The organism is Campylobacter sp. CFSAN093260, from assembly GCF_012890095.1.
Classification (GTDB): domain Bacteria; phylum Campylobacterota; class Campylobacteria; order Campylobacterales; family Campylobacteraceae; genus Campylobacter_D; species Campylobacter_D jejuni.
Window position 1 is genome coordinate 344672 of sequence record NZ_CP040618.1, and the last position, 115343, is coordinate 460014.

The window sequence follows — 115343 nt, forward strand, 5'->3', positions numbered from 1 at the left end:
TAAACAAGAGTTAAAAAATGCTTTTGAACAAGCTAAAAAAGAACTTGATAGTCGTTATGACTTAAAAGGAATTAAGTGTGAGATTGATTTAAGCGAAAAAGAGAGTATTTTTAAACTCAGTTCTTCTAGTGAAGGAAAGCTTGATGTTTTAAAAGATATAGTGATTTCTAAACTTATCAAAAGAGGAATTAATCCTAATGCTATTAAAGAGCTTTCTCGTGAAAGTGGAGCAATGTTTCGTTTAAATTTGAAAGCAAACGATGCTATTGATAGTGAAAATGCCAAAAAAATCAATAAAGCTATCAAAGATAGCAAACTTAAAGTTAATTCTTCGATTCGTGGTGAAGAAATTCGTGTTGTAGCAAAACAAATTGATGATTTACAAGCTGTGATGAAGCTTGTAAAAGAGCTTGATTTAGAGTTAAATATCAGTTTTAAAAATCTTAAATAAGGTCAAATTTGAAGCATTGTTTAGCCCTGTGTTTTATTTTTTTTCTTTGTGCTTGTAGTGTGAAAAATCAAAATTTTTCGAGTCAAAGCTTGATGGTTTTGATTGCTTCTCCTATGATAAAAATCAATGACGCAGCTTTTTTAAAAAAAGAAAATAATGCTTTAAATTTAGAAGTTTATAAACTAGGGCAAGCTTTTTTTGAACTCAAAATCAAAGATAAAATTTGTATCAATGCAGTGTGTTATGATAAAAAAGTGTTTAATCAAAAATTTTTTAAAAATGTATATTATGATGATATTTTAAGTGATATTTTAAAGGCAAATGCTTTATGGCAGGGTAAAAATTTAGAAAAAACTGATTGTGGTTTTGAACAAAATTTAAAAGCAAAAAATTATGAAATTTTTTATCAAGTTTGTGATAATAAAGTAAGTTTTTTTGATAAAATTTCACATACTAAAATTATCTTAACGCATATTCAAAATTGAAGGATAGAGTTTGAAATTTTTTTTACTGGTATTTTGCTTTGTAAATCTAGCTTTAGCGCAAGTTTATAAAGGTGAATTGTATTTTTATCATTTGCAGGATAAAGAAATTTTTGCCATAGTTTATGATAATGCGCCTATGACTCCACTTTTTGACAGGGATAAAAATCAAACAAGTTCTAGTTTTTTAATTATTGATGATATAAATGGAAATTTAGAGATTCCGCTCGTTAAGACAAATGATTTTTGGCAGGATGAGCGTAAAAAATATAAAATCAATTCTTCTAAAATGCTTACATATGATAATAAAAATTTTCAAGGAGAAAATTTAGGAACAACTACTTTAGAACTTGTCGAAACGCAAGATGGCATTCGTATAAAGCGTAGTCTTGATTTTATAGGTTTTAATGATGATTTTAAAGAATTTCATCCTGTTCATAAGAGTGTATTTAGTTTTGAACAAATTCGCCAAAAGCCTATTTTTTTACAAGATGGAAAAATTAGTTTTGAAGAATGGTATTATTTTTATGAAGATGGTATGAGCCGTGCTATTTTAGAGTTAAATAATTTTGTTTATGATATTAATGCTCACGCATTTGTAAAACTAAATGATTTGTATAATACTGAAAATCAAAAATTTCAAAATCTTTTACATGAGAAGCTTAAAAATACATGTGATGAGTGTTTTGAAGATCTGCAAAATTTACAATTTAATAATAATTTTTTGCTTAATAATGGAAAACTAAAAATTTGTTATCTACCTTTTGAAGGTCATTTTTTAGATGAAAATATTTGCGTAGAATTTAACGAAGATGAGCTTAAGGAATTTAAAAAATAATGGAAAAATTAAAAAATTTTTTAAGTTTGAAAAATATAGAAGATACTCAAATTTATAAAGAGCTTAAGTGTGCTAAAAATGAGGCTTTGATTCTTAGAGAACTTTGTAGAAATTATGTCGTTTCTATTTCTTCTATCAATGCCTTTACTTTATTATCGACAATTTTTGGAAATGATAAGTATCTTTATCTTGATGCTTTGGAGGATTTAAAAAAACTTATCGAAAGAGGTTTTGTAAATCAAAATTCGAGTTTTTTTAAAAGTTTAGAAAATAATAAAACTCAAACATTAACTCTTGCCTTATTGCAAAGTGAGCTTAGTCTAAGTGAATATTTTTTAGAATTTTTAGAAGCAAAACCTCGTTTAAATTTTGAGAAACAAGAGGCTTATGCAGATTATTTAGAATATTTAAAAGATGAATTTGCGCGTATTCAATTATACGAAAGATTAAGTTTTATACAAAAAAGTGCTTATAATAGTGAAATAAAAAATCAAATTAAACTTTATGAAAAACATATCAAAGAAAGACTAAAAAAAAGTAAATTTTATAATGTATTGGCTGATATTTTTAAAGAATACAATCTTGAACATAAAGAACAAATTATTTTTCTAGCACTTTTAAAAGAAGAATACGCCTTAAGTAATGAAAGTTCGATTTCTAGAGAAATGAATTCTTTACTTTCTTTAATCAGTGAAAATGATTTAGAAAGGCATAAAAATAAAAAACTATTACAAGAAAATGCTCCTCTTTTAAACTTAATCGAGTATGATGAATATTTAAATGCTTTTGGAGATATTTCTAAAAGTTTTTTTATTATCGATGAAATTTTACAAAGAATTATAAATTTTGAACCAAAACAAAGTAAAAAAATCAAAATTGAAAGTGTTTTAAAAGATCAAGATATTTTCGAGCTTATAGAACCAAGCACTGACATCAATGATATTATTATGCCTGAAAATACAAAAGAGCTTTTAGAAAATATTTTAAAACAACAAGATAAAAAAGTCCTAGAAAGACTTCATTCTTGGGGTATAAAGAGTAATAAAAATATAGAAGCTAAAATTATTTTTTATGGTCCTGCTGGTACTGGAAAAACTATGTCAGCTTTAGCTATGGCTAAATCAATGAAAAAATCTGTCCTTAGTTTTGACTGTTCTAAAATTTTGAGCAAATGGGTTGGAGAGAGTGAGCAAAATGTAAGAAAAATTTTTGATACTTATAAAAATATCGTGCAAACTTGTAAACAAAGTCCTATTTTACTTCTCAATGAAGCTGATCAGTTTTTAAGTACGCGTGTAGATGGAAGTAGTGGTAGCGATAAAATGCATAATCAAATGCAAAATATATTCTTAGAGCAAATTGAGCGTTTTAGTGGTGTGATTATCGCTACGACAAATTTTTTAGAAAGCTTAGATAGTGCATTTTCAAGAAGATTTGATTATAAGATAGAATTTAAAAAACCTGATTTTAAAGATAGGCTTAAAATTTGGGAAAAATTTCTACCTAAAAAAGCATTATTTGAAAAAGATTTTGATATAAATATTTTATCAAATTATGAATTAAGTGGAGCACAAATTTTAATGGTGGTGAAGAATACAGCTTTGAAAGTAGCTGTATCAAAAGATGGGGTTTTTAAAATGCAAGATTTTATAGAAAGCATACAAAAAGAATTAAATTCAAGTTTTGATAAAAGTAAGATTGTTGGATTTTAACTTTTTTAATGTTTTTGTATAGCGAACTATAAAATAAAACAAAGCTATAATTAAAGCACTCCATTCCCAAAACATAGGAATTTTTGGGGTTAAAAAATAATGATAACTTGCCAAAACTAAGCATAAATATCCTAGTTTTCTGATTTTACTAAGTTTTTTAAAGATTTTAAAAGAACTTAAAAGCATTAAAAATATGATTAAAAATGCGATAAATCCACTTGCTTCTAATAAACGATGTGAAATATCATCGAAAAGCCTTAAAATTTGAGCATTTCTATCAAAAATAAAATAATTTAAAAAGTGCAAAATCGCCCAAAAAGCTGCAAAAATACCTAAAATTTTAGGATAATTTTTTGTTTTTTTAAATTTAAGTAAAGAAAATAAAAGACTTAAATTTAAAAAGATTAAAGCAAATATTCCAGTGTAAATATAGGCTTCTTTTACAAAATCAAAGGCTTTTATGATATGATAAAAGCCATAGATTAAACTTATGATAAAGCTAAAATAAGCAAGAAATTTAAAGTATTTTGTCTGCATTAAAAATTCACTTTCAAGTCCATGTTTTTATATAAACTTGCCACTTCTTTTTCATATCCATTAAACATTAAAGTAGGTTTGGTAAAGAAGTCTCCTAAAGCCCTCTCGTTAGCTTGAGACCATCTAGGATGAGAAACATTAGGATTGACATTAGCATAAAAACCATATTCACTTGGAGCGTAACTTTCCCAAGTGGATTTAGGCTGTTCTTTGGTAAATTCTATTTTAACTATGGATTTAATACTTTTAAAGCCATATTTCCAAGGAACAACAAGGCGTATTGGAGCGCCATTTTGAGGCTTTAAGGCTTTTTTATACATTCCTACTGCAAGCAAGGTAAGAGGATGCATAGCTTCATCCATGCGAAGTCCTTCTACATAAGGATAGTCTATAGTTGGAAATAAAGCGTCTTGATCGGGAAATTGGCTCTTATCTAAAAGAGTGGTAAATTTAACAAATTTTGCCTCGCTTGTAGGTTTTGCCATTTCAATCAAACGACGCAATTCAAAGCCTACCCAAGGTACCACCATAGACCAAGTTTCAACACAGCGAAAACGATAAATTCTTTCTTCTAGTGGAAATTTTAAAATATCTTCCATGCTTAAAGTTAAAGGTTTTTCTATTTCTCCACTGATATCGATTTTCCAATTTTGAGTATTGAAATTTTGTGCCAATGATACAGCCTTTCTTTTATCTGTTGAAAATTCATAAAAATTGACATAATTTGTAGCCAGTTCTTCATCGCTGATTTCAAGTTTGTTTGGATTAGTATCGCTTGTGAAATTTAAAGCAGATAGTTTAGAAGCAAGCACGCTTGAACTTATTAAAGCACCCGCTCCAAGTTTTAAAAAATTTCTCCTTTGTTTATAAAGTTTTTCAGGTGTTATAAGCATAATTTTTCCTTATTAAAAATTTTTATTATTAAACTATAACAATGTTAATACAGGATTAATTTTGTGTGATTTTTTCAAGTTCTATATTGTAGAATATTTCTTCGCAAAATTCTTTATAGTGATTAAGTAGTTTAATTTTTGAAGTTTCTTGCATTAGAATTTTAAATTCTAATTTTTTTAATTTTCTAAGTTCATCCTTGAGCTCTTTATCTTTTGAAAACAATAAAAAATATTCTTTAAAGATGAGCTCATAAATTTCAAAAGTTCCATCGACAAGATAATTAATCGCTTTATCAAGATGCCGATTAGAGTCTTTAAAATTTAAAGGATTTAAAACCATGAAACAAAGATGAATCATGGCGAAGTGAAAATATTTAAGATGTTTTTCAGGTAAGGTGAACAAATCGCTTTTTTGAAAATTTTGAAGATTGTTAAAGTCAGAATTCAAGAAATGATAGCCAAAACAGTCATTGATATTTGAAATCAAATTTTTAATTTTTTGTTCTCCATCAAGTTTTTTTCTAAAGGCTACAAAATAAGCGAGAGCCTTGTAAAATATTTGAAAAAATTTAATATGTTTATTTTCTCTTAGACAAATAAGACTTAAATCTTTTGGAGAAGTGGAGTGCTCTTGCATATAATTATAAACTTTCAGGGAAATTTTATTTCTTACCTCAAGCAAGTAGCTCAAGTCTTTTTGTTTTAAAATTTGATAATAAAAAAATATAAAATCTTTAATTAAACCTTTATGATCTTTTTCAAATAATGAAATTTGAAAATCCACGCTAAGAAACTGATTGTAAAGATTAAAGTAATCGCATTCTAATTGTTGATAATTCAATATTTTATCCCACACTTAGCATAAAATTCTTTTAAAGCATGTTCTTTATCAGGCTGAGTTTTAATCCATTCTTCAAAGTGATTACACATATCCCATTCTTTTTGCTGAATTACTTCATAATTTTGCTCTATATCGTTTTCGCTTATATTTTTTCTGTGTATTTTGTTTAAAATTTTTTCACATACAGCCCTAGGATTTTCATTTTTATATATAGGCCTTCCCACAACGATATAATCACTCAAATTTTCTCTAGCCATTGCAAGATTAGCAACACGTTTTTGATCATCACTTGTTTCTCCAAAAGGACGAATTCCAGGAGTAAGGGTTAAGAAATTTGAACTTGTGTGCTCTTTAATTTTTTTGCTTTCAAAAACAGAGCATACCATACCATCAAGTCCATTTTCATAGGATATTTTTGAAAAATTAATTACAGCTTCTTCAATTTTTTGTCTATAAATACTAAAGAAATTTTCTTCATCAAAACTCGTAAGAGCAGAAACTGCTAAAACTAAAGGTCTTTTTGAAAATTTGCTAAGCCGTGTCATAACTTCTTGTATGGCTATTTTTCCAGCACTTGCGTGGATATTGATCATATCAACACCAAGTTTTGATACTTCTTCGCAAGCATCTGCCATAGTGTTGGGAATATCATGAATTTTAAGATCAAGAAATATTTTAAAATCATCAACTTTTTTAAGTTCTTCTATGAATTTAAAACCATCTCTTAAATATGCTCTTAAACCTACTTTTAACCATATGTCTAAATTTTTTAATTCTTTGGCAAGTTGTAAGCATTCTTCTTTTGTAGAAAGATCAAGTGCGACACAAAGCTTCATTTTTTAGCCTTTATTAAGGCATCTAAAACTCCATTTATAAATTTTGGAGAATTGTCATTAGCAAGTTCTTTAGCAAGTTCTATAGCCTCATTGATGACAATGGCGCTAGGAGTATCGGTAAAAAGTAACTCATAAGCTCCAAGTCTTAGTATAGCTCTTTCTACATGTCCTAAAGCTGTAATTTGATTATCATTTAGAAATGAATTTAAGGTTTCATCAATATTGTTTAAATTATCTAAAATTCCATTATATAAATTTAAAGTAAAATTTTTTTGTTCATTGCGTATTTTTTTTTCATCTAAAATTTCATCTACAAAAACGTTGTTTTGAGAATTTAACTCAAAAGCATAAAGCAAGGAGATGACGCTTTGGCGAACTTGATGACGCGTTGCCATTAAAGCTCCTTGCTTAAATTTAACATCTCGATTACAGTTGTCATAGCTTCAAAGCCTTTATTGCCTGCTTTGCTTCCAGCTCTTTCTATGGCTTGTTCTATTGTATCTGTAGTTAAAACACCAAAGCTTACAGGGATATTATGATTTAAACTCACATTGGCTATGCCTTTGGTGGTTTCTGCTGAAACATAGTCAAAATGCGGAGTTGAGCCACGAATTACTGCACCTACGCAACAAATTGCATCAAATTTTTTGCTTTCTATAGCTTTTTTTAACGCATACGGAAGTTCAAAAGCACCAGGAACAAGTATAAGGCTTAGATTTTCCTCTTTGCCTCCGTGTCTTAAAAAAGCATCTTTTGCTCCTTCTACAAGGCGATCTGTGATGATATGATTAAATCTTGCATTAATGATAGCAATTTTTGTATTTGAGTCTAAATTTAATTTTCCTTCAATAATATTCATTTGTTTTCCTTTATGATATTTTGTATTTCTAGTAATGTATTAACGCAATTTTTAAGGCGTGTAAGATTAAGCATATTGGGTCCATCGCATAAAGCCTCGCAAGGATTAATATGTGTTTCAAAGAAAAAGCCATCTATGCCTACGGCTGCTGCCGCTCTTGCTAAAGGTTCTACAAATTCGCTTTTCCCTCCGCTACTTCCACCTGCAGCCCCTGGCATTTGTACGCTATGGGTAGCATCAAAAATAACTGGAGCAAATTCACGCATGATAACTAAAGAACGCATATCTACTACTAAATTTCCGTAGCCAAAGCTAGCTCCTCTTTCAGCTACAAAAACACCATTTTTTTGAGCAGCTTCATAGCCTTCATCTTCTATACCACGGGTTTGTAGAACTTTTTTAACGCTGTATTTGATATCGCTTGGGTTTAAAAATTGTCCTTTTTTGATATTAACTTTTGCCTTAGTTTTTGCTGCAGCTACAAGTAAATCGGTTTGACGACATAAAAAAGCAGGAATTTGCAAGACATCAGCTACTTCACTTACAGGGTTTGCTTGATTGCTTTCGTGTATATCGGTTAAGATTTTCATACCAAATTCATCTTTTACGCTTTGTAAAATTTTTAATCCTTCTTCAAGACCAGGACCTCGAAAAGAATTAATACTTGTGCGATTGGCCTTATCAAAACTTGATTTGAAATAAAATTCTATATTTGGATTTTCATTAAAATTTTTTAACTGTTCAGCAACTTTAAAAATCAAATCTTTGCTTTCTATCACGCAAGGACCAGCAATGAGTATCATTTTTTTCATTTTTTTCCTTTGTTCTTAACTAAAATTAATCCACCAAAAATAATGCCTATTATACCTAAAAAAACCATAGTACTTGGTAAATTATCTCCCAAAATTATCCCAACTATCATACTAAATACTACATCAAGATAACTAACTCCGGCAACCACTCCTGCTTGTTTAGCGATACCATAAGCTTTAGTGACATGAATTTGATAAATGGTGCCTAAAGTTCCCATAATGGCAATGATAAGCCAAGCTGCAAGACTTGGCATCACAAAAGGCGCTAGAATGAAATCTAAATGTAAAGAATCAAGATGCTGTGGTTCAAAAAATTCAGCACTGATCATAGAAATTAAAGGCATTAAGGTTCCTAAAAGGATAAAAGAAAAGGCAATTTGTTCTGTAGTGTAAGATTTTCTAAGTTCTCTTACACTTGTAAGAGCTAAAGCGGCTAAAAATCCACTCGTGATACCTATAACTGAATTTTTTAAATCAAAGCCTGAATGATTTAAATTATGAGCCCAAGGCTGAGCGATTAAAAGTACTCCACCAAATGCTATTAAAATTCCTATCCAGCCTTTGATACCAATATTTTCTTTAAAAACAACAAAAGCTATTAAAGTAATAAAAATAGGAGCAGTTTTTTGAAAAGCAAAAGCTCCACCTAGTGTAATATTTGAAACATTATAGAAAAACATATATAGTGAAAGCGTGCCTACTACTCCACGAAATACCAAGAGCCAAAAATGTCCCCCTTCTTTATGCGCCTTAGATCGTTTTAAAAGATAGACTATGAAAAAAATTCCTATGATATTTCTAAAAAACATAATTTCTATAGAACTCATTTCCTTGCTAAGAATTTTTGCACAAGCTCCCATAAGTGCAAAATCCAAACATGCTAAAATCATGAAATAAATTCCTAAATTATGCTTGATTACTTTTAGCATTTTTTTCCTTGACTAAAATCTGGGTTAATTCTAGTCTTTTTTTGCTTAATATTAAGCCAAATTTTATATAATTTTAAAAATATAATTTTCTAGGAAAAAAATGCAAAGCATTATACTTATAGGTAAGCCAAATGTGGGAAAATCAAGCCTTTTTAATAGAATGGCAAGACAAAGAATAGCTATTACAAGTGATATTTCAGGCACAACTAGAGATACAAATAAAACGCAAATTCATATTCATTCAAAAAAAGCCATGCTTATTGATAGTGGGGGGCTTGATGAAAGTGATGAACTTTTTAAAAATGTGAAAAAAAACACTTTAAAAGTAGCTAAAGAAAGCGATATCATACTTTATCTAGTTGATGGGAAATTAGCGCCTGATGATGAGGATAGACAGTTTTTTTATTCTTTAAAAAAACTTGGAAAACCTATAGCCTTAGTGATTAATAAAGTAGATAATAAAAAAGATGAAGAAAGGGCTTGGGAGTTTGCAAATTTTGGCGTAAAGGAAATCTTTAATCTTTCAGTAACCCATAATGTAGGCTTAGATGAACTTTATGAATGGCTTGAAAAATTTTTACATGAAGAGTTTTTAATCCCCGATGAAGAAGAAAATTTAGAAGATTTTTTAGAGTATTATGAAGAAGGAAAAGAATTTCAATTTAAAGAAGTCGATCAAAATCATATCAGAGTGGGTATTGTAGGGCGTGTAAATGTTGGAAAATCAAGTCTTTTAAATGCTTTGGTTAAACAAGAACGCAGTGTTGTAAGTTCTATTGCAGGAACTACTATAGATCCTGTTAATGAAAGTGTAGTTCATAAAGATAAAGTGATAGAATTTGTTGATACTGCAGGTATTAGAAAAAGGGGTAAAATTCAAGGACTCGAACGCTTTGCTCTAAATCGCACGGAAAAAATTTTATCTCATTCTCAAATAGCACTTTTGGTTTTAGATGCGCATGAGGGCTTTAACGAGCTTGATGAACGCATTGCTGGGCTTGTGGCTAAGCATTATTTGGGTGTGATTATTGTTTTAAATAAATGGGATAAAAGTGAGATGGATTTTGATAAGACTGTAAAAGAATTGCGTCTTGATCGTTTTAAATTTCTAGCTTACGCACCCGTGATTAGCGTATCAGCTTTAAGTGGAAAAAGGGTGCATGTTTTACTCGATAAAATTTTGCAAATTTTTGAAAATTTCACTCAAAAAATCCAAACTTCTAAGCTTAATACCTTGATAGAAAATGCCACAAGAGCACATCCTTTGCCGCATGATTATGGGAAATTGGTTAAAATTTATTATGCAGTACAATATGACTTAGCACCGCCAAAAATTGCACTTATTATGAATCGTCCTAAGGCCTTGCATTTTAGCTATAAGCGTTATTTACAAAATCAAATCAGAAAAGAATTTAATTTTGAAGGTGTGCCTTTAGTGATTGCTTCGCGTAAAAAGGGCGGTAAAGAAAATAATGAAAGCTAAAAATATCGTTTTTATAGGATTTATGGGTTCTGGAAAAAGCACTTTAGCAAGAGCTTTAGCTAAGGATTTAGATCTTGTTTTTTTAGATAGTGATTTTTTAATAGAACAAAAATTTAATCAAAAAGTCAGTGAAATTTTTGAACAAAAAGGGGAAAATTTTTTTAGAGAACAAGAGCAAAAAATGGCTGATTTTTTTAGTTCTTGTGAGAAAACTTGTATTGCTACAGGTGGGGGTTTTGTTAATGTTTCAAATTTAGAAAAAGCAGGTTTTTGTATTTATTTAAAAGTAGATTTTGAATATTTAAAAAAGCGTTTAGACAAAGATGAAATTTCTAAAAGACCTTTATTTTATGATGAAATTAAAGCAAAAAAATTATATAATGAGCGTTTAAGCAAGTATGAACAAAAGGCAAATTTTATTTTAAATATAGAAAATAAAAATATAGATGAGCTTTTAAGCGAGATTAAAAAGGTGATAAAATGAGAGTATTAACAGGCCTTCAGCCAAGTGGCGATTTGCATATAGGTAATTATTTTGGTGCGATTAAGCAAATGGTAGATGCACAAGAAAAAAGCCAAATGTTTATGTTTATTGCTAATTATCATGCCATGACTTCTTCTCAAGATGGAGAAAAACTTAAACAAAATTCCTTAAAAGCTGCTGCAGCTTTTTTAAGCCTTGGTATAGATCCTCAAAAAAGCGTTTTTTGGTTGCAAAGTGATGTTAAGGAAGTTATGGAGCTTTATTGGATTTTATCGCAATTTACTCCTATGGGTTTATTAGAGCGTGCACATAGTTACAAGGATAAAGTTGCTAAGGGACTTAGTGCTTCACATGGGCTTTTTTCTTATCCTGTTTTAATGGCGGCAGATATTTTACTTTTTGATACACGAATTGTCCCTGTAGGAAAAGATCAAATCCAGCATGTTGAAATCGCACGCGATATTGCTTTAAAAGTTAATAATGAATGGGGTGAAATTTTTACCCTTCCAGAAGCGAGAGTTAATGAAGAAGTAGCTGTGGTTGTGGGTACTGATGGAGCAAAAATGAGTAAATCTTATCAAAATACTATAGATATTTTTAGCAGTGAAAAAACCTTAAAAAAACAAATTTCTTCCATAGTTACAGATAGTACCGCTTTAGAAGATCCAAAAGATCATGAAAACTGCAATATTTTTAAAATCGCAAAGCTTTTTTTAGATGAATCAGGGCAAAAAGAATTACAAATACGCTATGAAAAAGGTGGTGAGGGTTATGGACATTTTAAAATATATTTAAACGAGCTTGTAAATGCTTATTTTAAAGAAGCAAGAGAAAAATATAATGAGCTTTTAGAAAAGCCTTCGCATTTGAAAGAAATTTTGGATTTTGGTGCGACAAAAGCAAGAAAAATCGCCCAAGAAAAAATGCAAAAAATTTATGAAAAAATCGGACTTTAAGGAGTAGAAAATGCTAGATTTAAAAAATTTGCAAAATAATTTTGATGAAGTGGCTAAAAAGTTAAAAAATAAAAAAGTTGATAAAAATATCTTAAAAAAACTTGCTGAACTTTTTGCAAGTTTAAAAAAAGAAAAAATAGCCTTGGAAGAATTTCAAGCTTTTCAAAATAAATTCAGTAAAGAGCTTGCTACAGCCGAAGATAAAGAAAGTTTAAAAGCAAAATTAAGCGAAAATAAAAGCAAAATTAATGAGCAAAGCGCTAAAGTAAATGCTTTAGAAAATGAGCTTGAGGAAATCGCTCATGCCATCCCAAATATCCCTGATGAATGTGTGCCTGTGGGTGAAGATGAAAATGAAAATGTGGAGCTTAAAAAAGTTTTAAATCCACCTAGCTTTGATTTTACTCCAAAAGAACATTTTGAATTAGGCGAGAGTTTAAATTGGCTTGATTTTATGCGTGGGGTAAAAATTTCACAAAGTCGTTTTTGTGTGCTTAAAAATGAAGGAGCTTTATTAAGCCGTGCTTTGGTAAATTATATGATAGATTTTAATAGAAGTCGTGGATTTGAATTTGTTAATGTACCTTTTTTGGTAAATGGTGCTACTATGTTTGGGACGGGTCAGTTGCCAAAATTTAAAGAAGATATGTATAAGGTAGATGATGAGGATTTGTATTTGATCTCAACTTCTGAAATTCCAGTAACCAATCTTTACAGCGGAGAAATTTTAGCGAGTGAAACTTTACCTATAAAAATGACTTGTTATAGCGCTTGTTTTAGAAAAGAAGCAGGCAGTGCAGGGCGTGATACAAGGGGTATTATAAGACAACACCAGTTTGAAAAAGTAGAGCTTGTAAGTATCACTAAACCTGAGCAAAGTGATAGTGTGTTTAATGAAATGCTTGAGTGTGCAAGTGATTTGCTGAGTTCTTTAGGTTTAGCGCATAGACATTTGATGCTTTGCACTGGAGATTTGGGTTTTAGTGCAGCAAAAACTGTAGATCTTGAAGTGTGGCTTCCAGGACAAAATAAATATCGTGAGATCAGCTCGGTTTCAAATTGTCGTGATTTTCAAGCAAGACGCGCTAAAATTCGCTATAAAAACGAACAAGGAAAAAATGAACTCGTCCACACTCTTAATGGCTCATCTTTGGCAGTAGGAAGAACCTTGGTAGCGATTATGGAAAATTATCAAGATAAAGAAGGAAAAATTCATATTCCTGATGTTTTGAAAAAATATTTTTAAAGAGTATAGATGGCTGAACAAGAAGATATAATACTAGAAAAACCCGAAGATGGCTTAAATCAACCAAGACTTGATGAGAGTTTAGAGGGATTTAAGGGGCAAGAGGGGCAAGCTCCAGAAGATGAAGAATTTGCATCATTGCCAGAAGAATTACCTCAAGAAAATAGTGATAGTGGTTTTAAATTTACAAGAGAAAGTGCGCCTGAAGATGTATCAACTTTTGAAGAAGTTGAAAGTCAAGAGCCTACGCCTTGGTATAAAGATCGTAAGTTTATGTCTCTTGTGGGTTTATCTTTGGGGATTATTTGCATTTTAGTTTTTACACTTTTTTATTTAACTTTTAGTGAAGGAAAAATTAAACCAGATATTATAGCTTCTAAGCCTTTAGAACAACCTGTTGTTATGCCTGATGAATCATATAAATACAATGATATGCAAAGAATTGATGGTATGATCCAAAAAGCAAATGCTTTATATTTAAAGGGTGAGGTTGAACAGGCTTTAAAAGTTTATGAGCAAGTTGCCGTATATAACGAATCTTTATCTAATTATAATTTAGGCGTTTCTCAAATGAATGAGAATAAATTCCAAGAAGCTTTTGAAAGCTTCAAGAAAGCTATAGCCAATGGAGAAAATCAAAGTGTAGCTGCTATCAATGCTGCTGTTTGTGCTTTAAAGCTTAATGATAAGGAAAAATTTAGATATTATATTGATTTAGCTCAAGTGTATCTTCCAAAAGAAGGAAAATCAAAATTATATGATTATTATTTAAGCTTGATTAATTATTACAAAGGATATTACCCTGAGGCCTTACAAATGTTGCAAAGAACAGATGTGGAGCCGTATTCTGATGTTGCAAAGTATTTGTCTGCTAAAATTTATGCAAAAATGGACTTTGATTCCAAGGCTATACAGCAATTAAATTCTCAAGGCAATTTTGAATCCAGTTTATCTTTAGGTCTTTTATACGCTAGAATAGGAGAATATGCTAAAGCTAAAGTCGCTTTAAGCACAGCGATGAAAATTGAAAGAGATTTTAATCAGAGTTTAGCGGCTTTAACATTGGTTGATATTAAAACAGGAAATTATCAAGATATGTTAGCGCGCTTGCAAAATTCTTATGATAACGATAAAGATAGATATAAGATTTTAGATACTTATAAAATTCAAGTTCGTTTAAATAAGGATCTTTTTAATATAGCAGTTGCTCAAAATTCTTTTTCAAAAGATTTGTTAAAAAAACAAAAAGATCAATTCGATTTGCTTTTTTATTTTGCACCTTATCAAGTGTTTGATAGTAAGCAGGCTGCTTTATATATTAAAAAAGCTAATGTTACAGATTTCGTAGATGATAGTACTGATGCGGGAATTTATCTTAATATAAGCAAAGCTCTTTCATCTACCAATGTAAAAATTGCCAATATTATTAACTATGCATTAAATCAGAAGTTACGCCTTGCTAACCAAGAATTTCAAAAACTTATCAAGGATTATCCAGAACATAGTATTTTACATTATAATTTGGCTTTAACTTATGCCCAAATGCAAAATTATGAACTTGCTTATAAGCATTTTTCAAGTTCATATCATCTTAATCCTAAAAATTACTTAGCAGGTGCTTTTGCTATGTTTTGTGCAAAATTAATTGATATTGATACAACTAAACTTTACAATGAAATTCTTGATAATATAGCTGCTGATTCTAATTTTAAAGCTAATATGCAAAAAAGTATGTTATTTTTAGTTAATAATAATTATATTTCTATGCTTCCTTATTTAGATGAAATAAAAAAAGATACGCCTTTGAGTTTGATTTTTGAAGCTATTATTGCTAAAAATAATAACCTTAATAATCAAGTAGATGTGAAAATTGCTAAATTGCGTTCAGAGTTGCCTGAAGATATTTTGGCAAATATTTTGTATTTTAATTCTTTAAATTCAAATTTAAATATTAAAGAATATGCTCAAAATGCTCAAATTCATTTTAAAAATTTAAAACTTGATTATCGTAGTGTTTTTGGTGGGCCAAATATAGCTAGGGAATTTTATGTTAATTTAATGCATATTGCAGGGCTTTTAAATTTAGAAAGACAGAAATTTAAAGAGTTGATTAATGTTTCAGGAGCAAAAGATGAGGGTATTTTACAAACTTTAGCTTATTTGGATATTTTTGCACAGCAATACGAGGAGGCTTATGCGCTTTATAATTCTTTGATTGATGATTATGGAGCTAAAGATACTAAAACTTTATTTTTAGCAGCCGTAGCAGCCGTAGGTGCAAATAATCCAAATTCAGCTATAGCGCTTTTGCAGCTTTCTAAACTTACAGATAAAAATAACAAAGAGAGTAAAGCAGCTCTTGGTATGTTGTATCAAGAAGTAAAGAACTATGAAGCTGCGATATCTCAGTATAAAACTTTACCTAATAATTTTAAGAGTGAATTTTTTACTTTTGATATTAATAACAACTAAAAATGCTTAGAAATTTCTAAGCATTTTTAGTTAAGCTTGAAGATCTAGAGTTTTTCCGCCTAGTTCATCGATGCGATCGCTAACTTTTTTAAGTGCCGCATCTATTGTATCTTGACTGATTTGAGGAAGTTCTCCACCCCACATTTTTTCTGCTTGCTCAAATCCTTTTTTCATACCTTCAAGACCTTTTTTTAATTTTTCAACATCATCGCCACCGCCTTTAATAACAAAATCCGCGATGCGATTGGCTGTATTTTCCACTCCAAAAAAACCATCTTCACTTACAAGTTGTTGAAGTTCATCTGTATTCATATCAAGTGGATTTTTGCCACTGTAGCCTAAGGATGCAAAATCAATATTTGTAAGTATAGATTTCGCAGTATCTAAATTGGCACCATTTAAAAGACTATCTAGTCCAGTTTGGGCATTGCTCGAACCTATTACAGCATTCATTGTTTGCTGTTGAAACTGAACTAGGTAAATTTGTGCAATGCCTTTTCCACCAAGTGCATTTAATTTTTCAAGGGTATTTTTATCTACATCCTTGCTAGAATTAGCACTTTGAACATTTTTGTCTTTTGTGTTTTCCTTAGCATCATCTGCCTTCTTATTGCTAACTTGTGTTTGTGCCATGCTAGCGATATTTGAAAAAGTATTCACTTGCATATTTGCTCCTTTGTGTGAGGCTTTAATTTATATCGACTTTTGACTTAAAAAATTTATAAGGACATTAAATTCCTTATTTTCAAAGGAATTTAATGTTTTATTGTAGATAATAAGTAATTTGCTCTTTATTGAGAATGCGGATAAGATTGCTAGTGCCTTCTACCCCTGTTGGAAAGCCTGCAGTTAGAAGATAGCATTTATCTTCATCCATAAAACCTTTTTCAACACTTGATCTTACAGAGTCTTTTAATAATTCTGTAAGTTCATTACTTTTGTTAACTAAAATCGCAGGATTAACTCCCCAAACTATGCTTAAAGAGTTTAAGGTTTTTTCAGAATGTCCTACTGCTATGATTTCTATATTTGGACGATATCTCGCAATCTTAATAGCAGATTTTCCGCTACTTGTTAAAGAAAAAATAGCATCAGCGTTAAGATCTGTTGCAAGATGAGCTGAAGAACGCATGATTTTATCTGTATTGTCTAAATCATTAAAATCATTAAATTTGTTATATGGATAGCGTTTTTCTGTTTCTATTATAGTTTGACACATTATATCAACAGCGTTTGCAGGATCTGTACCAACGGCACTTTCTTCACTTAGCATTACTGCATCTGTTCCATCTAGAACAGCATTTGCAACATCTGAAATTTCAGCTCTTGTGGCGGTTTTGCTTTTGGCTAATGAAAAAAGCATTTGAGTCGCAGTAATAACAGGCTTAGAGGCATTGTTTGCTTTTTGTATAATTTCTTTTTGGATATTAGGAACTTTATAATAAGGTACCTCAATACCTAAGTCTCCTCTTGCAACCATTATACCATCGCTAGATTTAATAATCTCATCAATATTTTCTACTGCATCAAATTTTTCAATTTTTGCAAAAATAGATATTTTTGCGTTATTTTGTGCTAAAATTTCACGAACTTCATCAATATCGTGCGCATTTTGTACGAAAGATATTGCTAAAAAATCTACTTCATTTTTTATACCCCAAAGTAAATCATTTTTATCTTTTTGTGTAATAACATCAATATTGATTTTAGTATTCGGAAAATTAATACCTTTATTTGAGTTTAAAAAACCATCATTTTCTATAATGGTTTCAATTTTTTGATCATCTATGTTTTCTACTTTAGCACGAATTGATCCATCATATAGATAAATATATTCATCAATTTTTAACATATCTAAAATAGATTTTTGATTAATACTGATTTTATAATGATTTTGAGTAATCTTCTCCCCTAAAATTGTTTCACGATAAAAATCAAGTCTATCACCCTTTTTTAATTCAAATGGTTCTTTAAGTTCACCTGTACGAATTTTAGGACCACTAATGTCTTGTAAAATTCCAATACGAGTATGCAATTCTTTAGCTACTCTTCTTATGGTATCTAAGTTTTTTTTATGATACTCATGTGTTCCATGAGAAAAGTTTAAACGGAAAACATTTACACCATTGATAATCATTTGGCGTAGAATTTCTTCCTTTTCACTTGCTGGACCTACTGTGGCTACAATTTTTGTTTTTTTAAGCATGGTAAACTCCTTTTGAAATTATTGTAGCTAAAAATAGAAACAAAATGATTACAATAATTCTGAAGAAAATTTATCTTCGTTAAATTCCATTCCTAGGTAATTACATATAAGCTTTGCATCTCTTTCAGCATTTCCTAAACAACTTGTTGCCCCAGGACTTGGAGTCATATTGAAAATAATACCAGGGGTTTCTGTGATGCTTGCTTCACCTAGCATTAATTCTCCTTTAGTTTTATCAATAACTTGTGGTCTTACGCCTCCAAAACCTTTCGCATAATAAATATCGCTTGCTTTAAGACTTGGGACTATTTTTTTGGCATCTTTAACAAATAAGCTTTTATCAATAAAAGGTAGTTCAAAAAGATAATTATAAAAGATGTAATTTCTAATTGTTGCATCTTTAAACATATTAAAAGTTACTTTTAAAACAGTTTTATCAAGTTTTAGTGCTTCAAAAAATTCTGGAACTGATTTTAGACCATGATAACGTTCTAGTTTTGGAATAACAAGTGCAGTAGGTCCAAAGCGAGTGTTCATATCAGCAAGCAAATCAGGATCTCCATGAAGGGCTGCAAATGGAAGTTTAGGATTTTGCACCATATAAACTTTGCCATTTAAAAGTTTTTGTTTGGTTAAATAAAAACTTCCTGCAACAGGCCAACAAGACTTATCCATACCTAAGTTCATTTTATGTGCTAAATATAAAGAGTGCGCCCCAGCATTGACAACTACGCTTTTGGCATGGTATTCTTGATGATTTGAGGTTTTTAATATAAAAATATCATCTTTTTTTTCTATGTGAATAATTTCTTGATTAAAGGCAACGAAAGTATTTTTATTTTGTTTTTGCGCTTGTTCTATTAGATTTATACCCATTTTCCCAAAATCTACAGTTGTAAAAACCTCGCCACTTTCAACACCCATGGCGCAGATATTTTCAGGTCTATCTTGATTGCAATCTTCTCCTAAAACAACTTTGGGTTCAATTTGTTTGATTTTTGTTTTATTGAAAAATTTTATATAAGGATAAAGTTCTTTAAATTCTTCATAGCGTTTTTTCATATAATCACATTCTATATCTCCAACAGCTAGAGCCATTTTTTGATGAGAAAACATGAAATTATTTTGCGCATTTTGCATGAGTCCATATTTAACTATCATATCAGCTGTTCTTTTTACTTTTCGCGCTTTTTCTAAAGTATAATTGGTTTCAATATCTCCACAATGAATGGTTTGAGAATTACTCGTTCCCTTAGAATTTAATGTTGCAGCTGTATTATATTTTTCTATCAAAGCAATATTTTTAATATTTGTATATCTTGCAAGCTCGTAAAATAATGCTGCTCCTGAAATTCCAGCTCCGATGACAAGCACATCAAATTCTTGTTGGCTCATTGTTTTTCCTTTTTTTTATTTTAATAAACTTTTTTCTAAATAGAAGTTTAATTGAATTTGTTTTACAAAAAGTTAAATTTCATTAAGGTTTGATATCAATGAGAATTTTTGTAACATTTTTAATAAAGTAAATTGGGATTTTCTTTTATAATCTTTTTCATTCCTCGAAAGATTAAAAGTTTATCATAAATTGCGTGATCGAAATAATTTGCTAAAAATTGCCCATCTCCACCAGTGAAATAAAGCTTTTTATTTTGAGCGGCATCTTTTATCAGTAGGTAAATTCCTTTAAAAACACCATAACTTAAAGCATCCATGGTTTTTTGCGGGAATGCATCAAGACTAACTTGAGTATTAAATTCACTTTTTAATCGCGGTGAAATATGGCTATAAATTTTTTTATAATTTGCAATACCTGGCAAGATAAAACCACCAAGATGTATAGAATTAGAAATAATATCAATTGTAATAGCACTACCTGCATCTACAACAACCCCATCTTCAATAGTATAACAAGCTGCTATGCGATCGATTCCTAATCCTTGATAAATTGTATCAAATAAAAAATAAGGTTCAAGATTGATAAAATTTTTTTGATTTTTTAAATGTTCTTTGAGATGTTCATTGACATTGATATAAAAAATTTTTTGTTCATTTTTAAATTCTAAAAACTGATCTATACTAAGAGTAAAATATTTGTTATCATCTAGGAAATTAGCATTTGAATTCCCAATATCACAGAGCAACATAGATATTAAATCCTTTCATTTCTAGATGATTTTTTGCTTTAGAGCAAAGAGAAGCCATGCTAAAAAAATATTTGTTATTTATGTTAATTTGCTGTGCTAGATTTTCTAAAAATAAGGCATCTTTCATTAAAAATTTTGTTTTTCCTGTATACATAAAAAGAATGTTATTTTGATCTTTAGCACAAATATAACTTTTTTTTCTAGTCAACATACTTAAGTCATAGGGCTTTAAATTTAATTTTAAAGACTTTATTGTTTGTTCTAAAATTTTTATCATAACAAATCTAAAATTTTATCTCCGTAGTAAAATTTACCATTCCCCATGAAAGAAATTTTATCAATAGCTTCTGAAAGTTTAAATATTTGTGCATTATCTAAATTTAGATTCATTTTGATAAGATAGCCTGTTTTTTCAAAAATATATAAATAATTATTGTATATATTGCTTTTTACAAAAATAGCAAATTCAAATTTTTTTTCTGCAATTTTTCTTAAGTTATAATCAGTTTTAATAATAGTGCCATCTTTTTCTAGTATAAAAATACCATCATCACTAAGTGCAACATCTTTTATGTCAGCGTCAAGATAAAGAGTTCTAGCAGGGCTTACAACAATGATTTTTTTAGCTGTTGCTGCTATAAGTTTATCTCCGATTACACTTAGATGGATTACATTGTTGAAAAAATTTTCTGCTGAAATAACCACATCTTTAATGACTTGAAGATTGTTTCTTGAAAGAATTAAAATTTTGCCATCTAGCGTTGGATATACGATGATATTGTCTAAAAATATAGGATTAGCGGTACGACTGTCTTGAGCTGGAGCTGAGGTTAGGGTTTGACTAAATTTAATACCCAAAGAACGATTTGCAAGAACTATAGTATTGTTTGCAAGTACAAGGGCTAAATCATCTCCATTAGAAGCTACTCCTACAACACTAGCGTCAAATTGAAAATTATAAATTTCATTATAAGAATTGTCAAAAATTTTTAAATTTCCATTATTATCTGCAGTAAAATATTCCCCATCTTGATAAGCTAGAAGCATATAATTTTTAGGAAGTTTAAACTTGTCTATGGAGATATTATTTTTTAAGATAGCTGTATTATTGCTAAGTTTTGCAGAAACTAGATTCCAATCAACGATTTTACTTTTTAAATTGCTATTATGACTTAAATCTCCATCGGTTTGTTTTGGTTCAAAATATTGTCTTTTGGTGCCACAAGCACATAGAAATATTAAACAAAATAGTGTTAAAAATATTTTTTTCATTGTGTAATGCCTTGATAATGTTTGAGGTTTTTAGCTATTTGATTTAAACTTGAATTTTCTTTTATCTGAGAAAGTAAAACATTAGCTTCTTCGATTTTATTTTGCTCTAAAAGTTTGTAAGCTTCTAATAATTTATCATAATTTTTTAAAAATATTGATTTATCTCCTAAAGATAATGCAATAATATTTTTAAGTAAAGTGTTTGTTTGAGCATTATTATAAATTTGTTTTAGTTCATTTTGAAAGGCTGTATTATTAAGATCATTAATATTTTCTTTTAGTAAAAAGATAGTGTAAAGATTAGTATTTTTATTTTTAAGTTGTTCTAAAAGATTTTTATTGCTAGGATCTTGTATTAGATTGGCATAAATTTCATTTGCTTCTTTTGTTTTATAATCGTTTATTTTTGAGATTATAAAATTTCCAGCAAACCAAGCAACTAAAATTATCACAACAGCAGATATATAAAATTTATACTTGCGTATAAATCTCTCTCCTTTGATAAAATTTTCTATAAATTGTTCTTCTGTGTTAAGTTCATTTTTAACAGCTTTTAAATTATCTTTTAGTCCCAAAATTTATCCTTGAAAAAATATTTTTATTTTTGTATAGAAAAATTATGATATTGTATCATATAAATTGCAAAATATCCTAAACAATTTAAAGCTTTTTATGATATAATTTTCAAAATTTTAACTTTTTTATTAAGGTTTAAGAAATGCAAATAGATGAGAAATTATTAAGCAAGCTTGAAAAATTAAGTGCTTTACAAATAACAAAAAACAGAAATGAAACCATTGCACAGTTAAGTGAAATTGTGAATTTTGTTGAAAAATTAAACGAACTTGATTTAGATTCCCAAGAGATTACTGTGAGTACTATAAAAGGTGGAGCTCCTTTGAGGATTGATGAGATAAGAAATAGCAATGTTATTGATGAGGTTTTAGATTGTGCTCCAAAAAAACAAGAACATTTTTTTGTTGTTCCTAAAATCATAGAATGATTAACTTAGCATTTAGTGCTTATTTGTAGAATAAATTTAAAACAAAAAAATCAGAGAGTGATTGAAATGAATTTTTATTGGTTTGATGCTTTTATTTTAGGATTTACCTTGCTTTTAGGGCTTAAGGGTATTATCAATGGTTTGATAAAAGAAATTTTTGGACTTTTGGGTATTATTGGTGGTGTTTTTATTGCTTCAAAATATGCAACTCAAGCAGCTGAATTTATACAAAGTACTTTTTATAAGATAGAAAATCAAAGCTTAGCTGGATTTGCTGGATTTTTAGCCATATTAATTATTTTTTGGATAGTTTGTTTATTGGTGGGTAATTTTCTTTCTAGGTTGATTAAATTAAGTGGCCTAGGTTTTTTAGATCGTATTGGTGGCTTTATATTTGGTGGAGCAAAAATCTTTTTAATTTTTGCAATTTTAGTTTTTTGTGTGGCAAGAATTGATTTTTTAAATGATAAATTAGATAATTTTGCTAAAAATAGCTATACTTTAAATTTACTTAAAGAAACGGGATCTTTTATTATGAATCAACCTTTAACAGAAAATAGTCTAGATCATGCTAGTGAAAAGTTGCAAGATATTGTAAGTGATTTAAACAATACTCAAAAAGGGGAGTGATATGCTGATAGAAAATGTGGAATATGATGTTTTACTTGAGAGATTTAAAAAAATATTAAGACAAGGCGGACTTAAATATACCAAGCAAAGAGAAGTACTTTTAAAAACTCTTTATCACAGTGATACTCATTACACACCCGAAAGTTTATATATGGAAATCAAACAAGCTGAACCTGATTTAAATGTAGGAATTGCAACTGTTTATCGTACTTTAAATTTACTTGAAGAAGCAGAAATGGTAACTTCCATTTCTTTTGGTTCAGCAGGTAAAAAATATGAGCTTGCTAATAAACCTCACCATGATCATATGATATGTAAAAATTGCGGAAAAATTATAGAGTTTGAAAATCCTATTATAGAAAGACAGCAAGCCTTGATTGCAAAAGAACATGGTTTTAAACTTACAGGGCATTTGATGCAGCTTTATGGTGTTTGTGGTGATTGTAATAATCAAAAAGCAAAGGTAAAAATATAAATGTTTGATAATATTTTAGAGCAGCAAAGAATAGAAAAAGCTAAAGAGTTAAAAAAATTAGGGATTAATCCTTATCCTCATTTTTTAGAAAAGGAAATGTCTTTAAAGACTTTTAAGGATAAATTTTCTTATATTTTAGAGCAAGTTGAAAAAAGAGATGAAAGTGTCAATGCTGTTGTTGCAGGACGTTTGAAACTTTTGCGTATAGCTGGGAAATCAATTTTTGCAAACATTGAAGATGAGGATACAAATTTACAAATTTATTTTAGTAAAGATAGCGTAGGCGAAGAGCTTTATACGATTTTAAAAAAGAATTTAGAGGTGGGTGATATTGTTTTGGTTAAAGGTTTTCCTTTTGTAACTAAAACAGGTGAATTTAGTTTGCATGCAAGCGAAGTAAAACTCGCTACAAAAGCTATTGTTCCTTTACCTGAAAAATATCATGGATTAACAGATATTGAGCAAAGATATCGTAAACGTTATGTTGATATGATAATGAATGTCGAAGTTAGAAAAGATTTTTTAGTGCGTTCTAAAGTGGTGAGTTTAATCCGTCATTTTTTTGAAAATAAAGGCTTTTTAGAAGTAGAAACTCCTATGATGCATCCGATTGCAGGTGGAGCAAACGCTAAGCCTTTTGTAACTTTTCATAATTCTTTAGGCGTAGAAAGATTTTTAAGAATTGCTCCAGAACTTTATCTTAAAAGACTTATAGTAGGTGGTTTTGAGGCGGTTTTTGAAATCAATCGTTGTTTTAGAAACGAAGGTATGGATTTAACTCATAATCCCGAATTTACAACTATAGAATTTTATTGGGCCTATCATAATTATAAAGATTTAATGGATTTAACCGAAGAACTTTTTGCTTTACTTTTGGATAAACTTAATTTAGGAAAAACAATAGAATTTGATGGAAAAATGATAAATTTTTCTAAACCTTTTGAAAGAATAACCTATAAAGACGCACTTTGTAAGTATGGTGGTTTAGATAGGGATTTAATCGAAGATAAGGAAAAAATTCTTACTAAATTAAAAGCAGATGGTTTTGAAGCGAATGAAAAGCTTGAACTTGGACATTTGCAAGCTGAACTTTTTGACAATTATGTGGAAGAAAAATTGATCAATCCTACTTTTGTGATTGATTTTCCTATTTCCATAAGTCCTTTATCAAGACGTAGCGATGAGGATTCTCAGATTGCTGAGAGATTTGAGTTGTTTATTTGCGGAAGAGAATTGGCAAATGGTTTTAATGAGCTTAATGATCCTCTTGATCAATATGAGAGATTTTTAAAACAAATTGAAGCTAAAAATGCAGGCGATGAAGAGGCTTGTGAAATGGATGAAGATTTTGTAAATGCTTTGGGTTATGGAATGCCTCCAACGGCAGGGCAGGGCATAGGTATAGATAGACTTGTTATGCTTTTGACAAATAAAAAATCCATTCGTGATGTGATATTGTTTCCTGCAATGCGTCCATTAAAATCAGAACTAAAGGAGAAAGAATGAGTTTAGAAATGTTTGATAAAGAAATTTTTGATTTAACAAACAAAGAGTTAGAGCGTCAATGTGAAGGTCTTGAAATGATAGCGAGTGAAAATTTCACTTTACCTGAAGTAATGGAAGTTATGGGAAGTATCTTGACAAACAAATACGCAGAAGGTTATCCGGGTAAAAGATATTATGGTGGTTGTGAATTTGTTGATGAGATTGAAACTCTAGCCATTCAAAGATGTAAAAAACTTTTTAATTGTAAATTTGCTAATGTTCAGCCTAATTCAGGTTCTCAAGCTAATCAAGGTGTTTATGCGGCTTTGATTAATCCAGGTGATAAAATTTTAGGAATGGATTTAAGTCATGGTGGACATTTAACTCATGGTGCAAAAGTAAGTTCTTCGGGCAAAATGTATGAAAGCTGTTTTTACGGCGTAGAACTTGATGGAAGAATTGATTATGAAAAAGTAAGAGAAATTGCTAAAAAAGAAAAACCAAAACTTATAGTTTGTGGAGCTAGTGCTTATGCAAGAGTGATTGATTTTGCTAAATTTAGAGAAATTGCTGATGAAATAGGTGCCTATCTTTTTGCTGATATAGCACATATTGCAGGTCTTGTTGTGGCAGGTGAGCATCCAAGTCCTTTTCCATACGCTCATGTAGTAAGCTCAACTACACATAAAACTTTGCGTGGCCCAAGAGGTGGTATTATTATGACAAATGATGAAGAGCTTGCTAAAAAAATTAATTCTGCCATTTTTCCAGGTATTCAAGGTGGTCCTTTGATGCATGTAATTGCTGCAAAAGCAGTAGGATTTAAATTTAATCTTAGCGATGAGTGGAAAGTTTATGCAAAACAAGTAAGAACTAATGCTCAAGTTTTAGCTAATGTTTTAATGGATAGAAAATTTAAACTTGTTAGCGATGGAACGGATAATCACCTTGTTTTAATGAGTTTTTTAGATCGTGAATTTAGTGGAAAAGATGCAGATTTAGCTCTTGGAAATGCAGGTATTACTGCAAATAAAAATACCGTTCCAGGAGAGATTAGAAGTCCTTTTATCACAAGTGGATTAAGACTTGGAACTCCAGCCCTTACTGCCAGAGGTTTTAAAGAAAAAGAAATGGAAATTGTGTCAAATTATATTGCAGATATTTTAGATGATATTAATAATGAAAAATTACAAGAGAATATTAAACAAGAATTAAAAAAACTTGCAAGTAATTTTATTATTTATGAAAGGGCTATGTTTTGATTTCACCAATGGATATGTCGCTAATTAAAATAATTGGCGATCATTATTATATAAGACGCGATAAAATTGTAAATAAAATTACACATAGAGGTCGCTTATTTTTTGATAAATTTGAAAGAGTTGATGCTCCTTTAAATTTAAATGTCATGAGAGAACACGCTGCTAAAAAAATTGTTGTCGCTCATGATTTAATAACAAAAGATAATAAAGTAGAAAATATTGTCTTTGATTATAATGGTTTTAATGCTGAAAGATTTTATCACCGTGCACAACTTATTTTAAGAGAAGAAGGTTTTATAAATTTCACAGCCTATAAGACTAAAACTCCAGGACATTTACATCTTTATATTCACAAAGGACACACGGCGTTAAACGAAGGTTATTCTTTAGCGTCTAAACTTTCAATGATGTTTGCAAGTAAAATGCCAGTAGAATGGAAGGTGTTTCCTAGCATGGATGTACCTAGGGAATTTAATATTTTAATATTGCCTTATGAGGTTTATCAAAAAGAACGAGGAAGTTCTTGGTCTAAGCATATGTAAGAAAGGACAAATTATGGAAAATCAAAAAAATGAATTTGATGATATTATTTTAGAAAAAAGTAATAAAAGTGAAAAAGTAAAAAAAATTCTTTTACGAGTTATTGCTTTAGTTATTTTGTTTTTAGCTATCATGATAGTTATGAAGCTTATTAATGGTAGTGGTGATGAAAATACGCAAAATCAAAGTGTATTGCCAAGTGAACCTATAGCAACTCAAGACAATAACAATGATACTTCTTTTGAAAGTATGCCAATTACAGATAATACTTCAGCAGAAGATCAATTTGAGGCATTAAGAAAACAATTTCAAGATGAACAAAATACAACTCAAAATACAACAACCTCTAGTTTAAATAACAATGATAGCACAAATTTTGCTATGCCTGATCAAGAAGTTCCAGCAGAACCAACAGCAACTACTTCAGAAAATACCACTCCACAAGCAAGTGCTCCTAAACAAGAAGTAAAACAAACTGCAAAACCTAAAGAAGAAGCAAAAAAACAAATAGCTGTAAAAAAAGAAAAAGAAAGTGCAAAACAAACCCCTAAAAAAGAACAAAATGCAAATGATTTATTTAAAAATGTTGATGCTAAACCTGTACATCCAAGTGGTTTAGCATCGGGTATTTATGTGCAAATTTTCTCAGTAAGTAATTTGGATCAAAAATCAAAAGAACTTGCTTCTGTAAAGCAAAAAGGTTATGATTATAAACTTTATAAAACTACAGTTGGAGGTAAAGAAATTACCAAGGTTTTAATAGGACCATTTGAAAAGGCAGATATTGCAGCAGAACTTGCTAAAATCCGTAAGGATATTGCAAAAGATGCTTTTTCTTTTACTTTAAAATGAAATTTTTAGCAGTTATAGGCGATCCTATTTCTCACTCTAAATCGCCTAGAATGCATAATAATGCTATTAAAGCCTTAGGGCTTGATAGCATTTATACACGCTATCATTTAAGAAATGCTAACTGTTTAAGAGAAGATTTTTTTAAATTAGGACTTAGTGGAGCTAATATTACTTTGCCTTTTAAGGAAAAAGCTTTAGATATTGCTGATGTGAAGGATGATTTTGCTAGAAATATTGGCTCTGCAAATACTTTATGCTTAAAAGAAGATAAAATTTACGCTTATAATACTGATGCTTTAGGTTTTTTAGAAGCTATTAAGGATTTTGATAATATAAAAAAAGCTTTGATTTTGGGTGCTGGAGGTACAGCTTTGGCGCTTGCTTATGCATTAAAACAAAAAGGCGTAGAAGTGTATATAGCTAATCGTAGTAAAGAAAGATTTAAAGATTTTTTAGCTTATCCAACTTATCTTTATAAAAACTTGCAAGATTTTGACTTTGATTTGGTTATAAATTCAACTTCTGCTGGATTAAAAGATGAAAATTTACCTTGTGATAGAGAGCTTTTAGATAGAATTTTACCTAAAGCTAAATTTGCTTTTGAGGTAATTTATGGCAGAGAAACACCTTTTTATAGATTGTGTAAAGAGTATCATTTAAAAATTAAAGATGGACTTGATATGCTTTTATGGCAAGGAGTTTTTGCTTTTGAACTTTTTTTTGAAATACAAGATAAAAGAGAGATGATAAAAAATGCAATGCAACAGGCATTGATTTTAAAGTAGAATGATAGTTATTTTTCTTGTATAAGAAAATCTTATTTTTTGTGTGAGAAAGTTTAATTTTCCCACAAGTTTTATCATTCAAATATTTCTACCCCATCTTGATTTTTACTTTGATTATTTTGATTTGTTGAAGATGGATTTGTAGGAATATTTTGTGTAGGCGTGTTTTCAATTGTATTATTTTGATTAGAATTTGTTTGAGGCAAGCTTTCTTCAAAGGTAGCATCGCCATCAAAACTATTAAAACCACTGTTTGTATTAGGTATAGTTTTGCCTATGTCTGTTGCTTTTGGTAGATTGTTATAAAGTGTATTTAATGTATTTTTATAAAAAGCTAAAAAACTTTTATCAATTTCAAAAGCAGGTTGCTCTAAACCTTTATTGAGTTGAGTTGGTACGGTAGAGATAGTAGTTTTAAACATATTAACTCCATCATCATTTTTAATAGGATAGTTAAGCGCAACTAAAGAATCTAGTTTAGTGCTACTTGAAAGATTGGTTGAATTTTGTGGATTGTGTGCATCTATAAAATCTATTTTACCTTTAAAATTTATACCTAAATTGGATTTTACATAATCTCCACTCATAAAATTGCTTGTTTTTTGTGCATTTTTTTCTTCCGTATAAATACTGATTGAACTTTTAAGAGTGTAGTCTGGATTAGTAGTAACTATTTTATAGCCTTTTAGTTGAGCGATGGTTTTGATCTGCTCTTCTAAATTTTGTTTTAAAAGATCAATTTCTTTTTCTATGCGAATTTTAAGCACTGAATTTTCAAAATAATCAGAATAATTGTTATTTTGTTCTATATTAATAGGCTCAAGAGCAATGCTTACTCCAGAATCAATAGGTTCAACCTTTGTTGGAACTTGGGGTTTAAAATTTGGCATAGAAACATTGACAAAATTACTGCTTGTACCCCCACAAGCTGCTAAAATTAACATACTACTAGCAAGTAAAATATATTTTTTCATTTTTTACCTTTATTTAATGTGTTTGTGTTAATTATAGCAAGTTAAAGTTTTTTTGTTATATTTTTATAAAAAAAATTAGGAAAGATATATGGAATTTTGGCAGCATATTTATTCAAATTTTAATGTTATAGCTTTTAGCATCTTTGGTTTAAAGGTGCATTGGTATGGCATTATGTATGTTATAGCTTTGCTTTTGGCTTTGCTTTTGGCTAAATTTTTTGTAAGAAAATTTCAACTAGACATTAATGAAAAACATTTGGATAGTTATTTTATATGGGTTGAAATAGGGGTTATTTTAGGTGCAAGGCTTGGATATATTTTGATTTATGATGCAAATATTATGTATTATATTACTCATCCTTGGCAAATTTTTAATCCTTATATTAATGGTGAATTTGTAGGTATTCGAGGTATGAGTTATCATGGAGCAATTATAGGATTTTTGATAGCTACTTTATTGTTTTGTAAAAAATATAAAACAAATCCTTGGATTTTTCTTGATTTGGTTGCTTTAAGTGTTCCATTGGCTTATGTTTTTGGTCGTATAGGAAATTTTTTAAATCAAGAGCTTTTTGGTCGCATTACAAATGTGCCTTGGGGAATTTATGTTGATGGAGTATTGCGCCATCCATCGCAACTTTATGAAGCATTTTTAGAAGGTATTGTTGTTTTTATTATAGTTTATTTAGCAAGATTTAAGCAAAGTTTTCAAGGGGAATTGATTCTTGTGTATGCTGGTGCTTATTCATTGGCAAGATTTATATGTGAATTTTATCGCGAGCCTGATTTTGGTATAGGTTTTGTTTTATGGGGTATGAGTATGGGGCAAATTTTAAGTTTTATAATGTTTATAACAGCTTTGTTAGTTTATATTTGTATAAAGTTTAAAAAAGTAAATATTTAATCTATCTTAAAGACTTTTGTAATATAATGAAATGGATTTTTTTAATTTCTTTTTACAAAGGAGTAAAGATGCGTGAGCTTATCGAAGGTTATTTGGGTAAGAGCATTGAGGGCAAAAAAAGTAAAATGCCTGCGAAATTAGACTTTATCCAAAGCGCCTCAGGGCTTTTTTTAGGTCTTTTTATGTGGGTGCATATGCTTTTTGTTTCTACAATTTTAGTCAGTGAGGATTTTTTTAATTCTGTGGTACATTTTTTAGAATTAAAATTTGTTTACGATAATCCTGTTATGAGTTATCTTACTTCATTTTTAGCCGCCTGTGTTTTAGTGGTTTTTTTCGTTCATGCTTTACTTGCAATGAGAAAATTTCCTATTAATTACCGTCAGTATCAAATACTAAGAACACACAGTAAAAAAATGAATCACAGCGATACTTCGTTATGGTGGGTTCAAGCTTTTACAGGTTTTATTATGTTTTTCTTAGGTTCTGCTCATCTTATTTTTATTGTAACCAATGCAGATAAAATCAGCGGCGATATGTCAGGAGATAGGGTTGTAAGTCATTTTATGTGGCTTTTTTATGCTGTTCTTTTAGTCTGTGTTGAACTTCATGGAAGTATAGGGCTTTATAGACTTTGTGTTAAATGGGGTTGGTTTGAAGGAAAAAATGTAAAAGAAAGTCGCAAAAAGCTTAAAACTGCTAAATGGATAATCAGTATTTTCTTCCTAGTTTTAGGTGTGTTAAGTCTTGCAGCATTTATAAAAATAGGTTATGAAAACTACCAAAATCAAACCCAAACTACTGCGATGATAAAAAACTACAATGGAGCAAATTATGAATATACAATATAGTGATGCTTTAGTAATAGGCGGAGGATTAGCAGGTCTTAGAGCGGCTATTGAAGTAGTAAAGAGTGGCCAAAGTGTAACACTTTTAAGTATTTGTCCAGTGAAGCGTTCTCACTCTGCAGCGGTGCAAGGAGGTATGCAGGCAAGTTTAGCAAATGGGGCAAAAGGTGAGGGTGATAATGAAGATCTTCACTTCGCAGATACAGTAAAAGGGAGTGATTGGGGCTGTGATCAAGAAGTAGCAAGAATGTTTGCTCAAACTGCACCAAAAGCAGTGCGTGAACTCGCGGCTTGGGGTGTGCCTTGGACTAGAGTTACTAAAGGTCCAAGAACTGTTGTAATCAATGCGCAAAAAACTGTGATTGAAGAAAAAGAAGAAGCGCATGGACTTATTAATGCTAGAGATTTTGGCGGAACTAAAAAATGGAGAACTTGCTATATCGCAGATGCAACAGGGCATTGTATGCTTTATGGTGTAGCAAATGAAGCTATTAAACATCAAGTAAAAATTATTGATAGAATGGAAGCGGTAAGAATTATCCATGATGGTAAAAAATGCTTAGGTGTGATCGCTAGAGATTTAACCAATGGACAACTCATTGCTTATATTGCAAGAGGAACTATGATAGCAACAGGGGGCTATGGTAGAATTTATAAACAAACTACAAATGCGGTAATTTGCGAAGGAACAGGTGCGGCTATCGCTCTTGAAACGGGACTTTGTAGACTTTCTAATATGGAAGCAGTGCAATTTCACCCAACTCCTATTGTGCCAAGCGGTATTTTGCTTACTGAGGGTTGTCGTGGCGATGGCGGAATTTTACGTGACGTGGATGGATATCGTTTTATGCCTGATTATGAGCCAGAGAAAAAAGAACTTGCAAGCCGTGATGTGGTAAGTCGTAGAATGATGGAGCATATTCGTAAAGGTAAAGGTGTAAAAAGTCCTTATGGAGATCATTTATGGCTTGATATTTCTATACTAGGTCGTGCGCATGTGGAAAAAAATCTTCGCGATGTGCAAGATATTTGTAAAACTTTTAATGGTATTGATCCAGCAGATGAAGGTCCAAAAGGTTGGGCTCCAGTTCTTCCAATGCAGCATTATTCTATGGGTGGAATTAGAACTAAACCAACGGGTGAAAGTCAATGGTTAAACGGACTTTTTGCTTGTGGAGAAGCAGCTTGCTGGGATATGCACGGATTTAATCGTTTAGGTGGAAATTCATGTGCTGAAACCGTTGTAGCAGGTATGATAGTGGGAGATTATTTTGCAGATTATTGTAAAAATAATGGTGAAGTAATTGACACAAATGTAGTAAAAGACTTCTTAACTAAAGAGTATCAATATTTAAAATCTTTAGTAGATAAAGAGGGTAAACATAATGTTTTTGAAATCAAAAATAGAATGAAAGAAATCATGTGGGATAAGGTAGCCATCTTTAGAACAGGTGAAGGTTTGAAAGAAGCAGTAGATGAACTTGAAAAACTTTATAAAGATTCTCAAGATGTTAAAGTACATTGTAAAGAACTTGATTGTGCAAATCCAGAGCTTGAAGAAGCGTATAGAGTACCAAGAATGTTAAAAATAGCACTTTGTGTAGCTTATGGAGCGCTTTTAAGAACAGAAAGTCGTGGGGCGCATTATAGGGAAGATTATCCAAAAAGAGATGATTTAAATTGGATGAAAAGAACCAATACTTTTTGGGTAGAAGGCGAAACCTTACCACGCATAGAATACGAAGAGCTTGATATTATGAAAATGGAAATTCCACCAGCATTCCGTGGATACGGAGCCAAAGGAAATATTATAGAAAATCCTTTAAGTGAAAAACGCCAAGCTGAAGTGGATGCAATACGTGAAAAAATGGAAGCTGAAGGCAAAGGTCGTTATGAAATTCAAAACGCTTTAATGCCTTATGAATTACAAGCTAAATATAAAGCACCAAACCAAAGAATAGGAGTTGATTATGAGTAGAAAATTGACAATAAAGGCATTTAAATATAATCCTTTAAGCAAAATTTCTAAACCACATTTTGTGACTTACGAGCTTGAAGAAACTCCTTTTATGACGGTTTTTGTATGTTTGACTTTGATTCGTGAAAAAATGGATGCGGATCTGAGTTTTGACTTTGTTTGTCGTGCAGGGATTTGTGGATCTTGTGCGATGATGATTAATGGAGTGCCAAAACTTGCTTGTAAAACTTTGACTAAAGATTATCCTGATGGAGTGATAGAGCTTATGCCTATGCCTGCATTTAGACATATTAAAGATTTAAGCGTGAATACAGGAGAGTGGTTTGAAGACATGTGTAAACGCGTTGAAAGCTGGGTGCATAACGAAAAAGAAACTGATATTTCTAAACTTGAAGAACGTATTGAGCCGGAGGTTGCGGATGAAACTTTTGAACTTGATCGTTGTATAGAGTGTGGAATTTGTGTAGCTTCTTGTGCAACTAAACTTATGCGTCCAAATTTCATAGCTGCTACAGGACTTTTAAGAACAGCTAGATATTTACAAGATCCGCATGACCATAGAAGTGTGGAAGATTTTTATGAATTAGTGGGCGATGATGATGGTGTTTTTGGTTGTATGTCATTGCTTGCTTGCGAAGATAATTGTCCTAAAGAATTACCTTTACAAAGTAAAATCGCTTACATGAGAAGACAACTTGTCGCTCAAAGAAATAAATAAATCTTTCCCCTTTTTAAGGGGAAGATTATGAAAGAATTATTCCAAAAAATTTGGCAAAATGAACTTCAATTTTTAAATTTTGATGCTAAATTTCAAGATAAAAACAAACTTAATACGGCCGAGTGCGCGATTATTTTAAGTGTCAATAAAGACAATTATGAAAGATATTTTCTCTTAAAAGAATTTCAAGAGCTTTGCAAAAAAATTGATTTAAGAGTGGATATTTTTAGTATACAAAATGCTCAAATTTGTATTTTAAATTTTTTTAAATCAGGTTTTATTTCAAAGCAAGATTTGCTTAAGGCTCTAAAAATTTTAGAAAAAATTTCAAAAAATACCGAAATGCTTGATTTTATTTCACAAGAAAAAGTTCAAAGTATAGATCAAAAAGCTTTATTTCAAAATGATTTTAAAGAATTAAACACCATTAATTTAGAGCTTCAAAAGCTAAGTTTTGATGAAAATTTAAAATCAAGACTTCAAAAAACTTTGGAAAAATTTCAAAATTTAGAGTTTAATATAGCCATCACTGGCGTGATGAATGCAGGAAAATCAAGCCTTTTAAATGCTCTTTTAAAAGAAGATTTTTTAGGCGTTTCAAACATACCTGAAACAGCTAATTTAACAGTATTAAGTTATGGTAAGAGCGAAGAAGCAAAGATATATTTTTGGGATAAGAAAGAATGGCAAAATATACTTGAAAGTTCGCACTTTAATGCAGATTTAAAAGAATTTATTGATAAGCTGGATAAGAGTGTAAATATAGAGGATTTTATCAAGGATAAACCTTTAATACAAAATATCGCACTTTGTGAACTTAAAAATTTCAGTTCAGCTAAAAATAAAATTTCAGCTTTAATTAAAAAAATAGAAATTAAAAGTCATTTAGAATTTTTAAAAAATAATATTTCCATAGTTGATACTCCAGGACTTGATGATGTTGTAGTTCAAAGAGAAATTGTTACAAATGAGTATCTTAGAGAAAGTGATTTTTTAATTCATTTAATGAATGCTTCTCAAAGCTTGACTCAAAAAGATGCAGACTTTTTGGTGCATTGTCTTTTAAATTCAAGGCTGAGTAAGTTTTTAATTGTTTTAACTAAAGCGGATTTGTTAAGCAAAAAGGATTTAGAAGAAGTCATTGTTTATACCAAAGAAAGCTTAAAATCAAGACTTGTGGATTTAGATGAAAATTTGGTGGAAAAGATTGATTTTTTATGTGTGAGTGCTAAAATGGCAAGTGATTTTTATAAGGGTTTAGCACCTAAGGAAAGTTTGCAAAAAAGTGGTATGCAAGAATTTGAAAACTATCTTTTTAACGAGCTTTATGCGGGAGAAAAAAGCAAGATTGCCTTAAGAGCTTACAAAAAAGAATTACAGTTGGAACTTAAAAATATTCTAAGCAAATATGAAATGCAAAATCGTCTTATTAAGGAGAATAAACAAGGTGTAAGTGAAGAAAATCAAAAGCTTTTACTTGAACTTCAAAAGCAAAATATCTTATTAAAAGAAGCACAAGATGAAATTTCAAATTCCATTGTAAAACTTAAAAATATAGATAATGGTATAGATAATCTTGTTTTACTTTTGGCTAAAAAATTAAAAGAACGCTTGATAGATGAGTTTAAATATTTAAAAAATAATGCACAAAAGCTTAATCTTTCTCGTATTTTAAATATAGTTGATATTACTACAAAAGATGGGATTAATGATATTTTAAGAGAAATTAAAATTGAAAATATTAAAAAAATCGAGGAGCTTAAAACAAATTTGTCTTTAAAATATGATTTTTTAAAAGATGATTTTGATAATGGTTTTGAAGGTTTTAAAGATGGAATTTCAAAAAATATAGATAGTATTTTTCAAAGTGAAAAATTTGCACTTTTAAGATTGAAAATTGAAAAATTAAGCAATTTAAAATCAGATTTATATGAGCTTGAAACGAATTTAGATATGGTTATTTTTGATACTTTTAAAGAATTTAAAATGAGCGAAATTTTAAATTCTTTAAATATCAATGGAGCATTTTTTGAGTTTTTAAATGATAAATTAAAACATTATGAAAAAAATCAAAAATCAAAATTAGAAAGTCTTGAAAAAGTTTTACAGAGTCTGAAAAATCAAGATATTAATATTTTAAATTCTTTTGAAGAAAATTTAGAAAAAATTGAAAAATTAAAACAACTTGAAATGGGGCTTTTAAATGCAGATTAATCTTTTAAATGATTTTATAAAAGCCTATGAAAATACTTATAGTGTGAGTTTTGATGATAGTTTTAAAGGGCGTATTCAAGAGCTTTGCAAGGAACTTAATGAGCCTTTTATGCACGCAAGTTATGCTTTAGAAAATGAATTAAAAGAGCTTGTGTTTTCTTTGGATAAGAATGTTAATATCGCTATTATAGGGCAGTTTTCAAGTGGTAAATCAAGTTTGCTAAATTTGATCTTAGGGCGTGATTGTTTGCCTACGGGTGTTGTTCCTGTTACTTTTAAACCTACTTTTTTACGCTATGCAAAAGAATATTTTTTAAGAGTAGAATTTGAAGATAGAAGTGATATTATCACAAATATAGAAAAATTAGCCTTTTATACGGATCAAAGAAATGAAGTAAAACAAGCAAAAAGTTTGCATATTTTTGCACCTATTCCTTTACTTGAAAAAATTACTCTTGTAGATACTCCGGGTTTAAATGCAAATGAAAATGATACTTTAACAACTCTTGATGAGCTTAGAAATATTCATGGAGCGATTTGGTTAAGTTTGATTGATAATGCAGGCAAAAAAAGTGAAGAAGATGCCATAAAAGCAAATTTAGAACTTTTAGGAGAAAATAGCATTTGTGTATTAAATCAAAAAGATAAATTAAACACAGAAGAGCTAGATAATGTTTTAAATTATGCAAAAAGTGTATTTTTAAAATATTTTGATGAGCTTATTGCCATTTCTTGCAAAGAAGCTAAAGATGAGCAAAGCTATGAAAAATCTAATTTTCAATCTTTGCTTGATTTTTTAACTCAGCTAGATACAACAGCTTTAAAAGAAAAATTTGTTAAAAGAAAAATTTTAAATTTATGCGAAATTTTAGAAGATGAAAATCAACTTTTTGTAGGTATTTTTGATCGTTTATTAAATCAATTTCAAAGTTATGAAAAGCATTTACTTTTAGCGTATGAATTTTTTTTAAAAGAGATTGAAATTTTAAATCATCAGATTTTAGAACAGCTTAAAAGCATTAGCGAAAGAATTTCTAGTGAAATTTTTGCAAGTGTTAAGGAAAAAGATGCTTATTTTTACAAAGAAAGCAAAGGATTTTTAAAGAAAGATTTATACACAAGATATGATTATAAAGCACCTTATATTTCAATTGACGATGCTTTTTTGGCGATGTTTTACAATAGTGATGTAATGAGTAAAGAGTTTAAAAAAATCAAAAATGAACTTTATAAATCTTTTGAAGAAATCAAGATGAAATTAAAAGACTTTATAAACATACTCGAGAGAGAAATTTTACTTTTTAAAGCAGAATTTTCAAACATACAAAAAGATCATATTTTCCAAAGTGATAAAAATTTTAGCGAATTAAGAGTTTTTTGCAATGCAAGTGATGAGTACTTTTTGAAAGATTTTAAAGAGCTTTTATTTAAAAGTATTTTAGAACTTGATTTATTTTTTGAAAAATTAAATCTTAAGGCTTTTACAAATTATGAAAATGCTACAAAACTAAGCCTTGCATTTTTTAGTCGTAAAATCAATGAAAGCCGTGTTCTTTATGAGCTTGATAGTTCTGAATTTGTACTTTTTTATCCTAAAAAAAGCGAAATTTATGAAAGAGTTTTAAATGAATTAAATGTTTATGAGTTTGAAGCTTTGCTTATTAATAAGCCTATTTTGACAAAAATTGCAAAAAATTTTTTAGAACAAAGTCAAATTTTAATCCAAGAAAAAAGTAAATTTTTAGATCTTAAAAAAGCAGAACTTCGAAAAAGAAGAGTACAGATTTTAAATGTTAGAGAAAGTATAAAGGAAGATTAATGAGAATATTTTTAGCTTTATTTTTATTTTTTAATTCATTACTTGCATTAAGTGAGCTAGAAGAGGGTTTAAAACTTTATGAAGCAAATAAATTTGATAAAGCTTATGAAATTTTTAAAAGCCTTTGTGAAAAAGATATTTCTAAAGCTTGTTTTTCTTTAGCTTTTATGTACGAAAGTGCTAAGGGTATGAGTAAGGATTTAAATCAAGCTTATAAATTTTATGATAAAGCTTGTAAATTGGGTTTAGCAAGTGCGTGTTCTAATATGGCTTTGCTTTTGCAAAATCAAGGTTATAAAAATGAAGCTCTTTTGGCTTTTAATAAAGCTTGTACTTTAGGAGAATCGTTAAGTTGTAATAATATAGCTTTATTTTATGAAAAAGAAAAAGATGGACAAATGGCCTCAAGTTTTTATAAAAGATCTTGTGATTTAAAAAATGCAAGAGCTTGTTATCAATTAGGGTCTTTATATGATAAAGGAGAGCTTGTTAAAGCAAGTGTAAAATCTGCCCTTGCTTTTTATTCTAAATCTTGCACTTTAGGTTTTAGTGAGTCTTGTTATTTGTTAGGACGCTATAATCAACTAGAAAAACAAGATTTAACAAAGGCAAAAAGATATTTTGGTATGGCTTGTGATCAAAAACATCAAGAAGCTTGTGCAGCTTATAAAGAACTTAATTCTAAAGATATAGAGCTTTATTAAAAGTTCTATTTTCATTACTTTCAAAGATATTCTTAAATAAAATTAAGAATAACACAAAATTTATCGCTTTTTAAAGTTAAATTTATATTAATAGGGCTAATATAGTCTTGTTTAAATTATTATCAAGGAGAAGTAATGCAAGACAATATTATTGATCGCAGAAGCTTTTTTAAACTAGGGCTTTTAGGTGGTTCTGTAGTAGCAGCTAGTACTATAGGTGGCGGTGCTGTTTTAAAGGCAGCAGAACTTACGCATTCGCATCAAGCTTCACAAGGAAAATCAAATAAAGTTAGAGGTAGAATGTTTTTTCAAACTCAAACTGAATTTGATACCTTAAGTGCAGCCTGTGAAAGAATTTATCCTAAAGATGAGCAAGGAGAAGGAGCTATAGGTTTAGGCGTACCTTATTTTATCGATAATCAGCTAGCTAGTGCTTATGGTTATAATGATAGAGAATATATGCAAGGACCTTTCATTGAGGGTAAAGCTGAACAAGGCTATCAAACTCCTATGCAACGCAAAGATATTTTTTTAGAAGGTGTGCATGCTCTTGAAGAAAATGCTCAAAAGCGTTATAAAAAATCTTTTTCTCTGCTTAAAGGTGGAGATCAGGATAAAATTCTAAGCGATTTTGAAAAAGGAAAAATTCAAACTACGGGTTTTAAATCTTCTTATTTTTTCACTCTTTTAAGAGATATGACAGTAGCTGGAGTTTTAGCTGATCCAATTTATGGCGGAAATGATAATAAAAATGGTTGGAGAATGATGCAATATCCAGGCGCACAAATGAGCTATGTGGATAAAATTGCAAGTGATGAATTTTTTAACATTGAACCTATGAGTTTAGCAGATATGGAGAGTTAAAATGGCTGAAGTATTAAAAAAAGTAGATGTGGTAACAGTTGGGGCAGGATGGACTGGAGGTATAGTGGCTGCAGAGCTTACTAAAGCAGGTTTGAATGTACTTAGTTTAGAACGCGGACATATGCAAAGTACTGAAAATTTTAATTTTATCCATGATGAGTGGAGATACGGGATTAATTATGGTTTGATGCAAGATTGCTCGAAAGACACTGTGACTTTTCGCCATGATCCTAGTGGTTTAGCCTTGCCTTATCGTAAAATGGGTTCGTTTTTATTGGGTAATAATGTTGGTGGTGCAGGGGTGCATTGGAATGGTTGGACTTTTAGGTTTATGCCTTATGATTTTGAAATTCAAACCCTAAGCAAACAAAGATATGGTAATAAATTAGGTAATGATTATACCTTGCAAGATTGGGGTGTGACTTATAAGGATATGGAGCCTTATTATGATAGATTTGAAAAAACCTGTGGGGTATCAGGTGAGCCAAATCCTTTAGCGGAAAAAATGGGAGCTTTTAGATCCAGTCCTTATCCACAAGAACCTCTTGAAAATACTAAAATGCTTAAACGATTTGAAAGTGCAGCAAAAAGTTCAAATTTACACACTTATCGTTTGCCAGCTTCAAATTCTAAAGGTGGCTATACAAACCCTGATGGTCAAGATTTAGCTCCTTGTCAATACTGTGCGTATTGTGAGCGTTTTGGTTGTGAGTATGGCGCAAAAGCAAGTCCTTTAAACACAGTAATTCCAAAGGCTATGAGCACAGGTAAATACACTATACGCACTTATAGCAATGTAACGCAAATTCTTAAAAAAGACGGAAAAGTAACGGGGGTAAAATTTGTCGATACTAGAACGATGAAAGAGTATATTCAACCTGCTGATATAGTTGTGCTTACAAGTTATATGTTTAACAATGCTAAGCTTTTAATGGTAAGCAACATAGGTGAGCAATACGATCCAAAAACAGGTAAAGGAACTTTAGGTAGAAATTATTGTTATCAAATGAACATGGGTACAACAGCTTTCTTTGATGAGCAATTTAACACCTTCATGGGTTCAGGTGCTTTAGGAACTACGAGTGATGATTTTAACGGAGATAATTTTGATCATTCTAAGGAAAAATTCCTTCATGGAGCTATGATTTATAGCGTTCAGCTTGGAACTCGCCCTATACAATCAGCCCCACTTCCAACAGGAGCTCCAACTTGGGGTGCTGAATTTAAAAAAGCATTAAACTATAATTTCACAAGAGCCATTACCGTAGCAGGACAAGGTGCTTCTTTGCCTCATAAGAATAATTATTTAAGTCTTGATCCAACTTATAAAGATGCTTTTGGTATGCCACTTTTACGCTTAACTTATAATTTCACCGATCAAGATAGAGCTTTGCATAAATTTATTACAGATAAAACAGCTGAGGTAGCAAAAAGAATGCAAGGAGTAAAATCAATCAAAAAAGGTGCTTATCTTAAGGATTATAGCGTTGTGCCTTATCAATCTACTCATAACACAGGTGGAACAACAATGGGTGCAGATAGAGAAACTAGTGTGGTTAATACTTATTTACAACACTGGGATGCGGATAATCTTTTTGTTGTAGGAGCAGGAAATTTCCAACACAATAGTGGATATAATCCAACTGATACTGTGGGAGCTTTGGCTTATCGCTGTGCTGAAGGTATTTTAAAATATCATAAAAGTGGAAAAAGCTTAGCTTGATAATAACTTGAGAGTTTTTGAAAACTCTCAAGATTATAAATTTTTAATTTTCTTCCGATATAGTATAATATCAAGGAAGGCAAAAATGATTAATGGTATAAATTCTTATTCGAGCTACAATTATACAAAAAGGCAAATGGAGTCTGCTCTTGGTGGTTGGAATCCAAGATTATTTTAATAAAATATCATAAAAAAAGGGTTTTCTATGGTAAATTTTAATTCTCACTATCCTAATATCAATTATCCAAATAATGCTTTAAGCATTAAAAAAGATGAAAATAATGAATATACTTATACTAAAAAAGATGAGCCAAAAAGTGAAGAAGATGCTTATTGGGAAGATTTTGTGCAAAAATATTTTGGAGAAATGCTTAGTGAAGAATATGCGAACAAATACGGCTATAATGGAGACCCAGATGTTAAAGAAGTTGAAAATTCCTTGCTTGAGCAAATGCGAAAAGATAAATTAACTGAAGAGGAATGGGAAATTCTTAACGGAGCGTATGACATTGATAATATTGAATTTATTCCAAGAGATAAGATTGCCAGAATACGCGAAGCCAATCTTCTAAAAACTCTTACAAGTGCGAGTGAATTCGCAAGAATATGGGTTGCTGAAAAAGATGAAAGAAAAAAACGATTTATTGACGCACTTGATGTTAAACCACTTACTCAAGAAGAGATAGATAGGTTTTTAAATAAACAACAAAGCTCAAATTCTACCCAAGAAAGCAATGAAAGTGGTCAAAACCCAGATGAAAAACCCTTCAAAGCCATTCAAGGCGAAAGCAAAAACAAAGAAACTTATAAAGATGACAATGCTAAAAACGAGCTTTTAAAAAAATTATTAGAAAATAAATTTGGTAAAAGTGAAGAATTAGAACTTCTTTTTGGTATGAAATTTAGTGATGATAGTGCAGGAGAATTTAATAAATTTCTTTCTCAAAACACTTCGGCAAAAATTATAGATATAAAAGCTTGAAAATGCAAAAATTTAAATTATAAAAAAGAAAAAATGTTAAATATTTTAACATACAAATTCAAGTCATCGTTTTCATAAGGAAATTTTTTATTTAAATTAAGAATTTTAAGATGCGATGCTGAATTTAATGTCGTTATTTTGTGAGTTTTGTTGATAAGTTCTAGCGACAAAATTTTTAAAGTCTTTATCAAAATTTGAATTTTTATCGTTGTTTTTTGAATTTTTATCTGTTTTTTCTAGGCTATTTTCTGAATTTTTGTCATCTTTTTCTTTATTTTCTTCTTCTTTTTCTTCGGCTTTAAGCTTCATTGCTTCAGCTCTTGCTTCAAATTCCATTTTTGTAGCATTTGCTGCAACTTTATAATCTTGCGGGCTAGGATCAGCAGGAGCCATAGCTGCTGCTGCAATTTGTCTTGCATTGGCTATAGTTTCTTCTGGTGTGTTTCCTTTTTGCATGCTGATAGGAACTTCACCCGCTGTAGCATACATTTGATTATCAGGGCCTCTTGTATAAGTAAAACTTGCAGCACCTGCTAAGCCGCCGCCCGCTGCTTGATGCGCAGCTTCATGAGCCTTTACATTTCTATCGATACTTTGGAGTTCGCGAACTTGAGCTACTTCTTTTTGGCTTAGCTCTACGCCATTAACCATTTGGGTTTGTTCGCCATTTTTTTCTTTATCATCTTTATTTTCACTAAGATTTTTTTCATCTTTTTGAGTGGAATCAGATTGATTTGTTTTATCAAAAGAAGGTTTGCTAGAGTAGTAATCATAAGAGTTATAACTTGAACTAATTTGCATTTATCCTCCTTTTTGTTTTTTAAATTTTTAGGAATTTTAACGCATTTTGACTTAAAAATTTGATAAATTTTGTAAAATAATCATAAATACAATTTCAAAGGAATGTAATGATTTATGAAAATGATTTGATTTATATAGAGAAAGAGGAGGCTCAAGTGCCTTGGCTTAAAATTTTTACTAAAGAAATTTATAAAGAATTTAGCGATTGTCCTTTAGAGTTGCAAAAGGAACTTTTTGAAAAAATTTTACTTTGTGAAAAGGCTATGATAGAATTTTACAAACCTGAAAAAATCAATATCGCCTCTTTTGCAAATTATGTGCCAAGGGTGCATTTTCATGTTATGGCAAGATTTAAAGAAGATGCGTTTTTTCCAGAGTGTATGTGGGGAAAACAGCAAAGAGAAACAATAAAGCTTGATTTGCCTAAATTTGAAGAATTTGTAAAATTTTTAAATAGTAAAATTTTTTGATTTTTATTAATGATTTGTTATGTTTTATCTAATAAAATTTTTATATTGAAAATTACTATAAAAAAGGAAAAAAATGAAAAAAGTTTTATTGAGTTCATTGGTTGCGGTGTCTTTGTTAAGCACAGGTTTGTTTGCTAAAGAATATACTTTAGATAAAGCACATACAGATGTAGGTTTTAAAATCAAACATTTACAAATTAGCAATGTAAAAGGAAATTTCAAAGATTATTCTGCGGTGATTGATTTTGATCCTGCGAGTGCTGAATTTAAAAAGCTTGATGTAACTATAAAAATCGCATCTGTAAATACAGAAAATCAAACAAGAGATAATCACTTACAACAAGATGATTTTTTCAAAGCAAAAAAATATCCTGATATGACTTTTACAATGAAAAAATATGAAAAAATCGATAATGAAAAAGGCAAAATGACAGGAACTTTAACTATAGCTGGAGTTTCTAAAGATATCGTTTTAGATGCTGAAATCGGCGGTGTAGCTAAAGGCAAAGATGGAAAAGAAAAAATAGGATTTTCTTTAAATGGAAAAATCAAACGCTCTGATTTTAAATTTGCAACAAGTACTTCAACTATTACTTTAAGTGATGATATTAATTTAAATATCGAAGTTGAAGCGAACGAAAAATAATTTTTTAGTCTAAGAGTCTTGCTCTTAGACTTTGTAAATTTTTATCCAAATTTTCTTCACTTTCTTGCCAAATCAATTTAAAATCCGGTTTAAAATTTTCATTTTCTAAATTAAATTCCGTGTTTTTCAAGGTGGATTCTAAAAAAGCAAGATGATTTAAAGCTTGATTTTTATCATTAAAAATTAAAATAAAATCATTTTCTACGATAAAAATTTTTGCTCTAAAGCGTTTTAAAATTTTTGCAATTTGTTTTAAAATGAGTTTGGTATAGCTTTCTTTGGTATCTTTTAGTTCATTAAAATGAAGCAAGGCAATGATATAGTTGTTTTTTCCTTTTGTAAAGCGTGTAAGGCTTTTTTCATTGGGTAGCTTTGTTAAGGTGTCAAAAAAAGCTAACCTATAAGCGTGATTTAAAAGATAAAAACAAAAAACCAAACTTGCAAATTCAAAATATCTTATTCCTGCTCCTTCTTGGAATAAAAATTGAAAATACGCAGTAAAAAATGCGATAAGAAGATAATATTCTTTAGTTTTAAAGGTTTTGATAAAAATGAGTATTAAGCCGACTAAAAAAAATAAAAATCCTAATTCACTCACAGGTTTAAAAAAATCTAATGCAATAAAATGAAATTCTAAACCAGCACTATTAAAAGTAGTATTTCTAGGTAAAATGATACTTAAAATGCCTATAAAAATAAGAGTTATAATTGAAGCGATATTTTTTTTATTTAAAATTAAAACATGATGTTTTCCAACGCAAAATAGAGTAAAAATCATAGGTAAAAATAAAGCTACAAATAAATTAGCTTGAAAAAAACTTGTATAAAAATAAGGCAACTTAGCTCCTAGTAATACTAAAGTCAAAAAGAAAATTCTTGAATTTTTAAAGTAAAAGGATAATACAAGTGCTGAAATTTCAAAAATAAAACTCAATGATATTAAAAAATCTAATAAAAACATTTCAAATCCTTGATTTTAATAAAAGTGATAATTGTATAGAAAAAAGCTTAAAAGTGGATTTTATTTAAATTTAGCAATCTCATCTTGTATAGTTTGTTCTATATGAAGCAATTCTTCATGAGTTTTTTTGCTATTTTCTAAAAGTTCATCAAATTTAAAGCCAAGCATAACAATACGATATAAATTGGGTTTATATTTTCTCCAATTATATAAAGTGCTAACATCAATGTCTAGTTCATATGCCATATCACGCTTGCTCTTTTTTGTCATTTTTTACCTTAAAAATTTAGCCTTTAAAAAATTTTACATTAAAATTTCTTTATTAAAAACACTTGAAATATTCAATCTTTTATATAAAATATATTTAATATTCCAATATTAATTAAGTTACAGTATGGAATAATAGTTTTTATAAAATTTTTATTTAAGGAGAATTATATGGAAGGTGCAAGTGGCGGGTCTATTTTTGTAACAATATTATTGTTTGTATTATACATGTTGCCCGCTATTATTGGTTTGAGCAGAAAGCATTCTAATTGACTGATAATTTCTTTGCTAAATTTGTTTTTTGGTTGGACTATTATTGTTTGGCTTGTTTGTTTAATATGGTCTTTTACGGGAAGTTTTAAGCAAACTATTATTATTAAAGAAAAAAATGAGAAATAGGAGAAAAAATGACAAAATTTTTAAGCATTTGTAGTTTAATTGCGATGTTGTTAAGTGGTTGTGGAAGTGATTTTCCTGGACAACCTAGCGATGTGGCTAGAGTTCAGCAAAACAAATATCCAAATGGAAATTTAAAAGAAGAAATTCCCTATAATAAAGATTCAAGAATACATGGGTTAAAAAGAGCTTTTTATGACAATGGTCAGCTAAGAGCTGAAGAAAATTATAAAAATGGAAAAAAAGATGGAATTAGCAGGGAATATTCTAGAAATGGGCAATTACTTGAGGAGGTGCATTTTAAAGATAATCGCGGATATGGTGATTTTGTAAGCTATTATGAGAATGGAAATATGAGAGCAAAGGGAAAACTACTTGGCTATAATGAAGATGGTATGCCAGAATTTGAAGGTAATTACAAGGAATATTATGAAAATGGAACTTTAATGTGTGATTATAATTTTGATAATAAAGGTAAATTTGATGGAGTACAAAAGCGTTATGATGAAAATGGCGCCTTAGAAGACGAAGAAAATTATAAAAATGGACTTAAAAATGGAGTCTTTAGAGAATATAAAAAAGGGGAGATTGTAAGAGAAGAAGAATATAAAAATGGTATTTTAGTAGCAAAACCTAAAAATTAGAGGAGTTTAGATATGTTTAAAAAAGTAATTTTATTTTTCTTAATGGGGTTTGCCTTGCTTCAGGCCAACTCATTAGACAAATGTGATAATACGGCAGTTGTTTCAAATCTTAAAGAAAAAATTCCTAGTGAAATTTTTAAAAATCTTTATGAATTATCCGGACTTAAAGCCCAAGGGATTGATTATGAAGATTATGCAAAAGGCCTCAAAGAAATGGCCAAGCATGATGGAATAGTAAATTACACTGATATGATCGAAATTAATTCCATTTCAAATTTTGATCTTAATTTTGATTCTTGTATGGCTACGATTAATGCTGCATTAAAAGGGGAACAGAGAAAAGGTCTTTGGAGTGTTGTTTATAAGGTTTCTAACATAAATCAAGTGAAAATTACAGATATAACTTATATCAATGGAGATTTCCAATAATATTTTTATTAAAGTAAGTCAATAGAATTAATTTCATGACTACTAATATTTTATACTCAATTAATTTCAAGTCTTTTTTTGATACAATTTCTTAAAAATTTTTATAAGTAAAAAATTTAAGGAAAATTATGGTTGAAGTAAAAAATCTTACCATGCGTTTTGCAAATCAGCTTTTATTTGAAAATGTTAATTTAAAGCTTATTCGAGGACAAAGATACGGACTTATTGGTGCTAATGGTGCGGGAAAATCGACTTTTTTGAAAATTCTTTCAGGAGAAATTGAGTCAAGTAGTGGTGAAATAGTATTTGATGAAGGTTTAAAAATTGCAGTTTTAGGACAAGATCAATTTGCTTTTGAAAACTACACCATCAGAGATGCGGTGATGTGTGCAAATAAGCGTTTGTATGAGGCTTTAAAAGAAAAAGAAAAGCTTTATATGAGCGAGGAATTTACAGATGAGATCAATGAGCGTTTAGGTGAGCTTGAGATAATAACGGCTGAAGAAGATCCAAATTATGATTGTGAAACGCGTTGTGAAAAAATTTTAAGTTCTTTAAAGATTAAAGATTTTGATGCTTTAATGAGCACCTTACAAAGTGCGGATAAATTTAAAGTCTTACTAGCTCAAGTTTTGTTTTTGGGTGCGGATGTGCTTTTTTTAGATGAGCCTACAAATAACCTTGATTTAGAGGCGATTTCTTGGCTTGAAAATGAACTTTTAAGACATGAAGGAACTTTGGTTGTCATCTCTCACGATAGGCATTTTTTAAATAAAATTTGTACAAGAATTTTGGATGTGGATTTTAAACAAATTCGTGATTTTGCGGGAAATTACGATGATTGGTATATGGCTTCAACGCTTTTGGCAAAACAAGCTGAGCTTAAACGCGATAAAACCTTGAAAGAAAGAGAAGAATTAGAAAATTTCATTCACCGTTTTAGTGCGAATGCTTCTAAGGCAAAACAAGCTACAAGCCGCGCTAAGGCACTTGAAAAACTAGAGCTTGAAGAGATTAAAATTTCAAGCCGTAGAGATCCTAGTATAGTGTTTAGAATCAATCGTGAAATAGGTAATGAAGTTTTAGAATTTAAAGGTATAGGCAAGGCTTATGATAAACAATTGTTTTCAAATTTGGAGCTAAAAATAGAAAAAAATGATAAAATCGCTTTGATTGGGGCAAATGGTGTGGGCAAAAGTACTTTGGCAAAAATCATTGCTCATGCTATAAGTCCAGATAGTGGATCTATACACCTTGGGGCAACTATAGAGCTTAGATATTTTCCTCAAGATACAAGTAATTTAATTTGTGAAAATTTGAAACTTTACGAATGGCTTATGAGTGAAAAATTTAAAGATCTAGATGAAATCCGCAAGTGTTTAGGTAGAATGCTTTTTAGTGGCAGCGATCAAGAAAAAATGGCAGCAAGTTTAAGTGGGGGTGAAAAACATCGTTTAATGCTTTCTCGTTTAATGCTAGAGCGTCCGAATTTCTTGCTTTTAGACGAACCTGATAACCATTTAGATCTTGAAAGTATTATTGCATTGGGTGAAGCTTTGTATAATTTCAAAGGTGTAGTGCTTTGTATCAGCCACGACAGGGAGTTAGTTTCTGCTTTTGCTAATAGAATTTGGCATTTAGAAAATGGTAAGCTTACAGATTTTCGTGGAACTTATCAAGAATTTTTAGGAGAAAATGATGGCTAAATTTAGAATTCAATACAGCGCAGGTTTTGGGCACTATACGCAAAATCACAAGGGTTTTGGGCCTACGATTTATATAGAAGAAGTCGTAGAGTTTGATAATGGCAAGGATTATTTTGATTATATAGATTTTTATAAAACTTATTCAAAGAGCGATGATACTTATTTTCATATCAGTTTTTTAGAAGATAGACCTCTAAGCGATAAAGAAATCACGATTCGCAATGAATACCGCAAAATGCGTGATGAAAACTGTAAAAAAGCCAAGGAAGAATTTATAGCCAATAATGAGCTTGATGTGGAGCATTTGCCTACTCATCATGATTGAAAAACATTAATTTTTACATAAAAAAAGGAATACTTTTTGCTTGTATAGTTTTTGCATATTTTGAAAGGAGAAAACTATGCAGGTAAATTATAGAACGATCAGCTCGTATGAATACGATGCTATTAGTGGTCAGTATAAACAGGTGGATAAACAGGTTGAAGATTATTCTTCATCTGGAAATTCTGATTTTATGGATATATTAAATAAGGCGGATGAGAAGTCAAGCGGAGATGCTTTAAATTCTAGCAATAGTTTTCAAAGCAATGCGCAAAACTCAAATTCAAATTTAAGTAATTATGCTCAAATGTCAAATGTTTACGCTTATCGTTTTAGACAAAATGAAGGCGAGTTGTCTATGAGAGCTCAAAGTGCTAGCGTTCACAATGATCTTGCGCAACAAGGTGCAAATGAACAAAGTAAGAATAATACTTTGTTAAATGATTTATTGAACGCAATTTAATCAAAAGCTCCATTTTGGAGCTTTTGTATTTACTTGCAAGAATTTATAATTTCTCTATTTCAAAAGGTGCAAAATTTTTACAAAAAATTTCAAATTCTTGCTCCTCTTTTTCATTTAATTTGATATGTAATATAGCTTTGCAATCCTTAAAATCTTTTGTGAAATTAAAAGAATAAGTTTTTAAAAAATGTTCAAAACGATTTAAATTTTTTAAATCAATAACAATGGTCATATTTTTTTTCAATTCAAATGAAAGTAAAGAAGAATTATTGATCACGGCATTTGCCGCATCACTATAGGCTCTTACAAGTCCCCCTGTACCAAGTTTTATACCGCCAAAATATCTTACAGTGATTAAAGCCGCATTGATAAGATCATAGCCCCTTAGAACATTTAAAGTTGGCATTCCAGAAGTTCCTTTAGGCTCTCCATCATCACTTTTATCTTCTGCAATTTGATTAAAATCATTTAAAACACGATAAGCATAGACAAAATGAACGGCTTTTGGATGTTCTTTTTTTAGTGTTTCTATTAAAAATTTAAAATCTTTAAAAGGGCAAAGAAAAGATAAGAAAGTAGATTTTTTAATATCGATTTGTGTTTGAAAAATTTGATCAATAGTTTGCATTTTTGCCTTCTTTTATTTAAAATTATACTTATAAAAACTAAAATCAATTTGATGTTAATTTTTAAGATATTTGATATTTGTATGATTTGCATTGATATTTTAAGTTTAATTTTGTAAAATTTTCATTATGGAAAAAATCAAAAATTATAAACTTATCATCATTTTACTTAGTCTTGATTTGTTGGCTTTGCTTTATGGAATTTCAACACTGAGTATTAGTGCTGATGAAGCTGATATTTATTTTGGTGAGCAGGGTAAATCGCTTATTTTTTCCTATAGTTTGCTTTATTATATATCTCATTTTGGAACTTTTATTTTTGGGCAAAATGATTTTGGTTTAAGGCTTCCTTTTTTATTTTTTCATTTTTTAAGTTGTTTGCTTTTGTATTTGCTAGCTTTAAAATATACTAAAACTAAAATTGATGCTTTTTTTGCTTTATTGTTATTTGTTTTATTGCCGGGTACTGTTGCAAGTGCTTTACTGGTTAATGCCGCATCTTTGGTGATTTTTTTAACCCTTGCTATATTATGTGCTTACGAATATGAAAAAAAATGGCTTTTTTATATATTATTGATTATAGTATTATTTGTTGATAAATCTTTTAATATTTTATTTTTAACTTTTTTCTTTTTTGGGATTTATAAAAGAAATGCTATTTTATTTACCTTATCTCTTGTTTTGTTTGGAGCGAGTATCAGTTTTTATGGTTTTGATACAGGTGGTCGCCCAAGAGGTTATTTTTTAGATACTTTAGGAATTTTTGCTGCATGTTTTTCTCCTTTGGTTTTTGTGTATTTTTTTTATACTATTTATCGTTTGACTTTTCAGAAATATAAAAATTTATTATGGTTTTTAATGAGCGTAACATTTGTGTTTTGTTTGTTGCTTTCTTTAAGACAAAAACTTTTTTTAGATGATTTTTTGCCTTTTTGTGTTATTTGCACTCCTTTGCTTATAAAAACTTTAATGCAAAGTTATAGGGTGAGATTACCAGTTTTTCGATTAAGGTATAAAATCTTTATAGAATGTTCTATAATTTTTTTGATATTTTGTTACTTTTTAATCGTCGCTAATCAATTATTGTATTATTTTATAAACAATCCAAATCGTCATTTTGCCAATAATTATCATTTTGCTAAAGAATTGGCGCTAGAATTAAAAAAACAAGATGTTTTAGAGCTTGCAACAGCCCCAAGTTTGCAAAAAAGATTGCGATTTTATGGAATAAAAAATAGCAATAAGTTTTATTTAAAAGCTTTAAAACAAGCTGATAAGTATGATATGGATAAAAAAATTGTTAAAGTAAAACTTGGAAAATATGAAAAAGTATATCAGATTTTAAACTATGATTAAAGCTTTCAGTTTGTTAGAATTTGTGTTTATAATTCTTATTTTAGGTATAGTTTTTAATTTAGGTAGTCTTTACTTAAAAAAAGACAATTTACTAGAAGGCGCAATACAAATTCTTAATGATATCCAATACACCCAAAGTTTAGCCATGATGCAAGAAGGTATAAGAGTTGATGAGTTGGCTATCGCAAAAAGAGAGTGGTTTAAAAGTAGGTGGCAGATTTATTTTATAAAATCAGCTGCCACAGGTTATGATCAAACATATACTATTTTCTTGGATAAAAATGGCGATGGAAATGCTAATTTAGGTAAAACTGAAATCAATATAGATAGAGAAATTGCTGTTGATGTAATCAATCATAACAAATTAATGAATTCAGGTCAAAGTGGAGTTATTAGTAAAGATGATGAAAAAACTACACAAAGATTTAATCTTACAAAAAGATTCGGAATAGAAAAGGTTGAATTCAAAGGATCTTGTTCAGGATTTACTAGATTAGTATTTGATGAAATGGGCAGAGTGTATTCTCCGTTAAAAAATGCCAATTATGCCTATGAAAAAACTTTAGCAAAGAATAATTCAGATTGCATTATACGTTTGTTATCAAAAAAGCATGCTCTTTGTATCGTTATAGATACGCTTAGCGGTTATGCTTATATTCCAGATTTTAAAACACTTAAAAGTCAATTTGTTAATATAAAAAATAAAAATTACGAGTGCTCTAAAATATAGCCCCCATTATACTTATATAAATACTTACACAAATATTTATACTATTTAATCCTTTGTTTAATCCCCTTTTAAGTTTAATTGGTTATACTTTCATTTCCTTTTTTTGAAAAAAGGACTTAAAATCTTTTAAATTATAAAGTTTCACTAGCTTAGTAGATTTTATAAATTAACTCTTTTGGTTTTTATCTTATAAACTAAAAGCTTTTTTATAAATCTTGTTTTTTAATTTAAAAACTTTTCTTTTAAAAATGATTTTTTGTTTTGTTCTTTTAACTTAGTATTGTTATTCAAATCTTATTAGTCAATCTTTGAAATCTAAATAAGTGATCGATTGAGCCAGAAAGATTTAGGCATAAGTAATTATGTAAAATCTATTCAATCTAATAATTAAAAAGATTAAAAGTTTTTCTTTTAATCTTTCATAACTTTTTCTTTGAAGAAAAAGATTAAACTATCTATAATTTTTATGGAGAGTTTGATCCTGGCTCAGAGTGAACGCTGGCGGCGTGCCTAATACATGCAAGTCGAACGATGAAGCTTCTAGCTTGCTAGAAGTGGATTAGTGGCGCACGGGTGAGTAAGGTATAGTTAATCTGCCCTACACAAGAGGACAACAGTTGGAAACGACTGCTAATACTCTATACTCCTGCTTAACACAAGTTGAGCAGGGAAAGTTTTTCGGTGTAGGATGAGACTATATAGTATCAGCTAGTTGGTAAGGTAATGGCTTACCAAGGCTATGACGCTTAACTGGTCTGAGAGGATGATCAGTCACACTGGAACTGAGACACGGTCCAGACTCCTACGGGAGGCAGCAGTAGGGAATATTGCGCAATGGGGGAAACCCTGACGCAGCAACGCCGCGTGGAGGATGACACTTTTCGGAGCGTAAACTCCTTTTCTTAGGGAAGAATTCTGACGGTACCTAAGGAATAAGCACCGGCTAACTCCGTGCCAGCAGCCGCGGTAATACGGAGGGTGCAAGCGTTACTCGGAATCACTGGGCGTAAAGGGCGCGTAGGCGGATTATCAAGTCTCTTGTGAAATCTAATGGCTTAACCATTAAACTGCTTGGGAAACTGATAGTCTAGAGTGAGGGAGAGGCAGATGGAATTGGTGGTGTAGGGGTAAAATCCGTAGATATCACCAAGAATACCCATTGCGAAGGCGATCTGCTGGAACTCAACTGACGCTAAGGCGCGAAAGCGTGGGGAGCAAACAGGATTAGATACCCTGGTAGTCCACGCCCTAAACGATGTACACTAGTTGTTGGGGTGCTAGTCATCTCAGTAATGCAGCTAACGCATTAAGTGTACCGCCTGGGGAGTACGGTCGCAAGATTAAAACTCAAAGGAATAGACGGGGACCCGCACAAGCGGTGGAGCATGTGGTTTAATTCGAAGATACGCGAAGAACCTTACCTGGGCTTGATATCCTAAGAACCTTATAGAGATATGAGGGTGCTAGCTTGCTAGAACTTAGAGACAGGTGCTGCACGGCTGTCGTCAGCTCGTGTCGTGAGATGTTGGGTTAAGTCCCGCAACGAGCGCAACCCACGTATTTAGTTGCTAACGGTTCGGCCGAGCACTCTAAATAGACTGCCTTCGTAAGGAGGAGGAAGGTGTGGACGACGTCAAGTCATCATGGCCCTTATGCCCAGGGCGACACACGTGCTACAATGGCATATACAATGAGACGCAATACCGCGAGGTGGAGCAAATCTATAAAATATGTCCCAGTTCGGATTGTTCTCTGCAACTCGAGAGCATGAAGCCGGAATCGCTAGTAATCGTAGATCAGCCATGCTACGGTGAATACGTTCCCGGGTCTTGTACTCACCGCCCGTCACACCATGGGAGTTGATTTCACTCGAAGCCGGAATACTAAACTAGTTACCGTCCACAGTGGAATCAGCGACTGGGGTGAAGTCGTAACAAGGTAACCGTAGGAGAACCTGCGGTTGGATCACCTCCTTTCTAGAGTACAAAGTAATAAGTCTCACAACTATTACTTCAATATATAAACTCAATTGATTCTTGTTTAGATTTCAAAGATTGATGATAAAGCTAATTGTTTATGGGGAATTAGCTCAGCTGGGAGAGCGCCTGCTTTGCACGCAGGAGGTCAGCGGTTCGATCCCGCTATTCTCCACCATTTATTAAGGGCCTATAGCTCAGCTGGTTAGAGTGCACCCCTGATAAGGGTGAGGTCACAAGTTCAAGTCTTGTTAGGCCCACCATAAAAAAGATTTGAATAAAGAAGCTTTAAAATCTAAAGCAAGTATATAAAATAGATTAAATATAAAATATAAACTCTATACTTAGATTTATTTTTTATCTTTAACTATAAAAGAATATACTTTAATAGATATAAGTAGCATATACATTATGCATTTATATTTATAATGAATTATGTTAATATATATACTTCCTTTAGGTTTTAAACCTAAATGTTCTTTTTAATTATCATTGTTAAGAGTCACAAGCAAGTTTTAATAAAAACAATTTTACAGGACTTGTTAAAGGATAAAACCTATTTATCTTTTCTTTAGTTTAACTTAACTTTTAGCTGTCTTTATTTCTATAAATAAAGAGAATATTAGATTTAAGGATTATAAATTAAAGACAAGTTTCAAACTCACAGCTTAGTTGAGACTAAATCATTTAGTTTTATATTAAGTGTTTGAATGCTTTCCGTCTTAAGATAAAGAAGTCTTATCATAAAAACTTTAACAAGGAAGTGATGCGTTTTAGAATCAATAATAAAAGGTAAAAAAGGTAAGCTACTAAGAGCGAATGGTGGATGCCTTGACTGGTAAAGGCGATGAAGGACGTACTAGACTGCGATAAGCTACGGGGAGCTGTCAAGAAGCTTTGATCCGTAGATTTCCGAATGGGTCAACCCAATGTATAGAGATATACATTACCTATATAGGAGCGAACGAGGGGAATTGAAACATCTTAGTACCCTCAGGAAAAGAAATCAATAGAGATTGCGTCAGTAGCGGCGAGCGAAAGCGCAAGAGGGCAAACCCAGTGCTTGCACTGGGGGTTGTAGGACTGCAATGTGCAAGAGGTAAGTTTAGCAGAACATTCTGGAAAGTATAACCATAGAGGGTGATAGTCCCGTATGCGAAAAACAAACCTTAGCTAGCAGTATCCTGAGTAGGGCGGGACACGAGGAATCCTGTCTGAATCCGGGTCGACCACGATCCAACCCTAAATACTAATACCAGATCGATAGTGCACAAGTACCGTGAGGGAAAGGTGAAAAGAACTGAGGTGATCAGAGTGAAATAGAACCTGAAACCATTTGCTTACAATCATTCAGAGCCCTATGTAGCAATACAGGGTGATGGACTGCCTTTTGCATAATGAGCCTGCGAGTTGTGGTGTCTGGCAAGGTTAAGCAAACGCGAAGCCGTAGCGAAAGCGAGTCTGAATAGGGCGCTTAGTCAGATGCTGCAGACCCGAAACGAAGTGATCTATCCATGAGCAAGTTGAAGCTAGTGTAAGAACTAGTGGAGGACTGAACCCATAGGCGTTGAAAAGCCCCGGGATGACTTGTGGATAGGGGTGAAAGGCCAATCAAACTTCGTGATAGCTGGTTCTCTCCGAAATATATTTAGGTATAGCGTTGTGTCGTAATATAAGGGGGTAGAGCACTGAATGGGCTAGGGCATACACCAATGTACCAAACCCTATCAAACTCCGAATACCTTATATGTAATCACAGCAGTCAGGCGGCGAGTGATAAAATCCGTCGTCAAGAGGGAAACAACCCAGACTACCAGCTAAGGTCCCTAAATCTTACTTAAGTGGAAAACGATGTGAAGTTACTTAAACAACCAGGAGGTTGGCTTAGAAGCAGCCATCCTTTAAAGAAAGCGTAATAGCTCACTGGTCTAGTGATTTTGCGCGGAAAATATAACGGGGCTAAAGTAAGTACCGAAGCTGTAGACTTAGTTTACTAAGTGGTAGGAGAGCGTTCTATTTGCGTCGAAGGTATACCGGTAAGGAGTGCTGGAGCGAATAGAAGTGAGCATGCAGGCATGAGTAGCGATAATTAATGTGAGAATCATTAACGCCGTAAACCCAAGGTTTCCTACGCGATGCTCGTCATCGTAGGGTTAGTCGGGTCCTAAGTCGAGTCCGAAAGGGGTAGACGATGGCAAATTGGTTAATATTCCAATACCAACATTAGTGTGCGATGGAAGGACGCTTAGGGCTAAGGGGGCTAGCGGATGGAAGTGCTAGTCTAAGGTCGTAGGAGGTTGTACAGGCAAATCCGTATAACAATACTCCGAGAACTGAAAGGCTTTTTGAAGTCTTCGGATGGATAGAAGAACCCCTGATGCCGTCGAGCCAAGAAAAGTTTCTAAGTTTAGCTAATGTTGCCCGTACCGTAAACCGACACAGGTGGGTGGGATGAGTATTCTAAGGCGCGTGGAAGAACTCTCTTTAAGGAACTCTGCAAAATAGCACCGTATCTTCGGTATAAGGTGTGGTTAGCTTTGTATTAGGATTTACTCCGAAAGCAAGGAAACTTACAACAAAGAGTCCCTCCCGACTGTTTACCAAAAACACAGCACTCTGCTAACTCGTAAGAGGATGTATAGGGTGTGACGCCTGCCCGGTGCTCGAAGGTTAATTGATGGGGTTAGCATTAGCGAAGCTCTTGATCGAAGCCCGAGTAAACGGCGGCCGTAACTATAACGGTCCTAAGGTAGCGAAATTCCTTGTCGGTTAAATACCGACCTGCATGAATGGCGTAACGAGATGGGAGCTGTCTCAAAGAGGGATCCAGTGAAATTGTAGTGGAGGTGAAAATTCCTCCTACCCGCGGCAAGACGGAAAGACCCCGTGGACCTTTACTACAGCTTGACACTGCTACTTGGATAAGAATGTGCAGGATAGGTGGGAGGCTTTGAGTATATGACGCCAGTTGTATATGAGCCATTGTTGAGATACCACTCTTTCTTATTTGGGTAGCTAACCAGCTTGAGTTATCCTCAAGTGGGACAATGTCTGGTGGGTAGTTTGACTGGGGCGGTCGCCTCCCAAATAATAACGGAGGCTTACAAAGGTTGGCTCAGAACGGTTGGAAATCGTTCGTAGAGTATAAAGGTATAAGCCAGCTTAACTGCAAGACATACAAGTCAAGCAGAGACGAAAGTCGGTCTTAGTGATCCGGTGGTTCTGTGTGGAAGGGCCATCGCTCAAAGGATAAAAGGTACCCCGGGGATAACAGGCTGATCTCCCCCAAGAGCTCACATCGACGGGGAGGTTTGGCACCTCGATGTCGGCTCATCGCATCCTGGGGCTGGAGCAGGTCCCAAGGGTATGGCTGTTCGCCATTTAAAGCGGTACGCGAGCTGGGTTCAGAACGTCGTGAGACAGTTCGGTCCCTATCTGCCGTGGGCGTAAGAAGATTGAAGAGATTTGACCCTAGTACGAGAGGACCGGGTTGAACAAACCACTGGTGTAGCTGTTGTTCTGCCAAGAGCATCGCAGCGTAGCTAAGTTTGGAAAGGATAAACGCTGAAAGCATCTAAGCGTGAAGCCAACTCTAAGATGAATCTTCTCTAAGCTCTCTAGAAGACTACTAGTTTGATAGGCTGGGTGTGTAATGGATGAAAGTCCTTTAGCTGACCAGTACTAATAGAGCGTTTGGCTTATCTTTAATAAAGCATCACTTCCTTGTTAAGGTTTTTAAGAAGACTTTGAATATAGATAATATTTAGAGTTTAATAGAAATCTTTCAAGTAGAGTTTGTATTAGAACTTGCTCTTAACATTGTTTTTTAAGTATTCTATATAAAAACTTATCAAAGATAAAAGATAAGAAAAGAAGAAAGAGAATAAAGAAAAAAGTAAAGAAATAAAAGATTAAGCTTTATTTTTTAAATTCAATCTTTCAAAGAATATTTAAATAACAATGTCCGTGATTATACAGATGTGGAAACGCCTTGCTCCATCCCGAACCAAGAAGCTAAGCACATCGTGGGTGATGATACTACGCCTTACTGGCAGGGGGAAAGTAGCTCATTGCGGACTTGTTAAATGTCTTCATTACTTACTTTATATATAAATCCTATGTTTATTTTTATTGTTGTTTTAGATGATACTTAGAATCGTGTTTAAAAAAGAGTTTGCTGCTGGTTAGGGTTTTTAGAGAGAATAGGGTGTTTTTAGGGGTTTGAAAATACTAGAAGGATAAAATTTAAAATTTTCTATGAAAAGTAAAATAAATTAAATTTTATTCACACATTCTTTAAAGACTTTTCCACGCTCTGCGTAAGAGTTGAACTGATCTAAACTTGCACAAGCGGGACTTAAAAGAGCTACTTCATTGACTCTTAAGTGATTTGAAATTTCATTTACAGCTTTAGATAAAACTTCACATTTATAGGCTTTCAAATTCGCTTTTTTTGCATAATCAAGCATTTTTTCGGTACTAATACCTATAGCATAGAGTTCTATATCAAATCCTTTCATAAAATCAAATAAATTGCTAAGATCTACACCCTTATCATCTCCCCCTATGATAAGATGGATTTTTTTATCTTTATAGCGACTAAGCGCAGCCATTACTGCACTTTCATTTGTGGCTTTAGTGTCATTTACCCAAAGCCTATTTTGACTGTCTTTAATCTCTTCGAGTTTATTTTTTTCCATTACAAAGCTATTTAAAGGCTCATAGCTTAAAGTATCAAGTAGAATTTTTTCTATAGCTAAAGCCATGATAGCATCGAGTAAAAAAGGACTTTTAAAGGAAATTTTTTCCGTATCAATGCCAAATTTAACAGCTAGATCTTTTTCATCTTCATAGCTTATTTTATGAGCTTTTGTTGGAGTATTTGCATAAATTTTAGGCAGTATTGTTACATCACATTCATTCATTCTTTTTAAAACGCTTAGCTTATCTTGAACATAATTATCAAAACTTCCATGCCAAGAAAGATGATCAGGACTTATAGGTAAAAGTGCATAAATTTCAGGTTTAGCTTTATGAGTGTAGTGTAGGGTAAAAGATGAAGTTTCAAGTATCCAAAGTTTTGCATAAGGATTAAGCTCTGCTAAAGGAGTTCCAACATTTCCACCCATAACAGCACCAATGTGTGATAATAAATGTGTAGCCATTTGTGTGGTGGTGGTTTTGCCATTGGTTCCGCTTATCCAAACGGATTTTGGCATGATATCATAAAAAAAGTCATATTCGCTTTGTAAATTTTTTGCTTTTTGAATGAGTTTGTGCTTTGGTGGAAAACCTGGACTAGGAATTTCAATATCGCTTAAATTATCATCAAAATCATTAGGATTTAAAAGTAAATTTCCTAGTGTATCTTTTTTTGTTTCTGTAAAATGATCATCATAGATATCAAAAGACCCAAATTGATCTACCAAATTTTCAGCAATAGCGCGTGTGGTTTTTCCGTATCCAAAAAGTGAAATTTTCATTATCTTAGCTTTATTGATGCAAGTGCAAGTAAATTTGAAAGTAAGGCTATCATCCAAAAACGCACTATAATTTTATTTTCTACCCAGCCAACTTTTTCAAAATGATGATGAATAGGTGCCATTTTAAATACTCTTTTATTAAAAATTTTAAAACTTCCAACTTGTAAAATTACAGAAACAGTTTCAAGAACAAAAACAAAACCTATCAGTAAAAGTAAAATTTCATTTTTGCTAATGATAGCTAAAAATCCTATGAATCCACCTAAAGCTAAACTCCCGCTATCCCCCATAAAAACCTGCGCAGGATAACAGTTGTACCATAAAAATCCCATTAAAGCACCGATTAATGCAGCACAAATAATCACTACTTCACCAAGTCCTTGAATTTTTGGCAAAAGTAAATATTCACTATAATTTAAATTTCCGCTCAAATATAAGAATATCCCTAAAGTAGATAAAGAAAAAATACTTGGAACTGTAGCTAAGCCATCAAGTCCATCGGTTAAATTTACAGCATTAGAGCTAGAAATTAAAACCAAAATCCAAAAAGCAATGGCAAAAATTTCCATATCAAAAAGAGGGTGTTTGTAAAAAGGTATAAAAAGTTCCGTGCTAAGCTCTGAACTAAAATATAAAGGTAAGATGCAAATAAGTCCAGCGATGATTTGTGCTAAAAGCTTCATTCTTGGACTAAGTCCTGAATGATTATCTTTTTTTAGAACTTTGCCTAAATCATCTATGAGACCTATCAAACAAAAAAGTATCAAACAAAGTAAAGCACTTATAGCAAAAATATTATCAAATTTGATACAAAATAAACTTGCAATTACTGCAGAACTAATGAAAATAAGCCCACCCATGGTTGGAGTATGGCATTTGGTTTTATGAGTTTCTGGGGCGTATTCGTAAATAGGTTGACTAGCATTTTTAGCTTTTGCCCAAGTAATAAATTTAGGCATTAAAAATAAAGACAAACATAAAGCGATAAAAAATGCAAATCCTGCACGCACACTAATATAAGTAAAAAAAGCATAATGACTTAAATCTGAAAGATAATACAAAACCTAGCCTTCTTTTTGGTTTTTAAAAGTTTAATTTTAGTAAAATCTAACCAAAAAAATTCTTATAAAAGAGAGAAAAATGAAGCAAAAATGCGTTTTAATTATTACAGATGGAATAGGGTATAATAAGAATAGTAAGTTTAATGCTTTTGAAGCAGCTAAAAAACCAAGTTATGAAAAGCTTTTTAAGGAAGTCCCAAATTCTTTACTAAAAACGAGTGGTTTAGCTGTAGGTTTGCCAGAAGGGCAGATGGGAAATAGTGAAGTAGGGCATATGTGTATAGGAAGTGGGCGTATTATTTATCAAAATTTAGTGCGTATTAATAAAGCCATTGAAAACAAAGAACTTGAAAAAAATGAGAATTTACAAAAACTTTTAGCAAAATGTAAAAGAGTGCATATTATAGGGCTTTATAGTGATGGCGGGGTGCATTCTATGGATACGCATTTTAAAGCCATGCTTGAAATTTGTGCGAAAAATGGCAATGAAGTTTTTGCTCACGCAATCACTGATGGGCGTGATGTAAGTCCAAAAAGTGGCTTAAATTTCATAAAAGATTTAAAAGAATTTTGTGAAAACTTAGGCGTGCATTTTGCTACGCTTTGCGGGCGTTTTTATGCTATGGATAGAGATAAGCGTTGGGATAGGGTAAAAGAGTATTATGAGTGCTTGTTAGGTAAGGCTTATAAAGTGCCAAATTTATTAGAATACCTACAAAAATCTTACGATGAAAATATTACTGATGAGTTTATCAAAGCAGCTCAAAATGAGAATTACAAGGGCATGAGAGAAGAAGATGGCATTATCTTTATCAATTTTAGAAATGATAGAATGAAACAACTTGTTGAAGTGTTAAATTCTAAGGATTTTAAAGAGTTTGAACGCGAAAAAATCTTTGAAAATTTACTTACTATGAGTGTTTATGATGATAAATTTAAACTCCCTGTGCTTTTTGAAAAAGAAAAAATTGAAAATACTTTAGCGCAAGTGATTTCTAAAGCAGGGCTTAGTCAGCTTCATACCGCAGAAACCGAAAAATACGCCCATGTAACTTTCTTTTTTAATGGCGGAAAAGAAGAGCTTTTAGAAAATGAAACAAGGGTTTTAATCCCAAGCCCCAAGGTAAAAACTTATGATGAAAAACCCCAAATGAGTGCTTTTGAAGTGTGTGATGCAGTGAAAAAAGGCATAGAAAAGGGTGAGGATTTTATAGTGGTAAATTTTGCAAATGGAGATATGGTTGGACATACAGGTGATTTTAATGCTGCTATAAAGGCTGTCGAAGCGGTGGATACTTGTTTGGGCGAGATTATAGAATGTGCAAAAAAGCATGATTATGCTTTTATCATTACAAGTGATCATGGAAATTGCGAGGCTATGCAAGATGAAAAAGGAAATTTGCTTACCAATCACACCACTTTTGATGTTTTTGTTTTTGTGCAAGCAAAGGGAGTTTCAAAGATTAAAGATAATATGGGGCTTAGCAATATCGCTGCAAGCGTGCTTAAAATTTTAGACTTAGAAATTCCAAAAGAAATGAATGAGGCTTTATTTTAGTTTGTTTGCCTTTTTTATAAGAAATTTGTTAAGATTGCAATTTTTAAAATTAAACTTATTAAGGATAGATAATGAAATTTAGTGGAAAAAATGTTTTAATTACTGGAGCAAGTAAGGGAATAGGTGCTTCTATCGCAAAAACTTTGGCGGGTTTTGGACTTAAAGTTTGGATCAATTATCGTTCAAAACCTGAACTTGCAGATGCTTTAAAAGATGAAATTATTGCAAGTGGTGGCGTTGCTGCTGTGATTAAATTTGATGCAAGCAAAGAAGATGAGTTTGAAAACGGTGTAAAAACTATAGTTGAGAGTGATGGAGAATTAAGTTATCTTGTAAATAATGCAGGCGTTACAAATGATAAACTTGCTTTAAGAATGAAATTAGAGGACTTTAGTAGCGTTGTAGATACAAATTTAAGCTCAGCTTTTTTAGGTTGTAGAGAAGCTTTAAAAACCATGAGTAAAAAACGTTTTGGTGCTGTTGTAAATATCGCTTCTATTGTCGGAGAAATGGGCAATGCTGGACAAGTAAATTATTCTGCTAGTAAAGGTGGAATGATAGCTATGACTAAATCTTTTGCTAAAGAAGGAGCAAGTAGAAATTTACGCTTTAACTGTGTGACTCCAGGTTTCATAAAAAGCGATATGACTGAAGTTTTAAGTGATGAAATCAAACAAACCTATCAAGACAATATCCCTTTAAAACGCTTTGCAGAACCTGAAGAAGTGGCTAATTGTGTAGCGTTTTTACTTAGTGATTATGCCTCTTATGTGACAGGCGATGTGCTTAAGATCAATGGTGGTTTATATATGTAAGGAAAAATGATGGATTTAAAAGAAATAGCACAATTTTTAGATGATAATGCACCGGCATTTTTAGCCACTTTAGGAACTTGTGGAAATCCTAGAGTGCGTCCTATACAAAGTCCATTGCTTATGGGAGATAAAATTTATTTTTGCACAGCAAACACAAAGGGACTTTTTAAACATATAAAAAATTATAATGGTATTGAATTTTGTTCTTGTGCAAAAGATGGGACTTTTTTAAGACTTAGAGCTAATGCGGTTTTTGAACCAAATTTAGAAGTTAAAAAAATGATGTTTAAAAAATATCCTTATCTTGTAAATCTTTATGAAACTCCACAAAATCCGAAATTTGAAGTTTTTTATCTTGATCATCTAAGCGCTAGAATGCAATTTATGAATGGAGAATTTAAGCTTTTTAAGGCTTAATGATTTGATAATTTTATTAACTATATATTAATTAAGATAAATATTATCTTAATTAATATTAACTTTTTGTTATTTTTTTAAGGTATAATCATTCCGTTTAATTTACGAGGAATAGATTATGATATATTGCAAAAATTTTTTAATATTTATTTTATTATATTCATTTATCTTCTTTGATTACTTATCTTATGCTTTTTTATATTTACTAAATTATAAATTTGTTTTTAATCCATTTTATATTGAAAGGAGAGTTTGTTTTTGGATTTTTGGCATGCGGTTATGTAAGATTGACTTACATTAAAAATTATTATTAATTTTTTTAAATAAGGAGAATGATATGGGTGAATTTTCTAGAAGAGATTTTATAAAAACAGCCTGTATTAGTGTAGGAGCTTTAGCTGCAAGTTCAAGTGGAGTTTATGCTTTAGATGATTCATCTAAGATGGATAAAGATACAAATTTACCTTCTTGCGATGTTTTGGTAATTGGATCAGGTGGAGCAGGTTCGCGTGCTGCAGCCGCAGTGAGAAAAGAAAATCCAAAATTAAGCGTTGTAGTAGCTACAAAGATGATGCCATCGCGTAACGCAACTTGTATGGCAGAGGGTGGAATTAATGGAGTTACTGATTTTTCTAATGGAGATTCCTATAAATTACATGCTTATGATACTATTAAAGGCGGAGCTTATTTGGTAGATCAAGACGCGGCTTTAAAATTTTGCGAATTAGCTGGAAAGGCTATTTTTAATATGGATTTTATAGGAACCTTGTTTTCAAGAAATGAGCAAGGTGGAGTAGCTCAGCGTTTAATGGGAGGAGCTTCTAAGAAACGCTGTAACTATTCTGCAGATAAAACAGGTCATATTTTAATGCATTCTTGTTTAGATGATGCTATTAGTAGTGGTGTGAAATTTTTAATGGATCATGAACTTTTGGATATAGGTGTTGTGGATGGAAAATGCGAGGGTGTCGTTTTAAGAGATATACAAAGCGGTGGAATTTATCCTGTGTTATGCAAAGCTTTGGTGATTGCTACAGGGGGATACACAAGGATATTTTATAATAGAACTTCAACTCCTTTTATTGCCACAGGAGATGGTGTGGCAGCTGCTCTTAGAGCAGGACTTGGTTTTGAAGATCCTGAGATGATACAATTTCACCCAACAGGAGTTGCAAATGGTGGAACTCTTATTACAGAAGCGGCGCGCGGTGAAGGGGGATATCTTTTAAATAATCGTGGTGAGCGTTTTATGAAAAATTACCATGAAAAAATGGAGCTTGCACCGCGAGATGTGGTTGCGCGTGCTATAGAAACAGAAATTCGTGAAGGTAGAGGTTATGGCGAGGGACTTGGAGCTTATGTTTTGTGCGATGTACGCCACTTAGGAAAAGAAAAAATTTTAAAAGATTTACCAAAAATTCGTCACACTGCAATGCTTTTTGAAAATATTGATTTAGTAGATACTCCTGTACCTATCCGTCCAACGGCGCATTATTCTATGGGTGGAATTGAAGTGGCTAAATTTGAAGATATGAGTACTAAAATTGCTGGAATTTATGTAGGTGGAGAAGCTTCTTGCATTTCTATACATGGAGCTAATAGACTAGGGGGAAATTCTTTAGCCGATGCAGTTGTAACAGGGCATTTAGCAGGCATTGGTGCGACAAATTATGCTAAAGATGTAAGTTTTGGAAAAGGGGCAAAAACTCATGAACTTGCTCAAAAATGGCAGGTTAGATTTAAAGAAATTACAAATAATGGCGGAAATGGTCAAGAAATGTATGAATTGCGAGAAGAGCTAGGAAGTCAAAATTGGGATAATATGGGGATTTTTAGAACTCAAGAAAAACTCGATCTTCTAGCAAAAAAATTAGAAGATATACAAGCGAGATATGAAAAAATTCGTATTCCAAATCCTAATGAAGTGATGAATACTGCTTTTACAGATTATGTAGAGCTTGGTAATTTGATTTTACTTTCTCGCTGTGCTTGTTTAGCAGCTAGAAATAGACTTGAAAGCCGTGGGGCTCATACTAGAGAAGATTATCCAAAGCGAGATGATAAAAATTTCTTAAAACATAGCATTGTAAATTTAGAAAATGATGAATTAAAACTTAGTTATAAAGATGTCGTGGTAACTGAGTTTTCACTTGATGGAAGGAGAGTACAATGAAAATTATCATAGATCGTTTTAATGGCAAGGAAAAATATGAACAAAGTTATGATATTGATGATAAGGATATACAAGGAAAAACTTTGCTCTCTCTTTTGCTTTTTATCAAAAAAACAAAAGATATTACTTTAAATTTTACCGCCTCTTGTCAATCTGCAATTTGTGGGGCTTGTGCAGTTCGTGTGAATGGGCATTCTTATCTTGCTTGTGATACTAAAATGCAAGATTTGTTAAAAGAATATGATAATCCTTCAAGTATACGTATTTCTCCGCTTGGAAATTTTAGAGTAATTTCTGATTTAATTGTGGATTGGGAACCTTCTATAGAAAATTTAAGAAAAATTCGTCCTGCCATGGTGGCAAAAAATGAATTTTCAGCGGAAAAGGGCTGTAAACAAAGTCAAGAAGAATTTGATCGTATTAGCAAGCAATGGGATTGTATTTTATGTGGTAGCTGTGCTTCAGAGTGTAATAAATTAGAAGCAGATAGTAGCGATTATATGCAACCTTTTGTTTTTACTCATGCTTGGCGTGCAGCGGCGGACTCTCGAGGTAAGGATCCTATGTTGCATGTAAAACCCAGCGTAATGAATGGACTTTGGCTTTGTGTTCATTGTCAAGAGTGCGCTGATCGTTGTCCAAAGGGTATAAGTTCAGTAAGTGATATAGCAAATTTAAGAGTGATGGCGATTAAAAAAGGTTTAAATGAAGGCTTAGGGCCTGATCATGCTGAAGCTTTTTATAAAGATTTAGTTGAAGGTTCAGGACGCTTGAATGAAATTTATCTTGCTTTGCGTTCTGAGGGTGTTATAGGTTCTATGGGTAAAACAGATATAGCTTTTAAACTTATGCGTGCAGGAAAAATGAATCCTATGCATGTTTTTGGCGAGGGTGAAATAGAAGGGCATAAAGATTTGGTTAAAATGATAAAGGCGGCACAAGAAGCTGCTGTTAAGGAGTAAAATATGCAAAAAGAATACGCTTTTTTTCCAGGTTGTGTTTTATCTCAAGCTGCAAAAGAATCTAAAATTTCACTTGAAGCTATTGCACCTATTTTGGGTTGGAAGTTGAATGAAATTAAGGGGTGGAGTTGTTGTGGGGCTTCTCAAGCGCAGTGTGTTGATCCTATTGCGACTTTGGTAGCTAATGCAAGAAATATTGCTTTAGCAGAAGAGATGAAAATGCCAATGCTTACAACTTGTAGTACTTGTATGCTAACTTTAGCTAAAGCAAAAAATACTCTTGATAAGGGTGCAAAAGAACGCATCAATACTTTTTTAGTAAAAGGTGGAATGAAATATCAAGGTTCAACGCCTATTACAAGTCTTTTGTGGGAGCTTTATGAGGATTTGGATAATTTAAAAAGCAAGGTGAAAAAGCCGCTTTCAAATTTAAAAGTAGCTTTATTTTATGGTTGCCATAGTTTAAGACCTGAAGATACTTTCGGTAAAAAAGAAAGTTCAACCAATCCAAAAAGTTTTGAAAGTGTAGTAGAAGTTTTAGGGGCTAAAATAGTTCCTTTTGAAAAACGCCTTGATTGTTGTGGTTTTCATGCTTCTTATCCTGCAGAAAAATCTGTGAAAAAAATGTCTAGTCAAATTGTCAATAATGCAAGTGAAAATCAAGCTGATTGTGTTGTAACACCTTGTCCACTTTGTCAAATGCAGCTTGATATCTATCAAGAAAGATTTCAAGATTATACTAATTCTAAAGCAAGATTGCCTATTATTCATTTATCACAATTAGTAGGACTTGCATTAGGACTTTCTAAAGAAACGGTTGGTTTAGATTATAATATTATTGATGCAAGTAAAATTGCATAAAAACATGGGCAAAAAGCCCATGTTTAAAGATTTAATTCCATTCTTAAAGAATGCTCCCAAAAAGCCACTTCCAAGCGTGTTACAGTATGAAAAATTTCGCTGAGTTTTTGGAATTTTTGTGCACTAACACTTGAAGTATAAGAATTAACAAAATCTTCAAATTCTTTAGCTTCATTTTGAAAATTTTCACTTCCATAGGTCAAAATCCATTCCTTGTAAGGATGATCTTTTAAATTTTCATTTTTTAAACGATTTATAATTTCAGCACCTATTTTTGCATAGCCTATAGCGCAAGCACTAAGAGCAACTAACATATCTAAAAAATCTCCATTTTCACCTACGCTTAACATATAACGCGAATAGGCTATATTGACTAAACTTTCATCTTTTATATCGAGTTCATCTGCATTAATGCCAAGAGATAAAATTGCACGATGAAGTTCCATTTCTCCTTCAACTATATAATTTTGAAATTTCATAGCAAAACGAAGTTCTTTTGCGGTATTTGAGTTGAGTGCTAATCTTGCATAACATTTTGCGTAATTAAGCAAATAAATATAATCTTGCTTGAGATAAAAAAGAAAATTTTCTTGCTTTAGGCTTTTATCTTCCAATTTTTTAACAAAATCATGATGTAGATAAGCATTCCAAATTTTTTGATTTTCTTTGATTAAATTAGAGAAAAGCATCATTTTTCCTTTATGTTTTAATATTTTATTTTCAAGTATAATGAAAAACTATAAATATTTTAAGCTTTTTATAGTAAAATACGCTTTATTTTAATTTTTTGAAGGAGAACAAATGGCAACATTTGATGATGTAAAAGCAGTAGTAGTAGAGCAATTAAGTATTGATGCAGATGCAGTTAAAATGGAATCAAAAATTATTGAAGATTTAGGTGCTGATTCTTTAGATGTTGTAGAGCTTATTATGGCTTTAGAAGAAAAATTTGAAGTAGAAATTCCAGATAGTGATGCTGAAAAATTAATTAAAATTGAAGATGTTGTAAATTATATTGACAATCTAAAAAAATAATTTTTTTCTTGCAAGGAGCTTATTCTTGAAAAGAGTTGTAGTTACAGGTATTGGTATGATCAATGCCCTTGGTTTAGATAAAGAAAGTTCATTTAAAGCAATTTGCAATGGAGAAAGCGGAGTAAATAAAATTACTCTTTTTGATGCCACAGACTTTCCTGTTCAAATTGCAGCTGAAGTTAAAAATTTTGATCCATTAGAGGTTGTTGATGGCAAAGAAGTAAAAAAAATTGACCGTTTCATACAACTTGGAATTAAAGCAGCAAGAGAAGCAATGCAGGATGCTGGATTTAGCGAAGAATTAGACAAAGAAGAATTTGGCATTGTTTCGGCTGCTGGTATTGGAGGTTTGCCTAACATAGAAAAAAATTCCATTATTTGTTCCGAGCGAGGTCCGCGTAAAATTTCCCCTTTTTTCATACCTTCAGCACTTGTAAATATGTTAGGAGGTTTGATTTCTATAGAGCATGGACTTAAAGGGCCAAATATTTCTTGTGTTACAGCTTGTGCAGCAGGAACTCATGCTATAGGAGAAGCTTATAAAAGTATAGCTTTGGGAAATGCTAAAAAGATGTTAGTCATAGGTGCAGAAGCTGCGATTTGTCCTGTGGGTATAGGTGGTTTTGCTTCAATGAAAGCTTTATCAACTAGAAATGAAGATCCACAGCATGCTTCAAGACCATTTGACAAAGAAAGAGATGGTTTTGTCATGGGAGAAGGTGCTGGAGCTTTAGTTTTTGAGGAATATGAAGAGGCTAAAAAACGCGGTGCTACGATTTATGCTGAATTAATTGGATTTGGAGAAAGTGCAGATGCGCATCATATTACTTCACCAACTTTAGATGGGCCTTTAAGAGCTATGAAAAAAGCTTTAAATATGGCAGGGAATCCAAAGGTAGATTATATCAATGCACATGGAACTTCAACCCCTGTAAATGACAAAAATGAAACAGCAGCAATTAAAGAGCTTTTTGGCAATAATATCCCGCTTATAAGTTCCACCAAAGGACAAACAGGTCATTGCTTGGGTGCTGCAGGTGCAATTGAAGCAGTTGTTAGTGTTATGGCTTTAAGAGATGGGGTAGTTCCACCTACAATCAATCAGCTTGTAAAAGATGATGAATGTGATCTTGATTATATTCCAAATATATCAAGAAAAGTAGATTTAAAAGTGGTGATGAGTAATTCTTTTGGTTTTGGTGGCACAAATGGCTGTGTTGTATTTAAAAAAGTAGATTAATATGGCTTCTTATTTAGATTTTGAAAAAAATATTCAGCAAATTGACGAGGACATTATCAATGCTCAGATTAAAGGAGATACTGAAGCTGTATCGATTTTAAAGAAAAATCTTGAAAAAGAAATTTCTAAAACTTATAAGAATTTAAGTGATTTTCAGCGTTTGCAATTAGCGCGTCATCCAGATCGCCCTTATGCTCTTGACTATATTGAACTTATTTTAAATGACGCTCACGAAATACATGGTGATCGTGCCTTTAGAGATGATCCTGCTATTGTTTGTTTTATGGGTTATTTAGGAGAGAAAAAAATAATTGTAATTGGTGAGCAAAAAGGACGTGGAACAAAAGATAAAATCGCTAGAAATTTTGGGATGCCACATCCTGAAGGATATCGCAAAGCCTTAAGAGTAGCAGGACTTGCAGAGAAATTTCAAATTCCTATTTTATTTTTGATAGATACTCCAGGTGCTTATCCTGGAATAGGTGCTGAAGAAAGAGGACAAAGTGAAGCTATCGCTAGAAATTTATATGAATTAAGTGATTTGAAAATACCGACCATTGCTATAGTTATCGGAGAAGGCGGTAGTGGTGGGGCGTTAGCTATAGGGGTTGCAGATAAACTTGCAATGATGAAAAATTCTGTTTTTTCAGTAATTTCTCCTGAAGGTTGTGCTGCAATACTTTGGAATGATCCTGCAAAAAGTGAAGCTGCAACCAAGGCTATGAAGGTAACGGCTGATGATTTAAAATCTCAAGGTTTAATTGATGATGTTATAGATGAGCCTACAAATGGTGCACATCGCAATAAAGAGGCTGCAGCAGTAGCTATTGCTGATTATGTAAAAAAATCTCTAAATGAACTTGAAAATATTGATGTACGAGAACTTTCTGCAAATCGTATGCAGAAAATTTTAAAGCTTGGAGCCTATCAAGAGGCTTAGGCTTTTACTTCGCTTTTTTAAATAATTTTATTATTTATAATTGTTATCAAAATTAAGTTAATTAAAAGTATTCTTTTTTTATACTTAAAAAATGATTTTAAATATCAAAATAATTATTTTTAAAGGAATTAATTTGACTCAAATCAAAAATATAAAATTTAAAAAAAGTTTACTGTGTTTTTTAATTTTATCTGGAGCTTTGTTAAAAGCAGAAGAAAAATATCAACTTAATGATGTTGTGGTTAGTGCTAGTGGTTTTGAACAAGATTTGGTTGATGCGCCTGCTAGTATTTCTATCATTACAAAAGAAGAGCTTAAAAAAAGCCAATTAAGGATATAGGAGAGGCTATAGGAGATATTCCAGGTGTAGATGTGACTATGAATAAAACAGGCACTTATGATTTTAGCATACGAGGTTTTGGTAGTTCTTATACTCTAGTTTTAATTGATGGAAAACGTCAAAGTGTTGCAAATGGGTTTTATGATAATGGTTTTAGCGGTAGTGAGTCAGGATATCTGCCACCTTTGTCTATGATAGAGCGTATTGAGGTTATACGTGGTCCAGCTTCTACACTTTATGGCAGTGATGCTGTAGGCGGTGTGGATAAATATTATCACTAAGAAAAATCCTGATAAAATCGAAGCAAATATAGAATTTAATACTCTTTTACAACAGCACTCTAATCACTATGGCAATGCGGGCGGTTTTAATGCTTATGTAGCAACCCCTTTGATTGAAGATATATTATCAATTTCTGCAAGGTTGAAGTATTATGATAAGGCAGCTTCTGATTTAAAATGGCCTACACCGGTTTGGAATAATAACAATCAAAGACCTGATAATTACCAAATTGCTAGTCATAGTCCAGGTGCTTTTACTAGTTTAGGTTTTGGTTCTAGGCTTAATTGGACAGTAGATGATAAAAATAATATATATTTTGATATAGAGCGATATATTAATGAAATTTCAGTGAATTCTACAAGTAGTAGGGCTATTAAAAGTGAAAGACAACTTTTTAAGGATAATATTGTTTTAAATCATGATGGTAACTATGATTTTGGTTCAACTAACTCATATTTACAATATGGTAGCACTAAGGATAAGGAGCTGCATAGCCAAATTTGGGTAGGAGAAGGTAAGGTTGTTTTACCTTGGAATTTAGGTCAATACGGTAATTTAGTAAATACCTTTGGTGCAAGGATTGATTATGAGATATTAAAAAATGATCAAGCGAGCGCAGGTAGTCAAATAAGAGGTAAAAATCTTGATCAAACCACGGTTGCGCTTTATGGGGAAATGAGTATTTTATAACCGATGATTTGATTTTTACTACAGGTTTGCGTTATATTTATAGCAATTTGTTTGATTCTGAATTTACGCCTAGGGTTTATTTGGTTTATCACTTAAATGATAATATAGCCTTGAAAGGAGGTGTTTCAAAAGGCTATAAAACTCCTGCTGCCAAGCAGTTGACAAATGGATATTATAATTATGCCAATAATAATGCTTATTTTGGAAACCCTGACTTAAAACCAGAAGAAAGTATAAATTATGAATTGGGTGTTGATTTTATGGTATTTGATTTTGCACATTATTCTATTACAGGATTTATTACTGATTTTACAAATCAAATCAGTAGTGAAGATTTAACAGGTATGCAAAATGATATTAATTGTAGCAATGGCATTGTTTGTAAGCGTCCTATTAATCTTGGAAAAACGCAGACTAAAGGTATAGAATTTGCATTAATACCAAAACTTACAATGGCTTTAGCCTAAATTCAAGTTATACTTTTATGGATAATCGCTACAAAGATGGTCAAAAAAATTGGTTTGGTGGTGATAGAATAGAAAATTTACCAAGACATATAGCAATGTTAAAATTAAACTATGAGCGAGGTAAATTTAGTTCCTATATAAAAACACGAGCAAGACTTGATACTATAGCTAAAGCAAAAGGTGGCGGTAATGGTAGTCTGCCATGGCAAAAATATAAGCCTTTTTATATAGTAGATTTAGGGATAAATTATAAAATCAATAAGCAATCTAGCTTAAGTTTTGCAGTGCAAAATCTTTTTGATAAAAATTTCTTTGATCCGCAAGTTACAAGATGGGATGGGGCTAATCCTGCTGGATATGCAAATCGCTATCAAGATTATACAGAAGGAAGAAGTTTTTGGTTAAGTTATAAATATGATTTTTAATTTTTTAAGGCTTTAATCACCTTTATATTTTCAAAAAAGCAAAAATAAAGTACAATGTGAAAAATAAATAAAAGGTTTTATTATGGCGTTTAAAAATTTAAAAGAACTTTCTTTTGAAAAATCAAATTATATTAAGCCTAAGAGATTTGCTTATGAAAGTAATGGTAGGCTTTGCACTTGGGATTTTATAGAATCTAAAGATAGTGTTTCAGTGCTTTTGTATCATAAAGAATTAGAAAGTTTTATTTTTGTACGCCAATTTCGTATACCACTTTGGTATCATCAAATGCATGATAAAGATTATGTAAAAGATGATGATATGGGCTATACTATAGAGCTTTGTTCTGGGCTTGTGGATAAAAAATTATCTTTAGAGGAAATAGCAAAAGAAGAATGTATAGAAGAACTAGGATATGCTCCTAAAAATTTAGAAAAAATAGGAGATTTTTATACAGGGTTTGGTTCAGGTGTAAGCAAGCAAAGCTTTTATTTCGTAGAAGTTGATGAAAAAGATAAAATTTCTTCTGGAGGTGGAGTTGATGATGAAGAGATTGAAGCTGTTTATGTTAAGGTGCAGGATTTTGAAAAAAAATGTAAAAATATGATAAGAACGCCTTTGCTTGATTTTGCTTATATGTGGTTTTTAAAGGAAAAGTGGGGAAAATTAAAGATTATTTAGGTTAAACCTTAAAAAGGTTCAACCTAGGATTTTAATGATCTGACTCATCAAGCATTTCTTTAAATACATTGAAAAGATCAAGCGATGCATTTTCAGCAACTTCGCATTTATTAATTATGCTGTGTTGAGTAATATCTTTGCTAATATCTTCTGTATTTGCTATTGTTATAGCATTATTCATATTTTCATGAACTTTTTCATGTGGCTCGTTAATTTTTAAGAAGCTTTTATTTTGCCCAAATCTTTCTTTTCCTGTGCTAGCAAGCCATTTTCCTAAGCGACAAGATGTATGATCGGCTAATTGCTTTCCTGATTTGGAAAAAATTTCTTTATAACCATTTAATTTAAAAGCTATATGATCTAGTTTTGCTAAAGATACGAAAGCTTCTGAAGCGATACCAACTGCATTTGAATTAGTAGAATGCGCTTCATTTACTAAGTGAGTAAATTTTTCGGAAAAACTCATAATATGAGCATTAGAATCTATAGAAATTTTTTCAACTTGCTCACTTTGAGTATACATTTCATTTGCATTTTGCTTTAGAAGGTTGATATTCATTTCAACTTCTGTGGTTGCTTTTTGTGTTTTTTCAGCTAGTTTTCTTACTTCATCGGCAACAACAGCAAAACCACGCCCATGTTCACCTGCGCGTGCAGCTTCTATGGCAGCGTTAAGAGCTAAAAGATTGGTTTGATCGGAAACATCTTTAATTAGATTAATTACATTAGTAATTTCATCTACACTTCTATGCAATGTTCCTGCAACATCTCTTGTTTTATTGGCTGATTCTGTAATATTTCCCAAAGAGGCATTGATAGAATTAGCAATATGGTTAAGTTCATCCATTTCAGCAAGAGAAGTTTTAGAATAGCTAGAGATAACTTCTGCCTTATTTACATTTTCTAACATATCGCCTTGAATAATAGTAATATTTTTTAAAACCCCAGTTAATAAAACATTTAAAAGATCTGTTTTAAGTTTAGACTCTAAAGCCGCTTGTTCTAATGATGTAATTTTATTTTTTAATTCTAAATTTTCCGATTGAAATTTTTCAATTTTATGTGTAAGATTTTTATTTTCTTCTTCAAGTTTTTGAAGATCAGAATGGTTTATTTTACTTCCAAACATTGTTTTGCCTTATTTTTTATAATTTGCTAGATATTGGCTAAGTTCATCTTTTACATGAAGCTTTTCTTTTTTTAAAGTTGAAATTTCCATGCTGCTAAGAGAAGTTCTACCTTCTTCTGCATCTTTAATCATGTCATCAAGTTCATTATGACGATCAAATAGTTTATCAAAATGAGCATCTTTACCTTTTAGCTCTGACATTAATTCTCTATATTCATGTAGCATAAACTCTCCTTGTATTAGTGAAATTTAAAATTCATTTAACAAGGTATTTTACACTATTAAAAGATATTTTTGGCTTAAAAAATAATAAAATTAATAATAATTTTTAAATGTGTGTTATATAAGTGATTTATTAAAGTTTATTTTTAAATTGGAAATTTTAAAATTGAGGAATAAATCCTCAAAATTATTTAGAATTTTGTTTTTTTAGAGTTCTCAGAGTAGAAGCTGCGATTCTCATTTTTCTCGTGGTGCCATCTTCTAAAGTTACACGAACTGTTCTGAGATTAGGTAAAAAGCGTCTTTTTGTTTTATTGTTAGCATGGCTGACATTATTACCCACCATTGGACCCTTGCCTGTGATTTGACATACTCTTGCCATTTTCTTGTCCTTATGAAAATTTTTAAATGAAGATTCTATCAAAATTAAGCTTAAAATATTCCATAATTTATAGTTTTTTTAATATATAAGTCGATAAAATATTATTTATCACATTTATATATAGTTTAAGGTTTTGATCATGTATGTAGCTCCAAGTTTATTGTCTGCAAATTTTTTGAAATTAGAAGAAGAAGTTAAAGCTATTGAAGCTGCAGGTGCAGATCTTTTACATATTGATGTAATGGATGGACACTTTGTTCCAAATTTGACTTTCGGACCTTGCGTGATCGAAAAAATTTCAACTATTAGTAAGTTGCCATTAGATGTGCATTTGATGGTTAAAGATGTAAGTAAATTTATAGATCTTTTTATCCCTTTGAAACCAAAATTCATTTCTTTTCATATGGAAAGCGAAGTTCATCCTATAAGGCTTTGTGAATATATAAGAAGTCAAGGAATCCATCCTGCTATTGTTTTAAATCCACACACTCCTATTGATTCTATTAAACACATGCTAGAATTTGTAGATATGGTGCTTTTAATGAGTGTTAATCCTGGATTTGGTGGACAAAAATTTTTACCTTTGGTACATGAAAAAATCAAAGAATTACGCCAAATGATTGATAAAAAAAATGCTAAAGTTTTTATAGAGGTTGATGGTGGTGTTAATGGTTTAAATGCTAGCGATTTAGAGGAATCCGGAGCTGATATTTTGGTGGCTGGAAGTTATATTTTTTCTTCTAATGATTATAAAACTGCAATTTCATCTTTAAAGCTTGAATTTTGAGTTTACAGCAAATTGATCAGATTATTTCTATATTAAACAAGCAAAGCAAGCCTTATGATTGGGTGATGCAAGAGTTTGCCAAAGTTGAAGAATTAAAAAATTTTGATTTAGATTTGGAAACTTTTGAGCTTTTGGGTTTGGGCTTAACTTTGAATAAAGATAATATTTTTATCCTTAAAACACGCACAACAAAAATTAAAGATGAAATTTTTTGTATAGTAGATATAGAAAGTACTGGCGGTGTAAGTAAGGGGGAAATTTTAGAAATTGGAGCAGTAAAAATTCAAAATTCTAAAGAAATTGGACGCTTTCAAAGTTTTGTTAAAGTAAAAGAAATTCCAGAAAATATAACCGAACTTACGGGTATTACTTATGAGATGGTGGAAAATGCTCCAAGTTTAACAAAGGTTTTAAGTGATTTTAGGCTTTTTTTAAAAGACAGTATTTTTGTAGCACATAATGTGCGTTTTGATTATAGTTTTATTTCTAAGGCTTTAAATGAGTGTGGTTTTGGCATTTTACTTAATCGTCGTATTTGTACTATAGAATTTGCACAATGTTGTATAGAAAGTCCAAAATATAAACTAGAGGTTTTGAAAGAATTTCTGGGCGTGGAAAATACGCATCATAGGGCTTTAGATGATGCTTTGGCAGCTGCTGAAATTTTTAAATATTGCCTTGGAAAACTTCCCTATCATATAAAAACTACAGAAGAACTTATAAATTTTACAAAGACTGCCACGCATAAAGCAAAAATAAATATTTAAAGAGTATAATTAAGACATAAATGACGGGAGCTTGTGTAACAGGCTGAGAGTAAGCTAAAAGCTTAGACCGAACCGGATCTGGATAATACCAGCGTCGGGAAGATTTATAAATTTCAATACTTTAAAAATTTATACTCACCCTTCATTTATCCAAATTTTTTAAAGGATAAATTTATGAAAACTCAAATGAATTATGCGAAAGAAGGTATTTTTACTAAAGAAATGCAGATTGTTGCACAAAAAGAAAATTTAAGTAAAGATTTTTTGCTTGAAAATATTGCTTGCGGTAAAATTATTATCCCTGCAAATATTAATCATAAAAGTCTTGATCCAAATGGTATAGGTTTTGGACTGCGTACTAAGGTTAATGTAAATTTAGGAGTTTCAAATGATTGCGTTGATTATAGCGAGGAAATGAAAAAAGTAGAGCTTGCTCATAAATTTGACATAGAAGCGATTATGGACTTAAGCAATTATGGCAAAACAAGTCGTTTTAGAGACGAGCTTGTTAATGTTTCAAAAGCTATGATAGGAACAGTTCCTGTATATGATGCGGTAGGATTTTTAGAAAAAGATTTAAAACAAATTGGTGCTAAAGACTTTTTAGATGTTGTATATCATCATGCTAAAAGTGGGGTTGATTTTATGACAATTCATGCAGGTATTAATTCTCGCGCAGCGCATATTTTTAAACAAAGTAAAAGACTTACAAATATAGTTTCAAGAGGAGGCTCTGTGCTTTATGCTTGGATGATGATGAAAGATGCTGAGAATCCTTTTTTTGAGTATTATGATGATTTGCTTGACATTTGTTTAAAATACGATGTAACTTTATCTTTGGGCGATGCTTTGCGTCCTGGCTCTACTCACGATGCAAGTGATGGGGCGCAAATTTCAGAGCTTATAGAATTGTCACTCCTTACTCAAAGAGCTTGGGATGTTGGGGTTCAAGTAATGATAGAAGGTCCAGGGCATATGGCTATTAATGAAATAGAGGCAAATATGCAATTAGAAAAGCGTTTATGCAAAGGAGCGCCTTTTTATGTCTTAGGACCTTTGGTAACAGATATTGGCGCAGGGTATGATCATATTAGTGGTGCTATTGGAGGAGCTGTGGCTGCAGCTAGCGGTGCTGATATGCTGTGTTATGTAACACCTGCTGAACACTTAAGACTTCCAAATTTAGAAGATGTTAGAGAGGGTATAGTTGCGACTAAAATTGCAGCTCATGCGGGAGATATAGCTAAACTTCCAAAAGAAAGAGCAAGAGATGATGAGATGAGTAAGGCTAGACAAGAGATAGATTGGGAGAAAATGTTTAAACTTGCTATTGATGGAGAAAAGGCTAAAAAAATGTTTAATGAGCGTCGCCCTGATGATTTAAACTCATGTTCCATGTGTGGAAAAATGTGTGCAATGAATACTATGAATCAAATTTTAAAAGGCGAAGATGTGAGTTTAGCTTGAATAAACTTTGAGAGTAAGATCTATAGAGATACCTTGCTCTCCTGCTTTAAGATTAAGTGGATAATCAAGCTTGATTAAGTTATTATAGTTTTTTAGAGCATCAATAAAATCATAAAGTCTTCTAGGATTGTTCATTGTCGCTTTAATGGCTAAGCGGTTTTTTAGATATTTTTCTTGTTTTTCGGGCTTAGTTTCTTGAATTTTTACATTTTGAAAATATTTTTGTAAAAAAATATCAAAATTTCCTATATTAAAATTTTGCTCAAATTGCTCTAAACTTTTGTTGTTTTCGCTTCTTAGAGTTGATATTTTATCTTCACTAAAGTCAAATTTTGATTTAGTGGCTTTTAAGATAGCAAGTTGTGAATTTTCTCTAAGATTTGCTTGTTTGTAATTTTTTAATGTCGGTAAAAGTAAAAATAAGATCAAGGCTGTGCAAACGCTTATAAAACTTAACGCGCAAATGATAAGCTTTAATAAATCAATTTCTTCTAGACTTTTATCTTTCATCTGCAACTCCTGGAATTTGTTTACTAATACTAACAAAACGATACCACCCATTATCTAAGCGATAATAGGTTGTATAGCTTTGATCAAAGATGCTTTTTAAAGGGGTTTCTAAAAGTAGAGTAAACATTTCTCTTGTAGGAGTGACTCCGATAAGTTTTAAGGAATATTCGTCTTGTTCAACACTTTCAAGAGTAATATTATCAGTTTTTACAATAATATCAAATAGATTTCTTAAGCTTTCTTTAACAATTTGATTTTGAGTGTTAAAATTTTTCGCTATTTGGCTTTGATCAAATAAAATTTCATAAAGCATTTCATTTTGCTTAGTTTGATTTTGAAGCACTATAACTTGTTGTTTTTCATCATCGATAGAGCCATTGATTAATGCAATTTTTATTGTATATGTAAAATATACTAGCAAGATAAATAATATACTAAAACCAAAAAGTCCTAGCCAAATTTTATCAAAGAGTGTGAAAATAGGTTTTTTTCTTGGCTGTATGAAGCTATAAGTCATTTAAGCTCCTTTTGCATCAATTCTATCATAAGATCTAAGGTGTTGATTTGTTTCGTTTTTATCTCTAAAAAAGTTTCACTTTCTAAAAAATCAATAGCACTTATGTTAATATCTGATTCACTATATAATAAAATACCATTGATAAATACCCCAGCATATTTATCATCATTATAAAATTTTTCAATGCTCGTAATAATATAACGGCATAGTTCCATATCATTGCTAAATTGATTTAATTCATCAAGATTAAAATTATCATTATTATTCAAAGTTTCAAGATTATTTTCTTGATCAAGTAGATCAAATTTATTATTTAAGGCTTCATTGAAGTTATCTAGGGTAACTTCAGTATCATCGTTGTTGTTTTCAATTTCTTGATTATCTTCTGATGGAAGTTCAAGCTCTAAACCTAATTCTTGCTCAAATATTTTAAAATCACCGTATAAAATAGTATTGCCTTTAGCAACAATAATTGCCAAAAGATGTCCTTGCTTAAATCCATAAAGTAAAATTTGATCATCAGGCTGTTTTTCTTTTTGTATATTGTAGTAAAGAAGAGCAAAAGGGGAATATAAAAAATCTAAACCTCTATATTCTTCAAAAAGCTCGCTATAATATTCCACATGTTCGGTAGCCGTATAAACAAGGGCATTATTAAACAAAATATGCTGTAAGCTGATTTTTCCTATATTAAAATGCTCACAATCTTGAATATTTGTACTAGGTATTAATCCTTGTTCTTTGGCATCTAAAAATAAAGCAGTGTGGTAAAATAAGAAATGCTTGCTTAAATTTTTTACGTATTCTAATAAATTTTCGCTTTTATCAAAAGTTTTTTCATTGCTACTGATTAGTTTATTTCCTCTATAAATAGAAGCTTTTACAATATTTTTTTTATCTTCTAAAATAATACTAATAAAAAGTTGTGGAAATATTTTTTTAAGTAAAAATAACATTTCATTCCTTAAATTGATCAGCTAAGCTAATTTTATCAAATTGTTTCATTAGAAATTCTTTAGCTTTTTCTTTATCTAAAGATAAAATATCCAAAGGTTCACTTAGACTATAAGTAATCTTACTAAAAGGTTTTGGCAAGATCATCTTATCCCAACTTTTAAATTTCCAAAAACGATTTGCTTCATAGTTTAAAATTCTTATCTTTAGTTCTTTTTTTTGAGCCAAAATGATAGAACCATCTGAAATACTATGATAAGGCCCTCGTGGACCATCGGGCGTGATAACTATATCGTCATTTTGTTCTAAAACTTTAAATGCAGCTCTAAGTGCACTGCTAGCACCCCTTGAAGTGCTTCCTCTTACAGTATCAAGACCGAAAAGCTTGATGATTTTTGCAATTTGTTCTCCATCTTTATGGTGGGAGATCATGACATAGGCTTTTTTATTTTTTTGTCTATAATGTCTAAACGCAAAAGGCATGAGTGCTAATTTTCCATGCCAAAAAAGTATCACACCAGCTTTACGGTCAACTTTTTCACCTTTATAGTGCTTTTTACAGCTTAAAAAAATAAGCCATTGCAAGATGAAAATTATATATGTTAAGCAATGGATTTTAAACGATTTCCCCATATAAAACCATACGCTTTGCATTAGTTATTTTTACTTCTTTAAATTGCCCTAAAAGTTCTTCGCTACCTTCAACTTGAACTAAAAAATTATTATCTGTTCTTCCAGCAATGCTATTGCCTGCTCTTAATTCTTCAAATAAAACTTTAAAAGTTTTATTTTCTTGTTTTTTTACAATTTCATCTAAAATTTCACTATGACGATTTTGTAAGGTGCTAAGTCTTCTTGAAGCTGTTTCTTCATCGATTTGATTAGGCATGGTTGCGGCTTTTGTTAAAGGGCGTTTGGAGTATTTAAAAGAAAAAATTTGTTCAAAACGCACTTTTTCCAAAACATCCATAGTTTCTTCAAAATCTTTTTCACTTTCCCCTGGAAAAGCTACAATAATGTCTGTAGAAATGCTAACATTTGGACAAAGTTCTCTAAGTTTTAAAGTTCTATTTAAATACCATTCTTTAGTATAGCCACGCTTCATAGCTTTTAAAATTTCACTTGAGCCGCTTTGTAAAGGCATGTGCATGGATTTGCAAACTTTTGGATTATTGGCAAAAACTTCTAAAAATTTATCATCCATATGCAAAGGATGTGGACTTGTAAAGCGAATGCGTTCTAAATCTTCTATGGTGCTAAGTTCTTCTAAAAGATCTGAAAAGTCCATTTTTTTATGCTCGTTTCTAAATCTTTTGCCGTAGTTATTGACATTTTGTCCTAGCAAAAAAATCTCTTTAGCACCTTTTTCAACAGCTTTTTGAGCTTCTTTGTAGATAATGTTAAAAGGTATGGAAATTTCATCTCCTCTAGTATGTGGCACTATACAATAAGTGCAGTGTTTATCACAACCTATGGAGATATTAATATAGGATTTATAAATACTATTTCTAAAATCTGCAAAAGCAAATTCACTTTCATCATAGTCTATGTCCACGCCCATAAATTTTGGAGTTTTTATAGCTTGAGTGATTTTGGAAATATTTCTTGCTCCTAGAACAAAATCCACATAAGGAGCACGTTTGAAAATTTCATTTCCCAAATGCGATGCAGTACATCCACAAACTCCTATTTTAGCACCTTCTTTTTTAACTTTTTCAAAACCACCTACTTCTGAGAAAAGTTTATGCACAGGTTTTTCACGCACTGAACAGGTATTGATAAGAATAAGATCTGCTTCTTTGATATCTTCTGTTAGTGCGTAATTTTCTTTTTGTGTTAATTCTGCGATCATATGCTCAGAATCTCTGACATTCATCGCACAACCTAAAGTTTGGATAAAAAGTTTTTTAGCGCTCAAAGAATATGTACCTCATACATAAAATCATTATCATCAAGTCCGTATTTTACGGTTCTATGATAAATGCTTACTCCTTTTTTTTCAAAATGATTTACAAGGGCAATGAGTTGTTTGTGTGTATTATCTTTATCAAAATAAAAAAACTTTTGTCCTTCTTTTTCTATAGCCTCTTCGATTTTTTCTAGGCTAATATTTTTAGGTTTTTCATTAATCAAAGTTCTTGCCAATTTTAATTCCATAGCTAAATCCTTAAGAATTTTCATTTTAATCTATAATTTTAGCAAATTTTACTTTTAATTAAACTTATTAAGGATATAATTTTTATCTACATTTTTAAATTTCCCACAAAAAAGGTTTTATAAAATATGGAAAAGATAGCAGATATTATCGAATCTATTGCTAATGAAAAAAATTTAAACTTAGAGAATGTAAGAGAAAAGGTAGCTACCGCTTTAATCAATACTGCAAAAAGAATTTATGGACAAGAATATGAGTTTTTTGTGGATCCTAAAAATTTAAATCTTTATCAAAAAATTACCATAGTAGCAGATAATGACGAGAGATTGCAAAATAAAAGTGAGAGTTTTATCGCGTTAAGTAAGGCAAAATCAGAAGCTCCAGATGTTGAGATAGGAGATGAATTAACCTATGAATGTTCTTTGGAAAATTTAGGAAGAACTGCGGTAAATACCTTGCATAAAGAACTTGAATATCATATACAAAAATTATTAGAACAAACTATTTTTGAAAAATATAAAAACAAAGTAGGGCAAATGGTTTTTGGTACAGTTGTTAGAGTGGATAATGAAGAAAATACTTTTATTGAAATAGATGAATTAAGAGCTTTTTTACCGAGAAAAAATCGCATTAAAGGGGAAAAATTTAAAATAGGTGATGTGGTAAAAGCTGTGATACGCCGTGTTTATACAGATAAAGGTATTAAAATCGAGCTTAGTCGTACAAGTCCTAAATTTTTAGAATGTTTACTTGAAGCTGAGGTTCCAGAAATCAAAGATGGTTATGTCAATATTATAGGATGTGCTAGAATTCCAGGTGAAAGAGCAAAAATCATTCTTCAGGCCAATGGAGCAAATATCGATCCTGTAGGAGCTACAGTAGGTGTTAAAGGTGTAAGAATTAATGCGGTAAGCAAAGAGCTTCATAATGAAAATATTGATTGTATAGAATTTACAAATGAGAGTGAAATTTTAATTTCTCGTGCCTTGGCTCCTGCTATTGTAAATTCTGTAAAAATTGAAGATAAAAAAGCTATTGTAAGTTTAAATAGCGAACAAAAAAGCAAAGCTATAGGAAAAAATGGTATTAATATTCGCCTTGCTTCTATGTTAAGTGGTTATGAAATAGAGCTCAATGAATTAAGCTCATCGCAGCTAAATAATGCCATCAGCAATGAAGAAGCAATGAAAAATCTTCAAGATTTGTTTAAAATTTAAAATATTTGTGAATTTTCACAAATATTTTTTATAAAACCACTTCCAATAAAATGCCGCAAAGATAAAAATCATACCCAATAAACCTGTAATCAGTTTTAAACTCAAGCCTATTTCAAATAAAAAGCCCATAAGCATTGAAATAATAGCGCTAAAACTAAGATAAATCATATCTGTATAAGCGATCACTCTACCATGATATTCTTTGTCAGCATTTTTTTGTATCATGGTGTAGGTATAAGCCCAAAGCGCTGAGGTAAAAAAACCTGCACCAATTAAACCTAAAAAAGAAATATAAAAATTAAATTGAGTTAAAGCCCAAAGTATAATACCCAAGCCTTGACCAAGATACATATAAAATAAATTTTTATTATTAATAAATTTGCTTAAAACCATAGGCCCTATAGCTAAAGAACAAGCACGTACCGCATTTAAAAACCCTATTACTAAAGCAGCAGATAAAACTTCTTTGTATTGATGTTGTGCTAAAAGCGTAACCAAGGTTTCATAAGCAGTTAAACCTATAAAAGCGTGAAGCAAGATAAGATGAAAAATTATTTTATTATTTAAAACATAGAAAAATCCTTCTTTTATCATAGTAAAAAAGCGACTTTGTGTTTTGTGATGAAAATCAGGAATGCTTAATCTTACTAAAAAAGAAATGCCTATGAGTATAAGCATACAGTCAAATAAAAAAGCGGTTTTAACTCCTAGAAAATAAATAAAAATTCCCGCACTTGCCATACCTGCTGTATAAGAAATCGCCCAAATGACACTGTGCATTTCATTAGCGAGTTTAAGTTCTTGAGGGGTTAAAATTTTGGCCAATAAACTCATTTCAGCTTGAAAATAAATCGAAGCAACACAAAGTCTTATGAAAATTAAAATAAACAAAAGCCAAAGCATACTAAGACTTGTGACAAAAATAAGACAAAAAATAGAAATTAATTCTATGCTAATCATACTGAGTAAAAGTTTTTTAGGTTTATTTTTCTCTACTATAACCCCATTAATAGGAGCAAGCAAAACTCCAGGTAAAAAAGCAAGCATAGCACTTGTAGCTGTTGCCCAAGTAGGAGCATTAAGCTCGACTAAAAGGGTAAAAACTCCCGTTTGAGAAAACCATGCTCCAAAATATACTATAAACTGAACCGAAGCCAATATTCTGATATTTTTATTATTTTTTAATAGTTCAATGTAATTCATAAGCGAAACTATAGCATAATTTATATTTTAAATGCTATAATTATTTTAATTATGTAAAAAAACAAGGAAAAATTTTGAAAAGACTGGATAAAAAAGAAGCTTTAGATTTATTACATCATGCGAGTTTAACTGAACTTGGAGAAATGGCTTATAAAAGAAAATTAGAACTTCATCCTGAAAAAATCACTACTTTTGTTGTAGATAGAAATATTAATTATACCAATGTTTGTTGTATTGATTGTTCTTTTTGTGCTTTTTATCGCCATCATAAAGAAGATGATGCTTATATTTTAAGCTTTGAGGAGATAGGCAAGAAGATAGAGGAGCTTGAAGCTATTGGGGGTACGCAAATTCTTTTTCAAGGCGGGGTGCACCCAAAGTTAAAAATAGAATGGTATGAAGAATTAGTTTCTTGGATAAAAGAACATTATCCAAATATCACTGTACATGGTTTTTCAGCGGTTGAGATCGCTTATATCGCAAAGGCATCTAAAATTTCAATTACTGAAGTACTTCAAAGACTACAAGCTAAAGGTTTATTTTCTATACCAGGAGCAGGTGCTGAGGTGCTAAGCGATAGGGTGCGTGATATTATCGCACCCAATAAATGTGATACAGCTACTTGGTTAGAAGTACATCGCCAAGCTCATAAAATCGGCATGAAAAGTACAGCTACTATGATGTTTGGAACGGTTGAAAATGATGAAGAAATCATCGATCATTTTGAGCATTTGAGAAAATTGCAAGATGAAACAAGGGGATTTAGAGCTTTTATTTTATGGAGCTTTCAAAGTGATAATACTGCTTTAATCCAAAAACATCCAGAGATTATGAAACAAAGTTCTAACAAGTATTTAAGACTTTTAGCTTTAGCAAGACTTTATTTAGATAATTTTAAAAATTTACAAAGTTCTTGGGTAACTCAAGGCTCGCTTATAGGTCAACTTGCTTTAAAATTTGGGGCCAATGATTTAGGCTCAACCATGATGGAAGAAAATGTAGTAAGTGCTGCAGGAGCAAGTTATAGAATGAATCAAGATGAGATGATAAGGCTGATTAGAAGTTTAGGCGAAAATCCAGCTAAACGCAATACCGCTTATGAAATTTTAGAAAGGTTTTAATGCAGTATTTAGACAGTAGGGGTGTTAAAATCCCTTTTATTTTTGAAAAAAATTCTGATTTTCCTATTGTTGTTTTAAAGCTTGTTTTTAGAAATTGCGCTAGAAGTTATGATGAAATAGCAGGCTTAGCTAAGATGTTTTCACGTATTTTAAATGAAGGTGTGGATGATAAATTTTTTAAAGATTTAGAATTTAGAGCGATAAATTTAGAGGCAAGTAGTGGTTTTGAAAGTTTGGAAATCAATCTTTCTTGTTTAAAAGAAAATTTTGATTTTGCTTTAAAGAGCTTGGAAAAATTGCTTTTAAAACCAAGAATAGAAGAAAAAATTTTGCAAAAATTAAAAATCAATGCCTTAGGTGAGCTCGCGAGTAAAAATAGTGATTTTGATTATTTAGCAAAAAATTTACTTAATGCTCAAATTTTTAAATGCAAAGAATTTCAAAGCTCAAACGATGGAGATGAAAAAAGTATAGAAATCTTATCTTTAAAAGATTTACAAAATTTTTATAAAAATTTTATCCATCTTAGCGATTTGGTTGTGATTTTAGGAGGAGATTTAGAAGAAAAACAAGCCAAGGAAGATCTTTTAAAACTCTTATCAAAACTTCAAATAGGCAAAAAAAATACTCCAAAAAAATATGAATTAAGCAAAAACATTAAAGATGAAATTTTGATACGCCCAGAAAGCGAACAAGCTTATATTTATTTTGCTACACCTTTTTTTGCTGATTTTAAAGATAAGGATTTATATCTTGCAAAAATTGCTTTATTTGTTCTAGGGCAAGGAGGATTTGGTTCAAGGATTATGGAAGAAATTCGTGTTAAAAGAGGTCTTGCATACTCAGCTTATGCTATGCTTGATATGAATATGTCTTTTTCTAGAGTTTTTGGATATTTACAAACTAAAAATGAAAGCGCTAAAGAAGCTAAAAAAATCGTAAAAGAGCTTTTTGAAGATTTTATAAAAAATGGCATGACTCAAAATGAACTTGATCAAGCTAAAAATTTTCTCATAGGATCAACTCCTTTGCGTTATGAAAGCTTAAGCAAGCGTTTATCTATGTCTTTTAACGAATTTTATCAAGGTTTAAATTTGGGATATTATAAAGAAGAGTTAAAACTTATGGAAAAGGTTAAACTTGAAACCATAAATGCTTATATTAAAAAACATCAAGAGCTTTTAAATATAAGTTTTGCAAGCATACAAAATGAAAATTAAAGAAAGTGATTTTGAATTTTTTAAAAAATTAAAAATTAAAAGTGCTATTGATTTAGCGCTTCTTTTACCTAAAAAAATTGAAAATTTAAATCCAAGTAAAAATCCTAAAGAAAATGAAATTTGCACCCAAAAAATCACTATAAAAAGCGTTAGTTCAAGAAAAAATCAACTTTTTGGTTTAGGTTTTTGTGAAGAATGGCAAGAAAATATTTCTTTTGTGTTTTTTCATCCTAGAGCTTGGCATTTTGGGATTTGTAAGGTAGGAAAAGGGCTTATTTTTAATGCTAAACTCTCGCGTTTTAATCACACTTGGCAATTTAACAATCCTAAAATTTTAACTTCTTTTGAGGGTTTTAGTCCAAAGTATCAAATTTTAGGTTTAAAAGATGCAAAAATTGCTGCTTTTATACATAAATATCTTAATTATGAAAATTTACAAGAAAGTGGCATAGGGGATAAATATATACATTTTCTTTTAAATTTGCATGCTTATGATGAAAAAAGTTTTTTTATGTTTGAAAATTTGCAAAATTTTAGCAAAGATTTAAAATATATAGAAATATATAATTTTTTAAAGCGTTTAAAAGCTAAAAAAACGCATTTTAAAGCTCATCAAATCAATGTTTTTAACATAGCCAATTGGCTTAAAGATTTGCCTTTTTCTCTTACTAAAGATCAGCTTAACGCCTTAAAAGATATAGAAAAAGATTTACACTCAAAAGAAGCCAAAAGGCGTGTGATTATGGGTGATGTAGGGTGTGGTAAAACCTTGGTTTTGCTTGGTGCGGCTTTGATGGTTTATCCTAAACAAGCTATTTTGATGGCACCTACTAGTATTTTAGCGCATCAGCTTTATGAAGAGGCTAAGAAATTTTTGCCTGATTTTATGAATATTTTGTTTATTAAAGGAGGTAAAAAAGAAAAAGATTTAGAACAAAATATTCAAAAAGCAAATCTTATTATAGGTACTCATGCTTTAATTCATTTAGAAAGCCATAATGCCGTACTTGTAATGATAGATGAACAACATCGTTTTGGCTCGGCTCAGCGTGAGAAAATTCATTCTTTAAGTAAACAAGAATTTGCCCCTCATTTTATACAGTTTTCGGCTACGCCTATTCCAAGAACTTTAAGCATGATACAATCTGAACTTTTAAATTTTAGTTTCATTAAACAAATGCCTTTTAAAAAAGATATCACAACTTATTGTATACAAAATGAAGGCTTTTCTAAGCTTAGCGAGAAGATCAAAGAAGAAATCGCTAAAAATCATCAAATTATCATTATTTATCCCTTAGTGAGTGCTAGTGATAATATTCCTTATCTTTCTTTAGAGCAGGCTAAAGAATATTGGCAGAGTCACTATGAAAAAGTTTTTGTAACTCATGGGAAAGATAAACAAAAAGATGAAATTTTAGAGCGTTTTAGAGATGAGGGAAATATTTTACTAAGCACTACAGTGGTGGAAGTGGGCATTTCTTTGCCAAGATTGAGTATGATAGTGATTGTAGGAGCGGAACGTTTAGGACTTGCTACCTTGCATCAACTTCGTGGTCGTGTAGGTCGTGTAGGGCTTAAAAGCACTTGTTATCTTTATACTAAACTTAAAGAAATTCCAAGTCGTTTAAAAGAATTTGCTAGCACTTTAGATGGGTTTAAAATAGCAGAGCTTGATCTTAAAAACCGTTTGAGTGGAGATTTGCTCGATGGTTTTATGCAACATGGAAATGAGTTTAAATTTTTTGATTTTTCTAAGGATGAGGAGATTTTAGAAAAGGTAAAAAAAGATTTGGCAAAAAAAATGCCAAATTAATGTCCACCATACTTATAAAGCATATTTTGAAAATGTGAAGCTATCATTTGTGCACGCTGTAAAATAACTGTTTTCATTTCTTCATTATAAACTATATTTAAACTTTCTTCAAAAAGTCCTAGCCAAATTTCAAAAAACTCTTGAGGAAAAGGAGGTAGATCTAGATGCTTTTTTAAGGGTTGCCCATTATAATCACCTTCGCCTAAAAGCATGCCTGTCCAAAAATTTCCTATTTTTGCTTTATGTTCTTTCCACTCTTCATCACTTGTTCCAATAGCATTGTTAAAAATAGGACCTAAATCCTTATCTTTTCTAACTTTTTCATAAAATATTTCCATGAGTTTTGCTATGCTTTCTTGATTAATTGTTTCAAATTTCATATAAGCCTTTCTTGAATGTTAATTTTATGGCGTTAATATAGCAAAAATAAGATAAATTAAATTTAACATAAGTTAAGAATGGAAAATATTATATAATGAAAGATTATTTAGAACTTTTATCTAGTGTAGGAAAATTAAAAAAATTTCAAAAAAATAGTATTTTATTTTATGAAGGCGAAGAGGCTAAAAAATTTTTTATTTTACTCAAGGGAAAAATACGCATTTATAAAAGTACATCAAGTGATAAAGAAATTACTTTGCATTATTTTAATCCTCCAAATTTTATAGCAGAAATGCCTGCTTTTAAAAAATTAAATTATCCTGCTAATGCCATCTTTGAAGAAGATGGAGAAATTTTGGAAATTGATTTTATTAATTTTCAAAATTTATGCAGTGAAAATAAAGAATTTAATTTTTTACTTATCAGCTCACTTTTTGATAAAATCAAAATTTTAGAAAAGAAATTATCTCAAAATGCATTAGATTTAAGAACGAGATTGTTAAAGTATCTTTTGGAAAATGAAAAAAAATTAGATACAATTTCGCAAAAACAAATCGCAATTGATTTAAATGTTAGAGCGCAATCTTTATCTCGAATGTTAAAAGAGCTTAAAATTTCAGAACTTATTGATACAAAAAAAGGTAAAATTGAAATTTTAAATAAAGATATGATTATAAAAGAACTTTGGTAAAATTAAGGTAGAGAATGGATTTTGATTTTATATTAGCTCAAGCTCCCGCTTTTTTAACAGCTGCTTGGCTTACGATAAAACTAAGCTTTTTTGGAATTATTTTTTCTTTAATAATAGGCTTGTTTTGCATTTTAATGAGTTATTTTAAAATAAAAATTTTAGAAAATATTTGCAAGCTTTATATAGAGTTTTCAAGAAATACGCCTTTATTAATTCAACTTTTTTTCTTATATTATGCTTTGCCTAAATTTAATATACATTTAGAGCAAATTCCACCGCTCAATTTAATTTGTTTAAGCGTAGAAGAAACTTTAAGACCTTCTTTTGCTTGTGCTATAGTAGGACTTAGTTTTTTAGGGGGTTCTTATATGGCTGAGAGTTTAAGGGCGGGATTTGAAGCCATAAGAAAACAGCAGTTTGAAGCAGGACTTTCTTTGGGTTTTTCAAAATTTGGAAATTTGCGTTATGTGATTTTGCCGCAAGCTTTGGCTATTTCTATGCCAAGTATTAGTGCTAATATTATATTTTTAATCAAAGAAACTTCAGTTGTTAGCATTATTGCCTTGCCAGATTTGGTGAATTTAATGAAGAGTTTAAATTCCTTAACCTATAAGACAGATGAGCTATTGTTTTTGTTGTTTATGGGATATTTGTGCATTATTTTGCCTTTGTCTTTTATTTTGCTAAAGTTTGAAAAAAGGTTGCTTTATGCTTGAACTTTTAAATACCGATACGCTTTTAAGACTCTGGCAAGGGCTTTTTGTCACTCTTGAAATTTCATTTATCAGCACTATTATTACTTCGATAGGCGGGTTGTTTTTGGGAATTTTAATGAGTTTTAAAAATACCTATATCTATGCTTTTTGTCGTTTAGGTTTAGAATTTGTACGTGTTATGCCACTTTTAGTATGGTTTTTTGTGGTGTATTTTGGTTTTCCTAGATGGTTTGGGTGGGATTTGAGTTCTGTAAGTGTAGCTATTATTGTTTTTAGCATTTGGGGTTGTTTTGAGATGATGGATTTGGTGCGTGTTTCCTTACAGAGTATTCCAAAACATCAGTATGAAAGTGCATCATCTTTAGGTTTAAATACGGTGCAAAGTTTTGCTTATGTTATTATTCCACAAGCTATGCGTCGTTTAACTCCTATGAGCATGAATTTACTTACTCGCATGATCAAAAGTACAACCTTTGCTTATTTAATCGGCGCGGTAGAGCTTGTAAAAGTAGGGCAACAAATTATAGAATTTCATAATAGAAATGATTTTGCACCTTTTATTATTTATGGTTTGATTTTTTTTATCTTTTTTATACTTTGTTATCCTATCACTTTATATTCAAGAAAATTAGAGAAAAAATGGAGCTAAAATGAGTATACTAAAAATAGAAAATTTACAAAAGTATTATGGTTCGCATCATGCTTTAAAAGATATTAATTTAGAAGTTAAGGATAAGGAAGTTGTGGTGATTTTGGGTCCTAGTGGGTGCGGAAAATCTACGCTTTTGCGTTGTATTAATGGGCTTGAAGAGATTGCAAGTGGTAATATTTATATTGACAATGAAAAAATAGATAAAGATTTCAAAGAATGGCCAAGAATGCGTCAAAAAGTTGGTATGGTTTTTCAATCTTATGAGCTTTTTGAGCATTTAAGTGTTGAAGAAAATATACTTTTAGGGCCTATGAAAGTGCAAAAAAGAAAGAAAGATGAGGTTTTACAAGAGGCTAAAATTTGGCTTGAAAAGGTGGGGCTTTTGCATAAAATTCATGCTTATCCAAGAGAACTTAGCGGAGGACAAAAACAAAGAATTGCTATAGTAAGAAGTTTATGCATGAATCCTGAGTTAATGCTTTTTGATGAGGTTACAGCAGCGCTGGATCCTGAGATTGTCAGAGAAGTTTTAGAAGTGATGTTAAATCTTGCAAAAGAGGGTATGACTATGCTTATTGTTACTCATGAAATGGGTTTTGCTAAAGCTGTAGCAGATAAAATTATTTTTATGGATGAAGGAAAAATCATCGAAGAAAATGATCCTAAAAGTTTTTTTAAAAATCCAAAAAGCGAAAGAGCAAAGAAATTTTTAAATTTATTTGATTATCACAAATAGATAAAAATAATATTGGTTTATGATAATAAAATTTACAAGACTAAAATTTTATAGAAAAACTAAAAAAGTCTTGACAAAATTTTTTTTTTGAGTTATAATCTTACTTTTATTTTTGCTGGTTTAGCTCAGTTGGTAGAGCAGCTGCCTTGTAAGCAGCAGGTCGGGGGTTCAAGTCCCTTAACCAGCTCCATTTATTTTAGCAGTGTTTGACCAGAATATTGAAAAAGCAATATTTTTATGGTGAGTTACTCAAGTGGCCAACGAGGGCAGACTGTAAATCTGCTGGCTTTCGCCTTCCGTGGTTCGAATCCACGACTCACCACCATGCTTTGCGGGAGTAGCTCAGTTGGCTAGAGCATCAGCCTTCCAAGCTGAGGGTCGCGGGTTCGAGTCCCGTTTCCCGCTCCAATAATTTAAAAGAACTGGGAGCTGTATTTTAAAACCTTTAACTTACAGTATATATCCCATTTAAGAGTTTTTGTTGTCTGTTATTGTGTATAATTTTTCTGAGCGCTCGTATAGCTCAGAGGTAGAGCACTCCCTTGGTAAGGGAGAGGTCGCGGGTTCAATTCCCGCTATGAGCTCCATGAATTGAAAAAATTATATAGATATAAGACTTGCTTTGCTCAATTTATTTTTTATACGGAGGAAAAAAATGGCTAAAGAAAAATTTTCACGTAATAAGCCACACGTAAATATTGGTACTATTGGTCACGTTGACCATGGTAAAACTACTTTAACAGCTGCTATTTCTGCTGTTCTTTCTAGAAGAGGTTTGGCAGAGCTTAAAGATTATGATAATATCGATAATGCTCCAGAAGAAAAAGAGCGTGGTATTACTATTGCTACTTCTCATATTGAATATGAAACAGACAATCGTCACTATGCACACGTTGACTGCCCAGGTCACGCAGATTATGTTAAAAACATGATTACAGGTGCTGCACAAATGGATGGAGCGATCTTGGTTGTTTCTGCTGCAGATGGCCCTATGCCACAAACTAGAGAGCACATTCTTCTTTCTCGTCAAGTAGGTGTTCCATATATTGTTGTTTTTATGAATAAAGCAGATATGGTTGATGATGCTGAACTTCTAGAGTTAGTTGAAATGGAAATTAGAGAATTATTAAGCTCTTATGATTTCCCAGGCGATGATACACCTATTATTTCTGGTTCTGCTTTAAAAGCTCTTGAAGAAGCTAAAGCTGGACAAGATGGTGAATGGTCAGCAAAAATTATGGATCTTATGGCTGCAGTTGATAGCTATATTCCAACTCCAACTCGTGATACTGAAAAAGACTTCTTGATGCCAATTGAAGACGTTTTCTCAATTTCAGGTCGTGGTACTGTTGTTACAGGTAGAATTGAAAAAGGTGTTGTAAAAGTAGGTGATACTATCGAAATCGTTGGTATTAAAGATACTCAAACAACAACTGTAACAGGTGTTGAAATGTTCAGAAAAGAAATGGATCAAGGCGAAGCAGGAGATAACGTAGGTGTTCTTCTTCGTGGTACTAAAAAAGAAGAAGTTATCCGTGGTATGGTTCTTGCTAAACCAAAATCAATTACTCCACACACTGACTTCGAAGCTGAAGTTTATATCTTAAATAAAGATGAAGGTGGTAGACATACTCCATTCTTTAACAACTATAGACCACAGTTTTATGTAAGAACAACTGATGTTACAGGTTCGATTAAATTAGCTGATGGTGTTGAAATGGTTATGCCAGGTGAAAATGTGAGAATTACTGTAAGCTTGATCGCTCCAGTAGCACTTGAAGAAGGAACTCGTTTTGCTATTCGTGAAGGTGGTAAAACTGTTGGTTCAGGTGTTGTTTCTAAAATTATTAAATAATTTAATAAAGCCAAGTTAAAAGCTTGGCTTTAATTTTTTAAGGAAAATTGAAATGAGAATTAAAGTTGGTTTAAAGTGTGAAGAATGTGGTGATATTAATTATAGCACCTATAAAAATAGTAAAAATACTACTGAAAAATTAGAATTAAAAAAATATTGCCCAAGATTAAAAAAACATACACTTCACAAAGAAGTTAAGCTAAAAAGTTAAGCTTGCGCCCTTAGGGCAATAGCTCCAACGGTAGAGCGCCGGATTCCAAATCCGATGGTTGGGGGTTCGAATCCCTCTTGCCCTGCCATAATTAAGGTTTAAATAAATGGAAAAATTAATAACTTATTTTAAATTATCAAAAGCCGAATTAAGGAAAGTAATTTTTCCTTTAAAAGAACAGGTAAGAAATGCCTATATTACAGTTTTTGTGGTTGTTGTGGTGATTTCTTTGTTTTTGGCGTTAGTGGATTGGCTTATGTCCTCTATTGTTTCTGCGATCGTATAAGGAGAGTAAATGAGTACTCATAAATGGTATGCAATTCAAACTTATGCTGGCAGTGAAATGGCAGTTAAAAGAGCCATTGAAAATTTAGTAAAAGATAACGGAATTGAAGAACAACTTAAAGAAATTGTTGTTCCAACTGAAGATGTTATTGAATTTAAGAATGGAAAGGAGAAGATTAGCGAAAGAAGTTTGTATTCAGGATACGTTTTTGCACTTCTTGATTTAAATACAGAGCTTTGGCATCGCATTCAATCTCTTCCAAAGGTTGGTCGTTTTATTGGAGAATCCAAAAAGCCAACCCCTTTAACAGAAAAAGATATTAATTTGATTTTGGAAAAAGTTCACAATCGTGCAGCGCCTAAACCAAAGATTTCTTTTGAAGAAGGGGAAAATGTGAGAATCACAGAAGGGCCATTTGCAAACTTTACTGCAATTGTAGAAGAGTATGATATGGTTCGTGGTTTATTAAAATTAAATGTTTCTATTTTTGGACGTTCAACTCCAGTGGAGATCTTATATTCTCAAGTTGAGAAAATAATTTAATTTATATCAAGTAAGGAGATTTGTTATGGCTAAAAAAGTCGTAGGCGAAATTAAATTGCAAATTGCTGCCACAAAAGCAAACCCATCACCACCTGTTGGTCCTGCTTTGGGTCAGCAAGGTGTTAATATTATGGAGTTTTGTAAGGCTTTTAATGAAAGAACAAAAGATATGGCAGGTTTTAATATCCCTGTTGTTATCACTGTTTATGCAGATAAAAGTTTTACTTTTATTACAAAACAACCGCCAGCTACGGATTTGATCAAAAAAGCAGCTGGAATTTCTAAAGGTACGGATAATCCACTTAAAAATAAGGTGGGTAAGTTAACTCGTGCTCAAGTTTTAGAAATAGTAGATAAGAAAATTGCAGATTTAAATACTAAAGATAGAGATCAAGCTGCTAAAATTATTGCAGGTTCAGCTCGTTCTATGGGTGTTGAAATCGTAGATTAATCCTTTCACCGCCAAGGTAAAAGGCGGTAGCACTTTAAAATGCGGAGAAAATAAATGGCTAAGATAGCAAAAAGATTAAAAGAATTATCACAAAAAATTGATTCAAATAAAGAGTATGCTTTAAGCGATGCAATTGATACAATAAAGACTTTAAAGTCTGCTAAATTTGATGAGACTGTAGAAATTGCTTTAAAACTTAATGTTGATCCAAGACATGCAGATCAAATGGTAAGAGGATCTGTTGTTTTACCTGCTGGAACGGGTAAAAAAGTTCGTGTTGCTGTAATTGCAAAAGACGCAAAAGCTGATGAAGCGAAAAATGCTGGTGCAGATATTGTGGGTAGCGATGATTTAGTAGAAGAAATTCAAAAAGGTAATATGAATTTTGATGTTTTGATTGCTACTCCAAATTTAATGGGACTTGTTGGTAAAGTTGGTAGAATTTTAGGGCCAAAAGGTTTAATGCCAAATCCTAAAACTGGAACAGTGACTATGGATGTTGTTCAAGCAGTTAATAATGCAAAAAGTGGTCAGGTAAATTTCCGTGTTGATAAGCAAGGAAATATCCATGCAGGTCTTGGTAAAGTAAGTTTTTCCAAAGAACAATTATGGGATAATGTTAGCACTTTTGTAAAGGCAATTAACAAACATAAACCTGCTGCAGCTAAAGGTAGATATATTAAAAATGCGGCTTTATCTTTGACAATGAGCCCTTCTGTAAAGCTTGAAACACAAGAATTGCTTGATATGAAATAAGAGTTGCTTTTTTGCAACTCTTTTGTTTTAAAATAAACATTTGAAAAAATTTTTGATTTTTTGAGATGTTTATTTTAGATTGAAGATAGTCGAGGCGTAAGCTTAATTGGATTTCCACTCTACTTGAAATCTCAATCGGAAAGGAGAAAATGTGACTAGAAGCGAAAAAGTTGAGATTATTGCTAAACTTGAAGAAGGTTTTAAAGCTAGTGAAGCTATTGTAGTTTGTAATTACAGAGGTCTTAGCACAAAAAAACTAGAAGAGCTTAGAAATAATGCAAGAGAAAACAATGTAAAAGTTCAAATTGTTAAAAATACTTTGGCTAACATTGCTCTTAACAATTCCGGTAAAACAGGTCTAGTTCTTAAAGATACAAATATTTATCTTTGGGGCGAAGATCAGCTAGGTGTTTCAAAAGTAGCTGCTAAATTTGAAGAAAATAACGATAAATTTGAAATCAAAACAGCTTATATTGAAGGCGAAGTTGCAGATGTTGCTAAGGTTAAAGCTCTTGCTAAAATGCCTTCACGCAATGAGTTGCTTGCTATGCTTTTGCAAGTTTGGAATGCGCCAATTACCAATTTCACAATAGGTTTAAATGCGCTTAAAAATAAAAAAGAATCTGAATAAATTAAATAAAAGGATAAAAAATGGCAATCTCTAAAGAAGATGTATTAGAATATATTTCAAATTTAAGTGTTCTTGAGTTATCAGAACTTGTAAAAGAGTTTGAAGAAAAATTTGGTGTGTCTGCTGCTCCTGTAATGATAGCTGGTGGTGCTGCAGCTGGTGGTGCTGCAGCTGCTGCTGAAGAAAAAACTGAATTTGATATCGTTTTAACTGATGGCGGTGCTAAAAAGATTGAAGTTATTAAAATCGTTCGTGCTCTTACAGGCCTTGGTCTTAAAGAAGCAAAAGATGCAGTTGAGCAAACTCCTTCAACTCTAAAAGAGGGTGTGGCTAAAGCTGAAGCTGAGGAAGCTAAAAAACAACTTGAAGAAGCTGGTGCTAAAGTAGAACTTAAGTAATTTTAAGCTTTAAAGTTAGAAGAAGATTTGCCAAGGCAAGTCTTCTTTTTTTATTTTTACCTAATTTTTAGGTCTTCTTTTTTAAATTTACAAAATTTACCATGAGGTATGTGCGATATGTTAGATAATAAATTAGGAAATCGTTTAAGAGTAGACTTCTCAAACATTTCAAAACAAATAGAAATCCCAAATCTTCTACAATTACAAAAAAAGAGTTTTGATTATTTTTTAAATCTTGATAATGGTGAAAGTGGTATAGAAAAAGTTTTTAAATCAATTTTTCCTATTCATGATCCGCAAAATAGATTGAGTCTTGAATATGTTAGTAGTGAAATAGGCAAGCCAAAATATACCATTCGCGAATGCATGGAAAGAGGTTTGACTTATTCTGTAAATTTAAAAATGAAAATCCGTCTTACTCTGCATGAAAAAGATGAAAAAACAGGGGAAAAAGTTGGCGTAAAAGATATTAAAGAACAAGAAATTTATATCCGCGAAATTCCTTTAATGACAGATCGTGTATCTTTTATCATTAATGGGGTTGAGAGGGTGGTTGTAAATCAATTACATAGAAGCCCTGGTGTTATTTTTAAAGAAGAAGAAAGTTCAACGGTTGCAAATAAGCTTGTTTATACAGCACAAATTATTCCTGATCGTGGTTCGTGGCTTTATTTTGAATACGATGCCAAAGATGTTTTGTATGTAAGAATCAATAAGCGTAGAAAAGTTCCTGTAACTATGCTTTTTAGAGCTTTAGGGTATAAAAAACAAGATATTATTAAGTTGTTTTATCCTATTCAGACTATACATGTGAAAAAAGATAAATTTTTAACAGAATTTAATCCAAATGATTTTATGGATAGAATAGAATATGATATTAAAGATGAAAAAGGAAAAATCGTTCATCAAGCTGGAAAAAGACTTACAAAGAAAAAAGCAGAACAGCTTATTAAAGACGGTTTAAAATGGATAGAATATCCTGTAGAAATTTTACTTAATCGTTATTTAGCAAATCCTATTATTGATAAAGAAAGTGGAGAGGTTTTATTTGATTCTTTAACTTTGTTAGATGAGAGTAAGCTTGCTAAGATTAAAGAGCAAAAAAGTTTTGATATAGCAAATGACTTGGCTAATGGCGTTGATGCAGCGATTATTAACTCCTTTGCTCAAGATGGAGAAACTCTAAAACTTCTTAAACAAAGTGAAAATATCGATGATGAAAATGATTTAGCTGCGATTAGAATTTACAAAGTTATGCGCCCAGGTGAACCTGTGGTAAAAGATGCAGCGAAGGCTTTTGTAAATGATTTATTCTTCAATCCTGAAAGATACGATCTTACCAAGGTAGGTCGTATGAAAATGAACCATAAATTAGGTCTTGAAGTACCTGAGTATGTTACTGTTTTGACTAATGAAGATATTATTAAAACTGCAAAATATTTAATTAAAGTAAAAAATGGTAAAGGACATATTGATGATAGAGATCATTTAGGAAATCGTCGTATCCGTTCTATAGGTGAACTTTTAGCCAATGAACTTCATTTAGGTCTTGCAAAAATGCAAAAGGCGATCAGAGATAAATTTACTTCTTTAAATGCGGATCTTGATAAAGTAATGCCTTATGATTTAATCAATCCTAAAATGATTACTACAACTATCATTGAATTTTTTACAGGAGGTCAGCTTTCGCAATTTATGGATCAAACCAACCCTTTAAGCGAGGTTACTCATAAGCGTCGTTTATCAGCGCTTGGTGAAGGTGGACTTGTAAAAGAAAGAGCAGGTTTTGAAGTGCGTGATGTTCACGCGACACATTATGGTAGAATTTGTCCAGTTGAAACACCTGAAGGTCAAAATATTGGTTTGATTAACACTCTTTCTACTTATGCAAAAGTAAACGAACTTGGCTTTGTTGAAGCACCATATAGAAAAGTTGTAAATGGTAAAGTGACTAATGAAGTTGTTTATCTTACAGCAACACAAGAAGAAGGCTTATTTATCGCACCAGCTTCAACTAAGGTTGATGCTAAAGGCAATATAGTAGAAGAATTTGTTGAGGCTAGACAAGATGGTGAAACTATACTTGCAAGACGCGAAGAAGTGCAATTAATCGATCTTTGCTCAGGTATGGTTGTTGGGGTTGCGGCTTCTTTGATTCCGTTTTTAGAGCACGATGATGCAAACAGAGCACTAATGGGTTCAAACATGCAACGTCAAGCTGTGCCACTTCTTACTGCTTCAGCTCCGATAGTAGGAACAGGTATGGAACAAATTATTGCGCGTGATGCTTGGGAAGCTGTTAAAGCAAAGCGTGGCGGTGTGGTTGAGAAAGTGGATAATAAAAGCATTTTCATTTTAGGTGAAGATGATAAAGGTCCATTTATTGACCATTACACTATGGAGAAAAATTTAAGAACCAATCAAAATACAAATTATATTCAACACCCTATTGTTAAAAAAGGTGATATAGTAAAAGCAGGACAAATTATCGCAGATGGTCCTTCTATGGATCAAGGCGAACTTGCTATAGGTAAAAATGCTTTAATCGCTTTTATGCCTTGGAATGGTTATAACTATGAGGATGCTATAGTTGTAAGTGAGAGAATTATTCGTGAAGATACTTTTACAAGCGTGCACATTTATGAAAAAGAAATTGAAGCAAGAGAACTAAAAGACGGTATAGAAGAAATTACCAAAGATATTCCAAATGTAAAAGAAGAAGATGTTGCGCATCTTGATGAGAGCGGTATTGCAAAAATTGGTACCCATATCAAACCAGGTATGATTTTGGTGGGTAAGGTTTCTCCAAAAGGTGAGGTTAAACCAACTCCTGAAGAAAGACTTTTAAGAGCGATTTTTGGAGAAAAAGCAGGACATGTTGTGAATAAATCCCTTTATGCAACCGCTTCTTTAGAGGGTGTTGTTGTGGATGTTAAAATTTTCACTAAAAAAGGCTATGAAAAAGATGATCGCGCAATAAAATCTTATGATAAAGAAAAAATGGCTTTAGAAAAAGAGCATCATGATAGACTTTTGATGATGGATAGAGAAGAAATGCTTCGTGTTTGTGCTCTTCTTTCCAAAGCCTCTTTAAATAGCGATCAAAAAATTGGAGATAAAAATTATAAAAAAGGACAAACTGCAGATATTAGCGAACTTGAAAAAATCAATCGTTTTACTTTAACAACTTTGATTAAAGCTTATTCTAAAGAGATTCAAAAAGAATATGATGATTTAAAAAATCATTTCCAAAATGAGAAGAAAAAATTAAAAGCAGAACACGATGAAAAGCTTGAAATTTTAGAAAAAGATGATATTTTACCAAGTGGGGTAATTAAGCTTGTTAAAGTTTATATTGCTACAAAAAGAAAGCTTAAAGTCGGTGATAAAATGGCAGGACGTCATGGAAATAAAGGTATAGTTTCAACTATAGTTCCTGAAGTAGATATGCCTTATTTGCCAAATGGTAAGAGCGTGGATATTGCGCTTAATCCGCTTGGCGTTCCAAGTCGTATGAATATAGGTCAAATTTTAGAAAGTCATTTAGGTTTAGTTGGACTTAGACTTGGGGATCAAATTCAAGAAATTTTTGATAGAAAGCAAAAAGATTTTCTTAAAGAATTAAGAGCGAAAATGCTTGAAATTTGTTCTATTCCAAGACTTGCAAACGAAAAAGAATTTATTAAAAGCTTAAGCGATGAAGAGCTTTTAAACTATGCTAGAGACTGGAGTAAAGGAGTTAAATTTTCTACTCCTGTTTTTGAAGGTGTAAATATAGAAGAATTTAGCAAGCTTTTTAAAATGGCCAAGATAGATATGGACGGCAAAACAGAACTTTATGATGGACGCACAGGTGAAAAAATTGCAGAGCGTGTTCATGTAGGATGTATGTATATGCTAAAACTCCATCACTTGGTTGATGAAAAAGTTCATGCAAGAAGTACAGGACCTTATAGCTTGGTTACCCAACAACCTGTGGGTGGTAAAGCACTCTTTGGGGGACAAAGATTTGGAGAAATGGAAGTTTGGGCACTTGAAGCTTATGGAGCGGCTCACACTTTAAGAGAAATGTTAACCATAAAATCAGATGATGTAGAAGGTAGATTTAGTGCTTATAAAGCATTGACAAAAGGTGAAAATGTTCCAGCAACAGGAATTCCTGAAACATTTTTTGTATTAACCAATGAGCTTAAATCTCTTGCTTTAGATGTTGAGATTTTTGATAAGGATGAAGATAATGAGTAAATTTAAAGTAATAGAAATTAAAGAAGATGCAAGACCTAGAGATTTTGAAGCATTTCAACTGAGACTTGCAAGTCCTGAAAAAATCAAATCATGGTCTTATGGAGAAGTAAAAAAACCAGAAACTATTAATTATAGAACCTTAAAGCCTGAAAGAGATGGGCTTTTTTGTGCAAAGATTTTTGGACCTATAAGAGATTATGAGTGTCTTTGTGGTAAATACAAAAAAATGCGTTTTAAAGGCGTTAAGTGTGAAAAATGTGGTGTTGAAGTAGCAAATTCAAAAGTGCGTCGTTCTAGAATGGGGCATATCGAGCTTGTAACTCCTGTGGCTCATATTTGGTATGTTAATTCTCTTCCAAGCCGTATAGGAACGCTTTTGGGTGTTAAGATGAAAGATCTTGAGCGTGTGCTTTATTATGAAGCTTATATCGTTGAAAATCCAGGCGATGCTTTCTATGATAATGAAAGTACTAAAAAAGTGGAATATTGTGATGTTTTAAACGAAGAGCAATATCAAAATTTAATGCAACGCTATGAAAATAGTGGCTTTAAAGCAAGAATGGGTGGAGAAGTTGTTCGTGATTTACTTGCAAATTTAGATCTTGTGGCACTTTTAAATCAGCTTAAAGAAGAAATGGCGGCTACAAATTCAGAGGCTAAGAAAAAAACCATCATTAAACGCTTAAAAGTAGTAGAAAATTTCTTAAATTCAAATTTAAACGCCAATACCGATAGTGATGAAGCCGTACCAAATCGTCCTGAATGGATGATGATTACAAATCTTCCAGTTTTACCGCCAGATTTGCGTCCTTTAGTGGCTTTAGATGGTGGAAAATTTGCAGTTTCTGATGTGAATGACTTATATCGTCGTGTTATCAATAGAAATACACGTCTTAAAAAACTTATGGAACTTGATGCACCTGAAATCATTATCAGAAATGAAAAAAGAATGCTTCAAGAGGCTGTTGATGCACTTTTTGACAACGGTCGTCGTGCTAATGCTGTAAAAGGAGCAAATAAACGCCCATTAAAATCTTTAAGTGAAATCATCAAAGGGAAACAAGGACGTTTTAGACAAAATCTACTAGGTAAAAGGGTGGATTTCTCAGGTCGTAGCGTTATTGTTGTAGGTCCAAAACTTAGAATGGATCAATGTGGTTTACCTAAAAAAATGGCTTTAGAGCTCTTTAAGCCACATCTTTTAGCTAAGCTTGAAGAAAAAGGTTATGCAACCACAGTAAAACAAGCTAAAAAAATGATAGAAAATAAAACCAATGAAGTTTGGGAATGTTTAGAAGAGGTAGTAAAAGGGCATCCTGTTATGCTAAACCGTGCGCCTACTTTACATAAACTTTCTATTCAAGCTTTTCATCCTGTTTTAGTGGAAGGTAAGGCTATACAACTTCATCCTTTGGTTTGTGCAGCATTTAACGCAGACTTTGATGGGGATCAAATGGCGGTGCATGTGCCACTTTCTCAAGAGGCCATTGCGGAATGTAAGGTGCTTATGCTTTCATCAATGAATATTCTTTTGCCAGCAAGCGGTAAGTCTGTAACCGTTCCATCGCAAGATATGGTTTTAGGAATTTATTATCTTTCATTGGAAAAAGCCGGTGCTAAAGGTTCGCATAAAATTTGTACAGGCATTGATGAAGTGATGATGGCGCTTGAAAGCAAGTGTTTGGATATTCATGCGAGTATACAAACTATGGTAGATGGTAGAAAGATTACCACTACAGCAGGAAGATTGATTATTAAATCCATTTTACCTGATTTTGTGCCTGAAAATAGCTGGAATAAAGTCTTAAAGAAAAAAGACATTGCTGCGCTTGTGGATTATGTTTATAAACAAGGTGGTTTAGAGATTACAGCAAGTTTCTTGGATAGACTTAAAAATTTAGGTTTTGAATATGCAACTAAAGCAGGTATTTCAATTTCGATTGCAGATATTATTGTTCCTAATGATAAACAAAAAGCTATCGATGAAGCAAAAAAACAAGTAAGAGAAATTCAAAATTCTTATAATCTCGGTTTGATTACTTCAGGGGAAAGATACAATAAAATCATTGATATTTGGAAAAGTACAAACAATGTTCTTTCAAAAGAAATGATGAAGCTTGTAGAAAAAGATAAAGAAGGTTTTAACTCTATTTATATGATGGCAGATTCTGGTGCTAGGGGTAGTGCAGCTCAAATTTCTCAGCTTGCTGCGATGAGAGGACTTATGACCAAACCTGATGGTTCTATTATCGAAACGCCTATTATTTCAAATTTCCGTGAAGGGCTAAATGTTCTTGAATACTTTATTTCAACTCACGGTGCTAGAAAAGGTCTTGCAGATACCGCTCTTAAAACAGCAAATGCGGGTTATTTGACAAGAAAACTCATCGATGTTGCACAAAATGTAAAAATTACCATTGAAGATTGTGGAACACATGAGGGTGTTGAAATCAATGAAATTACCGCAGATAGTTCTATTATAGAAACTTTAGAAGAAAGAATTTTAGGCAGGGTTTTAGCTGAGGATGTGATTGATCCTATTACAAATTCTGTGCTTTTTGCAGAAGGTACTTTAATGGATGAGGAAAAAGCAAAAATTCTTGGCGAAAGCGGTATAAAAAGTGTCAATATTCGCACTCCTATTACCTGCAAAGCTAAAAAAGGAATTTGTGCAAAATGTTATGGTATCAATCTTGGTGAAGGTAAATTAGTAAAACCAGGCGAAGCAGTGGGAATTATTTCCGCTCAATCTATCGGTGAACCAGGAACGCAGCTAACTCTAAGAACTTTCCATAGCGGGGGAACTGCAAGTACGGATTTACAAGATAGACAAGTAAGCGCACAAAAAGAAGGTTTTATAAGATTTTATAATCTTAAAACTTATAAAAACAAAGAAGGTAAAAATATCGTAGCAAATCGTAGAAATGCGGCGGTTTTACTTGTGGAGCCAAAAATCAAAACTCCATTTAAAGGTGTGATTAATATAGAAAATATTCATGAAGATGTGATTGTTTCTATTAAAGATAAAAAACAAGAAGTAAAATACATATTAAGAAAATACGATCTTGCTAAACCAAATGAATTAGCAGGTGTAAGTGGCAGTATAGATGGAAAACTTTATTTGCCATATCAAAGCGGCATGCAAGTAGAAGAAAATGAAAGTATCGTAGAAGTGATTAAAGAGGGTTGGAATGTACCAAATCGTATTCCTTTTGCGAGTGAAATTTTAGTAGAAGATGGCGAGCCTGTAGTTCAAAATATCAAAGCAGGCGAAAAAGGAACACTCAAATTTTACATCCTTAAAGGCGATGGTTTAGATAGAGTAAAAAATGTTAAAAAAGGTGATATTGTTAAAGAAAAAGGATTCTTTGTAGTGATTGCTGATGAAAATGATAGAGAAGCAAAAAGACACTATATCCCAAGAGAATCTAAGATAGAATTTAACGATAGTGAAAAAATCGATGACGCAAATACTATCATTGCAAGTGCTCCTAAAAAAGAAAGAAAAGTGATTGCAGAATGGGATGCTTATAATAATACTATCATTGCAGAAATTGATGGTGTTGTAAGCTTTGAGGATATTGAAGCAGGTTATAGTGCTGATGAGCAAATTGATGAAGCTACAGGTAAGCGTTCTTTAGTAATTAATGAGTATTTACCTAGCGGAGTTAGACCAACTTTGGTAATTGCAGGAAAAGGTGATAAAGCTGTGCGTTATCACCTTGAACCAAAAACCGTTATTTTTGTTCATGATGGCGATAAAATTGCTCAAGCAGATATTTTAGCAAAAACTCCAAAAGCAGCAGCTAAATCAAAGGATATTACAGGAGGTCTTCCAAGAGTTTCTGAACTTTTTGAAGCAAGAAAACCAAAAAATGCGGCTGTGATTGCAGAAATTGATGGTGTTGTTCGTTTTGATAAGCCTTTGCGTTCTAAAGAAAGAATTATTATCCAAGCAGAAGATGGAACAAGTGCTGAGTATTTAATCGACAAATCAAAACATATTCAAGTAAGAGATGGAGAGTTTATTCATGCAGGTGAAAAACTTACAGATGGAGTTGTTTCGAGTCATGATGTGCTTAAAATTTTAGGTGAAAAAGCCTTGCATTATTATTTGATTTCTGAAATTCAGCAAGTTTATCGCGGACAAGGTGTTGTGATTTCTGATAAACATATAGAAGTTATCGTTTCTCAAATGCTAAGACAAGTAAAAGTTGTAGATAGTGGACATACGAAATTTATTGAAGGTGATTTGGTTTCAAGACGTAAATTCCGTGAAGAAAATGAAAGAATCATTAGAATGGGTGGAGAACCAGCTATTGCCGAGCCTGTACTTTTAGGTGTTACAAGAGCAGCGATAGGCAGTGATAGTGTGATTTCTGCGGCTTCATTCCAAGAAACTACCAAAGTTTTAACTGAAGCAAGTATAGCAGGTAAATTTGACTACTTAGAAGATTTAAAAGAAAATGTTATTCTAGGTAGAATGATTCCTGTTGGAACAGGGCTTTATGGCGAACAAAATTTAAAACTTAAAGAACAAGAATAAAACTCTATTTTATAGCCCTTCGGGGCTATATTAATACAGTGTATCTAAATCATTAAAATAAATTTTTAAAACTTTTTCTATTTTATTTTTTTCTTCTAGAAGTATTTTTTTATTTTTTTCTCTAAAAGCTTTATTAGAGCAATAAATTAGATAAGATATACTAATGGCAGCAATTATTTTATTTTTATGTTCTATGCCTATAGCCATACATTCAATTTGAGGATTCATTTCTCCAATTTCTATGGCAATTTTTTCTTTTTTAATTTGTTTGATTTGTTGATAGAGTTCATTTATATTATTTAAGGTGTTTTCTGTAATTTTATCAAAATTTTTAGGATAAAGTTTTTCTAATTCCTTTTTATTTTTATTTGATAGTAAGGCTTTGCCTAAAGATGTTGCATAAGCAGGATACGAAGTGCCTATAAAAGATTTTAATTGTACTGTATTATTGGCATCAATTTTTTCTAAATAAAGCACATTTCCATCTTTTAAAATTCCCATTTGACAAGTTTGATTGGTTAAATTTCTTATATTTTTCATATGCTTTTTGATTATTTCAAAAATATTATTTTCATTTTTTATATTACATCCTAATTCTATAATCTTAAAATCCAAATAATGACTTTTATTTTTTAAATCACATTTGATATATTTTTTTTCTTGAAGAGTTTGTAAAATAGGCCAAAGAGTTCCAGCAGGAATGTTTAATTTTTTAGCTATAGCACTTAAGGTAAGCTTTTCTTTTGCAAGTAATTCTAGAATATTTAATACTCTAAGAGTGGGCTGATGCATATTGTCTTTATCCTTGTTTTATTTTTATAAATTTTAGCATATTTTTTACTTTTAGTAACATAAAATCATAATTTTTATTATTTATTAATTTTAATATTTTTTTGTAAAAATTGGCAGTTAATAAGAATAAAATACGAATTTTTACCAAGTTGACAGCTTGATTTTTTTACAAATATTTTGTTATATTTTTTGTATATAAATATATTTTTGTATATACGAAAGGAAAAAAATGGGAATTTTAAAAGGAACTTTACCGGCTTTACTTACTCCATATAAAGATGATGGAAGTATCAATGAAAAAGAATTTATTCGCTATTGTGAATTTGGTATTTCTAAAGGCTTGAACGGATTGTTTTGTAATGGAAGTGCAGGGGATTCTCAAGCTTTGAGCGTGGAAGAGCAAGTTAAGTTAATGAAACTCACCAAAAAAGCTACAAAAAATAATATACCTATCATCACGGGTATTACCTCGACAATTTATGAAAACACTTTTATTTTGGCGCAAAAAGCTTATGAATTAGGTCTTGATGCCTTATTACTTGCTATGCCTTATTATTATAAATTGAGTGAAGATGCACTTTTTGAATATGTAAAATATTTAGCTTCTGAAGTGAAACTTCCCTTATATGTTTATAATATACCTCTTTTTGCACCAGCACTAAGCTTAAAATTTATAGAAAAGGTTTCAAAGCTTGATAATGTTGTGGGTATAAAAGATAGTAGCGGAGATGCTTTGCTTTTAAATCATATTTTAGATGTAGTACCTAGTAATTTTGATGTTTTTGTAGGAAGAGAAGAAATTTATGTGGGTGCATTATTAGCAGGTGCAAAAGGTTCTATGACTAGCATAGGTGGAGTTTTTCCAGAACTTATGAGCGAAATTTACAAATCAATCAATGAAAAAAATATAGGCAGAGCTTTGCTAATACAAAAAAGTTTATTAAAGGCCATAAGATTTGGTATGAGCATAGCTTTTCCTATGGGTTTTGCTTTGCTTTTAAAGGCCAGAGGATTTGAATTTGTAAATGCTAGTATTCATCCTTTATCACCTGCTACAAAAGAAGAATTAAACACTCGCTTTGATGAAGCAAAAGAGCTTATTAAAACTATAGAAAAAGAAACAGGTATAAAACTATGAAAGGATATATTATAGTCAATGAAAAAGACAATGTTGCCACAGCTTTGCGTGACTTTAAAAAAGGCGAAAAAGTGGCAAATATTGAGCTTTTAAATGATATTGCAAGCGGACATAAATTTGCACTAAAGGATATAAAAAAAGATGAAATTATTATCAAATACGCAGAAGCTATAGCTAGTGCAAGTTGCGATATTAGTACAGGGGAATGGGTGCATATCCATAATACTGCGGGAATTAGAGGTCGTGGAGATAAGGAATGAAAATGAAAAAGATAATGGGTTATAGAAGGGAAGATGGAAAATTTGGCTTAAGAAATAAAGTCATTATCATACCAAGTGTACATTGTGCTAATAAAGTGTGTGAAAATATAGCTAGAAAATGTAATGGAGCAGTTTATATCAACCATCAGCATGGTTGCTCCCAGCTTGAATTTGATGCTTTACAAACTAGAGATGTTTTAATAGGTCATGGGAGCAATGCCAATGTTTTTGGTGTTTTAATTATAGGGCTTGGTTGTGAGGTAATACAAGCCAAAGCAGTAGCAGAAAAAATCAAAGAAGCAACGCCTTATAAAAAGGTTGAATATTTAGTGATACAAGAATGTGGTGGTAGTAAAAATACCATTGAAAATGGTATCAAAATAGTCAATGAAATGCTTGAAAGTGCTGCAAAATTACAAAAAAGTGAAGGAGATTTCAGTGATTTGATTTTAGGCACAGAATGCGGTGGAAGTGATAGCTATAGCGGACTTAGTGCTAATCCTGCTTTAGGAAGTTTGAGTGATTTTGTAATCGATGAGGGTGGTGCGGTAATTTTAGCAGAAACTACAGAACTTATAGGTTGTGAAGCCATACTAGCTAAGAGAGCAAAAAACGATGAAATAGCTAAAAAGGCATATGATAAGATTTTAGCTTATGAGAATTTAGTCAAATCTTTTCATGCTGATATTCGAGGAGCAAATCCTAGCCCAGGAAATATGGCAGGCGGGCTTAGTACTATAGAGGAAAAATCTTTAGGCTGTGTTTATAAGGCAGGAACTAGAACCTTAATGGATGTGATTGATTATGCTAAGCCTGTAGTTTCTAAAGGTTTAACTTTTATGAATACACCAGGCAATGATATAGAACAACTTAGTGCTATGGTTGCAGGTGGAGCAAATATTTGTGTTTTTACTACAGGTCGTGGCACTCCAACGGGTTCTGCTATCGTGCCTACTATCAAAATGAGTTCTAATACTTTTTGTTATGAAAATATGAATGATGCTATTGATATTAACGCAGGAAGCATTATAGATGGGGTAAAAACAAAAGAAGAAGTGCGTGATGAGCTTATAGATCTAATCGTTCGAATTTCTAAAGGAGAATTGGTAAAAGCGGAGCTTAACGAACAAAACGACTTTTCGGTTTGGAGACTTGCTACAACTTGTTAAAGGGTAAAGTAATGAAACATGTAAATTCAATAAAGTTAGAATTAGTATGTAAAAAAATATCTTGGCGTATTTTGCCTTTGATTGTTTTAATGTTTTGTCTTTCCATGCTTGATAGAACAAATATTAGTTTTGTTAAATCTCATATAGAAATTGATGCAGGCATCGGTGAGGCTGCTTATGCTTTGGGTGCTGGAATATTTTTTATAGGTTATGCCATTTTTGAAGTGCCTTCAAATTTATTTTTGCATAAATTAGGAGCAAAAATTTGGTTGAGCCGTATAATGATCACTTGGGGTCTTGTAACTATGGCAATGATTTTTATACAAGGAGAAATAAGTTTTTATGTATTAAGATTTTTATTGGGTTTAACTGAAGCAGGTTTTAGTCCAGGCATTATTTTATACCTTAGTTATTTTTTCCCAGCTATATATCGATCTAAGGCTTATGGAATTTATCAAATGGGAGTTCCAATTGCTTTTGTTTTTGGTTCTTTAATTAGCGGTTTTATACTTGATTATACACCAAATATATATTTTAAAAATTGGCAATGGATGTTTTTAATAGAAGGAGGTATTACCGTTTTAGTAGGTATTTTTTGTTTATTTTATCTTGATTCACATCCAAAAGATGCAAAATGGTTAGATATAAAAGAAAAAGATATTTTGCTAAAACATATTGAAATTTCCAATACTAAAGCTAAGGATTATTCTATAAAAGATATTTTTAAAAGTATTTTGGTGTGGAAATTTGTATTTGTTTATTTTTGTATTCAATTAAGTGTTTATGGAGTGCTTTTTTATTTACCAGGTAAAATTGCCCAAATATTGCAAATAAATGTAGGTTTTGAAGTTGGACTTTTAAATGCCATACCTTGGATTTTTGTTTTTATCGCCTTGCCAATATTTACCTCATTGGCTGATAAAAAACATTCTTGGAATTTACATGCGATTTTATTTTTACTGCTAGCAAGTTTGAGCATGATAGCTTCAACTTTTGTTACAAATTTGGCGGCATTTTTATTTTTTATTAGCTTGGCTGCTATAGGTTTTATAGTCATTCAGCCTATATTTTGGAATTTGCCAACTCAAGTTTTAAAAGGAAAAGGAGCCGCGGCTGCTATTGCTCTTATAGGATCCTTGGGAAATTTAGGAGGTTTTGTAGCTCCTACTTTAAAAACATATATAGAAAATCATTTTGGAGTTGAGTTTGGACTTATAGTGTTAGCATTGATAGCAATTTTAGGTGTATTGGTATTAATACATTTAAAAATAACTTTAAATTTAGATAAAGGAGAATAAATGGATTTAAAAATTAAAAATAAGGTTTGTATTATTACAGGAGGGGCTAAAGGTATTGGGTATGGTATTGCTAAATTATGGGCAAGCGAAGGCGGAATTCCTGTAATTTTTTCAAGATCTATACCTAAAGAGCACGATAAAGAATTAAAAAAATTATCCAGTGAGTATGAATTTTATGAAATTGATTTAAAAAATTATGAGCAAATTGAAAAGCTTGTAAAAAAAGTTGCTATCAAACATGGTGGAATCTATGCTCTTGTAAATAATGCAGGTGCAAATGATAATTTACATATTGAAAATACAAGTACTCAAGATTTGATAAAATCTTATGAAAATAATCTTTTTCATTATTATACTATGACAAAAGAATGTTTGCCTTACATTAAAAAAGAACAAGGCAGTATTTTAAATATAGTGAGTAAAACAGGCATCACAGGACAAGGAAGAACTTCAGCTTATGCTTCGGCCAAAGCGGCTCAAATGGGTTTTACTAGAGAATGGGCTTGTGCTTTTGCTAAGGATAATGTTAGGGTAAATGCTATAGCTCCTGCTGAAGTTATGACTCCTCTTTATGAAAAATGGCTGCAAAATTTTCCTAATCCTAAAGAGCAATATGAAAAAATCGCAAAAGCTATACCTTTAGGCCATCGTTTTACTACCATAGAGGAAATTGCAAATACAGCGGTTTTTACACTTAGTCCCCTTGCTTCACATACTACAGGGCAAATTTTAATGCCAGATGGAGGTTATGTGCATTTAGATAGAGCATTAAATTGGGATGAAAACTAAGGAGTAAAAAATGACTGATTCTAAAAATATAAAAATAGCTATTGTTTTGGTAACTTCTCTTTTCTTTTTATGGGGAGTAAGCTATGGACTTATTGATGTGATGAATAAAAATTTTCAAAATCATCTTCATATTAGCCAGCATGAAAGTGGCTTTTTACAGTTTGCTTATTTTGGTGCTTATTTTATCATAGCCTTACCCGCAGGTTATATAGCCAATAGATTTTCTTATAAAATGGGAATCATTTTTGGCTTAGCTCTTTATGCTATAGGAGCTTTGCTTATTATACCTGCTACAAATTTGGCTTCTTTTCATTTGTTTTTGTTTGCGTTTTTTATTTTAGCTTGTGGTATTGGTTCTTTAGAAACTAGTGCAAATCCCTACATGACAAAGCTTGGTGATGAAAAAAATGCGAGTTTTAGAATCAATGCTGCGCAAAGTTTTAATGGTTTGGGGCAATTTGTAGGACCTATTATAGGCGGAGCTTTATTTTTATCTATTACTAAACAAGAAGAGGGTGCGAGTAAAGAGCAAATCGAGGCTGCATTGGTAGCTAATATGGGAAATGTCCAGCTTGTTTATATAGGAATTGCTGTCATTGTTATTTTGATTTTAATTGCTTTTGTTGCAAATAAGCTTCCAGAAGGAAGTGCGGTAAGTGATGATTATAAGCAAAAAGATGATTCTAAGCCCATATATGTTTTTAAACACAGACATTTTAACTTAGGGCTTTTAGCGCAGTTTTTGTATATAGCCAATCAAGTTGCAGCAGGAGCTTTTTTTATCAATTATGTTGTGGAACATAATGAAGGTTTAAAAGATGCGCAAGGTGCTTATTATTTTTCTATAGCTTTGGTTGCATTTATGTTAGGACGCATTGTTTCTACTCCTTTGATGAAGATAATCAAAGGTGAAAAAATTTTAGGATTTTATTCTCTAATCAATGTGCTTATATGTCTTAGTTTATATTTTGCTAGCGGGTTTTTTAGCATAGTGCTTTTAATAGCTTTATTTTTCTTTATGTCTATTTCTTTTCCTACTATTTTTGCGGTAGCAACAAAAAATTTACCTTTAAATCAAGTAAAACTAGGCGGATCTTTGCTTGTGATGAGTATAGTAGGTGGTGCGATTATGCCTATAATTATAGGCTTTATTAATGATCATTATGGTACAGGCACTGGGTATTTAGCAATGGCACCTTTGTTTTTATATGTGGCTTGGTATGGCTTTATAGGTTCAAAAGTGAGAAAAAATGCAAAAGATTTTTGATGCTCATCTGCACCTTTGGGATTTGGGAAAAATACCTATTTCATGGATAAAAGACGATGAAAAATTAGAGCAAAATTATGATTTTTTTAGGATGAAACAAGAATATAAAGAATTTGAATTTATAGGTGCTATGTATGTTGAGGTTAATAGTGATGATTTAGAAAAGGAAGCTTTGTTTGCTTTGGAGCAAAAAAAGCTTCATAATCTTTTGTTTTGTTTAGCGGATTTTAAGCATAAAGAAGAGCTTAGTTCTTTTAGAGAAGTAATGCATGTAAGCAAAAAAGGAGCTAAAAGATTGTTTGAAGTAGATTTTGAAGAAAAAATAGAAATTTTAAAAACTTTTAATATACCTTTTGAAGCTTGTATGAAAAATGAAGAACTCAGTTTTTTGGAAAATTTTTTAAATAAAAATTCAAATTTAAAAGTAGTTTTAAATCATCTAGGAAGTCCAAAAATAAATCGTTTAAATGAATACAAAAAAGATTTAAATCTTTTGAAAAAATTTCCAAATTTATATATCAAGCTTTCTACTCCTGATGATTTTTCACAAGAAACTCCTAAGGAATTTATTTTTGAACTTTTTGCTTTTTTAAAAGAAAATTTTAGCGAGGATAAGTTTATATTTGGCAGTAATTATCCAGTGTCTAATTTGTTTCCAAAGCAATGGATTGAGTTGATTATGCAAAGTAAGGTTTTTAAAGATTTGGACTTGATATTTTATAAAAATGCTTTATCAATTTATAAAGGAGAATGAATGCAAAGATACGGTCAAATCATAAAGATAAAAAAAGAGAAGATACAAAAATATAAAAATCTTCATGCAAAGCCTTATGAAGGGGTTTGTGAGATGATTAAGGAATGCAATATACAAAATTATTCCATTTATTTGTTTGGAGAATATTTATTTGCATATTTTGAATATGTGGGTGCTGATTTTGAAGCAGATATGGCTAAGATGGCAAGAGATGAAAACACGCAAAAATGGTGGAAAGTAACAGATCCTTGCCAAATATCTTTAGGTTATGCAGGACAAAAGTGGCTAAATATGGAAGAAGTGTTTCACTTAGACTAAAAAAGGAGAAAAAATGACAACTTATTTAAATTATATTGATGGAGAATTTATCCCACATAATGGGGATTTTATCGAAGTTTTAAATCCAGCTACTAAAGAAGTAATTTCAAAAGTAGCGAGTGCTTCTTTAGAAGATGCCAAAAGAGCGATTGAAGCAGCCAAAAAAGCACAAAAATCTTGGGAGACTAAGCCAGCAATTGAGAGAGCAAATCATTTAAGAGAAATAGTTAGTTTAATACGCAAAAATGCTAATTTCTTAACAGAAATTTTAATGCAAGAGCAAGGAAAAACTAGAGCTTTAGCCAGCGTGGAGGTTAATTTTACAGCAGATTATATGGATTATACGGCCGAATGGGCTAGAAGATATGAAGGTGAAATCATACAAAGCGATAGAGCTAATGAGCATATATATTTATATAAAAGTGCTATTGGGGTAATTGGTGGAATTTTACCTTGGAATTTTCCATTTTTCTTAATCGCAAGGAAGATGGCACCTGCTTTACTAACAGGAAATACCATAGTGATAAAGCCAAGTAGTGAAACTCCAAACAATGCTTTTGAATTTGCAAAACTTGTTTCGCAAAGTTCTTTACCAAAAGGTGTGTTTAATTTGGTTGCAGGTAAAGGTAGTGTAGTAGGATATGAATTATCAAGCAATGAAAATATAGGCATGGTAAGTCTTACAGGAAGTGTTGAAGCAGGGGCTAGAGTAATGGAAGCTGCAGCTAAAAATATCATAAAGGTTTCTTTAGAACTTGGCGGAAAAGCTCCTGCTATAGTGTGTAAAGATGCGGATATTGATTTGGCAGTAGAAGCGATTAAGGCAAGTCGAATTTGCAATAATGGACAGGTTTGTAATTGTGCCGAAAGAGCTTATGTGCATACAAGCATTTATGATGAATTTGTAGATAAATTTGTAAAAGCCATGAGTAAGGTAAGTGTTGGAAATACCTTAAAAGGTGATTTTGATATGGGACCATTGGTCAATCAAGCAGGGGTTGATAATGCTTTAGCAATGCTTCAAAGAGCCACGGATAAAGGAGCAGTTGTAGAATGTGGTGGAAAAATCACCGATACAAGTGGATATTATTTTCCTGCAAGCGTTCTTACTAATGTTAAACACGAAGATGAGATCATGCAAAAAGAAATTTTTGCTCCGATTTTACCTATTGCTAAATTTGATACACTTGATGAAGCTATTGATATGGCAAATGATTGTGAATATGGTCTTACAAGTTCTATTTATACACAAAATTTAGATATAGCAATGAGAGCTAGCAGAGAAATTAAATTTGGTGAAACTTATATTAATCGTGAAAATTTTGAGGCTATGCAAGGTTTTCATGCAGGCTTTAGAAAAAGTGGCATAGGCGGAGCTGATGGAAAACATGGTCTTGAAGAATATTTAGCTACCCATGTGGTATATTTGCAGTATAATACTAATAAACAATGATTTTTATCCTATCTAAATTTTTAGATAGGAGTTATTATAATCTTGGAATCAAGTATGATGCTTTATAACTATGGATTAAACACTTTTTTAGTAATTTCTTAAAATCAAT

112 protein-coding genes, 7 tRNA genes, 3 rRNA genes, 2 pseudogenes and 1 riboswitch (1 of these 125 cut by a window edge) are annotated in these 115343 nt (G+C 31.5%); of the genes and pseudogenes, 89 read left to right on the top strand and 35 right to left on the bottom strand.

Annotated features, from left to right (window positions below):
* The 4 genes in view from FBF22_RS01785 to FBF22_RS01800 are tightly spaced (at most 10 nt apart) and all read left to right on the top strand, a layout consistent with a single transcriptional unit that may run on beyond the window.
* On the top strand, nt 1–451 hold the 3' portion of the coding sequence (locus tag FBF22_RS01785) for a YajQ family cyclic di-GMP-binding protein (protein WP_002854188.1). It extends 41 nt beyond the left edge of the window; the window shows 451 of its 492 coding nt (coding positions 42–492); the start codon falls outside the window, past its left edge; its stop codon occupies nt 449–451.
* Nucleotides 452–459: 8 nt separating this feature from the next.
* Nucleotides 460–936, top strand: coding sequence for a hypothetical protein (locus FBF22_RS01790; RefSeq protein ID WP_002854442.1), 477 nt, complete (start codon nt 460–462; stop codon nt 934–936).
* A 10-nt stretch (nt 937–946) separates the two neighbouring features.
* Nucleotides 947–1771 (top strand): hypothetical protein, encoded by an 825-nt coding sequence (locus tag FBF22_RS01795; RefSeq protein ID WP_002869746.1) that lies wholly within the window; start codon nt 947–949, stop codon nt 1769–1771.
* Complete coding sequence (locus FBF22_RS01800; protein ID WP_002854291.1) at nt 1771–3483, top strand: ATP-binding protein; 1713 nt, start codon at nt 1771–1773, stop codon at nt 3481–3483. The genes FBF22_RS01795 and FBF22_RS01800 overlap by 1 nt, the downstream gene beginning before the upstream one ends.
* Here FBF22_RS01800 and FBF22_RS01805 read toward each other — a convergent pair.
* Genes FBF22_RS01805 through FBF22_RS01840 form a run of 8 tightly spaced genes read right to left on the bottom strand, consistent with a single transcriptional unit; the run spans nt 3448 to nt 9190 of the window.
* A complete protein-coding gene (locus FBF22_RS01805; RefSeq protein ID WP_002857273.1) occupies nt 3448–4020 on the bottom strand; it encodes a sulfite oxidase heme-binding subunit YedZ in 573 nt (190 codons plus the stop codon). The genes FBF22_RS01800 and FBF22_RS01805 overlap by 36 nt on opposite strands.
* Nucleotides 4020–4913: a protein-methionine-sulfoxide reductase catalytic subunit MsrP gene (gene msrP / locus FBF22_RS01810; RefSeq protein WP_002858649.1), complete on the bottom strand. Its 894-nt coding sequence runs from the start codon at nt 4911–4913 to the stop codon at nt 4020–4022. The genes FBF22_RS01805 and msrP overlap by 1 nt, the downstream gene beginning before the upstream one ends.
* 55 nt (nt 4914–4968) lie before the next feature.
* A complete protein-coding gene (locus tag FBF22_RS01815) occupies nt 4969–5754 on the bottom strand; it encodes a hypothetical protein (protein WP_002884765.1) in 786 nt (261 codons plus the stop codon).
* Nucleotides 5751–6590, bottom strand: a complete 840-nt coding sequence (gene pyrF, locus FBF22_RS01820; RefSeq protein ID WP_002860283.1) for an orotidine-5'-phosphate decarboxylase — start codon at nt 6588–6590, stop codon at nt 5751–5753. Before pyrF ends, FBF22_RS01815 begins: the two co-directional genes overlap by 4 nt.
* On the bottom strand, nt 6587–6985 hold the full coding sequence (nusB, locus tag FBF22_RS01825; RefSeq protein WP_002824771.1) for a transcription antitermination factor NusB: 399 nt from the start codon (nt 6983–6985) through the stop codon (nt 6587–6589). Before nusB ends, pyrF begins: the two co-directional genes overlap by 4 nt.
* Nucleotides 6985–7449 (bottom strand): 6,7-dimethyl-8-ribityllumazine synthase, encoded by a 465-nt coding sequence (gene ribE / locus FBF22_RS01830; protein WP_002854278.1) that lies wholly within the window; start codon nt 7447–7449, stop codon nt 6985–6987. The genes nusB and ribE overlap by 1 nt, the downstream gene beginning before the upstream one ends.
* Nucleotides 7446–8261, bottom strand: a complete 816-nt coding sequence (gene kdsA / locus FBF22_RS01835; RefSeq protein WP_002854449.1) for a 3-deoxy-8-phosphooctulonate synthase — start codon at nt 8259–8261, stop codon at nt 7446–7448. Before kdsA ends, ribE begins: the two co-directional genes overlap by 4 nt.
* A complete protein-coding gene (locus tag FBF22_RS01840; protein ID WP_002860282.1) occupies nt 8258–9190 on the bottom strand; it encodes a DMT family transporter in 933 nt (310 codons plus the stop codon). The genes kdsA and FBF22_RS01840 overlap by 4 nt, the downstream gene beginning before the upstream one ends.
* A 100-nt stretch (nt 9191–9290) precedes the next feature.
* Between FBF22_RS01840 and der the strand changes: the two genes are divergently transcribed.
* The 5 genes from der to pflB are packed head-to-tail and all read left to right on the top strand — an operon-like array spanning nt 9291 to nt 15831.
* Entirely contained in the window at nt 9291–10673 is a 1383-nt protein-coding gene (gene der / locus FBF22_RS01845; RefSeq protein WP_002884766.1) for a ribosome biogenesis GTPase Der, read from the top strand.
* Nucleotides 10660–11157 (top strand): shikimate kinase, encoded by a 498-nt coding sequence (locus FBF22_RS01850; RefSeq protein WP_079264886.1) that lies wholly within the window; start codon nt 10660–10662, stop codon nt 11155–11157. Before der ends, FBF22_RS01850 begins: the two co-directional genes overlap by 14 nt.
* Nucleotides 11154–12113 carry a tryptophan--tRNA ligase gene (trpS, locus tag FBF22_RS01855; protein WP_002858719.1) on the top strand — a complete coding sequence of 320 codons (960 nt, stop codon included), beginning with the start codon at nt 11154–11156 and terminating at the stop codon, nt 12111–12113. Before FBF22_RS01850 ends, trpS begins: the two co-directional genes overlap by 4 nt.
* 10 nt (nt 12114–12123) lie before the next feature.
* Nucleotides 12124–13359 (top strand): serine--tRNA ligase, encoded by a 1236-nt coding sequence (serS, locus tag FBF22_RS01860; protein WP_052777729.1) that lies wholly within the window; start codon nt 12124–12126, stop codon nt 13357–13359.
* Nucleotides 13360–13368: 9 nt separating this feature from the next.
* Nucleotides 13369–15831, top strand: a complete 2463-nt coding sequence (gene pflB / locus FBF22_RS01865; protein ID WP_002874461.1) for a motility protein PflB — start codon at nt 13369–13371, stop codon at nt 15829–15831.
* Nucleotides 15832–15861: 30 nt separating this feature from the next.
* Here pflB and FBF22_RS01870 read toward each other — a convergent pair whose 3' ends face one another.
* The 7 genes from FBF22_RS01870 to FBF22_RS01900 form a co-directional block, all read right to left on the bottom strand.
* Nucleotides 15862–16497, bottom strand: a complete 636-nt coding sequence (locus FBF22_RS01870) for a hypothetical protein (RefSeq protein WP_002885535.1) — start codon at nt 16495–16497, stop codon at nt 15862–15864.
* Between the two features lie 97 nt (nt 16498–16594).
* Complete coding sequence (pyk, locus tag FBF22_RS01875) at nt 16595–18037, bottom strand: pyruvate kinase (RefSeq protein WP_165433283.1); 1443 nt, start codon at nt 18035–18037, stop codon at nt 16595–16597.
* A gap of 48 nt (nt 18038–18085) precedes the next feature.
* Entirely contained in the window at nt 18086–19432 is a 1347-nt protein-coding gene (locus FBF22_RS01880) for an FAD-dependent oxidoreductase (RefSeq protein ID WP_002885534.1), read from the bottom strand.
* Between the two features lie 119 nt (nt 19433–19551).
* Complete coding sequence (locus FBF22_RS01885) at nt 19552–20181, bottom strand: type III pantothenate kinase (RefSeq protein WP_002854234.1); 630 nt, start codon at nt 20179–20181, stop codon at nt 19552–19554.
* Nucleotides 20168–20458 carry a hypothetical protein gene (locus FBF22_RS01890; protein WP_002859475.1) on the bottom strand — a complete coding sequence of 97 codons (291 nt, stop codon included), beginning with the start codon at nt 20456–20458 and terminating at the stop codon, nt 20168–20170. The genes FBF22_RS01885 and FBF22_RS01890 overlap by 14 nt, the downstream gene beginning before the upstream one ends.
* The gene (locus FBF22_RS01895; protein WP_002885532.1) at nt 20455–21453 is read right to left on the bottom strand and encodes a hypothetical protein; all 999 of its coding nucleotides are present in this window, start codon (nt 21451–21453) and stop codon (nt 20455–20457) included. The genes FBF22_RS01890 and FBF22_RS01895 overlap by 4 nt, the downstream gene beginning before the upstream one ends.
* Nucleotides 21450–22028: a hypothetical protein gene (locus tag FBF22_RS01900; protein ID WP_002859477.1), complete on the bottom strand. Its 579-nt coding sequence runs from the start codon at nt 22026–22028 to the stop codon at nt 21450–21452. The genes FBF22_RS01895 and FBF22_RS01900 overlap by 4 nt, the downstream gene beginning before the upstream one ends.
* A 143-nt stretch (nt 22029–22171) precedes the next feature.
* Between FBF22_RS01900 and gatC the strand changes: the two genes are divergently transcribed.
* From gatC to FBF22_RS01940, 8 genes are all read left to right on the top strand, one after another.
* Nucleotides 22172–22456, top strand: coding sequence for an Asp-tRNA(Asn)/Glu-tRNA(Gln) amidotransferase subunit GatC (gatC, locus tag FBF22_RS01905; RefSeq protein ID WP_002858734.1), 285 nt, complete (start codon nt 22172–22174; stop codon nt 22454–22456).
* Between the two features lie 66 nt (nt 22457–22522).
* Nucleotides 22523–23086 (top strand): CvpA family protein, encoded by a 564-nt coding sequence (locus FBF22_RS01910; RefSeq protein WP_002869932.1) that lies wholly within the window; start codon nt 22523–22525, stop codon nt 23084–23086.
* A 1-nt stretch (nt 23087) separates the two neighbouring features.
* Nucleotides 23088–23561, top strand: a complete 474-nt coding sequence (locus tag FBF22_RS01915) for a Fur family transcriptional regulator (protein ID WP_002854230.1) — start codon at nt 23088–23090, stop codon at nt 23559–23561.
* Nucleotides 23562–25067, top strand: a complete 1506-nt coding sequence (lysS, locus tag FBF22_RS01920; protein WP_002869930.1) for a lysine--tRNA ligase — start codon at nt 23562–23564, stop codon at nt 25065–25067.
* Nucleotides 25064–26308, top strand: a complete 1245-nt coding sequence (locus FBF22_RS01925) for a serine hydroxymethyltransferase (protein ID WP_002860267.1) — start codon at nt 25064–25066, stop codon at nt 26306–26308. Before lysS ends, FBF22_RS01925 begins: the two co-directional genes overlap by 4 nt.
* The gene (locus tag FBF22_RS01930) at nt 26305–26850 is read left to right on the top strand and encodes a DUF1882 domain-containing protein (RefSeq protein WP_002859481.1); all 546 of its coding nucleotides are present in this window, start codon (nt 26305–26307) and stop codon (nt 26848–26850) included. Before FBF22_RS01925 ends, FBF22_RS01930 begins: the two co-directional genes overlap by 4 nt.
* A 13-nt stretch (nt 26851–26863) precedes the next feature.
* Nucleotides 26864–27700 carry an SPOR domain-containing protein gene (locus FBF22_RS01935; protein ID WP_002869928.1) on the top strand — a complete coding sequence of 279 codons (837 nt, stop codon included), beginning with the start codon at nt 26864–26866 and terminating at the stop codon, nt 27698–27700.
* The gene (locus tag FBF22_RS01940; protein WP_002858718.1) at nt 27697–28485 is read left to right on the top strand and encodes a shikimate dehydrogenase; all 789 of its coding nucleotides are present in this window, start codon (nt 27697–27699) and stop codon (nt 28483–28485) included. Before FBF22_RS01935 ends, FBF22_RS01940 begins: the two co-directional genes overlap by 4 nt.
* A 74-nt stretch (nt 28486–28559) precedes the next feature.
* Here FBF22_RS01940 and FBF22_RS01945 read toward each other — a convergent pair whose 3' ends face one another.
* Nucleotides 28560–29459, bottom strand: a complete 900-nt coding sequence (locus FBF22_RS01945; RefSeq protein WP_002859484.1) for a membrane lipoprotein lipid attachment site-containing protein — start codon at nt 29457–29459, stop codon at nt 28560–28562.
* 88 nt (nt 29460–29547) lie between these two features.
* On the opposite strand from FBF22_RS01945, the gene lgt reads away from it, so the two are divergent.
* The 10 genes from lgt to FBF22_RS01995 all read left to right on the top strand — a co-directional run bounded on the left by lgt (nt 29548) and on the right by FBF22_RS01995 (nt 42213).
* Nucleotides 29548–30363 (top strand): prolipoprotein diacylglyceryl transferase, encoded by an 816-nt coding sequence (gene lgt / locus FBF22_RS01950; RefSeq protein WP_002868701.1) that lies wholly within the window; start codon nt 29548–29550, stop codon nt 30361–30363.
* A 68-nt stretch (nt 30364–30431) separates the two neighbouring features.
* A complete protein-coding gene (locus tag FBF22_RS01955; protein WP_002854660.1) occupies nt 30432–31214 on the top strand; it encodes a fumarate reductase cytochrome b subunit in 783 nt (260 codons plus the stop codon).
* Entirely contained in the window at nt 31198–33189 is a 1992-nt protein-coding gene (locus FBF22_RS01960) for a fumarate reductase flavoprotein subunit (protein WP_002885525.1), read from the top strand. Before FBF22_RS01955 ends, FBF22_RS01960 begins: the two co-directional genes overlap by 17 nt.
* Nucleotides 33182–33907, top strand: coding sequence for a fumarate reductase iron-sulfur subunit (locus tag FBF22_RS01965; protein WP_002854302.1), 726 nt, complete (start codon nt 33182–33184; stop codon nt 33905–33907). Before FBF22_RS01960 ends, FBF22_RS01965 begins: the two co-directional genes overlap by 8 nt.
* A 27-nt stretch (nt 33908–33934) precedes the next feature.
* Nucleotides 33935–36121, top strand: a complete 2187-nt coding sequence (locus FBF22_RS01970) for a dynamin family protein (protein WP_002885524.1) — start codon at nt 33935–33937, stop codon at nt 36119–36121.
* On the top strand, nt 36111–37940 hold the full coding sequence (locus FBF22_RS01975) for a dynamin family protein (RefSeq protein WP_002885522.1): 1830 nt from the start codon (nt 36111–36113) through the stop codon (nt 37938–37940). The genes FBF22_RS01970 and FBF22_RS01975 overlap by 11 nt, the downstream gene beginning before the upstream one ends.
* A complete protein-coding gene (locus tag FBF22_RS01980; protein ID WP_002885519.1) occupies nt 37940–38644 on the top strand; it encodes a tetratricopeptide repeat protein in 705 nt (234 codons plus the stop codon). The genes FBF22_RS01975 and FBF22_RS01980 overlap by 1 nt, the downstream gene beginning before the upstream one ends.
* A 135-nt stretch (nt 38645–38779) precedes the next feature.
* Nucleotides 38780–39508 carry a gluconate 2-dehydrogenase subunit 3 family protein gene (locus FBF22_RS01985; RefSeq protein ID WP_002855611.1) on the top strand — a complete coding sequence of 243 codons (729 nt, stop codon included), beginning with the start codon at nt 38780–38782 and terminating at the stop codon, nt 39506–39508.
* 1 nt (nt 39509) lies between these two features.
* Nucleotides 39510–41231: a GMC family oxidoreductase gene (locus tag FBF22_RS01990; protein WP_002885517.1), complete on the top strand. Its 1722-nt coding sequence runs from the start codon at nt 39510–39512 to the stop codon at nt 41229–41231.
* A 205-nt stretch (nt 41232–41436) separates the two neighbouring features.
* Entirely contained in the window at nt 41437–42213 is a 777-nt protein-coding gene (locus tag FBF22_RS01995; RefSeq protein WP_052777728.1) for a hypothetical protein, read from the top strand.
* 105 nt (nt 42214–42318) lie between these two features.
* Here the strand turns inward: FBF22_RS01995 and FBF22_RS02000 are convergent, their stop codons facing one another.
* Entirely contained in the window at nt 42319–43014 is a 696-nt protein-coding gene (locus FBF22_RS02000) for a putative metalloprotease CJM1_0395 family protein (RefSeq protein ID WP_002885559.1), read from the bottom strand.
* Nucleotides 43015–43121: 107 nt separating this feature from the next.
* On the opposite strand from FBF22_RS02000, the gene FBF22_RS02005 reads away from it, so the two are divergent.
* The gene (locus FBF22_RS02005) at nt 43122–43484 is read left to right on the top strand and encodes an HIT family protein (RefSeq protein ID WP_002855609.1); all 363 of its coding nucleotides are present in this window, start codon (nt 43122–43124) and stop codon (nt 43482–43484) included.
* Between the two features lie 73 nt (nt 43485–43557).
* Complete coding sequence (locus FBF22_RS02010) at nt 43558–44130, top strand: YceI family protein (RefSeq protein ID WP_002855621.1); 573 nt, start codon at nt 43558–43560, stop codon at nt 44128–44130.
* 4 nt (nt 44131–44134) lie between these two features.
* Here the strand turns inward: FBF22_RS02010 and FBF22_RS02015 are convergent, their stop codons facing one another.
* Nucleotides 44135–45091 (bottom strand): hypothetical protein, encoded by a 957-nt coding sequence (locus FBF22_RS02015; RefSeq protein ID WP_002885558.1) that lies wholly within the window; start codon nt 45089–45091, stop codon nt 44135–44137.
* 60 nt (nt 45092–45151) lie between these two features.
* The gene (locus FBF22_RS02020) at nt 45152–45361 is read right to left on the bottom strand and encodes a transcriptional regulator (RefSeq protein ID WP_002778401.1); all 210 of its coding nucleotides are present in this window, start codon (nt 45359–45361) and stop codon (nt 45152–45154) included.
* 282 nt (nt 45362–45643) lie between these two features.
* On the opposite strand from FBF22_RS02020, the gene FBF22_RS02025 reads away from it, so the two are divergent.
* From FBF22_RS02025 to FBF22_RS02050, 6 genes are all read left to right on the top strand, one after another.
* Complete coding sequence (locus tag FBF22_RS02025) at nt 45644–45757, top strand: superinfection immunity protein (protein WP_004297452.1); 114 nt, start codon at nt 45644–45646, stop codon at nt 45755–45757.
* Nucleotides 45758–45765: 8 nt separating this feature from the next.
* A complete protein-coding gene (locus tag FBF22_RS02030) occupies nt 45766–46398 on the top strand; it encodes a toxin-antitoxin system YwqK family antitoxin (RefSeq protein ID WP_002885556.1) in 633 nt (210 codons plus the stop codon).
* A 12-nt stretch (nt 46399–46410) separates the two neighbouring features.
* Complete coding sequence (locus FBF22_RS02035; protein WP_002885555.1) at nt 46411–46827, top strand: hypothetical protein; 417 nt, start codon at nt 46411–46413, stop codon at nt 46825–46827.
* A 128-nt stretch (nt 46828–46955) separates the two neighbouring features.
* The gene (locus FBF22_RS02040) at nt 46956–48533 is read left to right on the top strand and encodes an ABC-F family ATP-binding cassette domain-containing protein (RefSeq protein ID WP_165433284.1); all 1578 of its coding nucleotides are present in this window, start codon (nt 46956–46958) and stop codon (nt 48531–48533) included.
* A complete protein-coding gene (locus tag FBF22_RS02045; RefSeq protein WP_002859498.1) occupies nt 48523–48858 on the top strand; it encodes a hypothetical protein in 336 nt (111 codons plus the stop codon). Before FBF22_RS02040 ends, FBF22_RS02045 begins: the two co-directional genes overlap by 11 nt.
* Nucleotides 48859–48934: 76 nt before the next feature.
* On the top strand, nt 48935–49318 hold the full coding sequence (locus tag FBF22_RS02050) for a hypothetical protein (protein ID WP_002860258.1): 384 nt from the start codon (nt 48935–48937) through the stop codon (nt 49316–49318).
* A gap of 43 nt (nt 49319–49361) precedes the next feature.
* Here the strand turns inward: FBF22_RS02050 and FBF22_RS02055 are convergent, their stop codons facing one another.
* A complete protein-coding gene (locus tag FBF22_RS02055; protein WP_002875084.1) occupies nt 49362–49946 on the bottom strand; it encodes a YigZ family protein in 585 nt (194 codons plus the stop codon).
* A gap of 127 nt (nt 49947–50073) precedes the next feature.
* Between FBF22_RS02055 and FBF22_RS02060 the strand changes: the two genes are divergently transcribed.
* From FBF22_RS02060 to rrf, 7 genes are all read left to right on the top strand, one after another.
* The gene (locus tag FBF22_RS02060) at nt 50074–51300 is read left to right on the top strand and encodes a hypothetical protein (protein WP_002875083.1); all 1227 of its coding nucleotides are present in this window, start codon (nt 50074–50076) and stop codon (nt 51298–51300) included.
* Nucleotides 51293–52030 carry a hypothetical protein gene (locus FBF22_RS02065; protein ID WP_002859502.1) on the top strand — a complete coding sequence of 246 codons (738 nt, stop codon included), beginning with the start codon at nt 51293–51295 and terminating at the stop codon, nt 52028–52030. Before FBF22_RS02060 ends, FBF22_RS02065 begins: the two co-directional genes overlap by 8 nt.
* 463 nt (nt 52031–52493) lie before the next feature.
* Nucleotides 52494–54006, top strand: a 16S ribosomal RNA gene (locus tag FBF22_RS02070).
* 102 nt (nt 54007–54108) lie between these two features.
* A tRNA-Ala gene (locus FBF22_RS02075) sits at nt 54109–54184 on the top strand.
* An 8-nt stretch (nt 54185–54192) separates the two neighbouring features.
* Nucleotides 54193–54269, top strand: a tRNA-Ile gene (locus FBF22_RS02080).
* A 536-nt stretch (nt 54270–54805) separates the two neighbouring features.
* A 23S ribosomal RNA gene (locus tag FBF22_RS02085) occupies nt 54806–57712 on the top strand.
* A 256-nt stretch (nt 57713–57968) separates the two neighbouring features.
* Nucleotides 57969–58085 (top strand): 5S ribosomal RNA (gene rrf, locus FBF22_RS02090).
* Together the 16S, 23S and 5S rRNA genes with 2 tRNA genes alongside form the textbook arrangement of a ribosomal RNA operon.
* A gap of 195 nt (nt 58086–58280) precedes the next feature.
* Here rrf and murD read toward each other — a convergent pair.
* Nucleotides 58281–59489 carry a UDP-N-acetylmuramoyl-L-alanine--D-glutamate ligase gene (murD, locus tag FBF22_RS02095; RefSeq protein ID WP_002884824.1) on the bottom strand — a complete coding sequence of 403 codons (1209 nt, stop codon included), beginning with the start codon at nt 59487–59489 and terminating at the stop codon, nt 58281–58283.
* On the bottom strand, nt 59489–60550 hold the full coding sequence (gene mraY / locus FBF22_RS02100) for a phospho-N-acetylmuramoyl-pentapeptide-transferase (protein WP_002859004.1): 1062 nt from the start codon (nt 60548–60550) through the stop codon (nt 59489–59491). The genes murD and mraY overlap by 1 nt, the downstream gene beginning before the upstream one ends.
* Nucleotides 60551–60629: 79 nt before the next feature.
* Between mraY and gpmI the strand changes: the two genes are divergently transcribed.
* The 7 genes from gpmI to sdhE all read left to right on the top strand — a co-directional run bounded on the left by gpmI (nt 60630) and on the right by sdhE (nt 67336).
* Complete coding sequence (gene gpmI, locus FBF22_RS02105; protein ID WP_002884825.1) at nt 60630–62108, top strand: 2,3-bisphosphoglycerate-independent phosphoglycerate mutase; 1479 nt, start codon at nt 60630–60632, stop codon at nt 62106–62108.
* Nucleotides 62092–62190 (top strand): hypothetical protein, encoded by a 99-nt coding sequence (locus tag FBF22_RS08650; RefSeq protein WP_002869268.1) that lies wholly within the window; start codon nt 62092–62094, stop codon nt 62188–62190. Before gpmI ends, FBF22_RS08650 begins: the two co-directional genes overlap by 17 nt.
* Nucleotides 62180–62923, top strand: a complete 744-nt coding sequence (gene fabG, locus FBF22_RS02110; protein WP_002859879.1) for a 3-oxoacyl-ACP reductase FabG — start codon at nt 62180–62182, stop codon at nt 62921–62923. The genes FBF22_RS08650 and fabG overlap by 11 nt, the downstream gene beginning before the upstream one ends.
* Nucleotides 62924–62929: 6 nt before the next feature.
* Entirely contained in the window at nt 62930–63340 is a 411-nt protein-coding gene (locus FBF22_RS02115; RefSeq protein WP_002864185.1) for a pyridoxamine 5'-phosphate oxidase family protein, read from the top strand.
* 337 nt (nt 63341–63677) lie between these two features.
* Nucleotides 63678–65513: an 8-methylmenaquinol:fumarate reductase flavoprotein subunit gene (gene sdhA / locus FBF22_RS02120; protein WP_165433257.1), complete on the top strand. Its 1836-nt coding sequence runs from the start codon at nt 63678–63680 to the stop codon at nt 65511–65513.
* Entirely contained in the window at nt 65510–66475 is a 966-nt protein-coding gene (gene sdhB, locus FBF22_RS02125; protein WP_002884828.1) for an 8-methylmenaquinol:fumarate reductase iron-sulfur subunit, read from the top strand. The genes sdhA and sdhB overlap by 4 nt, the downstream gene beginning before the upstream one ends.
* Nucleotides 66476–66478: 3 nt before the next feature.
* A complete protein-coding gene (sdhE, locus tag FBF22_RS02130) occupies nt 66479–67336 on the top strand; it encodes an 8-methylmenaquinol:fumarate reductase membrane anchor subunit (RefSeq protein WP_002884829.1) in 858 nt (285 codons plus the stop codon).
* 23 nt (nt 67337–67359) lie between these two features.
* Here the strand turns inward: sdhE and tenA are convergent, their stop codons facing one another.
* Entirely contained in the window at nt 67360–68028 is a 669-nt protein-coding gene (gene tenA, locus FBF22_RS02135; protein WP_072223318.1) for a thiaminase II, read from the bottom strand.
* A gap of 109 nt (nt 68029–68137) precedes the next feature.
* Between tenA and acpP the strand changes: the two genes are divergently transcribed.
* The 5 genes and pseudogenes from acpP to FBF22_RS02160 all read left to right on the top strand — a co-directional run bounded on the left by acpP (nt 68138) and on the right by FBF22_RS02160 (nt 73434).
* A complete protein-coding gene (gene acpP / locus FBF22_RS02140; RefSeq protein ID WP_002854831.1) occupies nt 68138–68371 on the top strand; it encodes an acyl carrier protein in 234 nt (77 codons plus the stop codon).
* Between the two features lie 25 nt (nt 68372–68396).
* Nucleotides 68397–69611, top strand: coding sequence for a beta-ketoacyl-ACP synthase II (locus FBF22_RS02145; RefSeq protein ID WP_002884830.1), 1215 nt, complete (start codon nt 68397–68399; stop codon nt 69609–69611).
* 1 nt (nt 69612) lies between these two features.
* A complete protein-coding gene (accA, locus tag FBF22_RS02150; RefSeq protein ID WP_002858530.1) occupies nt 69613–70551 on the top strand; it encodes an acetyl-CoA carboxylase carboxyl transferase subunit alpha in 939 nt (312 codons plus the stop codon).
* Nucleotides 70552–70684: 133 nt separating this feature from the next.
* Nucleotides 70685–72755 (top strand): annotated as a pseudogene (locus tag FBF22_RS08590) (TonB-dependent receptor).
* Between the two features lie 82 nt (nt 72756–72837).
* The gene (locus FBF22_RS02160; RefSeq protein WP_002855131.1) at nt 72838–73434 is read left to right on the top strand and encodes an NUDIX domain-containing protein; all 597 of its coding nucleotides are present in this window, start codon (nt 72838–72840) and stop codon (nt 73432–73434) included.
* Nucleotides 73435–73465: 31 nt separating this feature from the next.
* On the opposite strand, the gene FBF22_RS02165 is transcribed toward FBF22_RS02160, so the two are convergent.
* The 3 genes from FBF22_RS02165 to rpmB form a co-directional block, all read right to left on the bottom strand.
* Entirely contained in the window at nt 73466–74563 is a 1098-nt protein-coding gene (locus tag FBF22_RS02165; protein ID WP_002858516.1) for a methyl-accepting chemotaxis protein, read from the bottom strand.
* Nucleotides 74564–74572: 9 nt separating this feature from the next.
* Entirely contained in the window at nt 74573–74788 is a 216-nt protein-coding gene (locus FBF22_RS02170) for a YdcH family protein (RefSeq protein WP_002855201.1), read from the bottom strand.
* A gap of 184 nt (nt 74789–74972) precedes the next feature.
* Nucleotides 74973–75167: a 50S ribosomal protein L28 gene (gene rpmB, locus FBF22_RS02175; RefSeq protein WP_002854974.1), complete on the bottom strand. Its 195-nt coding sequence runs from the start codon at nt 75165–75167 to the stop codon at nt 74973–74975.
* A 139-nt stretch (nt 75168–75306) separates the two neighbouring features.
* On the opposite strand from rpmB, the gene rpe reads away from it, so the two are divergent.
* The 3 genes from rpe to thiC all read left to right on the top strand — a co-directional run bounded on the left by rpe (nt 75307) and on the right by thiC (nt 78188).
* Nucleotides 75307–75954: a ribulose-phosphate 3-epimerase gene (gene rpe, locus FBF22_RS02180; RefSeq protein WP_002859889.1), complete on the top strand. Its 648-nt coding sequence runs from the start codon at nt 75307–75309 to the stop codon at nt 75952–75954.
* A complete protein-coding gene (locus FBF22_RS02185; protein WP_002867619.1) occupies nt 75951–76721 on the top strand; it encodes a 3'-5' exonuclease in 771 nt (256 codons plus the stop codon). Before rpe ends, FBF22_RS02185 begins: the two co-directional genes overlap by 4 nt.
* Nucleotides 76722–76734: 13 nt before the next feature.
* Nucleotides 76735–76839: riboswitch (TPP riboswitch) on the top strand.
* A 56-nt stretch (nt 76840–76895) separates the two neighbouring features.
* Nucleotides 76896–78188 carry a phosphomethylpyrimidine synthase ThiC gene (gene thiC / locus FBF22_RS02190; protein WP_002867618.1) on the top strand — a complete coding sequence of 431 codons (1293 nt, stop codon included), beginning with the start codon at nt 76896–76898 and terminating at the stop codon, nt 78186–78188.
* On the opposite strand, the gene FBF22_RS02195 is transcribed toward thiC, so the two are convergent.
* The 6 genes from FBF22_RS02195 to FBF22_RS02220 are packed head-to-tail and all read right to left on the bottom strand — an operon-like array spanning nt 78180 to nt 82326.
* Complete coding sequence (locus FBF22_RS02195) at nt 78180–78698, bottom strand: hypothetical protein (protein ID WP_002884831.1); 519 nt, start codon at nt 78696–78698, stop codon at nt 78180–78182. The two genes, thiC and FBF22_RS02195, sit on opposite strands and share 9 nt — an antisense overlap.
* A complete protein-coding gene (locus FBF22_RS02200) occupies nt 78688–79215 on the bottom strand; it encodes a hypothetical protein (protein ID WP_002884832.1) in 528 nt (175 codons plus the stop codon). Before FBF22_RS02200 ends, FBF22_RS02195 begins: the two co-directional genes overlap by 11 nt.
* Nucleotides 79212–80171: a hypothetical protein gene (locus tag FBF22_RS02205; protein WP_002884833.1), complete on the bottom strand. Its 960-nt coding sequence runs from the start codon at nt 80169–80171 to the stop codon at nt 79212–79214. Before FBF22_RS02205 ends, FBF22_RS02200 begins: the two co-directional genes overlap by 4 nt.
* 1 nt (nt 80172) lies before the next feature.
* Nucleotides 80173–80802 carry a lysophospholipid acyltransferase family protein gene (locus FBF22_RS02210; protein WP_002867614.1) on the bottom strand — a complete coding sequence of 210 codons (630 nt, stop codon included), beginning with the start codon at nt 80800–80802 and terminating at the stop codon, nt 80173–80175.
* Entirely contained in the window at nt 80786–82087 is a 1302-nt protein-coding gene (gene miaB, locus FBF22_RS02215) for a tRNA (N6-isopentenyl adenosine(37)-C2)-methylthiotransferase MiaB (RefSeq protein WP_165433256.1), read from the bottom strand. The genes FBF22_RS02210 and miaB overlap by 17 nt, the downstream gene beginning before the upstream one ends.
* The gene (locus FBF22_RS02220; RefSeq protein ID WP_002851103.1) at nt 82084–82326 is read right to left on the bottom strand and encodes an HP0268 family nuclease; all 243 of its coding nucleotides are present in this window, start codon (nt 82324–82326) and stop codon (nt 82084–82086) included. The genes miaB and FBF22_RS02220 overlap by 4 nt, the downstream gene beginning before the upstream one ends.
* Nucleotides 82327–82452: 126 nt before the next feature.
* On the opposite strand from FBF22_RS02220, the gene nusA reads away from it, so the two are divergent.
* On the top strand, nt 82453–83541 hold the full coding sequence (gene nusA, locus FBF22_RS02225) for a transcription termination factor NusA (RefSeq protein WP_002859895.1): 1089 nt from the start codon (nt 82453–82455) through the stop codon (nt 83539–83541).
* A 15-nt stretch (nt 83542–83556) separates the two neighbouring features.
* Here nusA and FBF22_RS02230 read toward each other — a convergent pair whose 3' ends face one another.
* On the bottom strand, nt 83557–84744 hold the full coding sequence (locus tag FBF22_RS02230; RefSeq protein ID WP_002859896.1) for an MFS transporter: 1188 nt from the start codon (nt 84742–84744) through the stop codon (nt 83557–83559).
* A gap of 74 nt (nt 84745–84818) precedes the next feature.
* Between FBF22_RS02230 and FBF22_RS02235 the strand changes: the two genes are divergently transcribed.
* The 3 genes from FBF22_RS02235 to recG are packed head-to-tail and all read left to right on the top strand — an operon-like array spanning nt 84819 to nt 88898.
* Complete coding sequence (locus tag FBF22_RS02235; RefSeq protein WP_002884838.1) at nt 84819–85865, top strand: dehypoxanthine futalosine cyclase; 1047 nt, start codon at nt 84819–84821, stop codon at nt 85863–85865.
* The gene (locus tag FBF22_RS02240) at nt 85865–87085 is read left to right on the top strand and encodes a pitrilysin family protein (RefSeq protein ID WP_002872881.1); all 1221 of its coding nucleotides are present in this window, start codon (nt 85865–85867) and stop codon (nt 87083–87085) included. The genes FBF22_RS02235 and FBF22_RS02240 overlap by 1 nt, the downstream gene beginning before the upstream one ends.
* Complete coding sequence (recG, locus tag FBF22_RS02245; protein ID WP_002884840.1) at nt 87075–88898, top strand: ATP-dependent DNA helicase RecG; 1824 nt, start codon at nt 87075–87077, stop codon at nt 88896–88898. Before FBF22_RS02240 ends, recG begins: the two co-directional genes overlap by 11 nt.
* On the opposite strand, the gene ctb is transcribed toward recG, so the two are convergent.
* Nucleotides 88895–89278, bottom strand: coding sequence for a truncated hemoglobin Ctb (gene ctb, locus FBF22_RS02250; RefSeq protein ID WP_002884842.1), 384 nt, complete (start codon nt 89276–89278; stop codon nt 88895–88897). The genes recG and ctb overlap by 4 nt on opposite strands.
* Nucleotides 89279–89373: 95 nt before the next feature.
* Here ctb and nssR point away from each other — a divergent pair, with 95 nt between their 5' ends.
* The 19 genes and pseudogenes from nssR (at nt 89374) to rpoC (ending at nt 105996) form a co-directional block, all read left to right on the top strand.
* A complete protein-coding gene (gene nssR / locus FBF22_RS02255; RefSeq protein WP_002884844.1) occupies nt 89374–89970 on the top strand; it encodes a nitrosative stress-sensitive transcriptional regulator NssR in 597 nt (198 codons plus the stop codon).
* Nucleotides 89971–89984: 14 nt separating this feature from the next.
* The gene (locus tag FBF22_RS02260; protein WP_002859900.1) at nt 89985–90686 is read left to right on the top strand and encodes an amino acid ABC transporter permease; all 702 of its coding nucleotides are present in this window, start codon (nt 89985–89987) and stop codon (nt 90684–90686) included.
* Nucleotides 90679–91335 carry an amino acid ABC transporter permease gene (locus tag FBF22_RS02265; protein WP_002857607.1) on the top strand — a complete coding sequence of 219 codons (657 nt, stop codon included), beginning with the start codon at nt 90679–90681 and terminating at the stop codon, nt 91333–91335. The genes FBF22_RS02260 and FBF22_RS02265 overlap by 8 nt, the downstream gene beginning before the upstream one ends.
* A 1-nt stretch (nt 91336) precedes the next feature.
* A pseudogene (locus FBF22_RS02270) lies at nt 91337–92097 on the top strand (amino acid ABC transporter ATP-binding protein).
* Between the two features lie 91 nt (nt 92098–92188).
* A tRNA-Thr gene (locus FBF22_RS02275) sits at nt 92189–92264 on the top strand.
* Nucleotides 92265–92313: 49 nt separating this feature from the next.
* Nucleotides 92314–92399, top strand: a tRNA-Tyr gene (locus FBF22_RS02280).
* A 6-nt stretch (nt 92400–92405) separates the two neighbouring features.
* Nucleotides 92406–92482: transfer RNA gene (locus FBF22_RS02285), tRNA-Gly, on the top strand.
* A 104-nt stretch (nt 92483–92586) separates the two neighbouring features.
* Nucleotides 92587–92661: transfer RNA gene (locus tag FBF22_RS02290), tRNA-Thr, on the top strand.
* Nucleotides 92662–92729: 68 nt separating this feature from the next.
* Nucleotides 92730–93929 carry an elongation factor Tu gene (tuf, locus tag FBF22_RS02295; protein ID WP_002855271.1) on the top strand — a complete coding sequence of 400 codons (1200 nt, stop codon included), beginning with the start codon at nt 92730–92732 and terminating at the stop codon, nt 93927–93929.
* A 52-nt stretch (nt 93930–93981) separates the two neighbouring features.
* Nucleotides 93982–94140, top strand: coding sequence for a 50S ribosomal protein L33 (rpmG, locus tag FBF22_RS02300; protein WP_002793551.1), 159 nt, complete (start codon nt 93982–93984; stop codon nt 94138–94140).
* A 12-nt stretch (nt 94141–94152) separates the two neighbouring features.
* A tRNA-Trp gene (locus FBF22_RS02305) sits at nt 94153–94228 on the top strand.
* 18 nt (nt 94229–94246) lie between these two features.
* Nucleotides 94247–94426, top strand: a complete 180-nt coding sequence (gene secE, locus FBF22_RS02310; protein WP_002869529.1) for a preprotein translocase subunit SecE — start codon at nt 94247–94249, stop codon at nt 94424–94426.
* A gap of 9 nt (nt 94427–94435) precedes the next feature.
* Nucleotides 94436–94969 carry a transcription termination/antitermination protein NusG gene (gene nusG, locus FBF22_RS02315; protein WP_002851098.1) on the top strand — a complete coding sequence of 178 codons (534 nt, stop codon included), beginning with the start codon at nt 94436–94438 and terminating at the stop codon, nt 94967–94969.
* Between the two features lie 25 nt (nt 94970–94994).
* Nucleotides 94995–95420 (top strand): 50S ribosomal protein L11, encoded by a 426-nt coding sequence (gene rplK / locus FBF22_RS02320; RefSeq protein WP_002779452.1) that lies wholly within the window; start codon nt 94995–94997, stop codon nt 95418–95420.
* Between the two features lie 54 nt (nt 95421–95474).
* Complete coding sequence (rplA, locus tag FBF22_RS02325) at nt 95475–96176, top strand: 50S ribosomal protein L1 (protein WP_002884845.1); 702 nt, start codon at nt 95475–95477, stop codon at nt 96174–96176.
* 151 nt (nt 96177–96327) lie between these two features.
* Entirely contained in the window at nt 96328–96807 is a 480-nt protein-coding gene (rplJ, locus tag FBF22_RS02330; protein ID WP_002884846.1) for a 50S ribosomal protein L10, read from the top strand.
* 20 nt (nt 96808–96827) lie between these two features.
* Complete coding sequence (gene rplL, locus FBF22_RS02335; RefSeq protein WP_002859903.1) at nt 96828–97205, top strand: 50S ribosomal protein L7/L12; 378 nt, start codon at nt 96828–96830, stop codon at nt 97203–97205.
* Nucleotides 97206–97313: 108 nt separating this feature from the next.
* Nucleotides 97314–101450: a DNA-directed RNA polymerase subunit beta gene (gene rpoB / locus FBF22_RS02340; protein WP_002859036.1), complete on the top strand. Its 4137-nt coding sequence runs from the start codon at nt 97314–97316 to the stop codon at nt 101448–101450.
* Nucleotides 101443–105996, top strand: coding sequence for a DNA-directed RNA polymerase subunit beta' (gene rpoC, locus FBF22_RS02345; RefSeq protein WP_002884848.1), 4554 nt, complete (start codon nt 101443–101445; stop codon nt 105994–105996). Before rpoB ends, rpoC begins: the two co-directional genes overlap by 8 nt.
* A gap of 30 nt (nt 105997–106026) precedes the next feature.
* Here the strand turns inward: rpoC and FBF22_RS02350 are convergent, their stop codons facing one another.
* Entirely contained in the window at nt 106027–106788 is a 762-nt protein-coding gene (locus FBF22_RS02350) for an IclR family transcriptional regulator (RefSeq protein WP_165433255.1), read from the bottom strand.
* A gap of 229 nt (nt 106789–107017) precedes the next feature.
* Between FBF22_RS02350 and FBF22_RS02355 the strand changes: the two genes are divergently transcribed.
* From FBF22_RS02355 to aldA, 9 genes are read left to right on the top strand one after another with little or no spacing between them, the layout of a single operon-like run.
* Nucleotides 107018–107926 (top strand): dihydrodipicolinate synthase family protein, encoded by a 909-nt coding sequence (locus FBF22_RS02355; RefSeq protein ID WP_002884850.1) that lies wholly within the window; start codon nt 107018–107020, stop codon nt 107924–107926.
* Entirely contained in the window at nt 107923–108186 is a 264-nt protein-coding gene (locus tag FBF22_RS02360) for a UxaA family hydrolase (protein WP_002779462.1), read from the top strand. Before FBF22_RS02355 ends, FBF22_RS02360 begins: the two co-directional genes overlap by 4 nt.
* A gap of 2 nt (nt 108187–108188) precedes the next feature.
* On the top strand, nt 108189–109355 hold the full coding sequence (locus FBF22_RS02365; RefSeq protein ID WP_002884851.1) for a UxaA family hydrolase: 1167 nt from the start codon (nt 108189–108191) through the stop codon (nt 109353–109355).
* Between the two features lie 11 nt (nt 109356–109366).
* Nucleotides 109367–110653, top strand: a complete 1287-nt coding sequence (locus tag FBF22_RS02370) for an MFS transporter (RefSeq protein WP_002884853.1) — start codon at nt 109367–109369, stop codon at nt 110651–110653.
* Entirely contained in the window at nt 110654–111442 is a 789-nt protein-coding gene (locus FBF22_RS02375; protein WP_002884855.1) for an SDR family oxidoreductase, read from the top strand. It abuts the gene before it with no gap.
* 10 nt (nt 111443–111452) lie between these two features.
* A complete protein-coding gene (fucP, locus tag FBF22_RS02380) occupies nt 111453–112709 on the top strand; it encodes an L-fucose:H+ symporter permease (protein ID WP_002874343.1) in 1257 nt (418 codons plus the stop codon).
* Nucleotides 112693–113463 (top strand): amidohydrolase, encoded by a 771-nt coding sequence (locus FBF22_RS02385; RefSeq protein ID WP_002884857.1) that lies wholly within the window; start codon nt 112693–112695, stop codon nt 113461–113463. The genes fucP and FBF22_RS02385 overlap by 17 nt, the downstream gene beginning before the upstream one ends.
* Nucleotides 113464–113781, top strand: a complete 318-nt coding sequence (locus FBF22_RS02390) for an L-rhamnose mutarotase (RefSeq protein WP_002825110.1) — start codon at nt 113464–113466, stop codon at nt 113779–113781.
* A 13-nt stretch (nt 113782–113794) separates the two neighbouring features.
* Nucleotides 113795–115234, top strand: coding sequence for an aldehyde dehydrogenase (gene aldA, locus FBF22_RS02395; protein WP_165433254.1), 1440 nt, complete (start codon nt 113795–113797; stop codon nt 115232–115234).
* The last annotated feature ends 109 nt before the right edge of the window (nt 115235–115343 follow it).

What these genes read in the sequence shown, in the direction of transcription:
- FBF22_RS02160 (WP_002855131.1), top strand. Translation starts at nt 72,838, where the DNA reads ATGGCGTTTAAAAATTTAAAAGAACTTTCTTTTGAAAAATCAAATTAT.
- FBF22_RS02205 (WP_002884833.1), bottom strand. Translation starts at nt 80,171, where the DNA reads ATGTTATTTTTACTTAAAAAAATATTTCCACAACTTTTTATTAGTATT.
- tenA (WP_072223318.1), bottom strand. Translation starts at nt 68,028, where the DNA reads ATGATGCTTTTCTCTAATTTAATCAAAGAAAATCAAAAAATTTGGAAT.
- rpoB (WP_002859036.1), top strand. Translation starts at nt 97,314, where the DNA reads ATGTGCGATATGTTAGATAATAAATTAGGAAATCGTTTAAGAGTAGAC.
- FBF22_RS02000 (WP_002885559.1), bottom strand. Translation starts at nt 43,014, where the DNA reads ATGCAAATTAGTTCAAGTTATAACTCTTATGATTACTACTCTAGCAAA.
- secE (WP_002869529.1), top strand. Translation starts at nt 94,247, where the DNA reads ATGGAAAAATTAATAACTTATTTTAAATTATCAAAAGCCGAATTAAGG.
- FBF22_RS01915 (WP_002854230.1), top strand. Translation starts at nt 23,088, where the DNA reads ATGCTGATAGAAAATGTGGAATATGATGTTTTACTTGAGAGATTTAAA.
- tuf (WP_002855271.1), top strand. Translation starts at nt 92,730, where the DNA reads ATGGCTAAAGAAAAATTTTCACGTAATAAGCCACACGTAAATATTGGT.
- FBF22_RS02365 (WP_002884851.1), top strand. Translation starts at nt 108,189, where the DNA reads ATGAAAAAGATAATGGGTTATAGAAGGGAAGATGGAAAATTTGGCTTA.
- FBF22_RS02370 (WP_002884853.1), top strand. Translation starts at nt 109,367, where the DNA reads ATGAAACATGTAAATTCAATAAAGTTAGAATTAGTATGTAAAAAAATA.
- sdhB (WP_002884828.1), top strand. Translation starts at nt 65,510, where the DNA reads ATGAAAATTATCATAGATCGTTTTAATGGCAAGGAAAAATATGAACAA.
- FBF22_RS02390 (WP_002825110.1), top strand. Translation starts at nt 113,464, where the DNA reads ATGCAAAGATACGGTCAAATCATAAAGATAAAAAAAGAGAAGATACAA.
- FBF22_RS01910 (WP_002869932.1), top strand. Translation starts at nt 22,523, where the DNA reads ATGAATTTTTATTGGTTTGATGCTTTTATTTTAGGATTTACCTTGCTT.
- FBF22_RS01880 (WP_002885534.1), bottom strand. Translation starts at nt 19,432, where the DNA reads ATGAGCCAACAAGAATTTGATGTGCTTGTCATCGGAGCTGGAATTTCA.
- FBF22_RS01840 (WP_002860282.1), bottom strand. Translation starts at nt 9,190, where the DNA reads ATGCTAAAAGTAATCAAGCATAATTTAGGAATTTATTTCATGATTTTA.
- lgt (WP_002868701.1), top strand. Translation starts at nt 29,548, where the DNA reads ATGGAATTTTGGCAGCATATTTATTCAAATTTTAATGTTATAGCTTTT.
- fabG (WP_002859879.1), top strand. Translation starts at nt 62,180, where the DNA reads ATGAAATTTAGTGGAAAAAATGTTTTAATTACTGGAGCAAGTAAGGGA.
- nusA (WP_002859895.1), top strand. Translation starts at nt 82,453, where the DNA reads ATGGAAAAGATAGCAGATATTATCGAATCTATTGCTAATGAAAAAAAT.
- gpmI (WP_002884825.1), top strand. Translation starts at nt 60,630, where the DNA reads ATGAAGCAAAAATGCGTTTTAATTATTACAGATGGAATAGGGTATAAT.
- FBF22_RS02005 (WP_002855609.1), top strand. Translation starts at nt 43,122, where the DNA reads ATGATTTATGAAAATGATTTGATTTATATAGAGAAAGAGGAGGCTCAA.
- aldA (WP_165433254.1), top strand. Translation starts at nt 113,795, where the DNA reads ATGACAACTTATTTAAATTATATTGATGGAGAATTTATCCCACATAAT.
- FBF22_RS01965 (WP_002854302.1), top strand. Translation starts at nt 33,182, where the DNA reads ATGAGTAGAAAATTGACAATAAAGGCATTTAAATATAATCCTTTAAGC.
- FBF22_RS01945 (WP_002859484.1), bottom strand. Translation starts at nt 29,459, where the DNA reads ATGAAAAAATATATTTTACTTGCTAGTAGTATGTTAATTTTAGCAGCT.
- recG (WP_002884840.1), top strand. Translation starts at nt 87,075, where the DNA reads ATGAAAATTAAAGAAAGTGATTTTGAATTTTTTAAAAAATTAAAAATT.
- FBF22_RS02355 (WP_002884850.1), top strand. Translation starts at nt 107,018, where the DNA reads ATGGGAATTTTAAAAGGAACTTTACCGGCTTTACTTACTCCATATAAA.
- kdsA (WP_002854449.1), bottom strand. Translation starts at nt 8,261, where the DNA reads ATGAAAAAAATGATACTCATTGCTGGTCCTTGCGTGATAGAAAGCAAA.
- FBF22_RS02050 (WP_002860258.1), top strand. Translation starts at nt 48,935, where the DNA reads ATGCAGGTAAATTATAGAACGATCAGCTCGTATGAATACGATGCTATT.
- ribE (WP_002854278.1), bottom strand. Translation starts at nt 7,449, where the DNA reads ATGAATATTATTGAAGGAAAATTAAATTTAGACTCAAATACAAAAATT.
- FBF22_RS01975 (WP_002885522.1), top strand. Translation starts at nt 36,111, where the DNA reads ATGCAGATTAATCTTTTAAATGATTTTATAAAAGCCTATGAAAATACT.
- lysS (WP_002869930.1), top strand. Translation starts at nt 23,562, where the DNA reads ATGTTTGATAATATTTTAGAGCAGCAAAGAATAGAAAAAGCTAAAGAG.
- FBF22_RS02030 (WP_002885556.1), top strand. Translation starts at nt 45,766, where the DNA reads ATGACAAAATTTTTAAGCATTTGTAGTTTAATTGCGATGTTGTTAAGT.
- FBF22_RS02010 (WP_002855621.1), top strand. Translation starts at nt 43,558, where the DNA reads ATGAAAAAAGTTTTATTGAGTTCATTGGTTGCGGTGTCTTTGTTAAGC.
- rpe (WP_002859889.1), top strand. Translation starts at nt 75,307, where the DNA reads ATGTATGTAGCTCCAAGTTTATTGTCTGCAAATTTTTTGAAATTAGAA.
- FBF22_RS02385 (WP_002884857.1), top strand. Translation starts at nt 112,693, where the DNA reads ATGCAAAAGATTTTTGATGCTCATCTGCACCTTTGGGATTTGGGAAAA.
- murD (WP_002884824.1), bottom strand. Translation starts at nt 59,489, where the DNA reads ATGAAAATTTCACTTTTTGGATACGGAAAAACCACACGCGCTATTGCT.
- rplA (WP_002884845.1), top strand. Translation starts at nt 95,475, where the DNA reads ATGGCTAAGATAGCAAAAAGATTAAAAGAATTATCACAAAAAATTGAT.
- rpoC (WP_002884848.1), top strand. Translation starts at nt 101,443, where the DNA reads ATGAGTAAATTTAAAGTAATAGAAATTAAAGAAGATGCAAGACCTAGA.
- sdhA (WP_165433257.1), top strand. Translation starts at nt 63,678, where the DNA reads ATGGGTGAATTTTCTAGAAGAGATTTTATAAAAACAGCCTGTATTAGT.
- accA (WP_002858530.1), top strand. Translation starts at nt 69,613, where the DNA reads ATGGCTTCTTATTTAGATTTTGAAAAAAATATTCAGCAAATTGACGAG.
- FBF22_RS02060 (WP_002875083.1), top strand. Translation starts at nt 50,074, where the DNA reads ATGGAAAAAATCAAAAATTATAAACTTATCATCATTTTACTTAGTCTT.
- der (WP_002884766.1), top strand. Translation starts at nt 9,291, where the DNA reads ATGCAAAGCATTATACTTATAGGTAAGCCAAATGTGGGAAAATCAAGC.
- rplL (WP_002859903.1), top strand. Translation starts at nt 96,828, where the DNA reads ATGGCAATCTCTAAAGAAGATGTATTAGAATATATTTCAAATTTAAGT.
- msrP (WP_002858649.1), bottom strand. Translation starts at nt 4,913, where the DNA reads ATGCTTATAACACCTGAAAAACTTTATAAACAAAGGAGAAATTTTTTA.
- FBF22_RS01990 (WP_002885517.1), top strand. Translation starts at nt 39,510, where the DNA reads ATGGCTGAAGTATTAAAAAAAGTAGATGTGGTAACAGTTGGGGCAGGA.
- FBF22_RS02020 (WP_002778401.1), bottom strand. Translation starts at nt 45,361, where the DNA reads ATGACAAAAAAGAGCAAGCGTGATATGGCATATGAACTAGACATTGAT.
- FBF22_RS02350 (WP_165433255.1), bottom strand. Translation starts at nt 106,788, where the DNA reads ATGCATCAGCCCACTCTTAGAGTATTAAATATTCTAGAATTACTTGCA.
- FBF22_RS02045 (WP_002859498.1), top strand. Translation starts at nt 48,523, where the DNA reads ATGATGGCTAAATTTAGAATTCAATACAGCGCAGGTTTTGGGCACTAT.
- FBF22_RS02220 (WP_002851103.1), bottom strand. Translation starts at nt 82,326, where the DNA reads ATGGAATTAAAATTGGCAAGAACTTTGATTAATGAAAAACCTAAAAAT.
- ctb (WP_002884842.1), bottom strand. Translation starts at nt 89,278, where the DNA reads ATGAAATTTGAAACAATTAATCAAGAAAGCATAGCAAAACTCATGGAA.
- FBF22_RS02040 (WP_165433284.1), top strand. Translation starts at nt 46,956, where the DNA reads ATGGTTGAAGTAAAAAATCTTACCATGCGTTTTGCAAATCAGCTTTTA.
- gatC (WP_002858734.1), top strand. Translation starts at nt 22,172, where the DNA reads ATGCAAATAGATGAGAAATTATTAAGCAAGCTTGAAAAATTAAGTGCT.
- FBF22_RS01960 (WP_002885525.1), top strand. Translation starts at nt 31,198, where the DNA reads ATGAATATACAATATAGTGATGCTTTAGTAATAGGCGGAGGATTAGCA.
- FBF22_RS02065 (WP_002859502.1), top strand. Translation starts at nt 51,293, where the DNA reads ATGATTAAAGCTTTCAGTTTGTTAGAATTTGTGTTTATAATTCTTATT.
- FBF22_RS02375 (WP_002884855.1), top strand. Translation starts at nt 110,654, where the DNA reads ATGGATTTAAAAATTAAAAATAAGGTTTGTATTATTACAGGAGGGGCT.
- FBF22_RS02230 (WP_002859896.1), bottom strand. Translation starts at nt 84,744, where the DNA reads ATGAATTACATTGAACTATTAAAAAATAATAAAAATATCAGAATATTG.
- rpmG (WP_002793551.1), top strand. Translation starts at nt 93,982, where the DNA reads ATGAGAATTAAAGTTGGTTTAAAGTGTGAAGAATGTGGTGATATTAAT.
- fucP (WP_002874343.1), top strand. Translation starts at nt 111,453, where the DNA reads ATGACTGATTCTAAAAATATAAAAATAGCTATTGTTTTGGTAACTTCT.
- FBF22_RS02115 (WP_002864185.1), top strand. Translation starts at nt 62,930, where the DNA reads ATGATGGATTTAAAAGAAATAGCACAATTTTTAGATGATAATGCACCG.
- FBF22_RS01885 (WP_002854234.1), bottom strand. Translation starts at nt 20,181, where the DNA reads ATGTTGCTCTGTGATATTGGGAATTCAAATGCTAATTTCCTAGATGAT.
- sdhE (WP_002884829.1), top strand. Translation starts at nt 66,479, where the DNA reads ATGCAAAAAGAATACGCTTTTTTTCCAGGTTGTGTTTTATCTCAAGCT.
- pflB (WP_002874461.1), top strand. Translation starts at nt 13,369, where the DNA reads ATGGCTGAACAAGAAGATATAATACTAGAAAAACCCGAAGATGGCTTA.
- FBF22_RS01890 (WP_002859475.1), bottom strand. Translation starts at nt 20,458, where the DNA reads ATGATAAAAATTTTAGAACAAACAATAAAGTCTTTAAAATTAAATTTA.
- FBF22_RS01995 (WP_052777728.1), top strand. Translation starts at nt 41,437, where the DNA reads ATGGTAAATTTTAATTCTCACTATCCTAATATCAATTATCCAAATAAT.
- FBF22_RS02360 (WP_002779462.1), top strand. Translation starts at nt 107,923, where the DNA reads ATGAAAGGATATATTATAGTCAATGAAAAAGACAATGTTGCCACAGCT.
- serS (WP_052777729.1), top strand. Translation starts at nt 12,124, where the DNA reads ATGCTAGATTTAAAAAATTTGCAAAATAATTTTGATGAAGTGGCTAAA.
- FBF22_RS02200 (WP_002884832.1), bottom strand. Translation starts at nt 79,215, where the DNA reads ATGACTTATAGCTTCATACAGCCAAGAAAAAAACCTATTTTCACACTC.
- FBF22_RS01980 (WP_002885519.1), top strand. Translation starts at nt 37,940, where the DNA reads ATGAGAATATTTTTAGCTTTATTTTTATTTTTTAATTCATTACTTGCA.
- FBF22_RS01870 (WP_002885535.1), bottom strand. Translation starts at nt 16,497, where the DNA reads ATGCAAGTGAATACTTTTTCAAATATCGCTAGCATGGCACAAACACAA.
- FBF22_RS02055 (WP_002875084.1), bottom strand. Translation starts at nt 49,946, where the DNA reads ATGCAAACTATTGATCAAATTTTTCAAACACAAATCGATATTAAAAAA.
- FBF22_RS02210 (WP_002867614.1), bottom strand. Translation starts at nt 80,802, where the DNA reads ATGGGGAAATCGTTTAAAATCCATTGCTTAACATATATAATTTTCATC.
- FBF22_RS01985 (WP_002855611.1), top strand. Translation starts at nt 38,780, where the DNA reads ATGCAAGACAATATTATTGATCGCAGAAGCTTTTTTAAACTAGGGCTT.
- FBF22_RS02170 (WP_002855201.1), bottom strand. Translation starts at nt 74,788, where the DNA reads ATGCTACATGAATATAGAGAATTAATGTCAGAGCTAAAAGGTAAAGAT.
- rpmB (WP_002854974.1), bottom strand. Translation starts at nt 75,167, where the DNA reads ATGGCAAGAGTATGTCAAATCACAGGCAAGGGTCCAATGGTGGGTAAT.
- acpP (WP_002854831.1), top strand. Translation starts at nt 68,138, where the DNA reads ATGGCAACATTTGATGATGTAAAAGCAGTAGTAGTAGAGCAATTAAGT.
- FBF22_RS01970 (WP_002885524.1), top strand. Translation starts at nt 33,935, where the DNA reads ATGAAAGAATTATTCCAAAAAATTTGGCAAAATGAACTTCAATTTTTA.
- FBF22_RS01935 (WP_002869928.1), top strand. Translation starts at nt 26,864, where the DNA reads ATGGAAAATCAAAAAAATGAATTTGATGATATTATTTTAGAAAAAAGT.
- FBF22_RS01800 (WP_002854291.1), top strand. Translation starts at nt 1,771, where the DNA reads ATGGAAAAATTAAAAAATTTTTTAAGTTTGAAAAATATAGAAGATACT.
- FBF22_RS02195 (WP_002884831.1), bottom strand. Translation starts at nt 78,698, where the DNA reads ATGAAAGATAAAAGTCTAGAAGAAATTGATTTATTAAAGCTTATCATT.
- nusG (WP_002851098.1), top strand. Translation starts at nt 94,436, where the DNA reads ATGAGTACTCATAAATGGTATGCAATTCAAACTTATGCTGGCAGTGAA.
- nssR (WP_002884844.1), top strand. Translation starts at nt 89,374, where the DNA reads ATGAAAGATTATTTAGAACTTTTATCTAGTGTAGGAAAATTAAAAAAA.
- FBF22_RS02015 (WP_002885558.1), bottom strand. Translation starts at nt 45,091, where the DNA reads ATGTTTTTATTAGATTTTTTAATATCATTGAGTTTTATTTTTGAAATT.
- FBF22_RS02260 (WP_002859900.1), top strand. Translation starts at nt 89,985, where the DNA reads ATGGATTTTGATTTTATATTAGCTCAAGCTCCCGCTTTTTTAACAGCT.
- FBF22_RS01940 (WP_002858718.1), top strand. Translation starts at nt 27,697, where the DNA reads ATGAAATTTTTAGCAGTTATAGGCGATCCTATTTCTCACTCTAAATCG.
- nusB (WP_002824771.1), bottom strand. Translation starts at nt 6,985, where the DNA reads ATGGCAACGCGTCATCAAGTTCGCCAAAGCGTCATCTCCTTGCTTTAT.
- trpS (WP_002858719.1), top strand. Translation starts at nt 11,154, where the DNA reads ATGAGAGTATTAACAGGCCTTCAGCCAAGTGGCGATTTGCATATAGGT.
- FBF22_RS02240 (WP_002872881.1), top strand. Translation starts at nt 85,865, where the DNA reads ATGCAGTATTTAGACAGTAGGGGTGTTAAAATCCCTTTTATTTTTGAA.
- thiC (WP_002867618.1), top strand. Translation starts at nt 76,896, where the DNA reads ATGAAAACTCAAATGAATTATGCGAAAGAAGGTATTTTTACTAAAGAA.
- FBF22_RS01925 (WP_002860267.1), top strand. Translation starts at nt 25,064, where the DNA reads ATGAGTTTAGAAATGTTTGATAAAGAAATTTTTGATTTAACAAACAAA.
- FBF22_RS08650 (WP_002869268.1), top strand. Translation starts at nt 62,092, where the DNA reads ATGAGGCTTTATTTTAGTTTGTTTGCCTTTTTTATAAGAAATTTGTTA.
- FBF22_RS02265 (WP_002857607.1), top strand. Translation starts at nt 90,679, where the DNA reads ATGCTTGAACTTTTAAATACCGATACGCTTTTAAGACTCTGGCAAGGG.
- pyk (WP_165433283.1), bottom strand. Translation starts at nt 18,037, where the DNA reads ATGCTTAAAAAAACAAAAATTGTAGCCACAGTAGGTCCAGCAAGTGAA.
- FBF22_RS01805 (WP_002857273.1), bottom strand. Translation starts at nt 4,020, where the DNA reads ATGCAGACAAAATACTTTAAATTTCTTGCTTATTTTAGCTTTATCATA.
- FBF22_RS02035 (WP_002885555.1), top strand. Translation starts at nt 46,411, where the DNA reads ATGTTTAAAAAAGTAATTTTATTTTTCTTAATGGGGTTTGCCTTGCTT.
- FBF22_RS01895 (WP_002885532.1), bottom strand. Translation starts at nt 21,453, where the DNA reads ATGAAAAAAATATTTTTAACACTATTTTGTTTAATATTTCTATGTGCT.
- FBF22_RS02165 (WP_002858516.1), bottom strand. Translation starts at nt 74,563, where the DNA reads ATGTTTGGAAGTAAAATAAACCATTCTGATCTTCAAAAACTTGAAGAA.
- rplK (WP_002779452.1), top strand. Translation starts at nt 94,995, where the DNA reads ATGGCTAAAAAAGTCGTAGGCGAAATTAAATTGCAAATTGCTGCCACA.
- pyrF (WP_002860283.1), bottom strand. Translation starts at nt 6,590, where the DNA reads ATGAAGCTTTGTGTCGCACTTGATCTTTCTACAAAAGAAGAATGCTTA.
- FBF22_RS01955 (WP_002854660.1), top strand. Translation starts at nt 30,432, where the DNA reads ATGCGTGAGCTTATCGAAGGTTATTTGGGTAAGAGCATTGAGGGCAAA.